This window comes from Micromonospora sp. LZ34 (assembly GCF_052981855.1).
In genome coordinates, this window is the sequence record NZ_JBRIQN010000001.1 from 171,301 (window position 1) to 282,760 (window position 111,460).

The 111,460-nt window shown below is 74.1% G+C and carries 109 protein-coding genes, 1 tRNA gene and 1 pseudogene (2 of these 111 running past the window's edge); 71 read left to right on the forward strand and 40 right to left on the reverse strand.

Going from position 1 to position 111,460, the window contains the following annotated elements; all coding sequences use genetic code 11:
- The 4 genes and pseudogenes from panD to nadC all read left to right on the forward strand — a co-directional run.
- Positions 1-388, forward strand: the 3' portion of a protein-coding gene (gene panD, locus ACVCAH_RS00760) for an aspartate 1-decarboxylase (protein ID WP_447134068.1). The gene continues 35 nt to the left of window position 1, outside the view; only the last 388 of its 423 coding nucleotides appear in the window; its start codon lies off the left edge, out of view; its stop codon occupies positions 386-388.
- A gap of 200 nt (positions 389-588) precedes the next feature.
- Positions 589-1,489 (forward strand): annotated as a pseudogene (locus tag ACVCAH_RS00765) (septum formation family protein).
- A gap of 104 nt (positions 1,490-1,593) precedes the next feature.
- Positions 1,594-3,303: an L-aspartate oxidase gene (locus ACVCAH_RS00770; protein ID WP_447134069.1), complete on the forward strand. Its 1,710-nt coding sequence runs from the start codon at positions 1,594-1,596 to the stop codon at positions 3,301-3,303.
- Positions 3,300-4,196: a carboxylating nicotinate-nucleotide diphosphorylase gene (gene nadC, locus ACVCAH_RS00775; RefSeq protein WP_447134070.1), complete on the forward strand. Its 897-nt coding sequence runs from the start codon at positions 3,300-3,302 to the stop codon at positions 4,194-4,196. The genes ACVCAH_RS00770 and nadC overlap by 4 nt, the downstream gene beginning before the upstream one ends.
- A gap of 75 nt (positions 4,197-4,271) precedes the next feature.
- Here the strand turns inward: nadC and ACVCAH_RS00780 are convergent, their stop codons facing one another.
- Entirely contained in the window at positions 4,272-5,363 is a 1,092-nt protein-coding gene (locus ACVCAH_RS00780) for a hypothetical protein (protein ID WP_447134071.1), read from the reverse strand.
- A gap of 119 nt (positions 5,364-5,482) precedes the next feature.
- On the opposite strand from ACVCAH_RS00780, the gene ACVCAH_RS00785 reads away from it, so the two are divergent.
- Positions 5,483-6,241 carry a type III pantothenate kinase gene (locus ACVCAH_RS00785; protein WP_302920649.1) on the forward strand — a complete coding sequence of 253 codons (759 nt, stop codon included), beginning with the start codon at positions 5,483-5,485 and terminating at the stop codon, positions 6,239-6,241.
- A gap of 38 nt (positions 6,242-6,279) precedes the next feature.
- On the opposite strand, the gene ACVCAH_RS00790 is transcribed toward ACVCAH_RS00785, so the two are convergent.
- Entirely contained in the window at positions 6,280-7,020 is a 741-nt protein-coding gene (locus ACVCAH_RS00790) for a class I SAM-dependent methyltransferase (protein WP_447134072.1), read from the reverse strand.
- A 91-nt stretch (positions 7,021-7,111) separates the two neighbouring features.
- On the opposite strand from ACVCAH_RS00790, the gene lysS reads away from it, so the two are divergent.
- The 3 genes from lysS (at position 7,112) to ACVCAH_RS00805 (ending at position 12,182) form a co-directional block, all read left to right on the forward strand.
- Positions 7,112-8,620, forward strand: a complete 1,509-nt coding sequence (gene lysS, locus ACVCAH_RS00795) for a lysine--tRNA ligase (RefSeq protein WP_447134073.1) — start codon at positions 7,112-7,114, stop codon at positions 8,618-8,620.
- A gap of 111 nt (positions 8,621-8,731) precedes the next feature.
- Positions 8,732-9,076: a histone-like nucleoid-structuring protein Lsr2 gene (locus ACVCAH_RS00800; RefSeq protein WP_197700191.1), complete on the forward strand. Its 345-nt coding sequence runs from the start codon at positions 8,732-8,734 to the stop codon at positions 9,074-9,076.
- A gap of 574 nt (positions 9,077-9,650) precedes the next feature.
- Positions 9,651-12,182 carry an ATP-dependent Clp protease ATP-binding subunit gene (locus tag ACVCAH_RS00805; RefSeq protein WP_447134074.1) on the forward strand — a complete coding sequence of 844 codons (2,532 nt, stop codon included), beginning with the start codon at positions 9,651-9,653 and terminating at the stop codon, positions 12,180-12,182.
- A 322-nt stretch (positions 12,183-12,504) separates the two neighbouring features.
- On the opposite strand, the gene ACVCAH_RS00810 is transcribed toward ACVCAH_RS00805, so the two are convergent.
- Positions 12,505-13,407, reverse strand: coding sequence for an A/G-specific adenine glycosylase (locus tag ACVCAH_RS00810; protein WP_447134075.1), 903 nt, complete (start codon positions 13,405-13,407; stop codon positions 12,505-12,507).
- 96 nt (positions 13,408-13,503) lie between these two features.
- Here ACVCAH_RS00810 and ACVCAH_RS00815 point away from each other — a divergent pair, with 96 nt between their 5' ends.
- The 3 genes from ACVCAH_RS00815 to ACVCAH_RS00825 all read left to right on the forward strand — a co-directional run bounded on the left by ACVCAH_RS00815 (position 13,504) and on the right by ACVCAH_RS00825 (position 15,467).
- Positions 13,504-14,016, forward strand: a complete 513-nt coding sequence (locus ACVCAH_RS00815; protein WP_447134076.1) for a glycine cleavage system protein R — start codon at positions 13,504-13,506, stop codon at positions 14,014-14,016.
- Entirely contained in the window at positions 14,013-14,597 is a 585-nt protein-coding gene (locus ACVCAH_RS00820; RefSeq protein WP_447134077.1) for a peptide deformylase, read from the forward strand. The genes ACVCAH_RS00815 and ACVCAH_RS00820 overlap by 4 nt, the downstream gene beginning before the upstream one ends.
- A 162-nt stretch (positions 14,598-14,759) precedes the next feature.
- A complete protein-coding gene (locus tag ACVCAH_RS00825) occupies positions 14,760-15,467 on the forward strand; it encodes a hypothetical protein (protein ID WP_447134078.1) in 708 nt (235 codons plus the stop codon).
- 41 nt (positions 15,468-15,508) lie between these two features.
- Here the strand turns inward: ACVCAH_RS00825 and disA are convergent, their stop codons facing one another.
- From disA to ACVCAH_RS00845, 4 genes are all read right to left on the reverse strand, one after another.
- A complete protein-coding gene (disA, locus tag ACVCAH_RS00830; protein ID WP_447134079.1) occupies positions 15,509-16,690 on the reverse strand; it encodes a DNA integrity scanning diadenylate cyclase DisA in 1,182 nt (393 codons plus the stop codon).
- Between the two features lie 142 nt (positions 16,691-16,832).
- On the reverse strand, positions 16,833-18,284 hold the full coding sequence (gene radA, locus ACVCAH_RS00835; RefSeq protein WP_447134080.1) for a DNA repair protein RadA: 1,452 nt from the start codon (positions 18,282-18,284) through the stop codon (positions 16,833-16,835).
- 89 nt (positions 18,285-18,373) lie between these two features.
- A complete protein-coding gene (locus tag ACVCAH_RS00840) occupies positions 18,374-19,117 on the reverse strand; it encodes a hypothetical protein (RefSeq protein WP_447134081.1) in 744 nt (247 codons plus the stop codon).
- Positions 19,118-19,258: 141 nt separating this feature from the next.
- Positions 19,259-20,098 (reverse strand): UbiA family prenyltransferase, encoded by an 840-nt coding sequence (locus tag ACVCAH_RS00845; RefSeq protein WP_447134082.1) that lies wholly within the window; start codon positions 20,096-20,098, stop codon positions 19,259-19,261.
- Positions 20,099-20,144: 46 nt separating this feature from the next.
- Here ACVCAH_RS00845 and ACVCAH_RS00850 point away from each other — a divergent pair, with 46 nt between their 5' ends.
- The 4 genes from ACVCAH_RS00850 to ACVCAH_RS00865 all read left to right on the forward strand — a co-directional run bounded on the left by ACVCAH_RS00850 (position 20,145) and on the right by ACVCAH_RS00865 (position 23,922).
- Entirely contained in the window at positions 20,145-20,894 is a 750-nt protein-coding gene (locus ACVCAH_RS00850) for a methyltransferase domain-containing protein (RefSeq protein ID WP_447134083.1), read from the forward strand.
- 44 nt (positions 20,895-20,938) lie between these two features.
- Positions 20,939-22,108 (forward strand): acyl-CoA dehydrogenase family protein, encoded by a 1,170-nt coding sequence (locus ACVCAH_RS00855; protein ID WP_447134084.1) that lies wholly within the window; start codon positions 20,939-20,941, stop codon positions 22,106-22,108.
- 84 nt (positions 22,109-22,192) lie between these two features.
- Positions 22,193-23,245: a type III polyketide synthase gene (locus tag ACVCAH_RS00860; RefSeq protein WP_447134085.1), complete on the forward strand. Its 1,053-nt coding sequence runs from the start codon at positions 22,193-22,195 to the stop codon at positions 23,243-23,245.
- 38 nt (positions 23,246-23,283) lie between these two features.
- The gene (locus ACVCAH_RS00865) at positions 23,284-23,922 is read left to right on the forward strand and encodes a hypothetical protein (protein WP_447134086.1); all 639 of its coding nucleotides are present in this window, start codon (positions 23,284-23,286) and stop codon (positions 23,920-23,922) included.
- 23 nt (positions 23,923-23,945) lie between these two features.
- Here ACVCAH_RS00865 and ACVCAH_RS00870 read toward each other — a convergent pair whose 3' ends face one another.
- On the reverse strand, positions 23,946-24,608 hold the full coding sequence (locus ACVCAH_RS00870; protein WP_447134087.1) for a hypothetical protein: 663 nt from the start codon (positions 24,606-24,608) through the stop codon (positions 23,946-23,948).
- A gap of 328 nt (positions 24,609-24,936) precedes the next feature.
- On the opposite strand from ACVCAH_RS00870, the gene ACVCAH_RS00875 reads away from it, so the two are divergent.
- From ACVCAH_RS00875 to ACVCAH_RS00890, 4 genes are read left to right on the forward strand one after another with little or no spacing between them, the layout of a single operon-like run.
- The gene (locus ACVCAH_RS00875) at positions 24,937-25,422 is read left to right on the forward strand and encodes a CarD family transcriptional regulator (RefSeq protein ID WP_007073334.1); all 486 of its coding nucleotides are present in this window, start codon (positions 24,937-24,939) and stop codon (positions 25,420-25,422) included.
- A gap of 56 nt (positions 25,423-25,478) precedes the next feature.
- The gene (gene ispD / locus ACVCAH_RS00880; protein ID WP_447134088.1) at positions 25,479-26,174 is read left to right on the forward strand and encodes a 2-C-methyl-D-erythritol 4-phosphate cytidylyltransferase; all 696 of its coding nucleotides are present in this window, start codon (positions 25,479-25,481) and stop codon (positions 26,172-26,174) included.
- A gap of 16 nt (positions 26,175-26,190) precedes the next feature.
- Entirely contained in the window at positions 26,191-26,673 is a 483-nt protein-coding gene (gene ispF / locus ACVCAH_RS00885) for a 2-C-methyl-D-erythritol 2,4-cyclodiphosphate synthase (protein ID WP_447134089.1), read from the forward strand.
- Between the two features lie 10 nt (positions 26,674-26,683).
- Positions 26,684-27,709: a tetratricopeptide repeat protein gene (locus tag ACVCAH_RS00890; RefSeq protein WP_447134090.1), complete on the forward strand. Its 1,026-nt coding sequence runs from the start codon at positions 26,684-26,686 to the stop codon at positions 27,707-27,709.
- A 7-nt stretch (positions 27,710-27,716) separates the two neighbouring features.
- On the opposite strand, the gene ACVCAH_RS00895 is transcribed toward ACVCAH_RS00890, so the two are convergent.
- A complete protein-coding gene (locus tag ACVCAH_RS00895) occupies positions 27,717-28,361 on the reverse strand; it encodes a TetR/AcrR family transcriptional regulator (protein ID WP_447134091.1) in 645 nt (214 codons plus the stop codon).
- Between the two features lie 120 nt (positions 28,362-28,481).
- On the opposite strand from ACVCAH_RS00895, the gene ACVCAH_RS00900 reads away from it, so the two are divergent.
- Positions 28,482-29,396: a sigma-70 family RNA polymerase sigma factor gene (locus ACVCAH_RS00900; protein WP_447134092.1), complete on the forward strand. Its 915-nt coding sequence runs from the start codon at positions 28,482-28,484 to the stop codon at positions 29,394-29,396.
- 577 nt (positions 29,397-29,973) lie between these two features.
- On the opposite strand, the gene ACVCAH_RS00905 is transcribed toward ACVCAH_RS00900, so the two are convergent.
- Positions 29,974-31,140, reverse strand: a complete 1,167-nt coding sequence (locus ACVCAH_RS00905) for a homogentisate 1,2-dioxygenase domain-containing protein (protein WP_447134093.1) — start codon at positions 31,138-31,140, stop codon at positions 29,974-29,976.
- Positions 31,141-31,236: 96 nt separating this feature from the next.
- Here ACVCAH_RS00905 and ACVCAH_RS00910 point away from each other — a divergent pair, with 96 nt between their 5' ends.
- The 6 genes from ACVCAH_RS00910 to ACVCAH_RS00935 all read left to right on the forward strand — a co-directional run bounded on the left by ACVCAH_RS00910 (position 31,237) and on the right by ACVCAH_RS00935 (position 35,884).
- Entirely contained in the window at positions 31,237-32,106 is an 870-nt protein-coding gene (locus tag ACVCAH_RS00910; protein WP_447134094.1) for a hypothetical protein, read from the forward strand.
- A complete protein-coding gene (fahA, locus tag ACVCAH_RS00915; protein ID WP_447134095.1) occupies positions 32,103-33,302 on the forward strand; it encodes a fumarylacetoacetase in 1,200 nt (399 codons plus the stop codon). Before ACVCAH_RS00910 ends, fahA begins: the two co-directional genes overlap by 4 nt.
- Positions 33,303-33,479: 177 nt before the next feature.
- Complete coding sequence (locus ACVCAH_RS00920) at positions 33,480-33,689, forward strand: DUF397 domain-containing protein (protein ID WP_447134096.1); 210 nt, start codon at positions 33,480-33,482, stop codon at positions 33,687-33,689.
- A gap of 172 nt (positions 33,690-33,861) precedes the next feature.
- Positions 33,862-34,332 carry an SRPBCC family protein gene (locus ACVCAH_RS00925; protein WP_447134097.1) on the forward strand — a complete coding sequence of 157 codons (471 nt, stop codon included), beginning with the start codon at positions 33,862-33,864 and terminating at the stop codon, positions 34,330-34,332.
- Positions 34,333-34,427: 95 nt separating this feature from the next.
- Positions 34,428-35,681, forward strand: coding sequence for an outer membrane protein assembly factor BamB family protein (locus ACVCAH_RS00930; RefSeq protein WP_447134098.1), 1,254 nt, complete (start codon positions 34,428-34,430; stop codon positions 35,679-35,681).
- A gap of 59 nt (positions 35,682-35,740) precedes the next feature.
- Positions 35,741-35,884 carry a hypothetical protein gene (locus tag ACVCAH_RS00935; protein WP_447134099.1) on the forward strand — a complete coding sequence of 48 codons (144 nt, stop codon included), beginning with the start codon at positions 35,741-35,743 and terminating at the stop codon, positions 35,882-35,884.
- A gap of 61 nt (positions 35,885-35,945) precedes the next feature.
- On the opposite strand, the gene hisC is transcribed toward ACVCAH_RS00935, so the two are convergent.
- The 4 genes from hisC to hppD are packed head-to-tail and all read right to left on the reverse strand — an operon-like array spanning position 35,946 to position 39,908.
- On the reverse strand, positions 35,946-37,049 hold the full coding sequence (gene hisC / locus ACVCAH_RS00940; protein ID WP_447134100.1) for a histidinol-phosphate transaminase: 1,104 nt from the start codon (positions 37,047-37,049) through the stop codon (positions 35,946-35,948).
- Positions 37,046-37,975 (reverse strand): RDD family protein, encoded by a 930-nt coding sequence (locus tag ACVCAH_RS00945; RefSeq protein WP_447134101.1) that lies wholly within the window; start codon positions 37,973-37,975, stop codon positions 37,046-37,048. Before ACVCAH_RS00945 ends, hisC begins: the two co-directional genes overlap by 4 nt.
- Entirely contained in the window at positions 37,972-38,691 is a 720-nt protein-coding gene (locus ACVCAH_RS00950; protein WP_447134102.1) for an RDD family protein, read from the reverse strand. Before ACVCAH_RS00950 ends, ACVCAH_RS00945 begins: the two co-directional genes overlap by 4 nt.
- 11 nt (positions 38,692-38,702) lie before the next feature.
- A complete protein-coding gene (gene hppD / locus ACVCAH_RS00955) occupies positions 38,703-39,908 on the reverse strand; it encodes a 4-hydroxyphenylpyruvate dioxygenase (protein WP_447134103.1) in 1,206 nt (401 codons plus the stop codon).
- 144 nt (positions 39,909-40,052) lie between these two features.
- Between hppD and ACVCAH_RS00960 the strand changes: the two genes are divergently transcribed.
- The 3 genes from ACVCAH_RS00960 to ACVCAH_RS00970 all read left to right on the forward strand — a co-directional run bounded on the left by ACVCAH_RS00960 (position 40,053) and on the right by ACVCAH_RS00970 (position 43,799).
- A complete protein-coding gene (locus ACVCAH_RS00960; protein ID WP_447134104.1) occupies positions 40,053-40,541 on the forward strand; it encodes an Lrp/AsnC family transcriptional regulator in 489 nt (162 codons plus the stop codon).
- 77 nt (positions 40,542-40,618) lie between these two features.
- Positions 40,619-42,064: an outer membrane protein assembly factor BamB family protein gene (locus ACVCAH_RS00965; RefSeq protein ID WP_447134105.1), complete on the forward strand. Its 1,446-nt coding sequence runs from the start codon at positions 40,619-40,621 to the stop codon at positions 42,062-42,064.
- A 67-nt stretch (positions 42,065-42,131) separates the two neighbouring features.
- Complete coding sequence (locus ACVCAH_RS00970; protein WP_447134106.1) at positions 42,132-43,799, forward strand: fumarate hydratase; 1,668 nt, start codon at positions 42,132-42,134, stop codon at positions 43,797-43,799.
- A gap of 52 nt (positions 43,800-43,851) precedes the next feature.
- On the opposite strand, the gene ACVCAH_RS00975 is transcribed toward ACVCAH_RS00970, so the two are convergent.
- A complete protein-coding gene (locus tag ACVCAH_RS00975) occupies positions 43,852-45,312 on the reverse strand; it encodes a hypothetical protein (RefSeq protein ID WP_447134107.1) in 1,461 nt (486 codons plus the stop codon).
- Positions 45,313-45,609: 297 nt separating this feature from the next.
- Here ACVCAH_RS00975 and ACVCAH_RS00980 point away from each other — a divergent pair, with 297 nt between their 5' ends.
- A complete protein-coding gene (locus tag ACVCAH_RS00980; protein ID WP_447134108.1) occupies positions 45,610-47,019 on the forward strand; it encodes a class II fumarate hydratase in 1,410 nt (469 codons plus the stop codon).
- Between the two features lie 185 nt (positions 47,020-47,204).
- Here ACVCAH_RS00980 and ACVCAH_RS00985 read toward each other — a convergent pair whose 3' ends face one another.
- Complete coding sequence (locus ACVCAH_RS00985; RefSeq protein WP_447134109.1) at positions 47,205-47,750, reverse strand: CGNR zinc finger domain-containing protein; 546 nt, start codon at positions 47,748-47,750, stop codon at positions 47,205-47,207.
- 85 nt (positions 47,751-47,835) lie between these two features.
- Between ACVCAH_RS00985 and ACVCAH_RS00990 the strand changes: the two genes are divergently transcribed.
- Together ACVCAH_RS00990 and ACVCAH_RS00995 are read left to right on the forward strand one after the other, a co-directional pair.
- Positions 47,836-48,810, forward strand: coding sequence for an EamA family transporter (locus tag ACVCAH_RS00990; RefSeq protein ID WP_447134110.1), 975 nt, complete (start codon positions 47,836-47,838; stop codon positions 48,808-48,810).
- Between the two features lie 101 nt (positions 48,811-48,911).
- Positions 48,912-49,631, forward strand: a complete 720-nt coding sequence (locus ACVCAH_RS00995; protein WP_447134111.1) for an HAD family hydrolase — start codon at positions 48,912-48,914, stop codon at positions 49,629-49,631.
- A gap of 162 nt (positions 49,632-49,793) precedes the next feature.
- On the opposite strand, the gene ACVCAH_RS01000 is transcribed toward ACVCAH_RS00995, so the two are convergent.
- Together ACVCAH_RS01000 and ACVCAH_RS01005 are read right to left on the reverse strand one after the other, a co-directional pair.
- A complete protein-coding gene (locus ACVCAH_RS01000; protein WP_447134112.1) occupies positions 49,794-50,810 on the reverse strand; it encodes a hypothetical protein in 1,017 nt (338 codons plus the stop codon).
- Positions 50,811-51,034: 224 nt separating this feature from the next.
- On the reverse strand, positions 51,035-51,730 hold the full coding sequence (locus ACVCAH_RS01005; protein ID WP_447134349.1) for an IclR family transcriptional regulator: 696 nt from the start codon (positions 51,728-51,730) through the stop codon (positions 51,035-51,037).
- A 105-nt stretch (positions 51,731-51,835) separates the two neighbouring features.
- Between ACVCAH_RS01005 and cysS the strand changes: the two genes are divergently transcribed.
- Positions 51,836-53,251 (forward strand): cysteine--tRNA ligase, encoded by a 1,416-nt coding sequence (gene cysS, locus ACVCAH_RS01010; protein ID WP_447134113.1) that lies wholly within the window; start codon positions 51,836-51,838, stop codon positions 53,249-53,251.
- A complete protein-coding gene (gene rlmB / locus ACVCAH_RS01015; RefSeq protein ID WP_447134114.1) occupies positions 53,251-54,378 on the forward strand; it encodes a 23S rRNA (guanosine(2251)-2'-O)-methyltransferase RlmB in 1,128 nt (375 codons plus the stop codon). The genes cysS and rlmB overlap by 1 nt, the downstream gene beginning before the upstream one ends.
- Before the next feature lie 58 nt (positions 54,379-54,436).
- Here rlmB and ACVCAH_RS01020 read toward each other — a convergent pair whose 3' ends face one another.
- Complete coding sequence (locus ACVCAH_RS01020; RefSeq protein WP_447134115.1) at positions 54,437-55,528, reverse strand: ABC transporter ATP-binding protein; 1,092 nt, start codon at positions 55,526-55,528, stop codon at positions 54,437-54,439.
- Positions 55,529-55,873: 345 nt separating this feature from the next.
- On the opposite strand from ACVCAH_RS01020, the gene ACVCAH_RS01025 reads away from it, so the two are divergent.
- From ACVCAH_RS01025 to ACVCAH_RS01055, 7 genes are all read left to right on the forward strand, one after another.
- Positions 55,874-55,950: transfer RNA gene (locus ACVCAH_RS01025), tRNA-Thr, on the forward strand.
- A 120-nt stretch (positions 55,951-56,070) separates the two neighbouring features.
- Positions 56,071-56,613 (forward strand): GNAT family N-acetyltransferase, encoded by a 543-nt coding sequence (locus ACVCAH_RS01030; RefSeq protein ID WP_447134116.1) that lies wholly within the window; start codon positions 56,071-56,073, stop codon positions 56,611-56,613.
- A gap of 282 nt (positions 56,614-56,895) precedes the next feature.
- Positions 56,896-57,327: a RidA family protein gene (locus ACVCAH_RS01035; protein WP_447134117.1), complete on the forward strand. Its 432-nt coding sequence runs from the start codon at positions 56,896-56,898 to the stop codon at positions 57,325-57,327.
- Between the two features lie 124 nt (positions 57,328-57,451).
- The gene (locus tag ACVCAH_RS01040; protein ID WP_447134118.1) at positions 57,452-57,853 is read left to right on the forward strand and encodes a helix-turn-helix domain-containing protein; all 402 of its coding nucleotides are present in this window, start codon (positions 57,452-57,454) and stop codon (positions 57,851-57,853) included.
- A gap of 44 nt (positions 57,854-57,897) precedes the next feature.
- Positions 57,898-58,311 carry a VOC family protein gene (locus ACVCAH_RS01045; protein ID WP_447134350.1) on the forward strand — a complete coding sequence of 138 codons (414 nt, stop codon included), beginning with the start codon at positions 57,898-57,900 and terminating at the stop codon, positions 58,309-58,311.
- Positions 58,312-58,324: 13 nt separating this feature from the next.
- Entirely contained in the window at positions 58,325-58,990 is a 666-nt protein-coding gene (locus ACVCAH_RS01050; RefSeq protein WP_447134119.1) for a DUF998 domain-containing protein, read from the forward strand.
- Positions 58,991-59,059: 69 nt separating this feature from the next.
- Positions 59,060-59,689 carry a histidine phosphatase family protein gene (locus tag ACVCAH_RS01055; protein WP_447134120.1) on the forward strand — a complete coding sequence of 210 codons (630 nt, stop codon included), beginning with the start codon at positions 59,060-59,062 and terminating at the stop codon, positions 59,687-59,689.
- On the opposite strand, the gene ACVCAH_RS01060 is transcribed toward ACVCAH_RS01055, so the two are convergent.
- Positions 59,677-60,348 carry a type 1 glutamine amidotransferase domain-containing protein gene (locus ACVCAH_RS01060; protein ID WP_447134121.1) on the reverse strand — a complete coding sequence of 224 codons (672 nt, stop codon included), beginning with the start codon at positions 60,346-60,348 and terminating at the stop codon, positions 59,677-59,679. The two genes, ACVCAH_RS01055 and ACVCAH_RS01060, sit on opposite strands and share 13 nt — an antisense overlap.
- A gap of 73 nt (positions 60,349-60,421) precedes the next feature.
- Here ACVCAH_RS01060 and ACVCAH_RS01065 point away from each other — a divergent pair, with 73 nt between their 5' ends.
- Entirely contained in the window at positions 60,422-61,306 is an 885-nt protein-coding gene (locus ACVCAH_RS01065; RefSeq protein WP_447134122.1) for a LysR family transcriptional regulator, read from the forward strand.
- A 10-nt stretch (positions 61,307-61,316) separates the two neighbouring features.
- Here the strand turns inward: ACVCAH_RS01065 and ACVCAH_RS01070 are convergent, their stop codons facing one another.
- Positions 61,317-61,856, reverse strand: a complete 540-nt coding sequence (locus ACVCAH_RS01070; protein ID WP_447134123.1) for a protealysin inhibitor emfourin — start codon at positions 61,854-61,856, stop codon at positions 61,317-61,319.
- Between the two features lie 183 nt (positions 61,857-62,039).
- Between ACVCAH_RS01070 and ACVCAH_RS01075 the strand changes: the two genes are divergently transcribed.
- The 3 genes from ACVCAH_RS01075 to ACVCAH_RS01085 all read left to right on the forward strand — a co-directional run bounded on the left by ACVCAH_RS01075 (position 62,040) and on the right by ACVCAH_RS01085 (position 66,948).
- The gene (locus tag ACVCAH_RS01075; protein WP_447134124.1) at positions 62,040-64,430 is read left to right on the forward strand and encodes a M4 family metallopeptidase; all 2,391 of its coding nucleotides are present in this window, start codon (positions 62,040-62,042) and stop codon (positions 64,428-64,430) included.
- A gap of 94 nt (positions 64,431-64,524) precedes the next feature.
- Entirely contained in the window at positions 64,525-65,292 is a 768-nt protein-coding gene (locus ACVCAH_RS01080) for an enoyl-CoA hydratase/isomerase family protein (RefSeq protein ID WP_447134125.1), read from the forward strand.
- Between the two features lie 120 nt (positions 65,293-65,412).
- Positions 65,413-66,948, forward strand: coding sequence for a protein kinase domain-containing protein (locus ACVCAH_RS01085; protein WP_447134126.1), 1,536 nt, complete (start codon positions 65,413-65,415; stop codon positions 66,946-66,948).
- Between the two features lie 69 nt (positions 66,949-67,017).
- On the opposite strand, the gene ACVCAH_RS01090 is transcribed toward ACVCAH_RS01085, so the two are convergent.
- The 3 genes from ACVCAH_RS01090 to ACVCAH_RS01100 form a co-directional block, all read right to left on the reverse strand.
- The gene (locus ACVCAH_RS01090) at positions 67,018-67,461 is read right to left on the reverse strand and encodes an HNH endonuclease (RefSeq protein ID WP_447134127.1); all 444 of its coding nucleotides are present in this window, start codon (positions 67,459-67,461) and stop codon (positions 67,018-67,020) included.
- Between the two features lie 314 nt (positions 67,462-67,775).
- Positions 67,776-69,305, reverse strand: a complete 1,530-nt coding sequence (locus ACVCAH_RS01095) for an FAD-dependent oxidoreductase (RefSeq protein ID WP_447134128.1) — start codon at positions 69,303-69,305, stop codon at positions 67,776-67,778.
- A gap of 40 nt (positions 69,306-69,345) precedes the next feature.
- The gene (locus ACVCAH_RS01100; RefSeq protein WP_447134129.1) at positions 69,346-69,837 is read right to left on the reverse strand and encodes an MSMEG_6728 family protein; all 492 of its coding nucleotides are present in this window, start codon (positions 69,835-69,837) and stop codon (positions 69,346-69,348) included.
- 95 nt (positions 69,838-69,932) lie between these two features.
- On the opposite strand from ACVCAH_RS01100, the gene ACVCAH_RS01105 reads away from it, so the two are divergent.
- The 3 genes from ACVCAH_RS01105 (at position 69,933) to ACVCAH_RS01115 (ending at position 72,624) form a co-directional block, all read left to right on the forward strand.
- The gene (locus ACVCAH_RS01105) at positions 69,933-71,921 is read left to right on the forward strand and encodes a potassium channel family protein (RefSeq protein ID WP_447134130.1); all 1,989 of its coding nucleotides are present in this window, start codon (positions 69,933-69,935) and stop codon (positions 71,919-71,921) included.
- A 92-nt stretch (positions 71,922-72,013) separates the two neighbouring features.
- On the forward strand, positions 72,014-72,487 hold the full coding sequence (locus tag ACVCAH_RS01110) for a hypothetical protein (RefSeq protein WP_447134131.1): 474 nt from the start codon (positions 72,014-72,016) through the stop codon (positions 72,485-72,487).
- Positions 72,484-72,624, forward strand: coding sequence for a hypothetical protein (locus ACVCAH_RS01115; protein WP_447134132.1), 141 nt, complete (start codon positions 72,484-72,486; stop codon positions 72,622-72,624). The genes ACVCAH_RS01110 and ACVCAH_RS01115 overlap by 4 nt, the downstream gene beginning before the upstream one ends.
- Positions 72,625-72,631: 7 nt before the next feature.
- Here the strand turns inward: ACVCAH_RS01115 and ACVCAH_RS01120 are convergent, their stop codons facing one another.
- Together ACVCAH_RS01120 and ACVCAH_RS01125 are read right to left on the reverse strand one after the other, a co-directional pair.
- Positions 72,632-73,864 (reverse strand): APC family permease, encoded by a 1,233-nt coding sequence (locus tag ACVCAH_RS01120; protein ID WP_447134133.1) that lies wholly within the window; start codon positions 73,862-73,864, stop codon positions 72,632-72,634.
- A 9-nt stretch (positions 73,865-73,873) separates the two neighbouring features.
- Positions 73,874-74,611, reverse strand: a complete 738-nt coding sequence (locus tag ACVCAH_RS01125; protein WP_447134351.1) for a phosphatase PAP2 family protein — start codon at positions 74,609-74,611, stop codon at positions 73,874-73,876.
- 142 nt (positions 74,612-74,753) lie between these two features.
- Between ACVCAH_RS01125 and ACVCAH_RS01130 the strand changes: the two genes are divergently transcribed.
- Positions 74,754-75,965: a DUF4032 domain-containing protein gene (locus ACVCAH_RS01130; protein WP_447134134.1), complete on the forward strand. Its 1,212-nt coding sequence runs from the start codon at positions 74,754-74,756 to the stop codon at positions 75,963-75,965.
- 124 nt (positions 75,966-76,089) lie between these two features.
- Here ACVCAH_RS01130 and nagA read toward each other — a convergent pair whose 3' ends face one another.
- From nagA to ACVCAH_RS01145, 3 genes are read right to left on the reverse strand one after another with little or no spacing between them, the layout of a single operon-like run.
- A complete protein-coding gene (gene nagA / locus ACVCAH_RS01135) occupies positions 76,090-77,199 on the reverse strand; it encodes an N-acetylglucosamine-6-phosphate deacetylase (RefSeq protein ID WP_447134135.1) in 1,110 nt (369 codons plus the stop codon).
- Entirely contained in the window at positions 77,196-78,119 is a 924-nt protein-coding gene (locus tag ACVCAH_RS01140) for an ROK family protein (protein ID WP_447134136.1), read from the reverse strand. The genes nagA and ACVCAH_RS01140 overlap by 4 nt, the downstream gene beginning before the upstream one ends.
- The gene (locus ACVCAH_RS01145) at positions 78,116-79,045 is read right to left on the reverse strand and encodes an SIS domain-containing protein (RefSeq protein ID WP_447134137.1); all 930 of its coding nucleotides are present in this window, start codon (positions 79,043-79,045) and stop codon (positions 78,116-78,118) included. The genes ACVCAH_RS01140 and ACVCAH_RS01145 overlap by 4 nt, the downstream gene beginning before the upstream one ends.
- A gap of 196 nt (positions 79,046-79,241) precedes the next feature.
- Here ACVCAH_RS01145 and ACVCAH_RS01150 point away from each other — a divergent pair, with 196 nt between their 5' ends.
- The 8 genes from ACVCAH_RS01150 to ACVCAH_RS01185 all read left to right on the forward strand — a co-directional run bounded on the left by ACVCAH_RS01150 (position 79,242) and on the right by ACVCAH_RS01185 (position 85,910).
- Entirely contained in the window at positions 79,242-80,027 is a 786-nt protein-coding gene (locus tag ACVCAH_RS01150) for a DeoR/GlpR family DNA-binding transcription regulator (RefSeq protein WP_302920712.1), read from the forward strand.
- A 120-nt stretch (positions 80,028-80,147) separates the two neighbouring features.
- Positions 80,148-81,158, forward strand: coding sequence for an ABC transporter ATP-binding protein (locus ACVCAH_RS01155; RefSeq protein WP_447134138.1), 1,011 nt, complete (start codon positions 80,148-80,150; stop codon positions 81,156-81,158).
- On the forward strand, positions 81,155-82,171 hold the full coding sequence (locus ACVCAH_RS01160) for an ABC transporter permease subunit (RefSeq protein WP_447134139.1): 1,017 nt from the start codon (positions 81,155-81,157) through the stop codon (positions 82,169-82,171). Before ACVCAH_RS01155 ends, ACVCAH_RS01160 begins: the two co-directional genes overlap by 4 nt.
- Before the next feature lie 145 nt (positions 82,172-82,316).
- The gene (locus tag ACVCAH_RS01165) at positions 82,317-82,874 is read left to right on the forward strand and encodes a DUF3263 domain-containing protein (RefSeq protein ID WP_447134140.1); all 558 of its coding nucleotides are present in this window, start codon (positions 82,317-82,319) and stop codon (positions 82,872-82,874) included.
- A 188-nt stretch (positions 82,875-83,062) separates the two neighbouring features.
- Complete coding sequence (locus ACVCAH_RS01170; protein ID WP_447134141.1) at positions 83,063-83,776, forward strand: hypothetical protein; 714 nt, start codon at positions 83,063-83,065, stop codon at positions 83,774-83,776.
- Positions 83,773-84,168 carry a phage holin family protein gene (locus ACVCAH_RS01175; protein ID WP_447134142.1) on the forward strand — a complete coding sequence of 132 codons (396 nt, stop codon included), beginning with the start codon at positions 83,773-83,775 and terminating at the stop codon, positions 84,166-84,168. The genes ACVCAH_RS01170 and ACVCAH_RS01175 overlap by 4 nt, the downstream gene beginning before the upstream one ends.
- Positions 84,169-84,190: 22 nt before the next feature.
- Positions 84,191-85,042 carry a DUF3618 domain-containing protein gene (locus ACVCAH_RS01180; RefSeq protein WP_447134143.1) on the forward strand — a complete coding sequence of 284 codons (852 nt, stop codon included), beginning with the start codon at positions 84,191-84,193 and terminating at the stop codon, positions 85,040-85,042.
- Complete coding sequence (locus ACVCAH_RS01185) at positions 85,011-85,910, forward strand: hypothetical protein (RefSeq protein ID WP_447134144.1); 900 nt, start codon at positions 85,011-85,013, stop codon at positions 85,908-85,910. Before ACVCAH_RS01180 ends, ACVCAH_RS01185 begins: the two co-directional genes overlap by 32 nt.
- Positions 85,911-85,917: 7 nt before the next feature.
- On the opposite strand, the gene ACVCAH_RS01190 is transcribed toward ACVCAH_RS01185, so the two are convergent.
- From ACVCAH_RS01190 to ACVCAH_RS01205, 4 genes are all read right to left on the reverse strand, one after another.
- Positions 85,918-87,330 carry a low temperature requirement protein A gene (locus tag ACVCAH_RS01190; RefSeq protein WP_447134145.1) on the reverse strand — a complete coding sequence of 471 codons (1,413 nt, stop codon included), beginning with the start codon at positions 87,328-87,330 and terminating at the stop codon, positions 85,918-85,920.
- Positions 87,331-87,457: 127 nt separating this feature from the next.
- Positions 87,458-88,273: a MetQ/NlpA family ABC transporter substrate-binding protein gene (locus tag ACVCAH_RS01195; RefSeq protein WP_447134146.1), complete on the reverse strand. Its 816-nt coding sequence runs from the start codon at positions 88,271-88,273 to the stop codon at positions 87,458-87,460.
- 132 nt (positions 88,274-88,405) lie between these two features.
- Complete coding sequence (locus ACVCAH_RS01200; RefSeq protein WP_447134147.1) at positions 88,406-89,062, reverse strand: methionine ABC transporter permease; 657 nt, start codon at positions 89,060-89,062, stop codon at positions 88,406-88,408.
- Positions 89,059-90,042 (reverse strand): methionine ABC transporter ATP-binding protein, encoded by a 984-nt coding sequence (locus ACVCAH_RS01205; protein WP_447134148.1) that lies wholly within the window; start codon positions 90,040-90,042, stop codon positions 89,059-89,061. Before ACVCAH_RS01205 ends, ACVCAH_RS01200 begins: the two co-directional genes overlap by 4 nt.
- A gap of 209 nt (positions 90,043-90,251) precedes the next feature.
- Between ACVCAH_RS01205 and ACVCAH_RS01210 the strand changes: the two genes are divergently transcribed.
- The 11 genes from ACVCAH_RS01210 to ACVCAH_RS01260 all read left to right on the forward strand — a co-directional run bounded on the left by ACVCAH_RS01210 (position 90,252) and on the right by ACVCAH_RS01260 (position 96,684).
- Entirely contained in the window at positions 90,252-90,761 is a 510-nt protein-coding gene (locus tag ACVCAH_RS01210; RefSeq protein ID WP_447134149.1) for a GNAT family N-acetyltransferase, read from the forward strand.
- A gap of 275 nt (positions 90,762-91,036) precedes the next feature.
- Complete coding sequence (locus ACVCAH_RS01215; protein ID WP_447134150.1) at positions 91,037-91,489, forward strand: hypothetical protein; 453 nt, start codon at positions 91,037-91,039, stop codon at positions 91,487-91,489.
- Between the two features lie 2 nt (positions 91,490-91,491).
- Positions 91,492-92,757, forward strand: a complete 1,266-nt coding sequence (locus tag ACVCAH_RS01220; RefSeq protein WP_447134151.1) for an SRPBCC family protein — start codon at positions 91,492-91,494, stop codon at positions 92,755-92,757.
- Positions 92,754-93,173, forward strand: coding sequence for a gas vesicle protein GvpJ (gene gvpJ, locus ACVCAH_RS01225; RefSeq protein ID WP_447134152.1), 420 nt, complete (start codon positions 92,754-92,756; stop codon positions 93,171-93,173). Before ACVCAH_RS01220 ends, gvpJ begins: the two co-directional genes overlap by 4 nt.
- Position 93,174: 1 nt before the next feature.
- Complete coding sequence (locus ACVCAH_RS01230; RefSeq protein ID WP_447134153.1) at positions 93,175-93,930, forward strand: GvpL/GvpF family gas vesicle protein; 756 nt, start codon at positions 93,175-93,177, stop codon at positions 93,928-93,930.
- Positions 93,931-93,933: 3 nt separating this feature from the next.
- Complete coding sequence (locus tag ACVCAH_RS01235; protein ID WP_447134154.1) at positions 93,934-94,461, forward strand: gas vesicle protein GvpG; 528 nt, start codon at positions 93,934-93,936, stop codon at positions 94,459-94,461.
- On the forward strand, positions 94,421-94,780 hold the full coding sequence (locus tag ACVCAH_RS01240; RefSeq protein ID WP_447134155.1) for a gas vesicle protein GvpO: 360 nt from the start codon (positions 94,421-94,423) through the stop codon (positions 94,778-94,780). The genes ACVCAH_RS01235 and ACVCAH_RS01240 overlap by 41 nt, the downstream gene beginning before the upstream one ends.
- Position 94,781: 1 nt before the next feature.
- Positions 94,782-95,153 (forward strand): gas vesicle protein, encoded by a 372-nt coding sequence (locus ACVCAH_RS01245; protein ID WP_447134156.1) that lies wholly within the window; start codon positions 94,782-94,784, stop codon positions 95,151-95,153.
- Entirely contained in the window at positions 95,137-95,976 is an 840-nt protein-coding gene (locus tag ACVCAH_RS01250; protein ID WP_447134157.1) for a GvpL/GvpF family gas vesicle protein, read from the forward strand. The genes ACVCAH_RS01245 and ACVCAH_RS01250 overlap by 17 nt, the downstream gene beginning before the upstream one ends.
- 58 nt (positions 95,977-96,034) lie before the next feature.
- On the forward strand, positions 96,035-96,292 hold the full coding sequence (locus ACVCAH_RS01255) for a gas vesicle protein (protein WP_447134158.1): 258 nt from the start codon (positions 96,035-96,037) through the stop codon (positions 96,290-96,292).
- Positions 96,289-96,684: a gas vesicle protein K gene (locus ACVCAH_RS01260; RefSeq protein WP_447134159.1), complete on the forward strand. Its 396-nt coding sequence runs from the start codon at positions 96,289-96,291 to the stop codon at positions 96,682-96,684. The genes ACVCAH_RS01255 and ACVCAH_RS01260 overlap by 4 nt, the downstream gene beginning before the upstream one ends.
- Positions 96,685-96,715: 31 nt before the next feature.
- Here ACVCAH_RS01260 and ACVCAH_RS01265 read toward each other — a convergent pair whose 3' ends face one another.
- From ACVCAH_RS01265 to ACVCAH_RS01295, 7 genes are read right to left on the reverse strand one after another with little or no spacing between them, the layout of a single operon-like run.
- On the reverse strand, positions 96,716-99,040 hold the full coding sequence (locus ACVCAH_RS01265) for an AAA family ATPase (RefSeq protein ID WP_447134160.1): 2,325 nt from the start codon (positions 99,038-99,040) through the stop codon (positions 96,716-96,718).
- 38 nt (positions 99,041-99,078) lie between these two features.
- Complete coding sequence (locus tag ACVCAH_RS01270; protein WP_447134161.1) at positions 99,079-99,639, reverse strand: hypothetical protein; 561 nt, start codon at positions 99,637-99,639, stop codon at positions 99,079-99,081.
- A 42-nt stretch (positions 99,640-99,681) separates the two neighbouring features.
- Positions 99,682-100,422, reverse strand: coding sequence for a GTP-binding protein (locus tag ACVCAH_RS01275; protein WP_447134162.1), 741 nt, complete (start codon positions 100,420-100,422; stop codon positions 99,682-99,684).
- Positions 100,400-100,879: a DUF742 domain-containing protein gene (locus ACVCAH_RS01280; RefSeq protein WP_447134163.1), complete on the reverse strand. Its 480-nt coding sequence runs from the start codon at positions 100,877-100,879 to the stop codon at positions 100,400-100,402. Before ACVCAH_RS01280 ends, ACVCAH_RS01275 begins: the two co-directional genes overlap by 23 nt.
- Positions 100,876-101,352 (reverse strand): roadblock/LC7 domain-containing protein, encoded by a 477-nt coding sequence (locus ACVCAH_RS01285; RefSeq protein ID WP_447134164.1) that lies wholly within the window; start codon positions 101,350-101,352, stop codon positions 100,876-100,878. Before ACVCAH_RS01285 ends, ACVCAH_RS01280 begins: the two co-directional genes overlap by 4 nt.
- Positions 101,349-103,754 carry a sensor histidine kinase gene (locus tag ACVCAH_RS01290; protein ID WP_447134165.1) on the reverse strand — a complete coding sequence of 802 codons (2,406 nt, stop codon included), beginning with the start codon at positions 103,752-103,754 and terminating at the stop codon, positions 101,349-101,351. Before ACVCAH_RS01290 ends, ACVCAH_RS01285 begins: the two co-directional genes overlap by 4 nt.
- Entirely contained in the window at positions 103,741-104,919 is a 1,179-nt protein-coding gene (locus ACVCAH_RS01295) for a hypothetical protein (RefSeq protein ID WP_447134166.1), read from the reverse strand. The genes ACVCAH_RS01290 and ACVCAH_RS01295 overlap by 14 nt, the downstream gene beginning before the upstream one ends.
- A 380-nt stretch (positions 104,920-105,299) precedes the next feature.
- Here ACVCAH_RS01295 and ACVCAH_RS01300 point away from each other — a divergent pair, with 380 nt between their 5' ends.
- The 3 genes from ACVCAH_RS01300 to ACVCAH_RS01310 form a co-directional block, all read left to right on the forward strand.
- Positions 105,300-108,170 (forward strand): alpha/beta fold hydrolase, encoded by a 2,871-nt coding sequence (locus tag ACVCAH_RS01300; RefSeq protein ID WP_447134167.1) that lies wholly within the window; start codon positions 105,300-105,302, stop codon positions 108,168-108,170.
- Positions 108,170-109,042, forward strand: coding sequence for an ABC transporter permease (locus ACVCAH_RS01305; RefSeq protein ID WP_447134168.1), 873 nt, complete (start codon positions 108,170-108,172; stop codon positions 109,040-109,042). The genes ACVCAH_RS01300 and ACVCAH_RS01305 overlap by 1 nt, the downstream gene beginning before the upstream one ends.
- Before the next feature lie 174 nt (positions 109,043-109,216).
- Positions 109,217-111,460 carry the 5' portion of a choice-of-anchor D domain-containing protein gene (locus ACVCAH_RS01310; protein ID WP_447134169.1) on the forward strand. It continues 174 nt past the right edge of the window, so only the first 2,244 of its 2,418 coding nucleotides appear in the window; the start codon lies at positions 109,217-109,219; its stop codon lies beyond the right edge, outside the window.

Consider the following 111,460-nt stretch of genomic DNA (forward strand, 5'->3'; position numbering starts at 1 on the left):
GGCCACGGTGACCCAGGCCGACCTGCACTACGTCGGCTCGGTGACCGTCGACCAGGATCTGCTGGACGCCGCGGACCTGCTCCCCGGCGAGCAGGTGGCGATCGTGGACATCACCAACGGCGCCCGGCTGGAGACGTACGTCATCCCGGGCGAGCGGGGCAGCGGCGTGATCGGCATCAACGGGGCCGCGGCCCACCTGGTGCACCCCGGCGACCTGGTCATCCTGATCTCGTACGGGCAGATGGACGACGCCGAGGCCCGCGCCTACCGGCCGCGGGTGGTGCACGTCGACGCCGACAACCGGGTGATCGAGTTGGGCGCCGACCCGGCCGGGGTGGCCCCGGGCATGGCCGGCGACCCGGTGCCCAGCCCGTTCGCCGCCGTCTGAGCCGTTCCGCCCCGGCCGGCCCGTCGCGGCCGGCCGTTCCGGCAGCAGCCGGCCGGCCTCGGTGGCGCGCACCCGGCCGCGGTCACCAGTGGGCGGGCGGGTGGTTTCCGACCGCAGCTCCGGTCTGTCACCTGACGGTCATGACTGGTTACCCTGAGCACACCGTCGGAGGACGGTCGGTGGCTGGGGGAGGCCCGCGGATGCGCCGTCTGATGACCACCCTGCTCGCGGCGGTCGTCACGGCCGCCCTGCTGACCGGCTGCGCCGGCGCCGGTGGCCTGGACGGCGACCTAATCGACGATGGGCCGCCCTGCCCCCGCCGGGGCCGTTCACCCCGGCGGCCGGGGCCTGCCACGAGGCCGACTTCACCGACGTGGTGCCGCTGTCGGCGTACCAGCCGGTGGACTGCGCCGCTCCGCACCGGGTGGAGACCGTGCACGTCGGCGCGTTCCCGCCCGCGCGGGCGACCCCGCCGGCCAGCGGCTCGCCGGAGTTGCGGGGCGCGTTCGCCGAGTGCGACGCCCGGGCCACCGGCTACGTCGGCGACGAGTGGCGCGCCGGGCGGCTGCGGTTGGCGGTGGCGCTCCCCTCCGGCCCCGGCTGGGCGGCCGGCTCCCGCTGGTTCCGCTGCGACCTGTCCGAACTGACCACGGTCGAGGCGGCGGCCACCGTGGTGACCCGCACCGGCAGCCTGCGCGACGCCCTCCGGGGGCCGTCTCCGCTGCGGCTGGGCTGCCAGCAGACCCGGTCCGGCCGGGGCGGCGGCGTGCAGACCCTGCTCCCGGTGGACTGCGCTGCGCCACCCGGCACGACGCCGAGTTCGTCGGGGTGTGGCGGGCGCCGGACGTGCCGTACCCGACCCGGGACGCCGACTGGGCGCCGCTCTACACCGGCTGCCGTTCGGTCCTCACCCGGTACGTCGGGGTGCCGGACGAGGCGGACCTGCGCTTCCGCAGCGGGGTGGTGGTCCGCCCGCCGGGCGCCGGGCGGTGGCGGGTGGGTGACCGGGGGGTCCGCTGCCACCTCTGGCTCAGCGACCGTACGGTGACCGGCTCGCTGAAGGGCGCCGGCCAGGCCGGCCTGCCGGTGCGCACGAAGTAGCCGGTGACCGCCACTCGTGCCGGCGAGGGCCGGGACGCCGTAGCCCAAACCACTCGTCACGCCCCCGCCGCCCGGGGCAAGGAACGTTCGGGTTGACTGGGGGCATGGACCTTCCGACCGTCGACCTTCCGGCCGTCGACCTTCCGGCGCTGCCCGCGCTGCTGGCCGCGCCCGCGCCCGGCTGGGTGGAGACCACCGACGTGCTCGTGGTGGGCTCCGGGGTGGCCGGGCTCACCGCCGCGCTGCACCTGCGCGAGGCGGGGCTGCACGTCACCGTGGTCACGAAGGTCAACATCGACGAGGGATCGACCCGTTGGGCGCAGGGCGGCATCGCCGCGGTGCTCGACCCGCACGACACCCCGGCCGCGCACGCCGTGGACACCGAGGTCGCCGGGGTCGGTCTCTGCGACCCGGCCGCGGTGCGGGTGCTGGTCGAGGAGGGACCGACCCGGCTGCGCGAGCTGATGCGGATCGGCGCCGAGTTCGACCGCAACCCGGACGGCTCGCTGATGCTCACCCGGGAGGGCGGGCACCGGACCAACCGGATCGTGCACGCCGGCGGCGACGCGACCGGGGCCGAGGTGCAGCGGGCGCTGCACGCGGCGGTACGCCGCGACCCGTGGATCCGGCTGGTCGAGCACGCCCTGGTGCTGGACCTGCTCCGGGCGCCCGGTGACGGCCCCGACGGGCTCGGCCCGGCCTGCGGGATCACCCTGCACGTGCTGGGCGAGGGCAGCGAGGACGGGGTGGGCGCGATCCTGGCCCGAGCGGTGGTGCTGGCCACCGGCGGGCTGGGGCAGGTCTTCGCGGCCACCACCAATCCCGCGGTGTCCACCGGCGACGGGGTGGCGCTGGCCATGCGGGCCGGCGCGGCCGTCACCGACGTGGAGTTCGTTCAGTTCCACCCGACCGCGCTGATCGTGCCGGAGCACGCCCGGGTGCCCGGCGCCGGGCACGCCCAGCAGCCGCTGGTCTCCGAGGCGCTGCGCGGCGAGGGCGCCCACCTGGTCGACGCCGACGGCAAGCGGTTCATGGTCGGCCAGCACGAGCTGGCCGAGCTGGCGCCCCGGGACGTGGTGGCCAAGGGCATCCACCGGGTGTTGCTGGCCACCGGGGCCGACCACGTCTTCCTCGACGCCCGGCACCTCGGCGGGGACTGGCTGGCCAAGCGGTTCCCCACCATCGTGGCGTCCTGCCTGGCCATCGGGGTGGACCCGGCGGTCGACCTGATCCCGGTCGCCCCGGCCGCCCACTACGCCTCCGGCGGCGTCCGCACCGACCTGCACGGGCGCACCTCGATCCCCGGCCTGTACGCCTGCGGCGAGGTCGCCTGCACCGGCGTGCACGGCGCGAACCGGCTGGCCAGCAACTCGCTGCTGGAGGGGCTGGTCTTCTCCCGCCGGATCGCCGAGCACATCGCCACCGGCCTGCCGGAGCAGGCGCAGCCCGCGCGGACCGGCGCCTGGGTCGGCGGCGCGGGCTGGGTGGTGCCGGCCGCCGCGACCCCGGTCCTGCAACGGGCGATGACCCGGGGCGCCGGCGTGCTCCGCTCGGCGGCGACGCTGGCCGAGACCGCGGCCATCCTGGGCGACCTGGGCTCCGGGCGGGGCACCCCGCGCACCGCCGACTGGGAGGCGACGAACCTGGTCACCGTGGCGTCGACGCTGGTCGCCGCCGCGTACGCCCGCCGGGAGACCCGGGGTTGCCACTGGCGGGAGGACTTCCCGACGGCCGACGAGCGGTGGCTGGGCCACCTGGTCGGCGCGATCGGGGCGCAGGGCCGGTTGGCGCAGCAGTGGGAGGAGACGCGATGACGGAGTCGACGGAGCGGGAGTTGCGGGCGGCCGGCCTGGACCCGGCCCGGGTGCGCCGGGTGATCGAGGACGCCCTCGTCGAGGACCTGGGCCCGGACTTCCTCGACGTCACCAGCGTCGCCACCATCCCGGCCGAGCAGACCGACACCGCCGACCTGGTGGCCCGCGCCGACGGTGTGGTGGCCGGGCTGGCCGTCGCGGCGGCGGTGTTCGAACTGGTCGGCGAGGTGACCGGCGGCGCGCGTACGGTCGAGGTGTCGCTGGTGGCCCGGGACGGCGAGCGGGTGGCCCGCGGCGACGTGCTGGCCACCGTGACCGGCCCGACCCGGCTGCTGCTCACCGCCGAGCGCACCGCACTCAACCTGCTCTGCCGGATGTCCGGGGTGGCCACCCACACCCGGGCCTGGGCGGATGCGCTGGCCGGCACCAAGGCGATGGTGCTCGACACCCGCAAGACCACCCCGGGCCTGCGCGCCCTGGAGAAGTACGCGGTCCGCGCCGGCGGCGGCACCAACAAGCGGATGGGCCTGCACGACGTCGCGATGATCAAGGACAACCACAAGCTGGCGGCCGGCGGCATCACCCCGGCGTACCAGCGGGTCCGGGCGGCGTTCCCGGACGTGCCGGTGCAGGTGGAGGTGACCACGCTGGCCGAGGCGGTGGACGCGGTCGAGGCCGGCGCCGGCTTCCTGCTCTGCGACAACATGACGCCGGAGACGCTGACCGAGGTGGTGGCCGCGGTCGGCGACCGGGCCGAGCTGGAGGCGACCGGCGGGCTGACCCTGGCGGTGGCCGCCCGGTACGCGGCGACCGGCGTCGACTTCCTCTCGGTCGGCGCGTTGACCCACTCCTCGCCCATCCTCGACATCGCCATGGACCTGCGCACCGAGTGACCCCGCGGCCCGTGGCCGGAGCCGGTTCGGCGGCGCCGGCCGGGCGGGGCGCTGGGCTCCGCCTCCGCGGGTGATTCAGGCCGCCGCGCGGGCGGGTAAAGCCGTCGGGCCCACCAGGTTGAAGATCACCTGGCTCTCGGTGTCGTCCCGGTGGTCCAGGCCGTACTTGGCCCGAAAGAGCTGGAGCGCCCGGTGGTAGACGCCGGGCTCCAGCTCGTCGGCCTCGCCCAGGGTGAAGGTCTGGCCGGCGGCCTCCGGCCGCTGGAGCACCACGCTCAGCCCGGCCAGGCCGTGCCGGGCCACGTTGCGGACCAGGTCGCTGCCGGCGATGTACCAGGTGCCGTCGACCCGCACGTAGCGCGCCTCGCAGGTCTCCAGGTCCCGCCCGTCCTGACGCAGGCACAGCTGCAGGCTCAGGCAGGAGTCGAGGTCGCGCACCGGGGCCGTCTCCCACAGCTCGGTGAACCGGTCGTCTACGAACTCGCCGAGCGGGGTGTTGACGAACGCCTCGATCTGCTGGGCGTCGAAGGTCTTGCCGCTGACCGGGAAGAACGAGATGTACGCCTTGTCGTCCCAGCGGTACATCTGCACTGACGGCGCGGTGCTGTAGAGGCGCACCCGCAGCCGGGACCGGGAGGCCGGCGGCAGCTGCTGCTGGAGCCGGCCGAAGTGGTAGAGGTTGTTCATGATCGCGATGGCCGCGTCCGAGCGACGCAGCTCCTCGGCGCGTAGCCGGACCGCCGGCGAGTCCGGGTCGAGCAGCAGCACCCGGACCGTCGCGCCGTTGGCCAGCGCCACCCGCAGCGCGGAGAGGAACCGGTTGGTGTACGGCCCCTCCAGCATGCTGGTGAACGTCTCCAGGATCGCGACGATCTCCCGGGAGTTGGCCACCCGTTCGATCAGCGCGTCCCGGTCCAGCCGGGGGTGCTCGATGATGCTCACCGTCTGGAGCTCGCGGAAGAGCGGGTTGAGCACCACGTAGGTCAGCAGCGTCATGATCAGGGCGGCGCCGATGTTGAGGTAGAGGTCGCCGCGGAAGGTCTGCCCGGAACGCCAGGCCTGCAGGATCATCCAGAGCGCACCGCCGGCCAGCGCGGCCAGCACCAGCACATGCCGGCGGCGCCGGCGCAATGTGTTGCGCCCGCGCGCCCACCACATCCCCGACATGTCCGCTCCCCGTCCGGCCCCGCCGTGGATAGACCTATGTTCATGTCGCGATGCCGTTCAGGATACGGTTCGCCGGCCGCTGCGCGCCCGCCCGTACGTGGGTTGTCTAGGCTGCGTGCGTGCTGCTCTGCATCGACATCGGAAACACCAACACCGTGCTGGCGACCTTCGACGGCGACAAGCTGGTGCACTCCTGGCGGATCAAGACCGATGCCCGGTCGACGGCGGACGAGCTGGGGCTGAAGTTCCGGGGGCTGCTCGCCGGGGACGCCGTCGAGATCACCGGGGTGGCCGCCTGCTCCACCGTGCCGGCCGCGTTGCGCTCGCTGCGCACGATGCTGTCCCGCTACTACGCGGACCTGCCGAGCGTGATCGTCGAGCCCGGGGTGCGGACGGGTGTACAGCTCGCCATCGACAACCCCAAGGAGGTGGGCGCAGACCGGGTGGTGAACACGCTGGCCGCGTACACCCTCTACGGCGGGCCGTCCATCGTGGTGGACTTCGGCACCACCACCAACTTCGACGTGATCAGCGGCCGGGGCGAGTTCCTCGGCGGCGCCTTCGCCCCCGGCATCGAGATCTCCTTCGACGCGCTCGCCGCCCGCGCGGCCCAGCTACGAAAGGTCGAGGCCACCCGGCCCCGCTCGGTGATCGGCAAGAACACCGTCGAGTGCCTCCAGTCCGGCCTCTACTTCGGCTTCGCCGGCCAGGTGGACCGGATCGTCGAGCGGATGACCGAGGAGCTGGGCGAGGTGCGGGCGGTGATCGCCACCGGCGGTCTCGCCTCGCTGGTGATCAACGAGTGCCGGACGATCACCCACCACGAGCCGATGATCACGCTCATCGGCCTGCGGATGGTCTACGAGCGCAACGTCTGACCCGGCGTCGGTCGGGCCAGGCCGGAAACCCGGGTGGTTCAGCGCCGTCGGGCGCGGAACACCAGCGTCCGGTACGGCAGCTCGACCGTCTCCCGCCCGGCCAGGTCGGGGTGGGTGGCGAAGAGCTCCCGCAGATCCCGGTCGATCTTCTCCTGCTCCTCCGCCGGCGCGGTGATCCAGTACGAGCGGGTGTGCAGCAGCCCGATCACCTCGTCGGGGGTGAGCGTGGTCGCGTGGGCGAACTCGCCCAGCTCGACCGGTCCGAACGCGGCGCCGAAGTCGGCGTACTTCTCGGTCACGTTTCCGGCGTTGTCCCCGAGGTGGGCGATCCGGGTCAGCTCCGCCACCCAGGCGACCCCTTCGTCCCGGACGTTCCAGATCGGCGCGAAGACGCCCCCGGGGCGGACCACCCGGGCGATCTCCGGGTGCGCCCGTTCCCGGTCGAACCAGTGGTACGCCTGACCGACGACGACCGCGTCGGCCGCGCCGTCGGGCAGCGGTACGGACTCCGCGCTGCCCGCCAGGGCGACGGCGCCCGGGGTCGCGGCGTCGAGCTGGGCCCGCATCCCGGGGTCGGGTTCCACCGGCACCACCTGGTGGCCGAGGGCCAGCACCTCGCGGGTCAGGATGCCGGTGCCGGCGCCCAGGTCCACCACCCGGGCGGACCGGCCCAGCCCGTCGAGTGCCCAACGGACCGCCTCCCGCGGATAGCGGGGCCGGAGCCGGTCGTAGTCGGCCGCCACGGCACCGAACGAGAGTGCTTGAGTGGGATCGGTCATGGCGGGCAGGTTATCCGGTAACCGGCAACTGGGTGCTTGAGTACGCTCGGGGGTTGACCCCGCCGAACATCTCCCTCTGAGGAAGCGTGCCGTGACCGAGCAGAAGCCCGTGCCAGTCGACCCCGCCGACGACCTTCCCGAGCAGATGAAGGTCCGCCGGGAGAAGCGGGACCGGATGCTCGCCGACGGCGTCGAGCCGTACCCGGTCGGCTTCCCGCGGACCAGCACCCTGGCCCAGATCCGCGAGCGCTACGCCGACCTGCCCACCGACACCGCCACCGGCGACCGGGTCTCGGTCACCGGGCGGGTGATCTTCGTACGCAACACCGGCAAGCTCTGCTTCGCCACCCTGCGCGACGGTGACGGCACCGAGCTGCAGGCGATGCTCTCCCTCGACCGGGTCGGCCCGGAGCGGCTGGAGGACTGGAAGCGTCTGGTGGACCTCGGCGACCTCGTCGGGGTGACCGGCGAGGTGATCACCAGCCGCCGGGGCGAGCTGTCGGTACTGGTCGAGCAGTGGGCGGTCACCGCCAAGGCGCTGCGCCCGTTGCCGGTGGCGCACAAGCCGCTCAGCGAGGAGGCCCGGGTCCGGCAGCGCTACGTCGACCTGATCGTCCGCCCGCAGGCGCGGCAGATGGTGCGCACCCGGGCGGCGACCGTACGCAGCCTCCGCGATTCCCTGCACGAGCAGGGTTACCTCGAGGTGGAGACGCCGATGCTGCAGTTGCTGCACGGCGGCGCGGCGGCCCGCCCATTCGTGACCCACAGCAATGCGCTCAACACCGATCTGTATCTGCGAATCGCCCCGGAACTGTTTCTGAAGCGGGCCGTGGTCGGCGGTGTCGAGCGGGTCTTCGAGATCAACCGCAACTTCCGTAATGAGGGCGTCGACTCTTCGCACTCGCCGGAGTTCGCGATGCTGGAGGCCTACCAGGCGTACGGCGACTACGACACGATGGCCGAGCTGACCCGTAATCTCGTGCAGCGGGCGGCGATCGCGGTCAGCGGCTCGACGGTGGTCACCCACGCCGACGGGCGGGAGTTCGACCTGGGCGGCGAGTGGCGTTCGGTGACCCTCTACGGGGCGCTTTCGGAGGCGCTCGGCGAAGAGGTCACGGTGCGCACCGAGCGGGCCCGGCTGGTCGAATACGCGGACAAGGTCGACCTCGCCGTCGACCCGAAGTGGGGGCCCGGCAAGCTGGCCGAGGAGCTCTTCGAGGAGTTGGTCGTCCCCGGCCTGCAGGCGCCCACCTTCGTCCGTGACTACCCGGAGGAGACCAGCCCGCTGACCCGCGCGCACCGCACCGAGCCGGGGCTGGCCGAGAAGTGGGACCTCTACGTCCTCGGCTTCGAGCTCGGCACGGCGTACTCCGAGCTGGTCGACCCGGTGGTGCAGCGGGAACGGCTGGTGGCCCAGGCGCAGCTCGCCGCCCGGGGTGACGACGAGGCCATGCGGCTCGACGAGGACTTCCTCCGCGCGATGGAGTACGGAATGCCGCCGGCCGGGGGTATGGGAATGGGAATCGACCGACTGCTGATGGCGCTCAGCGGCCTGGGAATTCGGGAAACGATCCTGTTCCCGTTGGTGCGCCAGGAGTAGTCGCAACACCCTCGACGGATCGATACCGCATCCTATTGACGCCCCGCGCGTCGTACGGGCTATTGTTCTTGCGAGTTTGCAGGTGCACCCTGCTCGAAAGGAATGTGGGACGTGGCCAAGCAGATCATTCACAAGCTGGTCGATGACCTGGACGGCGGGGACGCTGACGAGACCGTCAAGTTCGCGCTCGACGGCGTTCAGTACGAGATCGACCTGTCCAGTTCCAACGCAGAGAAATTGCGTGAGGTATTCGCGCCGTACGTCGGGGCCGGCACCAAGGTGGGTCGGGGCGGCGTGGTCGTCGGCGGCCGGGCCGCGCGCGGCCGGGGCGGCGCCACCGCCGACCGGGAGCAGAACAAGGCGATCCGGGCCTGGGCCAAGAAGGCCGGCAAGGACATCTCCGACCGGGGCCGGATCCCTCAGGAGATCGTCGACGAGTACCACGCCACGCGCTGACCCCGCGGTCACCGGGCGACACGACGCCGGGCCGGAGCACGTCTCCGGGCCGGCGTCGCCGTATCCGCCCAGCGTTCGCATCCGGCCCCGGATGCGCGATAGCCGACAAACCGGACAGGCGGCCTCCTCGACGGCCCGGACCGCCGGGTCGCGCCGGAACCGGACCCGGCCCCGCCGGGAAGAATCCCCGTGGGGCGGGCGTTGTCCACAGCCGGTGGAGAAGTTTTCCACAACCTGTGGATGACAGTCGGGTGGCCCCCTGCGCCGGCCGCGCCGACGTCATACCCGGCCGTGCGGGTGCCATCGGGGCCCGCGCGGGCCGTCCGGAAGGGTGTCGCACCGCGAGGAGAATTTCGCTCTGCGCGTAGCGCCGGGGGTACCGGAACACCTCCTGAGCGCGGACGGTTGTGCAAAACGACGCGTACACGGCTCCTGCCGGAGACACACGACCTCAGCTGAGTCGGTCCGCGGCGATAGAGTAATGAGGCAAGGACGCCCGTCCCGGGCGTCCGCGCACCGGCCCCGCCAAGATCTTTGACCATCAAGGCGCACGGCACGTGAGGAGCACGAGGGCATGTTCGAGCGGTTCACCGACCGAGCGCGACGGGTTGTCGTCCTGGCCCAGGAAGAGGCCCGGATGCTCAACCACAACTACATCGGTACGGAGCACATCCTGCTGGGCCTGATCCACGAGGGTGAGGGCGTCGCGGCAAAGGCCCTGGAGAGCCTCGGCATCTCCCTCGAGGGCGTCCGCCAGCAGGTCGAGGAGATCATCGGCCAGGGCCAGCAGGCGCCGAGCGGGCACATCCCGTTCACGCCGCGGGCCAAGAAGGTGCTGGAGCTGTCGCTGCGCGAGGCGCTGCAGCTCGGCCACAACTACATCGGCACGGAGCACATCCTGCTCGGTCTGATCCGCGAGGGTGAGGGCGTCGCCGCCCAGGTGCTGGTCAAGCTCGGTGCGGACCTCAACCGGGTCCGCCAGCAGGTGATCCAGCTGCTCTCCGGCTACCAGGGCAAGGAGCCGGCCGCGGCGGGCGCCGCGCCGGGCGAGGCCGCGCCGTCCACCAGCCTCGTGCTGGACCAGTTCGGCCGCAACCTGACCCAGGCCGCCCGCGAGGGCAAGCTCGACCCGGTCATCGGGCGCGAGAAGGAAATCGAGCGGGTCATGCAGGTGCTCTCCCGCCGTACCAAGAACAACCCGGTCCTGATCGGTGAGCCCGGCGTCGGTAAGACCGCCGTGGTGGAGGGGCTGTCCCAGAAGATCATCAAGGGCGAGGTGCCCGAGACGCTGAAGGACAAGCAGCTCTACACGCTCGACCTCGGTGCGCTGGTCGCCGGATCCCGCTACCGCGGTGACTTCGAGGAGCGCCTCAAGAAGGTGCTCAAGGAGATCCGCACCCGGGGCGACATCATCCTGTTCATCGACGAGATCCACACCCTGGTGGGTGCGGGTGCCGCCGAGGGCGCGATCGACGCGGCGAGCATCCTCAAGCCGATGCTGGCCCGTGGCGAGCTGCAGACCATCGGCGCCACCACCCTCGACGAATACCGCAAGCACCTGGAGAAGGACGCCGCCCTCGAGCGCCGGTTCCAGCCGATCCAGGTGGGTGAGCCGTCCCTGGCCCACACCATCGAGATCCTCAAGGGGCTGCGCGACCGCTACGAGGCGCACCACCGGGTGAGCATCACCGACGCGGCCCTGGTCGCGGCGGCGACGCTGGCCGACCGCTACATCTCCGACCGCTTCCTGCCGGACAAGGCGATCGACCTGATCGACGAGGCCGGTGCCCGGATGCGGATCCGTCGGATGACCGCGCCGCCAGACCTGCGCGACTTCGACGAGCGCATCGCCCAGGTGCGTCGCGACAAGGAGTCCGCGATCGACGCGCAGGACTTCGAGCGCGCCGCGCAGCTGCGCGACAAGGAGAAGCAGCTCCTCGGCCAGAAGGCGCAGCGGGAGAAGGAGTGGAAGGCCGGTGACCTGGACGTCGTCAGCGAGGTCGACGACGAGCAGATCGCCGAGGTGCTCGGCAACTGGACCGGCATCCCGGTCTACAAGCTGACCGAGGAGGAGACCTCGCGCCTGCTGCGCATGGAGGACGAGCTGCACAAGCGCGTCATCGGCCAGGAGGACGCGGTCAAGGCGGTGTCCAAGGCGATCCGGCGTACCCGCGCCGGGCTGAAGGACCCGAAGCGTCCCTCGGGCTCGTTCATCTTCGCCGGCCCGTCCGGCGTCGGTAAGACCGAGCTCTCCAAGGCGCTGGCCGAGTTCCTGTTCGGCAGCGAGGACGCCCTCATCCAGCTGGACATGTCCGAGTTCCACGACCGCTACACGGTCTCCCGGCTGGTGGGTGCCCCTCCCGGCTACGTCGGCTACGACGAGGGCGGGCAGCTGACCGAGAAGGTGCGGCGTCGGCCGTTCTCGGTGGTCCTCTTCGACGAGATCGAGAAGGCCCACCCGGACGTGTTCAACACGCTGCTCCAGATCCTGGAGGACGGTCGGCTCACCGACGGTCAGGGTCGGATCGTGGACTTCAAGAACACGGTCATCATCCTGACCACCAACCTGGGCACGCGCGACGTGGCCAAGGCGGTGTCGCTCGGCTTCCAGGCGTCGGAGGACTCGGAGTCCAACTACGACCGGATGAAGCAGAAGGTCAACGACGAGCTCAAGCAGCACTTCCGGCCTGAGTTCCTGAACCGGATCGACGACACCATCGTCTTCCACCAGCTGCGCGAGTCGGAGATCCTCTCGATCGTGGACATCATGATCGCGCGGATCGAGACGCAGCTGCGGAACAAGGACATGGGCCTGGAGCTGACCGACAACGCCAAGAAGTACCTGGCGAAGAAGGGCTTCGACCCGGTGCTCGGTGCGCGTCCGCTGCGTCGCACGATCCAGCGCGACATCGAGGACAACCTCTCCGAGCGGATCCTCTTCAACGAGCTGACCCCGGGTCAGATCGTGGTGGTGGACTGCGAGGGCGACCCGAGCAACATCGACAAGTCCAAGCTCGTCTTCCAGGGCGCCGACAAGCCGGTCGAAGTGCCGGACGCGGTCCCCGCCGACCTCGGCGGCACCGCCGCCGCGGGCGCGGACGAGTAAGGCTCGACAGCACGAGGGCGACGGCCCGGTGGCACCCGCCACCGGGCCGTCGCCCTTTCCGCTTCCAGCCACCGCACCCGCCCGCCCCGCGGCGCGCCAGCCCCCGGCCACCGCCCCCCGCCCGGCTCACCCGCTCGCCCCGCCCACCCGGAGCCTCAACAGGCGACCATGATTGTCTGATGTAAAGAAGGGGAAAGCGGGTCGGGGGACCTGCGGAGCATCAGACGATCATCAGCGGACTCGGGCCATCAGCGCGCTCACGCCATCAGCGAGCTCGGCCACCGGCAGGCCGGGCCGCTGGCGAGTTCAGGTCATCGGCCGGTCAGATCATGGGGGCGGGGAGCGGGTCGTCGCCGGCGAGGCGGAACGAGTCGGCGCCGACGGGCTCCACGAGGCCGTCCTGCACCAGTCCGGCCAGCGCACGGGACCGCTGCGCGTCGTCCGTCCACACCTGGTCGAGCCGCTGGCGCGGAACCGGCCCGGTGGCCTCCCGCAGCACCCCGAGCAGGAGCCCGCGGACCTGCCGGTCGGTGCCCGCGTACCGCTGGGGGCGGCGGGTCGGGCCGGTTGGCGCGGCCTGGCCGGAGGCGCGCCAGGCGCAGACCGACTCGACCGGGCACCGGTCGCAGCGCGGGGCGCGGGCGGTGCAGACGACCGCGCCGAGTTCCATGAAGGCCGCGCTGGCCAGCGCCGCGGCGGCCGGCTCGGCGGGCAGCAGCTCCTCGGTGGCGACCAGGTCCGCCGGCCGGGTCACCGGTCCGGCGTCCGGCTCGCCGGCCACCGCCCGGGAGACCACCCTCCGGACGTTGGTGTCCACCACCGGGTGCCGCTGCCCGTACGCGAACGCGGCCACCGCCCGGGCCGTGTACGTGCCGATGCCGGGCAGGGCCAGCAGCTGGTCCAGCCGGTCCGGCACCCGGCCGCCGTGCCGCTGCACGATCGCCACCGCGCACTCACGCAGCCGTACCGCCCGGCGGGGATAGCCGAGCCGCCCCCACATCCGGATCGCCTCGGCCGGGGTGTCCGCCGCGAGCGCGGACGGCTCCGGCCAGCGCGCCAGCCACGCCTGCCAGGCGGGAACGACCCGGGCCACCGGGGTCTGCTGGAGCATGACCTCGCTGACCAGGATCGCCCACGGGCTCACGTCGGGTCCGCGCCACGGCAGGTCACGGGCGTTCTCCTGGTACCACCGGCTGACCTGGGTGGTGAAGGTGGGTGCAGTCATCGCGGGGCCGATGATGTCACGCGCGGTGGTCCCGCGGATCGGGTGGCCCGGGCGGGGCGGCGCGGCGGCCACAGGCGGATCGGGCAGAATGCCCGGATGAACGAGCTCGCGATCACCGTCATCGGCCGGGACCGGCCGGGCATCGTGGCCGACGTCGCCGAGGTGCTGGCCCGGCTCGGCGCGAACCTCACCGACAGCACGATGACCCGGCTGCGGGGGCACTTCGCGATGACCCTGATCTGCGTCGGCCCGGCCGCCGCCGAGGTCGAGGCCGCCCTGGCCCCGCTCGCCGCCGACGGCCAGCTGCTGGCGACCGTCCGGGCGGTCACCCCCGACGGTGAGCTGGCCCCGGGCGGGGAGCCGTACGTGATGGCGGTGCACGGTGCCGACCGGATGGGCATCGTCGCGGCGATGACCCGGGTGCTCGCCGACGCGGGCGGCAACGTCACCGACCTGAGCACCCGCCTGGCCGGGACGCTCTACGTGGTCGTCGCCGAGGTGGACCTGCCGCCCGGCACCGCCGACGCGCTCGCCGGCCGGCTGACCGAGGCCGCCGCCGAGCTGGGCGTCGAGGTGACCCTCCGGCCGGCCGACCCGGATCTGTTGTGACCGGCGACGAGCGCGACCCGGACGCCGACGAGTACGCCGGCCTGGGCGACTGGAGCCCGGAGGCGCTGACCGTGCCGGGCGAGGTGCTCCCGGTGGTGGCCGCCCCGCACCCCGTGCTGAGCCGGGCCGGCGGTGAGGTGGACCCGACCGCCGCGGAGACCGTGCAGCTGGCCGCCGACCTTATCGCCACGATGCGCGTGTCGCCGGGCTGCGTCGGCCTGGCCGCCCCGCAGGTCGGAGTGGGTGCGCAGGTGTTCGCGGTGGACGTCACCGGCCATCCGAAGGCGGTCACCGTGCACGGCACCTTCGTGCTCTGCAACGCCCGGGTGGTCGAGGCGACCCGGTGGAAGCCGGGGCGCGAGGGGTGCATGTCCGTGCCCGACCTGACCGGCGACGTCAAGCGGGCCAGCCGGCTGGTGGTGGAGGCCGCCCTGCCCGGCACCGGCGCGCCCGTCCGGCTGGTGACCGACGGGTTCGAGGCGCGGGCCCTGCAACACGAGATCGACCACTGCGCCGGGTTGCTCTTCCTCGACCAGGTCGCCGGTGCGCACGCCGTCTACCAGCGCAAGGTCTATCTCTGAGCCGGATGCCGGCGGCCGCCCCGACGGGGCGCGACGGGGCGCGGACCGGCCACACCGCGCGGGACGGGACTGTCGTGAGTGGAGGGGTGATCCGGTGAGCAGTCGACACCACGGCGCGTCGCGGCGGGCTGTGGTGCGGTACGCCGCTACGGTGGGGGCATCATGCGTCTGACGGTCGGCCCCCTGCCACCCGCCGTTTACTGGCGGCGTCGCGCCGTCGTACTCGGAGCGGGGCTTCTCTTCCTGATTGTCCTGCTTTACTCGTGCACCGGCTCGGACCCGGACCCGAGGTCGACCGGCGACGCCCAGCCGACCGCCGGCGCCACGTCGGCCACCGCCACGCCGGAGCCGAGCGGGTCGATGCTCACCCCGCAGACCGGCGCGCCGCCGTCGGGTGACGCGGGCTCGGCCGACCCTTCGGTCGAGCCGTCCGTCACCAACGGGCCGGTCCCGGGGGCGCCGGTGGTCGACGACGGCACCTGCACGGACGCCGAGATCACCGTGACCCCGGTGGCCCGGCCCGCGACGGCGGTCCGCGGCGCGACCGTCGACCTCCAGCTGAAGATCAAGAACCGATCCGAGCGGACCTGCAGCCGCGACGTCGGTGCCGACGTGCAGGAGTTGTTCATCAAGTCGGGGGCGGAGAAGATCTGGTCGTCCGACACCTGCGGCACCGGGAAGGGCTCCGACGTGCAGTCCTTCACGCCCGGCTTCGAGCGGTCCTACCAGGTCGGCTGGAACGGCAAGGCGTCCAGCCGGTGCGCGAACGGGGTGGCCGCGGGTGAGGCGCCGCCGGCCGGGACGTACCAGGTCTTCGCCCGGGTCGGCAGCAAGCTCAGCGAACCGGTCAAGCTCACCCTCACCGGCTGATCCGCACCGGCCCGGCGACGCCCGACCGGGGCGCGGACCGGTCAGACGTAGCGTTCCAGGATGGACGCCTCGGCGAGCCGGGACAGCCCCTCGCGGACGCCGCGGGCGCGGGCGTCGCCCACCCCCTCGACGGCCTGGAGGTCCTCCACCGTCGCGCCGAGCAGCCGCTGGAGGCTGCCGAAGTGCAGCACCAGCCGGTCCACCACCGCGGCCGGCAGCCGGGGCACCTTGGCCAGCAGCCGGAAGCCGCGCGGGCTCACCGCGGCGTCCAGGGCGTCGGAAGCGGCCGGGTAGCCGATCGCCTTGGCCACCGAGACCAGGTCGATCAGCTCGGTGGCACCGAGCAGGTCCAGCTCGACCAGCGCCTCGTCGAGGGTGCGGGACTTGCGGCCGACCGGGAGGTAGTCCCGGATCACCAGGGTGCGGTCGGCGTCCACGCCGGCCATCAGCTCGTCGAGCTGAAGGGCCAGCAGGCGGCCGTCGGTGCCCAGCTCCACCACGTAGCCGGCGATCTCGTCGGCGATCCGGCGGACCATCTCCAGCCGCTGCACCACCGCCACCGCGTCGCGCACGGTTACCAGGTCCTCGATCTCCAGCGCGGAGAGGGTGCCGGAGACCTCGTCCAGCCGCAGCTTGTAGCGCTCCAGCGTGGCCAGCGCCTGGTTGGCCCGGGACAGGATCGCCGCCGAGTCGTCCAGCACGTGCCGCTGGCCGTTGACGTAGAGGCTGATGATCCGCATGGACTGGCTGACCGAGATGACCGGGTAGCCGGTCTGCCGGGCGACCCGCTCGGCGGTGCGGTGCCGGGTGCCGGACTCCTCGGTGGGGATGGTCGGGTCGGGCATCAGGTGCACCGCGGCCCGGACGATGCGGGTGCCGTCGCTGGAGAGCACGACGGCGCCGTCCATCTTGCACAGCTCCCGGACCCGGGTGGCGGAGAACTCGACGTCCAGCGGGAACCCGCCGGTGCAGAGCCCCTCGACGACCTTGTCGTAGCCGAGGACGATCAGCGCGCCCGTCCGGCCGCGCAGGATCCGCTCCAGCCCGTCGCGCAGCGCGGTGCCGGGCGCCATGAGTGCCAGGTTGGCCCGGAGCGGATCGCCGGCGGAGCTGCCGCCCCCGGTCACGTTGACGCTGATCGGACGGGCGGGCGAGCCCACGGCGCCGGTGCGGGCGTGGGGCGTCGCGCCGGCAGGCTTGGTGGTATCGCGGTCGATCGGCACGGGCACAGTCTACGGACTGCCCTGCGGTGGGTGCTGTCGTGGTTACTGTGATGTGTCGCGATGTCCGGTGCGCGTGGTGCGGGACTGTCGGCGCGGCATGCCCGGTATCGCCCCGGCCGCCCCGCCCGCCGGGCACCCTCGGTCACTCCGCGGACGCCCGGGCCGCCGCCTGGAGCGCCGCCCGGACGTCCGTGACCTCCGTCACGCGCATCTGCTCGGGGTTCACACCGGTGCTCTCCGGGCCGCAACCGGGCGGCACGAGTGCGTGGCGGAAGCCCAGCCGGGCCGCCTCCGCCAGCCGGCGGGGCACCGCGCCGACCCGCCGGACCTCGCCGGTCAGCCCGACCTCGCCGATCGCCACCAGGTGCGGGGCGATGGCCAGGTTGAGGCCCCCGGAGGCGACCGCGAGGGCGACGGCCAGGTCGGCCGCCGGCTCCACCACCCGGATGCCGCCCACGGTGGCCGCGAAGACCTCCCGGTCGTGCAGGGTCAGCCGTTCGGTACGCCGTTGCAGCACCGCCAGCACCATCGCCAGCCGGGCCGAGTCCAGCCCGGAGACCGTCCGCCGGGGGGAGCCGGCGACCGTCGCGCCGATCAGCGCCTGCACCTCGGTGACCAGGGCCCGCCGCCCCTCCATCGCCACGGTGACGCAGGTGCCCGGCACCGGCTCCGAGTAGCGGGTCAGGAAGAGCCCGGACGGGTCGGCCAGGCTGCTGATGCCGCCCTCGTGCATCTCGAAGCAGCCGACCTCGTCGGCGGCGCCGAACCGGTTCTTGACGCCGCGCACCATCCGCAGTGAGGAGTGCTTGTCGCCCTCGAAGTGCAGCACCACGTCGACCAGGTGCTCCAGCACCCGCGGGCCGGCGACCTGGCCGTCCTTGGTCACGTGGCCGACCAGCACGGTGGCGATGCCGCGCTCCTTGGCGACCGCGACCAGCGCGGCGGTGACCGCCCGCACCTGGGTCACCCCGCCGGGCACGCCCTCGGTGCCGGTGGTCGAGATGGTCTGCACCGAGTCGAGCACCAGCAGGCCGGGCTGTACCGCGTCGAGGTGCCCGAGCACCGCGGCCAGGTCGCTCTCGGCGGCCAGGTAGAGCTGGTCGTGCAGGGTGCCCATCCGCTCGGCCCGCAGCCGCACCTGGCTGACCGACTCCTCGCCGCTGACCACCAGCGACGGGCTGCCCGCGCCGGCCGCCCACTGCTGGGCCACGTCGAGCAGCAGGGTGGACTTGCCGACCCCCGGCTCACCGGCGAGCAGCACCACCGCGCCGGGGACCAGGCCGCCGCCGAGCACCCGGTCGAGCTCGCTCACGCCGGTCGGCCGGGCCCGGGCGGGCGCGGCGCTGATGGTGGCGATCGGCCGGGCCGGCTCGGCCGGCATCCGGGAGCTGACCACCCGCCCGGAGACGGTCGGGCCGGTCACCGTGCACTCGACCACCGAGCCCCACTCGCCGCACTCCGGGCAGCGCCCGACCCACTTGGGCGGCTGGTGGCCGCAGGCGTCGCACTCGTAGGCCGGGCGGGGCTCACGGGCGGCCGCGCGGCCGCGCCCGGCCGCCCCGGCACGTGGTGAGGTCGATCGGGAGGTGGTCACACCGGGACGTTAGTCCCCTCGTACGACGAAAACACCGGCGGCGTGGTGGTCGCCACGCCGCCGGTGTCCGGCGATCCTGCTGGGAGCGGTCAGTGGTCGGAGCCGCCGTGACCGCCGCCGTTCTCCTGGCCCTCGTAGCCGCCCTCGCGCTCGATGATCGGCGACGGGGGCGCCGCCGGGGTGAGCGGCACGGCGATCGGCGCCGGGCCGGTGAGGGCGACGCCGTTGCCGAAGTCGAAGGTGACGAAGACGTTCTGCCCGGAACGGAGCGCCTCGTTCAGCCCGATGAGCTGGAGGATCTGGTCCGCCTCCGAGTTGAGCTGCACGTAGCTCAGCGGCGGGATCTCGATCCGGGCCGGCTGGCCGGCCGGGGCGGACGGGGTGGCCGACGGCGACGCGGACCCCGACGGCGAGGCGGAGCCGGACGGGCTGGGCGACCCGGTCTCCGACGGCGTGGCCGTCGGGTGGGCCTCCTCCGACGGGGTGGCGGACGGGCTGGCCGCCGCGCCGTCGCCGGTGATCACCACCTCGCGGGCGTCCTGGCTGCGGACGGTGACCGTGACCGGGTTCCGCGAGTCGTTGTAGATCACGGCGTTGAGCAGTGCGTTCGCGCCGGCCTTGTAGCCCTCGATGCCGGGGTACTCGACCAGCAGGCCACGGACCGCGTACTCGCCGTTGCGGGCCGAGAGGTTGACGCCCTGGACCGACGGCTCCTTGTTGGCGGTCTCGGAGACCTGGCCGGCGCCGCACCCGGACAGCAGCAGTCCGGTCGCCGCCGCCATCCCGGACAGCAGCAGGGCCGCCCGCCGGGAACCCCTGATCGAGCGCGTCACGTCGGTCCTCCTCGTCACGATCCCACCCGGTCCTGTGCCCGGGCACGGTGTGGCCCTGCCCGCGCAGACCGCGCTCCAGGGTAGTTGGGGCTGATCGAGGCCCGCACGCCGACCCGGGGATGCCACCTCCCGGGAGGACCCTCAGACCACCCGACCGCTGCTGACCAGCAGCACCACGTCGATCAGGGCCACCAGCATGACCGCCCGGAAGGCGGCCACCGGGCGGCCGCCGGCCCGGGCCGTGGCGCGCCCGCCGTACCAGCTCAGCGGCGGCACCACGACGGCGGCCGCGACCGCGGCGAGGCCGACCCCCGACGGCGGCCCGGGCGGCCCGACGACCAGGGTGGCGGTCGCCGCGAGCAGCAGCCCGGCGGCGGCCACCCGGCTGCCGGCCGGCCCGAGCCGGTGCGGCAGCCCGCGCACCCCGGTCCGGGCGTCGTCGGCGAGGTCGGGCAGCACGTTGGCGAAGTGCGCGCCGGCGCCCAGGCAGGCCGCGGCGGCGACCAGCCAGCCCGGCGGTGCCGGCGCGCCGGGCAGCGCCAGCACCACGAAGGCGGGCAGCGACCCGAAGGAGACCGCGTAGGGCAGCACCGAGAGCGGACTGGACTTCAACGGCCAGTCGTAGAGCAGCGCGGAGACCAGGCCGAGGGCGGCGCAGAGCGCCGCCACCGGGTTCGTGGCCAGGGCCAGCGCCGGGGTGGCCAGCGCGGCCGCCGTCGCGGCCAGGGCGACCGCGCGCCGGCCGACCGCGCCCGCGGCGACCGGCTTGTCGGTACGCCCCACCGTGGCGTCCCGGTCGGCGTCGAGCGCGTCGTTGGCCCAGCCGACCGCGAGTTGGCTGGCCAGCACGGTGAGCACCACCGCGACCACCCCGGACGGCCGGTGCCCGACGCCGGCGGCCAGCAGACCGGCCACTGTGGTGACCGCCGCGGCCGGTTCCGGATGGCTCGCCCTGACCAGCCCTAACACCGTTGACGACATAACGGAAGTCTGGTCGTTACCGGTGAGTCGTGCCACGCTCTGAGCCATGCGAGACGCGGGCCGGACCCTGCCACGCAACGATCCGCGCCAGTACGACGACCTGGCCGGCGAGTGGTGGCGGCCGGACGGCGCGTTCGCCATGCTGCACTGGCTGGCCGAGGCCCGGGCAGCGCTGGTGCCGCCGGCGGCCCGACCCGGCGCGCTCCTGGTCGACCTGGGCTGCGGTGCCGGGCTGCTCGCCCCGCACCTGGCCGGCAAGGGGTACCGGCACCTCGGGGTGGACCTCACCCGCTCCGCCCTGGCGCAGGCCGCCGAGCACGGCGTGATGGTGGTCCAGGGGGATGTCACGGCGGTGCCGCTGGCCGACGGCAGCGCGGACGTGGTGGCCGCCGGTGAGCTGCTGGAGCACGTGCCGGACTGGCGGCGGGCGGTGGCCGAGGCCTGCCGGCTGCTCCGGCCCGGCGGCCTGCTGGTGCTGGACACCCTGAACGACACCGCGCTGAGCCGGCTGCTCGCCGTCCGGATCGCCGAGCGGCTGCCCACGGTGCCGCGCGGCATCCACGATCCACGGTTGTTCGTGGACGACCGTGCGCTGGTGGCGGAGTGCGCCCGGCACGGCGTGGCGCTGCGACTGCGGGGCGTCCGGCCGGCGATCGGCGGCCTGCTCGGCTGGCTGCTGCGGCGGATGCGCGCCGGCGATCGTCCGGACGCGACGGACGCCGGTCCGTCGCCCCGGATCGTGCCGACCTGGTCCACGGCGGTGCTCTACCAGGGGCGTGGAACACGAAGCGGGTAGCCCGGTCCGTGCGGGGGTAAGGACAGGGCCGAGGAGGGGGCGGTATGACGCTGCACGTGCTGGAGGCGGCCCGGCGGTTGGCGCCGCGGTTCGCCGCTCGGGCCGGGGAGCACGACCGGGACGGCTCGTTCCCGGTCGCGGACTTCCACGACCTGCGGGAGGCCGGGCTCTTCGGCCTGATGGTCCCCCGCGAGCTGGGCGGGATGGGCGCCACGTTCGCCGAGTACGCGGCGGTCGCCACGGAGCTGGCCCGGGGCAACGGCGCCACCGCCCTGGTGTTCAACATGCACGCCTCGGTCACCGGCGCGCTCGGCGCGGTCACCGAGGAGCTGGCCGAGGCGCTCGGGGTGCCGGACGACGCGCTGGCCGCCCGCGACCGGCTGCTCTCCGCCGCCGCCCAGGGCTGCTGGTACGCGGTGGCGATGAGCGAGCGCGGCGCCGGGGCCCGCCTCTCCCAGCTGGCCACGGTCTACGAGCCGGTCGACGGCGGCTATCGGATCAAGGGCAGCAAGACGTTCTGCTCCGGCGCCGGGCACGCCGACGGTTACCTGGTGGCCGCGCGCAGCGTCGCCGACCAGTCGGTGGTCTCCCAGTTCCTGGTGCCGGCCGGGCCGGACGGCCTGACCGTGGAGCCGAGCTGGGACTCGCTCGGCATGCGCGCGACCGCGTCGCACGACCTGCACCTGGACGTGACCGTGCCGGCCGACCGGCTGCTCGGCGGCGTGGAGGGGCTGGCCCTGGTGGTCGCCCAGCTCATGCCGCACTGGCTGGTGGCCAGCTACGCCGCGGTCTACGTCGGGGTGGCCCGGGCGGCGGTCGAGGCGGCGGCCGAGCACCTCAACGCCCGCAACCTGGCCGGGCTGCCCGCGGTCCGCGCCCGGCTCGGCCGGGCCGACGCCGCGGTGGCGGCGGCGCAGCTGGTGGTCGCCGAGGCGGCCCGCCGGGTGGACGAGGCCCCGGGCGACGCCGAGACCAACCGCTGGGTGTGGCGGGCCAAGCTGCTCGCCGGCACCACGGCCGCCGACGTCGCGGCGTCCATGCTGGAGGCGGCCGGCACCTCGGCCACCCGCCGCGGCCATCCCCTGGAGCGGCTCTACCGGGACGCGCGCTGCGGGTCGCTGCACCCGGCCACCTCCGACGTGTGCGCCGACTGGCTCGGCATCGCGGCGCTCGGCGGCGACCCGGACCGCGACGGGTCGTCGCCTCGTTGGTGAACACGAGGAGTTCACCGGGCCGGCGCACGGCGTGGACCGGGGACGCCATGGTGGACGTGCAGGAGACACGACGAGAGGTGGAGCATGGTGGCCGTGCCAGTGATCGCGGGTCTCGGTACGGCGCACCCGCCGTCCGCCGCGCAGGACGAGCTGTGGGACGGGTTCTTCTCCCGGCACTTCACCGGCACCACCCGGGCGCTGGCCGAGCGGATCTTCGCGCACTCCGGGGTGACCCGCCGCCAGGCCGCGGTCAACCCGCTGCTCGAGGACGTCTCCGACTGGCCCACCGAGCGCCGGATGCGCCGCTACCAGGTGGAGGCGCTGCCGCTGGGCAAGGAGGCGGTGGGGCGGGCGCTCACCGCGGCCGGGCTGGCCGCCGGTGACGTCGGGCTCTTCATCGTCTGCTCGTGCACCGGCTACGCCACCCCGGGGCTGGACATCCTGCTCGCCCGCGACCTGGGCATGGCGCCGGAGACCCAGCGGATGTTCGTCGGCCACATGGGCTGCTACGCCGCCCTGCCCGGGTTGGGCGCGGCGAGTGACTTCGTCACCGCCCGGGGCCGGCCGGCGCTGCTGCTCTGCGCCGAGCTGACCAGCCTGCACATCCAGCCCTCCAGCGCCCGGGTGGACACCCAGCAGATCGTCTCGCACGCGCTCTTCTCGGACGCGGCGGTCGCCGCCGTGGTGGTGCCCGACGGCCGGGGGTACGCGGTGCGCGAGGTCACCTCGGTGACCGACACCTCGACCGCCGACCACATGACCTGGGACGTCACCGACACCGGCTTCCGGATGGGGCTGTCGCCGAAGGTGCCGCAGGTGCTCTCCACCCACGTCCGGGGGCTGGTCGACGACCTGCTGGACCGGCACGGCGCGACGCTGTCCGGGGTGGACGGCTGGGCTGTGCACCCCGGGGGGCCACGCATCCTCAACGTGGTGGAGCGGGAGCTGGCGCTGCCCCCGGAGGGGCTGGCCGCGTCCCGGGCCACCCTGGACGAGCACGGCAACTGCTCGTCCCCGACCGTCCTGCTGATCCTGGACCGGCTGCGCCGGGCGGCGGCGCCGCCGGGCCGGGTGCTGATGCTGGCGTTCGGGCCGGGCCTGACCCTCTACGCCGCCCTGCTCGAACGGCGGGACTGAGCGCGACGATTCGGGCGGACGGCGGTTACCCTCGCCGCATGGACGCCGAGGCGGAGAACCGGCCGGCGGAGGGTGGCGGCGACCGGCCGCCGACCGGGTTCGGCGACCGGTTGCGGACGGGCGTGCTGGCCGGTCTGGCGGTGGCCGCCCTGGTCACCGGCGGCTGGTGGTGGCGGGCGAACGAGCCGGTCAATCCGCCGCCGGCCGCGCCGCCGGCCGCCGCGTCCGACTCCCGCCGCCAGGTGGCGGTCCGGGACTCGGACCGCGCGCTGACCTTCCGGGTCGACCCGGCCACCGGCGCCGCCCTACCCGTCGACCGCCAGTCGGTCGTCGGCCCCGTCGAATCCTTCCCGCGCTACGACGACGACGGCTGGCTCGATCGGCCCGACGACCTCGTCTGGCGCGAGCGGGCCACCCTCACCCGGGAGCGCCCGGTCACCCGGCAGGCCGACCGCCAGTACGGCGCCCGCCACGTGCTCCAGTTCCGTTGCACCGGGCCGGGTGAGCTGCTGGTCACGGTCGTCGGCGCACGGGCGGGCGACCCGCTGACCAGCGGCTGCGACGGCTCGCTGGTCACCACCCAGGTGACCGGCCGGGGCGGGCCGCTCCGGGTCACCCTGTCGACCGCCGGCGCCGAACCCGTCCGGGTCGAGGCGCGACTGGTCGCGGTGCCCTGACCGGCGCCGACCGCCGGGAGCGGTCAGCGGGCGAGGCGGTCCAGGTCGGCCCGGTAGTCCTCGACCGAGCGGACCTCGGGCACCACCCGCACCAGCACGCCGGAACGGTCCACCAGGAGCACGGTGGCGGTGCCGGGGCGGGCCGGCAGGTGCAGGAACGCGCGCAGCCCGCCGGCCGGGTCGGCGAGCGGGCGGACGCCCGGGGCGGGTGGCGGGGTGCCGGCCAGGCCGTCGGCGACGCTCACCACGGTGACCGCGGCCGGCGCGGCGGCCGCGGCCTCGGTCACCCGGTCCGGGCAGGCGCACCCGTCGACCAGGACGATCACCGCGGGCAGCAGGCCGCGCAGCGGCACCGGTGACTGCCCGGCGTCGACCAGGTCCAACGCCGGCAGGGGGCGACCGGTCAGGTCGGCCGGCGTGGGCCGGGGCGCCACGGTCGGCTGGTCGGTGCGGGCCGAGCGGGGCCAGGTCACGGCGAACAGCCCGGCGACCGTGGTGAGCACCGCGACCAGCAGGACGAGCAGCGGGAAGGCGAGCGGGGAACGGGCGCGGCCGGCCCGGCGCAGCTCGCGGCGGATCCGTGTGGCCTCCTCGGCGAGCGCGGAGGCGTCGTCCGGGACGACCACCCGGCCCCACTCCGGGGGCAGGTCGGGCAGCCCGGGGCCCTCGGCGTCAGGCTTGCCCATCGGACCCCCTGAAACGGCTCGGGAGCGGACAGCGGCTCGTCCCCTCCAGCGTCCCGCACCGGGCCTCCTGCCGCTACACCTGGGCGCGCCGGGGCGCAGCGGGATACCATGGGACGAGCGCATAGCCCTTGATCTCGACGTTCGCGTCATCCGTACCGGGACGTCATCTGCACGTCACGGAGCGTGTTCAAACCATCGGTTTGACGGCCTGTCAAGCTGAAGAAATACCTCTCACAGGGCCCCTGAGCTGCGCCAACGGTCAGGACAGCGGTGAGACATCGGTGCCTGAGCGTGTTACCCTAGACACAGCGAAAGGGGTTTCGAACCTATGGTTTTCAGTGTCGGCGAGACCGTTGTTTACCCCCACCACGGGGCCGCACTCATCGAGGCAATCGAGACTCGGGTCATCAAGGGCGAGCCTAAGCAGTACCTCGTCCTGAGGGTCGCGCAGGGTGACCTGACGGTCCGGGTACCCGCTGAGAACGCCGAGATCGTGGGTGTGCGCGAGGTGGTCGGCGAAGAGGGCCTGGGCAAGGTCTTCGACGTTCTCCGGGCTCCGCACACCGAGGAGCCGACCAACTGGTCGCGGCGTTACAAGGCGAATCTGGAGAAGCTGGCCTCCGGCAACCCGCTGAAGGTGGCCGAGGTCGTCCGCGACCTGTGGCGCCGGGAGCGGGAGCGGGGTCTTTCCGCGGGTGAGAAGCGCATGCTCGCCAAGGCCCGCGACATTCTCGTCGGCGAGGTCGCGCTGGCCGAGAAGAGCACCAAGGACGAGGCGGAGACGTTGCTCGACAAGGTGCTCACCGAGGCCTAGTCCCCACAGCATCGTCGTACCCGATTCGTAGCGAAGAAACCACCGAGGACCGCGACGTGACCGCGCAGCTCAATCCGCGCGGTGACGTCGCGGTCCTCGTGCCTGCGGCCGGTGCCGGCGTACGCCTCGGTCCCGGCCGGCCCAAGGCACTGCGCCCGCTCGCCGGGGAGCCGCTGCTGGTGCACGCGGTCCGCCGGCTCGCCGCCGCACCGTCGGTGCACACCATCGTGGTGGCCGCCCCGGCCGCCGACGTGGACGCCGTCCGCGCGCTGCTCGCCCCGGTCGCCCCGGTGACCGTGGTGCCCGGCGGCGCGGAACGGCAGGCGTCGGTGGCCGCCGCGCTGGCCGCGGTGCCCGCCGGTCCCGAGATCGTCCTCGTGCACGACGCGGCGCGCGCGCTCACCCCGCCCGAGCTGGTGGAATCCGTCGCGGCGGCGGTCCGGGCCGGCCACGACGCCGTGATCCCGGTGCTCCCGGTGGTCGACACGGTGAAGGAGGTCGACGCCGACGAGGTCGTCCTCGGCACCGTCGACCGTTCCGCCCTGCGGGCGGTGCAGACCCCGCAGGGCTTCCGCCGCGCGGTGCTGACCGCGGCGCACGCCGCCGCCGGCGACCCGCTCACCGACGACGCCGGCCTGGTCGAGAAGCAGGGCGTGCCGGTGCGCTGCGTCCCCGGCTCCGAGTACGCATTGAAGATCACCCGCCCGTTCGACCTGGCGCTGGCCGAGCACCTGCTGGCCACCGGCGGCTGACGCGTACCCTCTTTCCATGATCGTTCCCCGGGTGGCCATCGGCACGGACGTGCACGCCTTCGCGCCCGGCCGGCCGTGCTGGGTGGCCGGCCTGCTCTGGCCCGACCAGGACGGCCTGGCCGGCCATTCGGACGCCGACGTGGTCGCGCACGCCGCCTGCAACGCGCTGCTCTCCGCCGCCGGCCTCGGCGACCTCGGATCGAACTTCGGAGTGGCCGAGCCAAAGTGGGCCGGCGCGTCCGGCGTCGCCCTGCTCACCGAGAGCGCCCGCCGGGTGCGGGCCGCCGGGTTCGCCATCGGCAACGTGTCGGTGCAGGTGGTCGGCAACCGGCCGAAGATCGGGCCGCGCCGCGCGGAGGCCGAGCAGGTGCTCTCCGCGGCGGTCGGCGCGCCGGTCAGCGTCTCCGCCGCCACCACCGACGGCCTCGGCTTCCCCGGTCGGGGCGAGGGGCTCACCGGTATCGCGGTGGCCCTGGTGTACCCGGCGTCGGCCGCCTAGGCTCGCCGCGATGTCCAGCGACGCCGCCTCCGACCAGTCCGCCGCCGACGGCTACCTCCAGCGCGCCCAGCTCCTCGCCGAGCTCGGCCGCTACGACGAGGCCGCCGCGGAGATCGCCTACGCGGTCGCCCTGGAACCGGGCAACCCCGCGGCGCTGACCATGCTCGCCCGGGTGCACCTCGCCGCCGGCCGGCCGGCCGAGGCGCTCACCGCCGCCGACGCCGCGGCGGCCGCCGCCCCGAACGCCGTCCCGCCGCTGGTCGCCCGCGGCCTGGCGCTGGGCGACCTGGAGCGGTACCCCGAGTCGGCGCGGACCGCCGACCAGATCCTGGCGCTCGGCCCGGACGACGCGTACGCCCAGCGGAGCGCGGCGGCGATCCTGGCCGGCTCGCGCAACGGGCAGCCGGCACTGAACGCGGCCTGGCGCGGGGTGGAGCTGGCCCCCGAGGAGCCGCAGGCGCACCTGGTGCTCGGTCTGGTCGCCGCCAACATGCAGCTGTTCGACCTGGCCGAGCGGGCCTACCGGGAGGCGTTGCGGCTGGACCCGCAGCTGGCCGAGGCGCGCCACGACATCGGCGTGCTCCGGCTGGAGCAGCGGCGCTGGAGCGACGCGCTGGAGCACCTGGCCGAGGCCGCCGCGATGAGCCCGGGCCGGGTGAACTCCGGCCGGGCCATCTCCGTCGGTGTACGCCAGCTCGTGCTCTACGGCGCGGGCTGGACGATGATCACCGCCGTGGTGATCGCCTGCATGGCGCCGGGCAGCGAGGGGCTGTCCCGGGTGGCCGCCGCGTTCGCGGCACTCGGCGGTGCGCTGGTGGTGTGGCGGTTCGCCGCCAAGCTGCCCGGCCTGACCCGGACGATCCTGCCGAGCCTGCTGCGCTCCGACCGGATGCTCGCGCTCGCCGTGTACGCGGCCGCCGGGGCGCCCCTGCTGATCCTGCTCTACGCCCTGGTCGGCACCCCGTGGCCGCTGGTCCTGGCCATCGCCACCGCCGCCGCAGCCGAGTTGGCCGTCTTCAGCCGCGCCCAGTACTGAGCCCCCGTCAGTCGGCGGGCCGGACGGCGTAGTCGCCGAGGGCGGGCTCCAGTGCGGCGAAGGCGGTGCGGACGTGCGCGGTGACGATCCGGGCGATCTCGTCGTTGCCGTGATCCGCCAGCGTCAGGCGTAGCGTCTCCTCGAGCAGCAGCCGTAGGACGCCACCCAGTTGGACGGCCGCGACGCGCGGCCGGAGGTCGTCGGCGGTCGCGCCGGTCTCCTCAGCGAGCACGCGGGCCAGCGCCCGCTCCCGGTCGTCGTGGAACTCCCGCAGCCGGGCGACCAGCGCGGGACTGCCGGTGACCATGCGGGCGAACTCCGGACCGGTGAAGCCGATGACCGGATCGTGCCCGGCCACCGCGGCGAGGTACTCCCGGCGCAGCGCGGCCAGTGCGGACTCGCCGGGGCGGCGTTCCCGCACGGTGGTGACCGGCCCTTCGACGAACGCGTCGCGCAGGTCGAGCGCGAGGTCCTCCTTGCGGGGGAAGTAGTTGGTCACCGTCATCTTGGCCACCTGTGCGGCGGCCGCGATCTCGGCGATCGTGACGTTGTCGAAGCCGCGCTCCAGGAACAGCCTGGTCGCCTGATGGGAGATGTTCTCCCTGGTCTGGCGCTTCTTCAGGGCCCGCAGGCCGGTCGTCTGTCCGCTCATGGCGACAGCATACCTGTATCCGTCCTAAATTTGTCGTTGACATCTTTCTGGGTCGGTCATAAGTTTAGGTCGCATCGAGGCGCTGGTGCGCCGTTCCGGGCCGTCGAAGGGAGTTCGCTCATGACCGTGACCGATTCGGTGGGTGCCTACCTCAAGGAGATCGGCCGGACCCCGCTGCTCACCGCCGAGCAGGAGGTGGAGCTGGGCGCGCGGATCGAGGCTGGAGCGCTCGCCCAGCGCCGCCTGGACGCCGCCCCGGACGGGCTCGCCGCGGACGAGCGGGCCGCCTGGGAGCGAGTGGCCGCCGACGGTCGGCGCGCCCGGCGCCACATGATCGAGGCCAACCTCCGCCTGGTCGTCTCGATCGCCCGGCGCTACGTCCGCGACGGCGGGCTGCCGCTGCCGGACCTGGTCCAGGAGGGCGTCATCGGGATGATGCGCGCGGTGGAGAAGTTCGACCACCGGCGTGGGCTGAAATTCTCCACCTACGCCACCTGGTGGATCAAGCAGGCGCTCGGTCGCGCGCTGGCCGACCAGAGCCGGACGATCCGGGTGCCCGCGCACATGGCCGAGCTGATCAACCGGGTGCACCGCGTCCGACGCGTCCTGCTCCGGGACCTGGGAGAGGAGCCGACCCCGGCGCGGATCGCGGCCGAGCTCGACCTGAAGCCGGAGAAGGTCGAGCAGGCGCTGCGGTACGACCGGGAGCCGATCTCCCTGCACACCCCGATCGGCGAGGACGGCGCGCAACTCGGCGACTTCCTCACCGACGACGCGCCGGATCCCGCCGCCCAGGTCGCCGACACCGCCCTGCGCTCCTACCTGGACACCGTGCTGTCGGCGTTGACCGAGCGGGAGGCGATGGTCATCGCCCAGCGGTACGGCCTCGCCGACGCGCAGCCGCGCACCCTGGACCAGATCGGCCGGGCGCTCGGCCTGACTCGGGAACGCATCCGCCAGATCGAGGCCAAGGCGATGACCAAGCTCCGCCACCCCACCCGGACCCGGGTGCTGGCCGACCTCCTGGCCGCCTGAGCAGAAGGGAGAGCACGTGACGCCTCGAACGACCACCCAGCCCGCCCGCCCGACCCGCACCGGAGGTGCCCCCATGACCCAGGTGACCATCGAGGAGTACCGGCCAGCCCAGCTCCACGCCGGGCCGCACCCGCTCAGCACCGGCCTGGCCGGCCGGCCGTCGCCCGCCCCGGCGGGCGGTGGCGGGACCGACCGCCCGGTCGCCGGTCCCCAGCCGGTCGGTGGGCCGACAGCCGTCGTGGCCGGGCCCGACGGGCACCCGCGGGCCGGGCGGGAAGACGCGGATCGCACCGGCAGGCCGGGCACCCCGGATCGACCGGACCGCCGTCCACGGCACCGCCGCCGGGTACCCGCTGCCCAGCCCCGACCCTGGTCGGTACGGCAGCACGGTCAGCCCCGGCGCGGCGCCGTGATCCACCGGGGCCGGCGCTGAGCGCCGGATCAGGCGGCGGGACGGTGGGGCGGTACCGGCCGCCCGGGCCGCCCTGCCGTCCGGCCCGCGGGTGAGCGCAGCCGGCGTGATCGTGGCCCGGTGGTCAGGCCGCGATCACGCCGGCGGGCGCCTGACGGGGGTGCCTCAGCCGCGGCGCGCCCAGGTCCAGGCGTAACCGTCGTCCTCGCAGGACTGGCCGGCGTCGCAGAGGTCGAGCGGGCGGAAGGTGTCGACCATGACGGCGAGCTCGTCGAAGTAGTCGACGCCGATCGAACGCTCGGCGGCGCCGGGCTGCGGGCCGTGGGTGAAGCCGGACGGGTGCAGCGAGATCGAGCCCTGCTCGATGCCGGAGCCGCGCCGGGCCTCGTAGTTGCCGCCGGTGTAGAAGAGCATCTCGTCGGAGTCGACGTTGTGGTGGTTGTACGGCACCGGGATGGCGTCCGGGTGGTAGTCGACCTTGCGGGGCACGAACGAGCAGATCACGAAGTTCGGGCCCTGGAAGGTCTGGTGCACCGGCGGCGGCTGGTGGATCCGGCCGGTGATCGGCTCGAAGTCGTGGATGGAGAAGGCCCACGGGTACATGTGCCCGTCCCAGCCGACCACGTCGAACGGGTGGTGGGCGTAGACATGACGGGTCCAGCCCCGGCGGTGCCGGACGAGGACCTCCACCTCCTCGCCGTCGACCAGCAGCGGCGCGTCCGGCCCGCGGACGTCCCGCTCGCAGTACGGCGAGTGCTCGAGGAACTGGCCGCGTACCGAGAGGTAGCGCTTCGGCGGGCCGATGTGACCGGCGGCCTCGATCGTGAGCAGCCGGGCCGGCTCGTCGCCGGTCGGCACCAGCCGGTGCACCGTCGAGGTGGGGATGATGACGTAGTCGCCGGCCACCGCGTCGAGCACGCCGAACGTGGACTCCACCCGCAGCGCGCCGGACTCCAGATAGAGGCAGTGGTCGCCGGTGGCGTCCCGGAACAGCGGCGACGGCCGGTCGGCCAGCACGTACGCGATCCGGACGTCGTCGTTGGCCAGCAGGTACTGCCGGCCGAGCACCGGGTCGGCGCCGGTGCCGTCGAGCTTGTGGGTGCGCAGGTGCCGGGGCTTGAGCGGCAGGTTGGGCGTCCGGGTGAACACCGGCGGGGTGAACTCCTCGGCGGCCACGATCGCGGTGGGCGCGTGCCGGTGGTAGAGCAGGGACGAGTCGGAGGAGAAGCCCTCCTGGCCCATCAGCTCCTCGGCGTAGAGGCTGCCGTCGGGCTGGCGGAACTGGGTGTGGCGCTTGCGCGGCAGCTCGCCGACGCTGCGGTAGTACGGCATCTCGCCTCCCGGATTCGTCCCGTTCATCGGCCGGTGAGCGTCCGATAATCGGACGCTGTTGTCCGTTCCTTGTAGCGTCCCGTACATTCTTGTCTCGTGTCAACGCAGGTGCCCGCGCTCCTCGACGGCCTGGTCGACGACGCCGCCGTCTTCCCGCCCGGCAGCGCGTCGCTGCCCGACGCCGTGGCCGCGCACCGGCGGCACCGCACCTCCTGGTACGCCGACCTGGTCGGCCCGCTCCTGGTCCCCGCCTCGGCCGTCGCGGCGGGCGAGCTGAGCGGTCTCGTCGACCCGGCCGAGGGCTTCGTGGTCGGGGTGGTCGGTGACACCGGGATCGAGGGCCTACCCTTCGCGCTGTCGTTCCTGGCACCGGACGGCGTGACGGCCCGTCAGATCGAGGTGGCGGTGGCCAAACGGGGCGAGGACCCGCTGCCCGGCCTGACCAGCCTGCTGCGGGTGACGGACGAGCTGGCCGGCGTCGACGCCGTCTACGCCGAGCTGCCGTTGACGTTCGGGCTGATGGACGCGCTGGACGCGCTCGCCGCGGCCCGGGCGGACGGGGTGCCGATCGCCGCCAAGTTCCGCACCGGCGGGCTGGCCGCCGAGCTGTTCCCCACCCCGCCCGAGCTGGCCGCGGTGATCTGCGCCTGCCGCGACCGCCAGCTGCCGTTCAAGCTGACCGCGGGGCTGCACCAGGCCGTCCGGCACCTGGACCCGGAGACCGGCTTCACCCACCACGGCTTCGGTAACGTGCTGGCCGCCACCCTCGCCGCGGCCGAGGGCGCCGGTACGAGGACCGTCGCCGAGCTGCTCACCGCCGCCGACCCGCGCCTGCTGGTGCAGTGGACCGAGGCGCGGCTGGACACCGCGCGTCCGCTGTGGATCGGCTTCGGGTCGTGCAGCATCCTGGAACCACTGACCGATCTGATCCGGCTGGGGCTGGTGAACGGGGGCATCGATACATGAGCTGGGTGACGGGTGCCGACGGCTCGCCGTACGGGGTGCACAACCTGCCGTACGGGGTGTTCCGCCACGACGGGCGTGAGCCGCGGATCGGCGTACGCATCGGGGACTTCGTGCTGGACCTGGCCGGCGCGGAGGCGGCGGGCCTGGTGCTGGCCGCCGGGGCGCTCGGCCGGCCCACCCTCAACGAGTTCATGGCGCTCGGACGTCCGCAGTGGACGGCGGTCCGGCAGTGGGTCACCGAGCTGCTCACCGACGCCGCGCACCGACCGGAGGTGGAGCCGCTGCTGGTCCCGCTGGACGAGGCGCGGATGCAGCTGCCGTTCGAGGTGGCCGACTACGTCGACTTCTACTCCTCGGAACACCACGCGGCCAACGTCGGGCAGATCTTCCGTCCCGGCCAGCCGCCGCTGCTGCCGAACTGGAAGCACCTGCCGATCGGTTACCACGGCCGGGCCGGCACCGTGGTGGTCTCCGGTACTCCGGTGGTCCGCCCCACCGGCCAGCGGGCCACCGCACACGGGCCGGTCACCGGCCCGTGCGTCCGGCTCGACATCGAGGCCGAGGTCGGCTTCGTGGTGGGCGTGCCGAGCCCGCTGGGCAACCGGGTGGGCGTCGACGACTTCGCCGACCACGTCTTCGGCGTGGTGCTGGTCAACGACTGGTCCGCCCGGGACATCCAGGCCTGGGAGTACCAACCCCTCGGCCCGTTCCTGGGCAAGTCCTTCGCCACCTCCGTCTCCGCCTGGGTCACCCCGCTGGACGCGCTCGGCGACGCGTTCGTGCCGGCCCCGGACCAGGATCCGCCGGTCGCCGACTACCTGCGCGACGTGCCGCGTCTGGGGCTCGACCTGCGGCTGTCGGTGCGGTGGAACGGCGAACAGGTCAGCGAGCCGCCGTTCGCCACCATGTACTGGACGCCCGCCCAGCAGCTGGCCCACCTGACCGTCAACGGCGCCTCGCTGCGCACCGGCGACCTGTACGCCTCAGGCACCGTCTCCGGCCCGGAGCGGCACCAGGTCGGCTCGTTCCTGGAGCTCACCTGGGGCGGCGCGGAGCCGGTGAAGTTCGCCGGTGGCGAGACCCGGACCTTCCTGGAGGACGGGGACACGGTGACCATCACCGCCACCGCGCCCGGCCCGGACGGCACCACGGTGGCGCTGGGCGAGGTGACCGGGACGATCCTCCCGGCCCGCTGACCGGCCCTCTCGATCTTTCCCGGCCCCGGTCGCACCGAGTGTGCGACCGGGGCCCGTCACTTTCGCGTTGATCGTCCCGGATTCCGTCGCCGTGCCGCGCCGGGCCGGGCCGGCGCCCCCTTCCGGCCCCGGTCCGGCGCGGCACGGCGTCCCGTCGAGGCAAGGGAGATGACGACGATGAACGAGTTCGCGGGCGCGGTCTGGCGGACCAGCAGCCGCTCCAACGACCAGGGGCTCTGCGTGGAGGTGGCCGACAACCTGGTCGGCGTCCTCGGCGTGGTCGGGGTGCGCGACTCCAAGGACCAGGCCGGGCCGACACTCGCGGTGAGCCCGCCGGGATGGACGGCGTTCGTCGAGGCGATCCGGGCCGGCCAGTTCCGGCCCTGACCGCCGACCGCGGAGTCGGGTGGCCGCGCCGGCCGGGCCGCCGGCGGGGTCGCCGCCATCGACCTGATCCGGCGGTGACCCGGCCGTCCGGGCCGCGGGTGGTGAAAGTTTCGCCGGGGGAGTCCCCGTTCCGCGCTCACCCGGCGTACCGTCGACGCCACGGGAGGTTGGCATGTCGACGGTGGCGGTTACCGAGTTCATCGAGGCGCACGCCGTCGACGTCTGGCGCCTCCTGACCGACCTGCGGCTGCGGACCGCCCGCACCGGCGCCGCCGGTCCGGTCGAACTCCTCACCTCCGGCGGCTTCGGGCCGGGCACCGCCTGGCGGGAGTCCCGTCGCCAGCCCGACGGCAGCGCGCTGGTCGAGGAGTTCGTGGTGGTCGAGGCGGAGCCGCCCCGCCGGCTGGTGCTCAGCTCGCCCGGCGCCGGGGTCGACTACCGGATCACCTGGACGCTGCGCGAGGTCGAGCGGCGCCGCCGGGGCTGCACCGCGGTCACCGTCGAGCAGGAGGCGGTGCCGACCGCGCCGTACGGCCGGGTGGTCGCCCTGCTCCTCGGCGGGCTGGCCGCCCGGGCGGTCGAGGGGGCGCTGCGGCGCGACCTCGCCGATCTCGCCGCCGCCGGCTCGGCCGAGGCCGCCTGACGCCGACCGGGCCGAGTGCGGCGGCCGTCGTCGGCCGGCAACCTGACCAGGCTGCCACCAGCTCCGCTGGGTAGGGTGCCGGGCGGAGGTGCGGCATGGGGTTGGCGAAGGGCCGGCGGCGGATCGTGATCGTGGTCGCGGCGCTGCTCGTCGTCGCCGCGGTCGCCGTGACGGTCTACCGGGTGCTCGCCCCCGCCGAGGTCAGTACGGTCGCCCGGGCCGACTACCCGCCGCCCGCCGGGCCGGCCGTGGGCGTGGTCGGCCGGCTGCCCGTCGCCCCGCTGATCGTGGACGGCCGGCTCCGGGTGTACGCCGGCCACCGGCAGGTCTACGCCGACCGCCCGGCCGACGGGCGGCACCGCACCACGCCGTTCTGGTCGTACCGGCGCTGGCCAGCGGAGCTGGACGGGGTGGTGGCGAGCGGGACCACGGTGGTCAGCCGCTGGTCGGACGGGCGGCTGGTAGCGCTGGACGCGCGTACCGGGCGGGTGCTCTGGCGCGCCGACGGACCGGAGCCGGTGGGGGAGCGCACGGTCCGGCGGACCGGGGCGGCGGGGGTCTGGAACCCGCGCGGCCTGGTGGTGACCCGTGCCGCCGACGGCCGCGAGGTGGTGGTGGCCTCGGGCGACGGTGCGGTACGCGGAGTCGGGCTGACCGACGGCCGGCAGCTCTGGCGGGCCGAGGTCGCCCCGAGCTGCCGGGACTTCGTCGGCGCCACCGCCACGGGCCACCTGGTCACCGTGGACGCCTGCGCCGGGCCCGCCACGGTCGAGTTCCGGGACGCCGGCACCGGGGCGGTGGCCAGCCGTTGGCGTCCGGCCGGAGCCGGTGAGCAGCTGGTGGTGACCCCGCTCGGCTGCCGGACCGGCCGGTCCGGGTGCACCGGGCTGCGTACCGCCGGGCCGGGGGACGGCGTCGGGCGGGGCTGGTTGCTCGGGGCGGGGGAGCCGGTCGCCGCTCCCGAGCTGGACCGGCCGGACGCCGAGCTGGTCGGGGAGCAGGCGGTGGCGGTGGTCGACGGGGTGCTGGTCGGTCGGCCGGCCCGGGGCGGCGCCGAGCTGTGGCGCCGGCCCGACCTCGGCCCGGGCCGGGTGATCGCGGTCGAGCCGCTGCGGGTGCACTTCCTGACCGAGGCGAACGACCTGGTGACGCTGGACTCGGCGACGGGGGTGCAGCTGTCCCGCTTCCCGCTGACCGCCGGCGCCGACGGCACCGGCTGGGCGCCCGGCGCCGCGTACGCGACGGACGGCTGGGTGGCCGTCGAGCGGCTCCGCAGGCCGGTCGACCCGGACGGCGACGACCAGCGCTACTTCCTCACGTCGGAGCCGGTGATCCTCGCCGCGACCTGACCCGCCGAGGCGCACCGGTTGCTCGACAAAACGGACATAAGTTATTTATAGTCCCACTCGTGCGACTCGTGGCAGCCCTGTTGGGCGCGATCCTGATCCTGCTCACCCCGTCGCCGGTCGATGCCGCGGCACCGGCCCGGACGGACCAGCCACCCCGGACCGTTGGCGTCGACATCACCGTGCCGGAGGACGGCAGCCGGTGACGGCCGGCTGAGACGTCCGGTCCGGTCCGCGGGGGGATGGCGGACCGGACCGGTCCCGGGCTCAGGCCAGCGCCGGCTCCGCGGCGGCGAGGAAGGCGTCGTTCTCGGCCGGGGTGCCGATGGTCACCCGGACCCCGTCGCCGGGGAACGGCCGGACGATCACCCCGCGCGCCTCGCACGCCTTGCCGAAGTCCACCGCCCGGTCACCCAGCGGCAGCCAGACGAAGTTCGCCTGGCTGGTCGGCACGTCCGGGACGAGCTTGCGCAGCGCCTCGGTGACCCGGTCCCGCTCGGCCACCACCAGGGCGCACCGCCGTTCCACCTCGGCGGCCTGGGACAGCGCGGCGAGCGCGCCGGCCTGCGCGGCCATGCTGGTGGAGAAGGGGGTCACCACCTTGCGCACCGCCGCCGCCACCTCGGGCTGGGCGACCAACCAGCCGATCCGCAGGCCGGCCAGGCCCCACGCCTTGGACAGCGTGCGCAGCACCGCCACGTTCGGCCGGTCGAGGTAGCTCAGCCCGTCCGGCACCTCGGGATCGGTGACGAACTCCCGGTACGCCTCGTCGATCACCACCAGCACGTCGTCCGGGACGGCGTCGAGGAACCGGTCCAGCTCCGCCCGGCGGACCGCGGTGCCGGTCGGGTTGTTCGGGTTGCAGACCAGGATCATCCGGGTCCGGTCGGTCACCGCCGCCGCCATCGCCGCCAGGTCGTGCCCGTGCCCGGCGTCGTTGGGCACCCGCACGCTGGTCGCGCCGCTGGTCGCCGCGATGATCGGGTACGCCTCGAACGAGCGCCACGCGTAGAGCAGCTCGTCCCCGGGCAGGCAGGTGGCCCGGACCAGGTGCTCGGCCAGCGCCACCGAACCGCAGCCGGTGGCGATCCGGTCGGCGGCCACGCCGTACCGCTCGGCCAGCGTCTCGCGGAGCGCGACCACGCCCATGTCCGGGTAGCGGTGCACCCCGGCGGCGGCCTCCGTGACCGCCTCCACCACGCCGGGCAGCGGCCCGTACGGCACCTCGTTGCTGGCCAGCTTGATCGCCTCGGGCAGCCCCAGCTCGCGGGCCAGGTCGGCCGGGCTGCGGCCGGGTACGTAGTTGGGCAGCGCGTCCAGGTCGGCGCGGGTCAGTCGCACCGCCGGCTGGCGGCGTCCGGTGTCGGTCATGGGGTGTCTCCCGGGGGTGTGGTGCGGTCGTTCGGGGTGGGGCGGGGGGCGCGGGGCAACTGGACCACCACGGTCTGGGCGCGCTTGTCGTGCAGCGCCTGACGCAGCGGGTGGTCGAAGAGCGGAGAGAGCGCGTCGACGAGCTGGAGCAGCAGGCCGAGGCCGCAGCAGTACCAGAGCAGGGTGGGCAGACCCAGGGTGTTCCACCGGCGCAGCGCCCGGCCGAAGCCGAGCGGCTCGTCGCCGGCCAGCGGCACCACCTTGACGCCCATCACCCGCTTGCCGAAGGTCTGCCCGCCGGAGGCCGTCGTCGGCACCTCGTAGGCGAGCCAGAGCGCGGTGGCGATCAGCAGGATGACGATCTGCAACCCGCCGGCCTGCTCGCTGGGCTGGGGCAGCCCTTCGGTCGAGGTGTCGCCGGCCAAGGCCCGCCGGAACACCTCCCGCCAGTACGGGGTGACCTCCTCGATCAGCCGCCAGACGAACCAGCCGTTTACCACCGCGTTCAGCGCGAACACGATGCCGAAGTCGATCAGCCGGGCGACCAGCCGGGAGCCGAAGCCGGCCAGCGGCAGCCCGTGCGGGCGCGGCTCCGGCGGCCGGCCGGGCCAGTGTCCCGGTGCCCAACCCGGCGGCAGGCCGGCGCCGGGGTGGGCCTGCCCCGGGTATGCCGGCCCGGGATGCGGCACGCCGGACGGCATGCCCGGCGGCGAGACCGGCCGACCCGGCGCGGAGACCGGCGCACCCGGCGCGCTGACCGGGGCGGCCGGGGTGGGCGGCGCGACGGGAGCCGGCTCGGCCAGCGGCGGGCCCTCGGGCACGGGAGCCTCGACAGGGATCGGCGCGCCGATCCACCCCTCCCCGTCCCAGTACCGCCGGGTCTCGGGGTCGGCGGGGTCGACGTACCAGCCGGGTTCCACGCTCACGGAGCAACCTTAACGACGACGGTGCCGGCGAACTTGTCGTGTAGGCACTGCTGCCAGGGCTTGTCCCACAGCTGCCAGAGCCCGTCGAGGTAGCTGAAGCCGAGGAGCACCAGACCGACGACGTTCTGCACCAGGAACCGCCGGACGGCGATCCGGCGGTCGAGGGTGCGGGTCGGATCCAGCGGCACCACCCGTAGCTTCATGACCTTCTTGCCGTAGGTCTGGCCGGTCCGGAACATCATCTCGACGTAGTAGACGTAGGCCACGACGAACGAGATCGCGATGATCGCGAGTTCCATCCAGAGGAACGGCAGCAGGAGATCCTTGACGACATCCGGCTGCGGCACGGTGCCGTCGGGTTCGATCCGGACGAGGTCGGGCATCACGACCACGAAAAAGATGATCAACGCGGGGACGGCGAGCACCAGGCCGACCACGTAGAAGACCGCGGTGTCGATCAACATGGCCAGCAGGCGGTCGCTGAAGCTGGCGAGCGGCTGACCCGCCGGGGTGAGCGTCGGCGGCGGCGCGGCATGGCCCGGCGGTGGCGCCCAGCCCGGCGGTGGCGCCCAGCCCGGCGGCGGGTGTCCCGGCGGGGCGAACTGCGGCGGCACCGCGTACCCCTGACTGGCGGGACCGGCGGGCGGCGCGAAGCCGCCGGCGGGGGGCACGGGCCCACCCGCCGGCGGCATCGGGTACGTCGGAGGCTGCGTCACGCTCGACAGTGTTACAGGTTGCCGCGCTTCTCCTGCTCCCGCTCGATGGCCTCGAAGAGCGCCTTGAAGTTGCCCTTGCCGAAGCCGAGCGAGCCGTGCCGCTCGATCAGCTCGAAGAAGACGGTCGGCCGGTCCTGCACCGGCTTGGTGAAGATCTGCAGCAGGTAGCCGTCCTCGTCCCGATCAACCAGGATCTTGCGGGCCTTCAGCTCCTCGATCGGCACCCGCACCTCGCCGATCCGGGCGCGCAGCTCCGGGTCGTCGTAGTAGGAGTCCGGGGTGTCCAGGAACTCGACGCCGGCGGCCCGCATCGCGTCGACGCTGGCCAGGATGTCGTTGGTGGCCACCGCGATGTGCTGGGCGCCCGGGCCCTGGTAGAACTCGAGGTACTCGTCGATCTGCGACTTCTTGCGGGCGACGGCCGGCTCGTTCAGCGGGAACTTCACCTTGCGGGTGCCGTTGGCGACCACCTTGCTCATCAGCGCCGAGTAGTCGGTGGCGATGTCGTCGCCGACGAACTCCGCCATGTTGGTGAAGCCCATGACGCGCTTGTAGAACTCCACCCACTCGTCCATCCGGCCGAGTTCGACGTTGCCGACCACGTGGTCGACCGCCTGGAAGAAGCGCTTCGGCTGGAGGCCGGCCTCGATCATCGGCCGCCGGTCCACGATCGGCCCGCGGGCCACGAAGCCGGGCAGGAACGGGCCGGTGTAGCGGGACCGGTCGACCAGGGTGTGCCGGGTGTCGCCGTAGGTGGCGACGGCGGCCAGCCGGACGGTGCCGTGCTCGTCGCTGACGTCGTGCGGCTCGACCAGGCCGGTGGCGCCCTGCGCGGTGGCGTGCGCGTACGCGGCGTCGACGTCCGGCACCTCCAGCGCGATGTCCGAGACGCCGTCGCTGTGCTTGGCGACGTGCTCGGCGCCCTCGGCGTCCGGACGGACCGCGCCGGTCAGCACGAACCGGGCCGAGCCGCTGGTCAGCACGTACTGGGCGTGGTCCCGGTAGCCCTGCTCCGGGCCCCGGTACGCCACGCAGGCCATGCCGAACGCGGTGGAGTAGTAGTGCGCGGCCTGCTTGGCGTTGCCCACCAGGAAGTGCACGTGGTCCAGGCCCTTGACCGGGAACGGGTCGCGGCTGATGTCGTGGTCGACCGCGCCGACGAGCGCGTCGAAGTCGACCTCCTCGGTCGGGGCGGGTCGGTCGATCGCCTGGGTCATGGTGGCCTCCCTTGCGTACCGGCCGGCCTCGTGGGCCGTCGCCGTACTGATGGTTCCTCCGCCGAGCATCCCGGTGACCGGCGTCACTGGGCAACTGGCGGCGTGAACGCTGGTCAGGTTGCGCATTCAGTAGGGTGTTCACCCATGAATGGTGGTCAGGGTGTACAGCTCGACGAACTGGACGCGAGGTTGATCGAGTTGTTCGCCGAGGAGCCCCGGATCGGGGTGCTGGAGTGCTCCCGGCGGCTCGGCGTGGCCCGCGGCACCGTCCAGGCCCGGCTGGACAAGCTGGTCGAACGCGGGGTGATCGGCGGGTTCGGGCCGGACATCTCACCGGCCGCCATCGGGTTCGCGGTGACCAGCTTCGTCACCCTGGAGATCAGCCAGCGGCACGGGCACGACCCGGTCGCCGCGCACCTGGCCGCGATCCCCGAGGTGCTGGAGGCGCACACCATCACCGGTTCCAGCGACCTGCTCTGCCGGATCGTGGCCCGATCGAACACCGACCTCCAGCGGGTGATCGACCAGATCGTCTCCTACGAGGGCATCACCCGCGCCTCGACGATCATCGCGCTGGCCGAGCAGATCCCCTACCGCACCCTGCCGCTGGTCCGCTCCGCCGCCCGCCGCTGACCGGCCGGTCGAGAAAGCGCCGGCGACACGCGGCGCGGGGACACGGGAGTTCCGTGATCGTGGCTACCGTGTCCGGTGTGGCGAAGGGGAGCGGCCTCGGCGTGCGCGGCGGGTTGCTGCTCGCGCTGATCGTGGTCGTGGTCCTCGCCGCGACCGGGGTGTGGAACCCGTTCCCCACGTGGTGGGACTGGGTCGACCGGAGCGAGCCGATCGCCGAGCCGGACGTGGTCTGGCAGCAGCGGATCGGCGGCACCCCGCGCAGCGTCACCTTCGCCGGCGACACCGTGGTGGTCGAGCAGCGCACCCGGGTCGAGGCCCGCGCGCTGGCCACCGGCGCGCAGCTGTGGGAGCGCAAGGCGGACTGGTCGGCGGTGGCCGGCGGCGACCGGGACGCCGTCGTCGTCGTGGGCAAGCTGCTGGTCAAGGGGTACGAGGTGCTCGACCCGGTCACCGGGGCGACCCGCCGGCGCGACGACGACGCGGTGGCGGTGTGGACCTACCGCAACCTGTTGCTGGACGCCCACTGTGTCGACGCCACGGACTGCACGCTGAGCGCCTGGGACCCGCGCGGCACCGCCCCGCTCTGGACGGCCTTCATGCCGGGAGTGCGCAGCGGGCTGCTCGGGGACAACCCCGGCCTGCTCGGCACCCGCCGGCTGGACGCGGTGCGGATCGACGAGGAGGTGGCCGGGCCGGAGCCGGTGCCGCCGCTGCTCGGCTTCCCGGTGGACGGCCGGGTGCACGTGGTGGACACCGCCACCGGCCGGGTGCTGCAGAACGTCGAACCCGGCCGGGACGAGCGGCTCTCCGTGGTCGGCGGTCGGCTGCTGCGGATCACCGCCCGGTCGCAGGACGGCAGCTGCTACTTCGCCGTCTCCGGGCGGGACCCGGCGACCGGCCAGGAGACCTGGCACCGCTCCGGGATCAACCTGCGCACCGCCGACAGCGCCGGCTGCGCGCAGCGGGAGGATCCACAGGGGGCGCGGAACGTGCTGATCGGGGTGGCCCCGGACGGCCGGGAGGCGGTCCTCGACGGGTACGACGGGCGGCTGCTCTGGGTCGGCGCCGAGGGCGAGAAGCTGCTCGCCGTCGACGACCGCTACGCGCTGGCCCGGACGGCCGACAAGGGCGCGGTGGTGGCCCGCGAGCTGGCCGGCGGCAAGGTGCAGTGGCGGCGGTCGTCCGGGGCGAAGGCCGGGGCCGCGCTCACCCCGTACGCGGCGCTGGTCGCCGACGAGAAACCGTCCCGGCTGGTCGCCCTCGATCCGCGGACCGGGCGGGAACTGGCCGTCCTGCGGACCGCCGCGAACGCGCTCGCGGTCGGCCCGAACGGCATGATCGTCGGCGAGGGGCGGGAGATCGCGTACGTGCGCTTCGGCGGCGCGGCGGGGGCACCGCCGCCGACCCGGGACGGCGGCGTCCCCGGCCCGGGCAGCACCGGTCAGGTGGTCCCGGAGCCGGCCGACAGCTGCGGCCCGAAGCGGGAACTCTGCCCGGACCCGGACCGCGGCAAGGACGGGTGAGAGCGGCGTCCCAGCACCTACCCGGCGGGTGGGACCGATCGACCGCTCTGCCCTAGGCTTGCCGGTCATGAGCAGTGCCGCCGCGTTCTCGTACGCTCCCTTGCTGCCGACCGGTCCGGACCAGACGGAGTACCGCCTGGTCACCGACGAGGGCGTCGACGTCGTCAACGGCCCGGGGGGTCGCCGGTTCCTCACCGTGGAGCCGGCCGCGCTCACCGCGCTGACCGCCGAGGCGATGCACGACATCGCGCACTTCCTGCGCCCCGCGCACCTGGCCCAGCTGCGCTCGATCATCGACGACCCGGCGGCCTCGCCGAACGACCGGTTCGTCGCGCTCGATTTGCTGCGCAACGCCAACATCGCCGCCGGCGGCGTGCTGCCGATGTGCCAGGACACCGGCACCGCGATCGTGATGGGCAAGCGCGGGCGGCACGTGCTCACCGACGGCAGCGACGCCGAGGCGATCTCCCGCGGCGTCTGGCAGGCGTACACCCGGCTGAACCTGCGCTACTCGCAGCTCGCCCCGCTGACCATGTGGGAGGAGCGCAACACCGGCAGCAACCTGCCGGCGCAGGTCGAGCTCTACGCCGAGGACCCGGACGGGCACCCGGACGCGTACAAGTTCCTCTTCATGGCCAAGGGGGGCGGCTCGGCCAACAAGTCGTACCTCTACCAGGAGACCAAGGCGCTGTTGAACCCCACGCGGATGATGCAGTTCCTGGAGGAGAAGCTGCGGCTGATCGGCACCTCCGCCTGCCCGCCGTACCACCTGGCCATCGTGATCGGCGGCACCTCCGCCGAGTACGCGCTGAAGACCGCCAAGTACGCCAGCGCCAAGTACCTCGACGCGCTGCCCACCTCCGGCTCGATGACCGCGCACGGCTTCCGCGACCTGGAGCTGGAAGCCGAGGTGCTGGAGCTGACCCGCAACTTCGGCATCGGCGCGCAGTTCGGCGGCCGGTACTTCTGCCACGACGTGCGGGTGGTCCGGCTGCCCCGGCACGGCGCGTCCTGCCCGGTGGCGATCGCCGTCTCCTGCTCCGCCGACCGCCAGGCGGTCGCCAAGATCACCCCGTCGGGCGTGTGGCTGGAGCGGCTCGAGACCGACCCGGCGCGCTTCCTGCCCGACGTCACCGAGGCGCAACTGGACGCCACCGAGGTCGTCCGGGTCGACCTCAACCGGCCGATGGACGAGATCCGCGCCGAGCTGTCCAAGTACCCGGTGAAGACCCGGCTCTCGCTGACCGGCCCGCTGGTGGTGGCCCGGGACATCGCGCACGCCAAGATCGCCGAGCGGCTGGACGCCGGTGAGCCGATGCCGCAGTACCTGCGGGACCACGCCGTCTACTACGCCGGCCCGGCCAAGACCCCGGAGGGCTACGCCTCCGGCTCGTTCGGCCCGACCACGGCCGGGCGGATGGACGCGTACGTGGAGAAGTTCCAGGCCGCCGGCGGTTCCCAGGTGATGCTGGCAAAGGGGAACCGGTCGGCCCAGGTGACCCGCTCCTGCCAGCAGCACGGCGGCTTCTACCTCGGCTCGATCGGCGGCCCGGCCGCCCGGCTGGCCCAGGACTGCATCAAGCACGTCGAGGTGCTCGAGTATCCGGAGCTCGGCATGGAGGCGGTCTGGAAGATCGAGGTCGAGGACTTCCCGGCCTTCATCGTGGTCGACGACAAGGGCAACGACTTCTTCGCCGAGGTCACCAAGCCGGTGCTGACGGTCGGCCGCCGCTGACCTGACAGCCACGAAGCGGGGCGCCGGGCACGAGCCCGGCGCCCCGTGGTCGTCACACCGCTTCCGGCACCCAGAGGACGGTCCACGCCTCGCCCGAGGGCAGCCCGTCCGCCGTCCTGCTGCGGACGTACAGGAAGTACACGTCGGAGACCTCCGGCGTGACGGTCACCTGTGCGCTGCCGTCGGCGTCGGCGCGGACGGTGATCTCCTCCCCGTCGTTGAGCCGGTAGATGTACTCGACCACGTTCTCCATGTTCGGAGTGAAGGTGAGCCGGCGCGGCGTACCGGCAGGTGCCTCCGGGTCCTCGTCGATGATCGTCGGTGCGGTGGCGCGGACCGGGAACTGGTAGGTCGTGCCCTCGGAGCCGTTCCCGGCCCGGTCGACGCTCTCCACGACGAGACGGCTCGGGCCGTCATGCAGCGGCGCGTAGCTCACCGTCGCCGACCGGCCCGACGCGTCCACCGGGACGAAGTGCGTGGCCGATCCGTACTCGCCGTAGCGGAAGCCCGCTAGGTCGTCGGCGTCGGCCGTGAAGGTGAAGCTGCCCGGGATGCCGGGTCCACCGGTGCCCGGACCGTTCCAGCCGGCCGGGTAGTCGGTGGAGGAGACGGTCGGAGCGGCTGGCGCCACCGTGTCGACGGTGAACCGGCACTCCGGCGCCCAGTCCGAGCTGTCGTACCGGTCGGACGCCCGCACGGAGAAGGCGTAGGTGTTCCCGTGGGTGAGCCGGTCCGCCGGAAGCTGGTACACGTACCGGGACGGGCTGGACTGACCGTCGAAGGTCGCCTCCGTCCGCTCGGCCGGCCGGTCGACCGGCCACCAGGCGAAGGTCGCCGCCACCTGGTCGTGACCTCCCGTCTCGTTGACGTCAGGGTCGGAGACGGTGGCCCGGAGGGTCGGCCTGGTGGTGCGGATCGTCAGCGGGCTGGCGCACGCCATGCCCTCGACGGTGATCTGGTCGGGAACGTTCGGCGGCGTGTTGTGGTCCAGGGAGATACCGACGGTCTTGATCCGGCGGCCGTAGTGCTTGTTCTCCTCGTGGTCGCCGGCGATCCGGGCCATCAGCGTGAGCTGGTCCTGCCCGTCCGCCACCGCCTGACGTACCGCCTCCGTGATCATCACCCCGATGAAGCTGCTCCCGCAGGGCAGGTTGGGGTAGGCGATGTCCGCCACCTTTTCCCGTACCGCCGGGGCCGTGTCCCAGGTCGGGGCGCTTGCCGGCGGGTCGGTCCGCCACAGCTCGATTTCGCGCGGCTTCCCGCAGTCGTTGACCTCCGCTTCTCCGGTGATCGCGCGGGCCGAGACGACCCGCTGCCCCCGGTAGGGCGTCAGGTCGAAGGTGAAGTACGCCCGGGCGGTGTGCTTGGCCCCGTCGGCCTCCCAGGTGCCCACGGGCACGGTGTCGTTGGAAGGGGAGAAGGACGTGGTCGGCTGCTGGGCATCGGTCCAGGCCACGCTGGTCGGGGTGACGTAGTCGAGCATGGCCGCCGCCGGTTGCCCGGTCAGGGCCACCAGGCCACTCGTGGCCAGTAGGAGCGCGCAGGCTGTCGTGGCCGCCCGGTGCGCCGAACCTCTGTGTCGAATCAACATGAACCTCCGAGTGACGTGCGGAAAGGCTTCATGATCTTAAGTTCGTCGAGCAAAGGGGAGCGTCGGGATTTCGGGTCGTGCCCGAGCGACGGGGGTGGTCGGCGCGGCGCTGTTCCGCCAGGTGGCGGCGCCGGAGCGGGACGAGGTCGAGCGGCTCCTGGCCGCGCTGGACTGATCGCTCGGCGCGATCATCTGCACGGCGCCGCGCGGCGCGGCAGGATGGTACGCGTGACGACTCCAGAGGCGACGGGCTACCGGATCGAACGCGACTCGATGGGCGAGGTGGAGGTGCCCGCCGAGGCGCTGTGGCGGGCGCAGACGCAGCGCGCGGTGCAGAACTTCCCGATCTCGGGCCGGGGCATCGAGCCGGCCCAGATCCGGGCGCTGGCCCAGATCAAGGGGGCGGCGGCCGAGGTGAACGGCGAACTCGGTGTGATCGACGCGAACGTGGCCGCCGCCATCGCGGCCGCGGCCGCGCACGTGGCCGACGGCGGCTACGACGACCAGTTCCCGGTCGACGTCTTCCAGACCGGGTCCGGCACCTCGTCCAACATGAACACCAACGAGGTGATCGCCACCCTGGCCGGTCGCGAGTTGGGCCGCGACGTGCACCCGAACGACGACGTCAACGCCTCGCAGTCCAGCAACGACGTCTTCCCCTCCTCGATCCACCTGGCCGCCACCGAGGCCGTGGCGCGCGACCTGCTGCCGGCGCTGGCGCACCTGGCCGAGGCGCTGGAGAGCAAGTCGGCGGAGTTCGAGACGGTGGTCAAGGCGGGGCGTACCCACCTGATGGACGCCACGCCGGTGACCCTCGGACAGGAGTTCGGTGGTTACGCCGCGCAGGTCCGCTACGGCATCGAGCGGCTGGAGGCGGCGCTGCCCCGGCTGGCCGAGCTGCCGCTGGGCGGCACCGCCGTGGGCACCGGGATCAACACCCCGCTCGGCTTCGCCGCCGCCGTGATCCGCAAGCTGCGCGAGTCGACCGGGCTGCCGCTCACCGAGGCCCGCAACCACTTCGAGGCGCAGGGCGCCCGGGACGCGCTGGTGGAGACCTCGGGGCAGCTGCGTACCGTCGCGGTCGGGCTCTACAAGATCTCCAACGACATCCGCTGGATGGGCTCCGGGCCCCGGGCCGGCTTGCGCGAGCTGCGCATCCCCGACCTCCAGCCGGGTTCGTCGATCATGCCCGGCAAGGTGAACCCGGTGGTCTGCGAGGCGGTCCGCCAGGTCTGCGCCCAGGTGATCGGCAACGACGCCGCGGTCGGCTTCGCCGGCTCGCAGGGCGACTTCGAGCTGAACGTGATGCTCCCGGTGATGGCCCGCAACATCCTGGAGTCCATCCGGCTGCTGGCCGCGTCGAGCCGCCTGCTCGCCGACCGTTGCGTGGTCGGCCTGGTCGCGGACGCCGAGGTCTGCCTGGCGTACGCGGAGGGCTCGCCGTCGATCGTCACCCCGCTCAACCGCTACGTGGGCTACGACGAGGCGGCTTCGATCGCCAAGGAGGCGCTGGCCAAGCAGATCTCCATCCGCGAGGTCGTGATCGCGCGGGGTCACGTGGACTCCGGGAAGCTCAGCGAGACCCAGCTGGAGGAAGCGCTCGACCTGCTCCGGATGACCCACCCCTGAGCCATGCCGGCCTGCCGGGAGTCCATGGTGCTGACGAGGGGAGCGGCCGAGTGGTGGAGGCCATCGGCGCGGGACGGCAGGGACCCGGTGCGACCGCTGCCGGCCCCGGGCGCGTACCGCCCGGCGGGTCTTCGTGGCCACGCCACCGCGCTGAGTGACGGCCGTGCCCGGTGCGGAGCTGCGCGTCAGCCCCGGGCGGCGGCCTTGCGGGCGCGGTAGGCGCTGACGGCGGCGCGGTTGCCGCAGCTCGCGTCGCAGAACCGGCGGGAGCGGTTCTTCGACAGGTCCACCAGCACGTCGTCGCAGCCGGGGCGGTCGCAGATCCGCAGCCGGCTCAGCTCGCCGCTGCGGACCAGGTCGGCGATGGCCATCGCCGCCTCGACCGCCATCCGGGTCGCCAGCGGCGCGTCCCGGGGCACGGCGTGGAGGTGGTACGGCTCGTCGTCGTGCGTGATGAGCTGCGGCAGCGCGTTGTGCTCGCGGAGCAGCCCGTTGACGATCCGGACGATCTCGTCGGTGTCGGCGTGCCAGATCCGGCGGAGCCGGGGGCGCAGTTCGCGTACCGACTCGAGTTCGGCCTCGGTGTGCTCGTGCCGTCCGCTGTAGGAGTGGGCGACGAAGAACGCGTCCAGCGCGGCGACGTCCGGCAGGCCCTCGCCGTCGGTGCCGTCGGTGTTGACGAGCGCGGCGGCAGCGATCAGGGAGCATTCGGTGTCATGGGCGAAAAGCAACTTGACTCCTGTCGGGGTGCCGGCCTAGCGTCATCGGCATAACCATAGTTTGCCCATGACAACCCGCTCGTGCCAAGGAGAGCCCATGCGTCAACCACCCGCCGCCGGGGTCGGCCTCGGTCTGGCCCTGCTCTCCGCGGTCACCTTCGCCACCTCCGGCACCTTCGCCCGCTCGCTGATCGAGGCCGGCTGGTCGGCTCCCTCCGCCGTGATCGCCCGGGTCGGCATCGCCGCCCTGGTGCTGGCCGTGCCGGCGGCGCTCTCCCTCCGCGGCAGGTGGCACGTGCTGCGGCGCAACCTCGGTGTGCTCGGCGTCTTCGGGCTGCTCGGGGTGGCGCTCGCCCAGGTCTGCTTCTTCAACGCGGTCCGCTACCTGCCGGTCGGCGTCGCGCTGCTGCTGGAGTACCTCGGCATCATCCTGGTCGTCGGCTGGACCTGGCTGGTGCACGGGCAGCGCCCGCGTCGGTTGACCGTGGCCGGCTCGGTGGCCGCGCTGGCCGGACTGGTCTTCGTCCTCGACCTCACCGGGGCCGGCCGACTCGACCCGGTGGGTGTGCTCTGGGGCCTCGGCGCGGCGGTCGGCCTGGCCGGCTACTTCGTGCTGGCCGGCCGGGTCGACGCGGACCTGCCGTCGGCCGTCATGGCCAGCGGTGGGATGGCCGTCGGCGCCGGCGCCCTGCTCGCGCTCGGGTTCACCGGCGCGCTGCCGCTGCACGCCACCTTCGGCGACGTCACCTTCGCCGGGGAGGTCACGAGCTGGCTGGTGCCGATCGCCGGGCTCTCCCTGGTGGCCGCCGTGGTCGCGTACCTGACCGGGATCGCCGGGGCGCGCATCCTCGGCCCCCGGCTGTCGTCCTTCGTCGGGCTGACCGAGGTGATGTTCGCGGTGCTCATCGCGTGGCTGGCGCTGGGCGAACTGCCGACCGTGGTGCAGCTCTTCGGCGGCGCGCTGATCGTCGCCGGGGTCGCCCTGGTCCGCGTCGACGAGCTGCGCGGATCGCGGCCGGCCGCGGAAGCCGACCAGGGCCCGGCCCAGCCCGTCCTGGCCGCCGAACGGTGACCGCCCCACGCGGTGCCCGGCGGCCCCGTGCTGGTCGTGCCGCCGGTGAGGGTCGCCGGTGAGGGGCGCCGCCAGGGCGGTCGCCTGACACAGTGGTCGTCGTGCTGACCACCGTAGTGTTCGACGCCGACGAGACCCTGCTCGACCTCCGTCCGGCGGTGACCGGTGGGCTGATGGCCGTACTCGAGGAGATGCGGCGGCTGACACCGGCGGCGGACGCGGTCTCGCTGGCGGAGCTGGAATCGGACTGGGACGCGGTCTTCGGCGAGCTGAGTGCCGAGCCGGTGCTCGAGATCCGGCGCCGGGCGCTGGCCCGGTCGCTCGCCCGCGCCGGGCTCGACGACCACCTGGACGACCTCGCGGCACTCTTCTTCGCCCGGCGGTTCGCGCTGACCCGGCCGTACCCGGACGTGCGACCGGCGCTCGCCGCGCTGCGCGAGTGCTGGACGCTCGGGTTCGCCACCAACGGCAACAGCCGCGCCGAACGGTGTGGGCTCGCCGGCGAATTCTCCTTAGAGCTGTACGCCCACGAGAACGGCCTGCCGAAGAAGCCCGCGCCCGAATTCTATGCGGCGGTGGTCGAGGCGGCCGGCGTGCCGGCGTCCCAGGTGGTGTACGTCGGGGACTCGCTGGCGCACGACGTCGTCGGGCCGCAACGGGCCGGCCTGCGGGCGATCTGGCTCAACCGGCTCGGCCTGCCCCGCCCGCCCGACGTCCACCCGGACGCGGAACTGACCACCCTCGCCGACCTGCCGCGGGCGCTGGTCGACCTCGGGCGGGGTGATCCACTCCGGATCGGCGAGGTGGGGGCATCCCGCTGACGCGGATACCGCCGTCTCGGCGACATGGAGTGGATCATGCCCGCGTCGGCCCGCGCCCACGGTGTGCGGCGGGCGCCGCGGGCCGGTGGCAGCGCTCAACGCGGCCAGCCGCGGGCAGCCAGGGCGGACCGGACCTCGCGCGCCGCGGGCCGGTGGTCGCGCTCAACGGGGCCAGCCGCGGGCGGCCAGGGCGGATCGGACCTCGCGCAGCACCGCCGGGAAGTCGTGGTGCAGCCGGCGGCTGGTCACGTGCACCACCAGCCAACCGGCACCGACGAGCTGGTTGAGTCTCCGGCGGTCGGCGTGCAGCTGCTCGGCGTCGGCGTGCCAGTGCCCGTCGTACTCGGCGGCGACCCGGTATTCCGGCCAGGCCAGGTCCGGATGGAGAACGAGGCCGGCGGGCAGCCGGACCGGGTGCTGGGCGACCGGCCGGGGCAGCCCGGCCAGCACCAGCCGGACCCGCAGGTGTGACTCCGGCGGCGACTGCGCGCCCGGGTCCGCGAGGCCGAACACCCAGCGGGCCCGTCTACCCCCGGGCCGCTCCGCGTTGCGGTCGGCGATGTCCGCGATGGCGGCGCAGGTGGTCAGCCCGCGCGCGAGCAGACCGTCGACGATGCCCACGGCGCGGACCGGATCCAGCCATACCGCCGTCTCCCAGGCGGCCTGGGTGGGATTGGTACGCGGTGGCGTCGCGCTGACCGCCACGGCGGGCCGAATGACGACCTTCGCGCCCGGGGTGCCAAGGCGTCTGCAGGACCCGGCTACGTCCACGCCGGCGCCGACGAAACGCTGGTCGGGGGCGGCGGCTCCGGCGGCGGCACTGGACAGGAGGGATGTGACCCCGGTGTGCACCCGCAGGCCTCGCTGAGTACGCAGACCGGCGGCGCGGGGAACGATCACGTGGACGTCGTCGGTGAAGCCGACGGCGTGCTCGACGCCGTGCAGGTAGGCGGCGGACGGCCCGGCGATCACCGCATCGACGGGAAACTGGAGCGCTGCGGCCCGACAGGCGAGGGCGTGGTCCCGGTCGAGTCGGGCGTCGGCGTAGACGTCGTGACGCAGCCGGACCCAGGCCGAACTGCGGAGCTGATGCGGAGTGAGCAGGCCGTGGCGGACCGCCTCCGAACCACGGAAGACCTGCCACGCCAGGGCATTCGGTCGGTGTGGGGCTGGGGGCATGCCGACAGCGTGCGGCCCGCCGGCTCGTCCTCGACACCCCTGTGGACAACTGTTGGCCGGACGTGCTTCGCCGCCTGTGGACAACTCTCCGTGCAGCCGCCAAACGTGGTATGGGCGCGACTTGATCCACTCCGGGTGCGGCATGTCGCGCTTTCGGTGGCTCGGGACACCGCGACATGCCGCACACCGAGTGGATCAAGCGGGGCGGGGTCCCGCGGCCGTCGTCAGGCGAGGGCGGCGGCGATGGCCTCGGCGGCGGCGAGGACCTGGGCGCCGATCGCCTCGGCGTCCAGCGGGGCCAGCGCCACCACCCCCACGCTCGCCTCCAGGCCGGGCACCCCGAGCACCGGCGCGGCCACCCCGTACGCCCCGGCCTGGAGTTCGCCGGCGCTGCTCACCGGGCCGGCGACGCCCGACCGGCCGGCGAGGATGGCCCGCCCGGCCGCCCCGCGCTCCAGCGGGTGCCGGGCTCCGGTGCGGTACGCGACGTGGAACGACGTCCAACTCGGCTCCACCACCGCGATGGCCACCCCCTCGCCGCCCTCGACGACGGTCAGGTGGGCGGTCGCGCCGGCCTGCTCGGCGAGCCGGCGCAGCGCGGGCAGCGCCCCCTCGGCGAGCAGCGGCTGGGCCCGCCGGGCCAGGTGCAGCACCCCGGCGCCGAGACGTAGCCGGCCCTCGCCGTCGCGGCGCAGCATGCCGTGCCCGGTCAGCGCGCCGACCAGCCGGTAGACCGCGGCCCGGCCGATGCCCAGCCGGTTCGCCGCCTCGGTCACGGTCAGCCCGCCGGGCGCGTCGGCGACCAGGTGCAGCAGCCGCAGCCCCCGGTCCAGGGTCTGCGCGGTCTCCCCGGCGCCGGCCGCCCGGTCGCCGGGCCCCCCGGGCGTCGCGCCGGGACCCGCCGGGCCGCCCGGCCGGATCGTCCGGTCGCCGGGCTCGCCGGGTCGCGCCGCCGTGTCCACAGCACGCAGCGTACGGCCAGGCTCCGGCCAACTCGGAAAGAGCTGGACGGCTACCCTTGTACGGTGACGCTACGCCTGTATGACACCGCCACCCGATCGGTGCGGGACTTCGTCCCGCGGGAAGCCGGCAAGGTGGGGGTCTACCTGTGTGGTCTCACCCTCCAGGCGGCACCGCACATCGGTCACCTTCGCTCCGGCGTCAACTACGACGTGCTGCGCCGCTGGCTGCTGGCCTCCGGTTACGAGGTCACCTTCATCCGCAACCTGACCGACATCGACGACAAGATCCTGGTCAAGGCGGGGGAGCAGGACCGGCCGTTCTGGTCGATCGCGTACGCCAACGAGCTGACCCTGGCCGCGGCGTACCGGGAGCTCAACGTGCTGCCGCCGACCTACGAGCCGCGGGCCACCGGGCACATCCCCGAGATGCACGAGCTGATCGGCAAGCTGATCGCCGAGGGGCACGCCTACCCGGCCACCGACGGCTCCGGCGACGTCTACTTCGACGTCACCTCCTGGCCGGCGTACGGGTCGCTGTCCAACCAGTCGCCCGACGACATGCAGTCCGCCGGCGACGCCCCCGAGCGGGGCAAGCGCGACCCGCGGGACTTCGCGCTCTGGAAGGGCGCCAAGCCCGACGAGCCGGCGAACGCCTACTGGCCGTCGCCGTGGGGCCTGGGCCGCCCCGGCTGGCACATCGAGTGCTCGGCGATGTGCTGGCGCTACCTGGGCGCCGAGTTCGACATCCACGGCGGCGGGCTCGACCTGACCTTCCCGCACCACGAGAACGAGCTCGCCCAGTCCCGGGCCGCCGGCCTGCCGTTCGCCCGCTACTGGGTGCATCACGGCCTGCTCAGCATCGGCGGCGCGAAGATGGGCAAGTCGCTCGGCAACAGCCTCGACCTGGCGTACGTCGACTCGCTCGGGGTGCGCCCGGTGGAACTGCGCTACTACTACGCCGCCGCGCACTACCGCTCCCGGATCGACTACTCGGAGGACGCGCTCCGCGAGGCGGCCACCGCGTACCGGCGGATCGAGGGGTTCGTGCAGCGGGCCGCCGAGCGGGTGGGCGCCGGGCAGCTCGGCGAGCTGCCGGCCGGGTTCGTCGCCGCGATGGAGGACGACCTGAACACCTCCGCCGCGCTGGCCGTGCTGCACGACCTGCTCCGCGACGGCAACACCGCGCTGACCGACGGCGACGATGTGACCGTGCGCACCACGCTGGCCGCCGTCCGCGCGATGCTGGATATCCTCGGGGTCGACCCCCTCGACCCGGCGTGGGGCGGCGGCGGCCGGGCGGACGACCTGCGTGCCGTGGTGGATTCGCTGGTCGCGCTGGCCCTGGGGCAGCGCGCTCAGGCCCGCGCCCGCAAGGACTGGGCCGCCGCGGACGCCGTACGGGACCAGCTCAATCAGGCCGGTGTGGTGGTCGAAGACACCCCCCAGGGCCCCCGTTGGACTATTGGAGAGCAGGACTGATGGCCGGCAACTCACAGCGCCGTGGCCGGCGACTGACGCCGAAGGCGGGCGCCCCGAAGGGCTCGGGCGGCAAGAACCGGGACGCCCTCGCCGGGCGGGGTCGCACCCTGCCCGCCGACGAGCGGCCCTGGCACAAGGCGTACTCGGGCACCGAGAAGCTCCCCCAGCGCACCGCCTGGAAGCAGGAGAAGGAGCGCCGGGCGGCCGCCGAGGAGGGGCGCGCCCCGAAGATCGGCCAGCCGGGCACCAAGGACACCACCTGGGGTAAGGGCGGTGGCCGGGGCGTGCCGGGTGGCGGTCGCGGGGCGGCTGGTCGGGGCGGCAAGCCCACCGGTCGGGGCGGCCCGCGGGTCGCTCCCGGGCGGAAGTTCACCCCGCCGAGGGACAGCCCGGAGCTGCTGGTCGGCCGGAACCCGGTGCTGGAGTCGCTGCGCACCCAGGTGCCGGCGACCGCGCTTTATACCGCCCAGGGCATCGACATCGACGACCGGGTCAACGAGATCGTCCGGACCGCGGCCGACCGGGGCATCGCGATCCTGGAGGTCAGCCGCGCCGAGCTGGACCGGATGACCGGGGGCGTGCTGCACCAGGGCGTCGGGCTGCAGGTGCCGCCGTTCGCGTACGAGCCGTTCGAGGACCTGGTCGCGGCGGCCCTGGAGTCCAGCGCCCCGCTGCTGGTGGCGCTGGACGGAGTGACCGACCCGCGCAACCTCGGTGCGGTGATCCGCTCCGCCGCCGCCTTCGGCGCGCAGGGCGTGTTCGTACCGGAGCGGCGGGCGGCCGGGATCACCGCGACCGCCTGGCGGACCAGCGCCGGCGCGGCCGCGCGGGTGCCGGTGGCCCAGGTCACCAACCTGACCCGGTCGCTGAAGGCCTGCCAGGACGCCGGGTTCGTGGTGGTCGGGCTGGACGCCGACGGCGAGACCGACCTCTACGACCTGGAGGCCGCGGTCGGCCCGCTGGTCGTCGTGGTCGGCTCCGAGGGCCGGGGGTTGTCCCGGCTGGTCGGGGAGACCTGTGACCTCACGGTGAGCATCCCGATGGTCTCCGAGGTCGAGTCGCTCAACGCCAGCGTGGCCGCGGCCGTCACGCTCGCCGAGGTGGCGCGCCGCCGCGCCGCCAGCTGAGTCACGCGGACGAAAAGGGGCGGCCCGCCGGTTGGCGGGCCGCCCCTTTCGGCGTACGTCAGATCCGGTTGCCGGTGGCGGCGTTGAACACGTGGGTACGGCCCTCGCGCGGCTTGACGAACACGGTGTCGCCCATGTTCGGCATGGTCCGGCGGTCGGTGCGGACCACGAAGCGCTCGGAAGCGCCGCCCAGCGCGGCGTGCCCGTAGACGTTCGCGTCCGAGCCCAGGTCCTCGACCAGCTCGACCACGACCGGCATGCCGCCCTCGGTCGGGCTGACCAGGTCGCAGTCCTCCGGGCGGAAGCCGACGGTCACCTTGCCGTCGCCGCCCTCGGCCCGGGCCGCCTCGACCTGCTCACGGGTGAGCGGGATGTTCATCTCGGCGAACGCGGCGCCCGTCTCGCCCAGCGGCACGGTCTTGATGTTCATGGCCGGGGAGCCCATGAAGCCGGCGACGAAGACGTTGGCCGGGGTGTCGTAGAGCGCCCGGGGGGTGTCCACCTGCTGGAGGACGCCGTCGAGCAGCACCGCGACCCGGTGGCCCATGGTCATCGCCTCGACCTGGTCGTGCGTCACGTAGACCGTGGTGACGCCGAGCTTGGCCTGCAGCGAGGCGATCTGGGTACGGGTCTGCACCCGCAGCTTCGCGTCGAGGTTCGACAGCGGCTCGTCCATCAGGAAGACCTGCGGCTCGCGGACGATCGCCCGGCCCATCGCGACCCGCTGGCGCTGACCGCCGGAGAGCGCCTTCGGCTTGCGGCCCAGGTACTCCTCCAGCTGGAGCAGCGCGGCCGCCTCCTTGACCCGCCGGTCGATCTCCGACTTCGAGGTCTTGCGCAGCTTGAGCGCGAACGCCATGTTCTCGTACACCGTCATGTGCGGGTAGAGGGCGTAGTTCTGGAAGACCATCGCGATGTCGCGGGCCTTCGGCGGCAGGTGGGTGACGTCGCGGTCGTCGATGTAGATCGAGCCCTCGTCGACGTCCTCGAGGCCGGCGAGCATGCGCAGGCTGGTGGACTTACCGCAACCGGAGGGGCCGACCAGGACGAGGAACTCGCCGTCGCCGATCTCCAGGTCCAGGGCGTTGACGGCGGGGCGCTCGGTGCCCGGGTAGATCCGGGACGCCTTCGAGTAGGTGACCGTAGCCATGATGGAGCGCTTCCTTTCACCGGCAGGAACGTGCCGGACGATCCGAGTGAAGAGGAGCGACCGACACGGTGCCCGTGCCGGCCAACGGGCGACGTGCCGGTCACCGGGGTGGTCGGGGTGTCGTCCGTGTCACTGCACGGTAAACGGTCTTGGCTGCGCTGCCAAGGCGCGAGACGCGGTTGGGACCGACGGCTCACCGCATTCCGGTCAGTCGGGCACGGTCGACCATCAATCGCCGCGCGGGGCCGGGTCAGGACGGTCGGGATGTTGACGTTTCCCGTGCTCGCAAGGCCTGCCGAGCGGGATATTCGGACGTCAGTCGCTATGCTGACCACGACACGACACGCCCCTGTAGCTCAGCTGGCCAGAGCACTCGCCTTGTAAGCGAGATGTCGCCGGTTCGATCCCGGCCGGGGGCTCCAACACCACCAGGCATTTCCTACGAGCGATGCCGTGGGTCGGCTGGGCGCTGGCTCTTTGGCTGGCCGTTGATGTGCCTTATCGGTTTGCCGCTGGCCAGCCCGGTCGGATAGGAAGCTTGCATGCTAAGGGGCAGCAAGGTTGGGCTCAGGGCCCGGCACGAGGGCGACATCCCGATCCTGCAGGCCGAGCTCTACGACGATGTGGTCAACTCCTCGCGGTCCGAAAGCCGGCCGTGGCGGCCGATCACGCCCGGCTCGAAGGACCCGCGGCTCGTGGTGGACGACAAGGAGCAGGGGCACGTCCCGTTCTCCGTGGTGGAGCTGGACGGCAGCACGCTGGTCGGCACCGCGACGCTGTGGGGCATCGACAACCACAACCGGTCCGCGCACATCGGCCTTGGACTGCTTCCTTCCTCCCGCGGAAAGGGCTACGGCACCGACGTGGTCGCGGTGCTGTGCCACTACGGCTTCGTCGTGCGCGGCCTGCAGCGGCTGCAGATCGAGACGCTGTCGGACAATGCCGCGATGCTCCGCGCCGCCGAGCGCAACGGCTTCGTCCGCGAGGGCATCCTGCGCTCCTCGGCCTGGGTGATGGGCGAGTTCCTCGACGAGGTGCTGCTCGGGCTCCTCGTCCAGGACTGGAAACCGGACTTGACGGCATAGGCTGCTGCCCAGGGGCCGTATTGCTCAGCGTCGCGTCCAGGTGAGGATGGCGGCGAGGTGCAGGGCCGTCCCGATGATCTCGCCGTCAGCGCGCCTGTGGGGCGGAGCTGGCGGCACCTCCCGCTCATAGCCGACGAGCGTGATGGCCGTGTGTTGTCTGGCAGCTCACCTGCCGTTGACCGGCTCGCGAATGAGGCCTGAATTGCCCTCTGCTCATCAGGTTTGGGCAATAATCACCTGTGTTGCCAGCTTGGCGGTGCATCCTCACCGAGGGAGAGTGACGTGGCCGAGGCGAGTCGCGCCGAAGAGGTTGACGGCCTCAAATTCATAAATCCCGAAGGCCTCTACGACCCCACCCCTAACAGCTATTCGCATCTGGCGCTCTTTCCCGCCGGCTGGCGGATGATCCTCCCTGCGGGACAAGGTGGAGAGACGGAGGATCAAGTCTTGTCCGCTGACTTCCGTACGCAGCTCAAGCAGGCCGTGCGGAACACGGAAATCGTGCTCGCCGCCGGCGGAGCCACGTTGTCCGACGTGGCAAAGTTCACGCTTTACGTCGTTAATCACGACAAGGAGAAATTTCGGATCATCGTCGAGGAATTCGCCCAAGTGTGGAGCGATCGGAAGCCGGCCTGGACGCTGGCCCCGGTGCCGGCGCTAGCGCTCGAGGGCATGCTGGTCGAAATCGATGTCATTGCGGTCGTACCACGCTAACTGGTGAGCCTGTCAGTGGTTGGCCCGCCGGCCGAGGTGTCCGTCCAAGCTCGGCGCGGCGGCGGTCGGCCCTCCGGGACCGGCCCGCCAGCGGCATATCCTGGCCTCGAGGAAAGGGGGGCCGGTGAGTCGCGCGGTCGAGGAGTCGAACCGGGCCATGCTGCGCGCCCGGGACGCGATGGACCGGTCGTACGCGCAGCCGCTGGACATCCCGGCGCTGGCCCGGATCGCGCACGTCTCGGAGGCCCACTTCATCCGGACCTTCCGGGCCACCTTCGGCGAGACCCCGCACCGCTACCTCCAGCGGCGGCGGGTGGAGCGCGCGATGTACCTGCTGCTGCAGACCGACCAGGACGTCACCGACATCTGCTACGCGGTGGGCTTCGGCAGCCTGGGCACGTTCAGCCGGACGTTCCGGCAGATCGTCGGCGAGTCGCCCACCGAGTACCGCCGGCGCAAGCCGCTCGCGGCCCCGGTGCCGACCTGCTTCACCAAGGCCTGGACCAGACCCAGCAGTTTTGGATAAGCAGCAGGTCAGGGCCGTCTTCTAGGGTCATTGGCATGACGATGATGAACGCACTGACCCGCTCCCAGATCTACGTCCTGGACCAGGACGAGGCCCTCGACTTCTACGTCGGCAAGCTCGGCATGGAGGTGCACACCGACGCCGACCTCGGCTTCATGCGCTGGCTGACCGTCAACGTTCCCGGCGACCGGCAGCGGGAGATCCTGCTGGAGAAGCCCGGCGCGCCGCGGCTGGACCCGAAGACCGCCGAGCAGGTCCGGGAACTGCTCACCAAGGGCGCGATGGGCGGTTCCCTCTTCCTCACCACCGACGACGCCCACAAGACGTACGAGGACCTGGTCGCCAAGGGGGTCGACGTCACCGACGAGCCGACCGACCGCCCGTACGGGATCGACTTCGGCATCCGGGACCCGTTCGGCAACCACATCCGCATCGGCCAGATGCACCCGCAGGGCTGAGGGGAGCGGACCGATGAGCGAGGTTACCGTCGGCGCCCGGCCGGTGGACCGGGTCGCGTGGAACCGGGCGCTGCTCGCCGGTGGCGCGCTGGCCGGGCCGCTCTGGGTGGCCGTCGCCCTGGCACAGGGACTCACTCGGGACGGCTTCGACTTCCGGCGGCACCCGGTCAGCGTGCTGAGCACCGGTGACCTGGGCTGGCTCCAGGTCGGCAGCTTCGTCCTCGCCGGTCTGCTCTGCCTGGGGGCGGCGGCCGCGCTGCGCCGGGTGCCGCACCCCGGCCTCGGGCCACGCACCGCCCCCTGGCTCGTCGGTCAGTACGGACTGGGCATGGTGCTCGCCGGCGTCTTCACCGCCGACCCGCTGGACGGCTTCCCGGCCGGTACGCCCGCCGGCCCGGGCGAGGTGAGCTGGCACGGCCTGGCCCACCTGGGCGCCGGTGTGCTGGCGTTCACCGCGCTGATCGGGGCCTGCCTGGTCGCCGGGCGCCGGTTCGCCCGCCGGGGCGAGCGGGGCTGGGCGGCGTACAGCGTCGCGAGCGGGGGCTACTTCGCGGTTGCCTGGCTGGCGCTGATGGCCTCCGGCGGCAACCCGGTCGCCATGGTCGCCTTCGGGGTGGCTGCGGTGGTCGGCTGGGCCTGGCTCACCGCGACCCTGGTGCGGGCCCTGCGAACGGGCTGACGGCGGTGGCCGTCATGATCGGGAGGCGCGACGGTTGTCGCGCCTCCCGATGCGTGTGAGGTGACCGCGATGGCGACCCGCCTGCTTTACCTGGCCCGGCACGGCGAGCAGGACCGGCCGCCGGAGACCCCCGCGGGCGTCGACCCGCCGGCGACCGGGCTCTCCGCCCGGGGCCGCCGGCAGGCGACCCTGCTCGGCGAGCGGCTGCGCGGCGTGCCGTTCGACGCGGTGCACCACGGCCCGCTGCCCCGGGCCGCGCAGACCGCAGAGCTGGTCGCCGCCGCGCTGCCCGGGGTCCCGGTGCAGGCCGGCGAGGAGGTCGGCGACCACCTGCCGCACGACACCGACCCGGCCGGCCTCCCTCCGGCGTACGCCGGGTTCCTGGCCGGCTTCACCGCGGCCGAACGGGCCGACGGGCCACGACTGACGGCGGCGGCCGTGCGCCGGTTCGCCACCCCGCCGGACGACGGCGACCGGCGCGAGCTGATCGTCACGCACACGTTCCTGATCGCCTGGTTCGTCCGGCACGCGCTGGACGCGCCGGAGCGGCGGTGGCTGGGCTTCAACGCGCACAACTGCGGGTTGACGGTGATCCGCTACCGCGAGGCCGCCCCGCCGAGCCTGATCGCGGTCAACGACGTCGCCCACCTGCCGCCGGAGCTGCGGGCCACCGGCCTTCCCGCCGACTACCGGGTCTGAGCCGCGCCGAGGACCTTCACCACGGCCTCGGCCAGGGCCCGGGCGGACTGCGGGTTCTGGCCGGTGACCAGGCGGCCGTCGACGACCACCTGCTCGGTCCAGTTCGGCGCCGGGACGTGCTCGGCGCCGGCCCGGGTGAGCCGGTCGGCGAGCAGGAACGGCACCACCTCGGTCAGCCCGACCGCGGCCTCCTCGTCGTTGGTGAAGCCGGCCACCCGCTTGCCGGCGACCAGTTGCGAGCCGTCGGAGAGCTTCAGGTCGACCAGGGCGGACGGCCCGTGGCAGACCGCCGCGACCACGCCGCCGCGCTCGTAGACGCCGGCGGCGACGCGGGCCAGCTCCGGGTTGCCGGGGAAGTCCCACATGGTGCCGTGGCCGCCGGCGAAGAGCACCACGTCGTAGCCGTCGGGGTCGACGTCCGCCACGGGGCGGGTGCGGGTCAGGTCGTTGGCCGCGAAGAAGTCGTTCTGGGTCGGGTCCGCGGGGTCCCGGCCGTCGACCGGGGGCTCGCCGCCGGCCACGGACGCCAGATCCACCTGGTAACCGGCGGTGCGGAACACCTCCCACGGCTCGGCGGCCTCGCCGACGTAGAAGCCGGTCTGCCGGCCGGTGTCGCCGAGGTCACGGTGACTGGTCAGGACGATGAGTGCACGAGTCATGCCGACCATGCTGGCCCGGAGCATCCATAGTCAGCCAATAGGCGCACCTCATCGCTGCGATAGGTTTTCTGATGTGAAGGTCTCGCTCGACCTGCTCCGCAGCTTCCTCGCGGTGCACCGTTCCGGCTCGATCACCGGGGCGGCCGAACTGCTCGGCCTGGCCCAGCCGACGGTCACCGCCCAGCTGCGTGCGCTGGAGGAGGCGCTCGGCCGGCCGCTCTTCGACCGGGTGCCGCGGGGCGTGCTGCCCACGGCGGCCGGCGACGAGCTGGCGCGCCGGGTGGCCGACCCGCTGGACCGGCTGGAGGAGGTGCTGGCCGACGAGCGGGCCGTGCCGTACCCGCGGACGGTCTTCCTCGGTGGGCCTGCCGAGTTTCTCGCCGAGCGGGCGCTGCCGGCGGTGGCGGGCCTGGTCGCCGAGGGCCTCCAGGTGCGGGTGGCCGCCGGCCTGCCCGATCAGCTGGCGGAGGACCTGACCGCCGGGCGGCTCGACCTCGCGGTGACCAGCGTGCGGCCGCGCCGCCGGGGGCTGACCGCCGAGCCGCTCTACGACGAGGAGTTCGCCCTGGTCGCCGCGCCGGTCTGGGCGGGGCGGCTGTCCGGACCGGTCACCCCGCAGACGCTGCGCGCGGTGCCCCTGGTCGCGTACGCGGAGGAGGCGCCGATTGTGCGCCGCTACTGGCGTACGGTCTTCGACACCCGGCTCACCCGGACCCCGAACCTGGTCGTGGCGGACCTGCGCGCGGTGCTCGCGGCGGTGCTCGCCGGCGCCGGGGCCAGCGTGCTGCCGACCTACCTCTGCCGGGCGCAGCTGGCCACCGGCGAGCTGGTGCCGCTGCTCCGCCCCCCGGTGCCGCCGCTGAACACGCTCTACCTCGCGGCCCGCCCCGGTGTCGCCGGGCGGCGCGAGGTGCAGGCGGTGCGTCGGGCGCTGGTGACCGCCGCCGCCGGCTGGTAGTGGCCGGCGGTCAACCGGTGGCCCGCTCCAGCAGTTCCACCACCGACCGGGTGACCTCGGGGAGGGCGCCGTCGGTGGGGCAGTCGACGTAACCGGTCTCGGTGCGGCCCACGGTCAGCCGGTAGCTGAACGCGTCCCGGCAGCCGGTGGGGGCAGCTGCCCGGCCGGCCTCGGCGGTCAGCCGCGGGTCGGCGACCAGCCGGCGCAGCCGGTCGAGGTCGGCCCGGTCCAGTTGCCCACTACGCCGCGACCCGGCGCGGTCCACGGCCGTCCACCGGCCGTCCGGCTCGACGGTGACCGTGTCGCCGCGCCCGGCGAAGCCACCCGTCCGGGTGAGCACGACGCGGCCGCCGGCCGGGGTGACGGCCGGCCCGGTCGGAGCGGGCGCGAGCGTCCCGGTCGGGGTCGCGGCGGCCGGCCCCGGCGTGGTGGGCGTGACCGGCCGGCCGGTCTCGCTGGCGCCGCCCGGATCCGGGGTGGTCCGCGACGGCTCGGCCGCTGTGCATCCGGTCAGCAGCACGGTGACCAAGGCGATCTTGACAGTGGCCATCGAGGCTGGTCTCATGCCATTCGGACGTGTGGCCCGGCCACTCGGTTCCGGTCGTCCGGGCTCCTCCGAACGTGCACCGTCCGGGGGCCGGGGGCCGGTCAGCTCCCCGACTTTCTGATCTACTCATCGCCGCATCTACATACGTGACCACGCTGTCACGCGATCCCCCGCCCTGGAGGGCACGTGAGAAGACCCCTTGCCGCCGTCGGCGCGGCCCTGCTCGCCGGCGGTCTGCTGACCGCCGTCGCCCCCCAGGCGACGGCGGCACCCACGCCCGCGCCCGCGTCCGACCCGGTCGCCCGCGCGGCGGCCGTGCTGCGCGCCAACCCGGGTGCGGTCCAGGGCGGCAGCGCCGAGTCCTACCAGGTGTACCGCACCAAGGTGGACAGTGACGGCAGCGCGCACACCCGCTACACCCGGACCTATCGCGGACTGCGGGTGCACGGGGGTGACTTCGTCATCCACACGGCGCCGGACGGCGGCTACGCCGGCTCCTCGGTCGGCCTGGCCGCCCCGCTGACCCTCGGCACCACCGCCAAGGTCTCGGCGGCCACCGCGAAGAAGGCGGCCCGCGCCCGGTTCCCCGGGAAGGTCACCGCGGTGGGCGCCCCGGAGCTCTTCGTCGACGCCAGTTCCGGCCGGGGCCGGCTGGCCTGGGAGACCGTCGTCAGCGGCTGGCACCCGGACGGGCAGACCCCGTCCCGGCTGCACGTGGTCGCCGACGCCACCACCGGCAAGCTGATCGGGACGTACGACGAGATCGAGTCGGTCGCCGGCACCGGCAACAGCCTCTACTCCGGCTCGGTCAGCATCGACACCACCCGCACCGGCAGCGTCTACCAGCTGATCGACCCGTCGCACGGCAACGGGTCCGTGTGCGACATGAACCACGGCATGTCGACCTGCACGACCGTCACCGACGCCGACAACACGTGGGGCAACGGCACCACCGGCAACGCGCAGTCCGTCGCGGTGGACGCCCACTTCGGTGCCGCCACGACGTTCGACTACTTCAAGGAGGTGCACGGCCGCAACGGCATCTTCGGCGACGGGCGCGGCGTGCCCAGCCGGGTGCGCTACGGACAGAGCTACGACAACGCCTTCTGGGACGGCTCCCGGATGACCTACGGCGACGGCGTGGGCAACGCCCGGCCGCTGGTCCAGCTGGACGTGGCGGCGCACGAGATGACCCACGGCGTGACCGACAACGTGGTGCCGGGGGGCCTGACCTACGCCGGCGAGTCCGGCGGCCTTAACGAGGCCACCAGCGACATCTTCGGCGCCATGGTCGAGTTCCGCGCCAACACGGCGGCCGACCCGGCCGACTACCTGATCGGCGAGAAGATCAACATCAACGGCGACGGCACGCCGCTGCGCTACATGTACGACCCGGCCCTGGACGGCTGGTCCGACCGCTGCTGGTCCACCGCCACCAGGAACAAGGACGTGCACTTCTCGTCCGGCGTGGCCAACCATTTCTTCTTCAACCTGGCCGAGCGCACCGGCGCCACCCCGTACGGCACCTCGCCGGTCTGCGGCAGCGCGCCCGGGATGACCGGCATCGGCCGGGACAAGGCGGCGAAGATCTGGTTCCGGGCCCTGGACGTGTACTTCACCTCCAACACGTCCTACGTGAACACCGGCAACCCGGCGAACACCGCCCGGGCGTACACGCTGCGGGCGGCGACCGACCTCTACGGCAGCTGCTCCACGGAGTACCGGGCCGTCCAGGCGGCCTGGACGGCGGTGAACGTCGCCGGCACCGACGCGACCTGCTCCACCGGCAGCGACTTCGCGTTCTCGCTGTCGCCGACCTCCGGTGCGGTGAACCCGGGCGGGTCCGTCTCCACCACCGTGGCCACCGCCACCACGAGCGGCTCGGCGCAGACCGTGACGCTCTCCGCCACCGGACTGCCGAGCGGGGCGACCGCCTCGTTCAGCCCGGCCTCGGTGACCTCGGGCGCCTCGTCCACCCTCACCGTCGCCACCACCGCCGCCACCCCGCCGGGTGTCTACACCGTGCGGGTCAACGGCGCCGGCTCGGTCACCCGGAGCGCCACCTACACGCTGACCGTGCACGGCTCCGGCGGCAGCTGCACCAGCCCGGGGCAGCAGCTCGACAACCCGGGCTTCGAGTCCGGCGTCACCGGCTGGGCGCAGACCACCGGGGTGATCGGGCAGCACGGCACCCGGCAGCCGGCGCGCAGCGGCAGCTGGAGCGCCTGGCTGGGCGGCTACGGCAGCGCGCACGCGGACACGCTCACCCAGTCGGTGAGCCTGCCGGCGGGCTGCACGTCGTACGCCTTCAGCTACTGGCTGCACGTCGACTCGGCGGAGACCAACATCGGCACCGCGTACGACACGCTGCGGGTGCAGGTGGTCGGCTCCACCGGGACGGTGCTGGCGACGCTGGCCACGTACTCGAACCTGGACCGGGCCACCGGGTACACCCAGAAGACCTTCTCGCTGGCCCCGTACGCCGGCCAGACGGTCACCCTGAAGTTCACCGGCACCGAGGACTCGTCGCTGCAGACCTCGTTCGTGCTCGACGACACCGCGGTCACCGTCAGCTGACCTGAGCACAGCGGGCCCGAGGGCCACCCCGCGCGGGTGGCCCTCGGGCCCGCGCCGTTATGGTCAGCCGGACCGGGGCGAGGGAGGCAGGACGGTGGCGGACGCGGAACTCGTGGTCGAGGTGACCGGGCCGGTGGCGACCGTGGTGATCCACAACCCGGGGCGGCGCAACGCGATGACCCCGGCGATGTGGCGGCGGCTGCCGGTGCTGCTCGACGCCCTGGAGGCCGACCCGGCGGTCCGGGCGCTGGTGCTCACCGGCGCGGCGGGCACCTTCTGCGCCGGCGCGGACCTGGGTAACCTGGACGAGCTGCTCGCCGCGGGGGACGCCAGCATTGCGGTCGTCGCCGAGGAGCGGCTGGCCGGGTTCGCCAAGCCGACCGTCGCGGCGGTGCAGGGCGCCTGCGTGGGCGGCGGGTGCCAGCTCGCCGTCGCCTGTGACCTGCGGATCGCCGCCACCGACGCCCGGTTCGGCGTACCGCCGGCCCGGCTCGGCCTGGTCTACCCGGCGCCCACCACCCGCCGGCTGGCCCGGCTGGTCGGCCCGGCCGCCGCCAAGCACCTGCTCTTAACCGCCGAACTGGTGGACGCGGAGCGGGCGCTGCGGATCGGGCTGGTCGACGAGGTGCTGCCGGTCGACCGCCTGGCCGCCCGGGTGGACGAGGTCACCGCGGCGATCGCCGCCCGCTCCCAGCTCACCGTCACCGCCGCCAAGGAGATCGTCGACGGGCGGGCGGACACGGACCGGATCACCTGGTGGCACCGGCAGGTCCTGGACAGCGGCGAGGCCCGCGAGGGCGTGGCCGCCTTCGCCGAGCGCCGCCCGCCGCGCTTCGGCTGGACGCCGCCGGCCCGGGGCTGACCCTCCCGCCACCTGGATCGGCCGCCCACTGTGGACGGCGAACCCTGCCGGCGGCACCGTGATCGGACACGTTCGATGCGCCGCTGGTGTCCGGCGGTCGGGTACGGCAGGCTGTCGGTCGTGCAGCGTGATCAGTTGCTCGCCGGCCGTTACCGGCTCGGCGAGCGTCTCGGCGAGGGCGGCATGTCCGTGGTCCACCGGGCGCACGACGAGGTGCTGGAGCGCGACGTGGCGGTCAAGGTGCTGGCCGGCTCCGACGCGGTGGCCCGACGGCGGATCCAGGCGGAGGCGAAGGCGGCGGCGCGGATCTCCCACCCGAACGTCACCAACGTCTACGACTACGGCGAGTCCTCGCTCGCCGGCGAGCGGGTCCCCTTCGTGGTCATGGAACTGCTCACCGGCCGTACGCTCGAGCAGCGGCTCGCCGCCGGGCCGTTGCCGCCCCGGGCCGGCCTGCGGGTCTGCGCCGAGGTGGCGGCCGCCCTCGCGGCCGCGCACGCCCTCGGCCTGGTGCACCGGGACGTCAAGCCGGGCAACGTGATGCTCACCCCGACCGGGGCGAAGGTCCTCGACTTCGGCATCGCCGCGATCGCCGGCGCGCCGGAGATCGACTTCGAGGGTCGACTGCTCGGCACCCCGGCCTACCTCGCCCCCGAGCGGCTCGACGCCGGTGAGGTGCTGCCGGCCTCCGACGTCTACGCGCTCGGGCTGCTCCTGCACCGGGTGCTCGTCGGCCGGCTGCCCTGGCAGTCGGCGACCCACACCGGGACGCTGCGCGCCCACGCGTACGCCGAACCGGGCCCGCTGCCCGAGGTGGCCGGGGTGTCGGCCGAGGTCGGCCGGCTGTACCGGCGGTGCGTGGCCAAGGATCCACTCGACCGCCCCGCCGCCGCCGAGGTGGCCCGGGTGCTCGCCGCGGCGGTCGTCCGGATGGCCGAGCCGGACCCGGTGCCGCCCGCCCGGCCGGCGGCGGAGCAGCCGGCGGCGGACCGGCCCGCCGTCCGGCCACCCGGCACCCCGGTCACGGATACCGGCGCGTCCACCCGGCGGGCCACCCGGCTCGGCCGGCGCGCCGCGCTGGCCGTCGGCACCGCGGTGGTGGCCGCGGTGGGAGTCGCCGGCACCCTCGGCGATCCGTCGGTGCGGCCCGGGTCGGACGGCAGGCCGCAGACCGGCCCCGCCACCAGCGACACCGCCGCCGTCGCGCTACCGGTCACCGCCGACGCCCCGGACCAGGCCAACGGCGGCGGCGCGCCGTCCGGTCCGGCGGCCGCCGCCTCGGCGACCTCCGCCGGGCCGGCCCCGCCCGGTGCGACCGCGAGCACGCCGGCGCCGGCCCGCACCACCGGCCACCCCGGCCCGTCCCCGACCGGAAAGCCGGGCGTGCCGGTCCCGGCGCGCGGCGGGGTGGTCACGGTCAGCTGCGACCGGCAGACGATCGAGGTGGTCGCCGTGACGCCGGCCGCCGGCTACCAGGTCGAGGCGTACGAGCCGGGCCCGGCGCGGGAGATCCGGGTGGAGTTCGTCTCCGCCGGCAACCGCAGCGTGGTGACGGTCCGCTGCGCCAACGGCCGGCCGGTGCCCAGGGTCAAGGAGCAGGAACGCGCGGCGGCCCGGCCCGGCCCGGCCGCTGACCGGGGCCGGCGCGGCCGCTGACCGGGGCCGGCGGGCGCCGCGCCGGGGCGCTGCCCTCGACGCGGCCCCCCGATCCCGCCGGCCGGTCCCTCAGCGGGCGGCCAGCGCCGCCCAGGTCGGCGTCACCGGCTCGCAGCGCAGCGGCATGCCGGCCTCGGCCGGCGTCCGGTCCCCCTTGCGCTGGTTGCACGGGTAGCAGGCGGCGGTGGTGTTCTTCCAGGTGTTCCGGCCGCCGCGGGAGCGGGGCAGGATGTGGTCGATGGTGCTGGCCGGCCCGCCGCAGTACGCGCAGCACCGGCCGTCCCGGCGTAACACCCCGGCGCGGGACCAGGCCGGTCCGGCGCTGAACCGCCAGCGCGTGACCACGTACCGGACGAGCCGGACCACCCGGGGGACCGGGAAGACCCCGATCACCCGGTCCGGCTCGGCCTCGTGGATCTCGGCGACCCGGCGGCAGAGCATCCGGATCGCGTGCTGGACGGTGACCCGGTGCAACGGGCCGAGGTCGGCGTTGATGACGAGGACGGCGTCCACCGGGATCTCCCTCCAAGGCGGTGACGGACGGACGGCCCGGACGACGAAAGAGCCGCCCGGTCCGGTTGCTGCGGAACGGGCGGCTCGACGTCGGGTACGCGTCAGTCGGGCCGGCCGCCCCGGTGCTCTTCGGCTCGGCAACCGCCGCCGGGCAGCACCGACGGCACGTGCGTGACGTGCGACATCGACATGACGGGCTCCCCGTGGCGGTGGTTGACCTTGCGCGATCACGGTAGGTACGACCGGGCGCGGGCGGCAACGCATTTCGATCTGGTGGGCGGCGTCCGGCGGGCCGATCGCGGCCCGGTGTCGCGCTAGCGGCGCCCGGCCAGCAGCCCGCGGGGGCAGACCGAGCGCACCGGCTCGGCCGCGCCACCCGCGGCCCGCAGGATGTGGTTCGCGGCGATGATGCCGGTCGCGGCGGCGCGCTCCATCAGGGCGCTGGGGAAGTCGGTGGCGATCCCGTCACCGGCCAGGTAGAGCCCGGCGGCGTCGGTGCGCACGCCGGGCCGGCCGGCGTGGCTGCCGGGGGTGAACGCCGGGGCCCGCGCCTCCACCCGGGCCCGCAGCTCCCGGACCCGCAACCGGGCCGCCTCCGGCCAGAGCGCGGCCAGTTCGACCCGCATCCGTTCGGCCAGCACCTCGGCGGGCACGTCCGGCTCGCAGGCGTACGCGTGCAGCTCCAGCACCGAGCCGCCGGTGCGCGCCGCCCAGCGCCGGGGCTCGTCCTCCAGCCGGTGGTAGAGGGTCACCGAGTCGAGGGTGGGCTGTCGGGACACCCCGCTGAACACCGCCCGGCCGGCGTGGACGTCCCCGTCGCACCAGTAGCGCGCCACCGCGTACGGCGGGCCGGGCGTGCCGAACGCGGGCATCCGCGCCACCAGTTCCGGCGCGGCCTCGACCAGGCCGGGGGAGGCCCCGACCAGTGCGGCGAGCGCCGGCGGGTCGACGGCGAGCACCACGTGCCCGGCCCGGTACGACCGGCCGGCGGCGGTGACCACCCGCCAGCCACCGTCCTCCCGGTGCAGCGCGGTGGCCGGGACGCCGGTCAGCACCCGCCCGCCGTGCCGCTCGACGTGCCGGGCCAGCGGCGTCCAGATCGCCGTCGCGTAGTCCTCGTCGGGGCAGTCGAAGGCCAGCCCCTCCGGGTTGCCGAGCAGGTAGAAATGGAACTGGGCGACCAGTTCGGCGGCCGACATCTCGGCCTCGTGGTTGAAGAACGAGTGCGAGAAGACCTCGAAGAGCATCGCCCGGGCCCGGTCCGGCAACCGCAGCGAGGCGAGCAGCTCATCGGCGGTGGTGTGGTCGAGCTCGGCGTAGGTGCGCGCCCGGTCGTAGCTGAGCAGCGGCAGCGCCGCGTCCCGGTCCATCCCGCGCAGGTCGGCCAGGCGCAGGCTGGGGCTGCGCAGCAGCAGTGCCAGCAGGTTCAGCGGGGGCGCCGGCGGCAGGTCGCCGAACTCCTCCGTCGGCCATTGCCGGCTGAGGATCGGGTAGCCCGCAACCGGCTTGAGCAGATTCAGTCCCGGGTCGATCCGGCGGAGGATCGAACGCCAGTTGTAGTACTGCCGGAAGAACGCGTGGAAGCCGTGCTCCACCTGCTGGACGCCGTCGGCGAGCGTCTCCGGCCAGGCGCCGAGCCGGCCGCCGAGGGTCGGCGCGGCCTCCAGCACGGTCACCGCGACGCCCCGCTCGGCGAGCACCACGGCCGCGGACATGCCGGCGATGCCACCGCCGACCACCACGGCCTCGACCGGGCGCGGCACGCGGGGGGCGCCACCGCCGCCCGGGTCCACCAGGTGCTGGCGTACGCCGACGAGCCGGCCGAGCACCTGCGACAGCGACATGGGCACCCTTCCCGGCCGATGCTGGGTCCAGTCTGCCCGGTCAACCCTCGGTCGGCAGCAGACAGCGCCGCTCCCGGTCCGAGGCCGGCCAGACGTACTCCAGTTCGGACGGGACGTCGCCGAAGATCGGCCGGTAGTGCTCCGGGTCCTTGCGGACCAGCGACGAGCGGTGGCTCAGGTGCAGGTCCTCCCGGCCCAGCCAGGGCGGCAGCTCACCGGCGGCGGCCAACTCCTCCTGGCTGCGGACGGTGGCGATGCCGCAGGCGGCGGCGAGGTCGCGGGTCATGGTGGCGGCGCAGGTGTCCGCCCGCCCCGGTTCGGACCAGACCGCGCACATGTCCAGCCCGTAGCGGGTCAGGGCCTCCTCGTACCCGGCCCACATCTTCACCGCCGGGTGGTTGCGCCAGCCGTACGTCGGCCAGGTCAGCCCGCGCAGCACCTGGATCGTCTCCACCCGCTGCTTGCCCAGCCGCTTCTGGTCCAGCGTCCGGGCGCTCGCCAGAAAGTCCGGGTACGGGAGGAACGTCTGCATGCCGCCTGCTCTACCCGCCGGCCGAACCGGCATGCCTGCCGGGCGGGAAACCGGACGGGGTCGCCCACCGTGATCGTGCTGACTACGATTCGGGCATGGGGGAGCCGTGGCGGGACCGGGCGCGACGGGCGGTCGAGTGGAACTGGCGGCTCCGGCCCGCCGGTGACCCCCGACCCCACTACGTGATCTGCGGGCGGGACGCGCTCGCCTACTACGTCGCCAAGGCGCTGCTGGAGACCGAACTGCCGGCCGGCGGCGCCCGGGTCACCGTGGTGGTGCCGGAGCGCTACCGGGTGGCCGGCCCCGACGTCGCCGGCCTGCGCGGGGTGCGGGTGGTCCGCTCCGACCGGCTGGACGTGCCGACCTTCCAGGCCGCCGGGCTGGCCGGGGCGAGCGGGCTGGCCCTGCTGCACCAGGACGACGTCGGCAACCTGCACGCGGCGCTCTGCGCCCAGGCGGTCGACGACGAGGTCCGCCAGGTGCTGCGGATGTTCAACAACACCCTCGCCGACGGGGTCCGGACGCTGCTCAAGGCCCGGGTCGAGGTGCTCTCCGACGCCGAGATGGCCGCCCCGGCGTTCGTCGCCGCCGCGCTCGGCGAGGTCGACCCGACCCACTTCCAGCACCGCGACCGGACGCTGCGGGTGGCCCGCCGCGCCGACGTGCGCGAGCAGGACGTGGTGTGCGGGCTGGCCGACCTGAGTGACCCGCAGCGGGTGCGGCTGCTTCCCGCCGACCAGTCCACCGCCGACCTGGTGCTCGCCGAGGCCACCGGGCAGCCGCCGGGCACCGAGGTGGCCGCCCGGCGGCTGGTCCGGGCGCGCCGGCGGCGGCGGCCGGTCGCCGTCCTGCTCCGTGCGATCCGTGGCTTCGCCACCCGCAAGATCGGCATCGCGGTGATGCTGGTGCTCGGGGTGATCGCGGTGCTCGGCGCGCTGATCTCCCAGGCGGAGGACGTCTCGCCGGCCGAGGCGCTCTACCTCACCCTGGTCACCACGCTCAGCGGCGCCGACCCAGACACCACCAAGGCGCCCGACGCGCAGGTCATGCAGGTGGTGCTCAACCTCGCCGGGCTGGCGCTGATCCCGCTGATCACGGCCGTGGTGGTGGACGGGATCGTCAACGCCCGGCTGGCCCTGCACACCGGCCGGCTACCCGAGCGCTCCGGGCACGTGGTGGTGGTCGGTCTCGGAAACGTGGGCACCCGGGTGATGGCCCAGCTCCGCGAGTACGACGTCGAGGTGGTGGCGATCGACAAGGACGCGGAGCCGCGCGGGGCCACCCTGGCCCGGCAGTTGGAGGTGCCGCTGATCGTCGGTGACGCCGCCCAGCCGGAGACCCTGGAGGCGGCGTCGGTCGGCGACTGTCAGGCCCTGGTGGTGGTCTCCACCGACGACGTGGCCAACCTGGAGGCGGCGCTTGCCGCCCGGGATCTCCGCGAGGACCTGCGGGTGGTGCTGCGGCTGTTCGACGGCGACTTCGCCGAGCGGGTGGAGGAGGCGTTCGGCATCGGCGTCTCCCGCTCGGTCTCCTACCTGGCCGCCCCGGCGTTCACCGGCGCGCTGACCGAACGCGCGGTGATCGCCACCATCCCGGTCGGTCGGCACGCGCTGCCGGTGGCCGAGGTGCCGGTGGCCGCCGGATCCGAGTTGGACGGCCGGCCGCTCAGCGCCGCCTCCCGGGACGGGCAGGTGCGGTTGATCGCCCGCACCCCGTCCGGTGGCGGGCGGACGAGCTGGCGGGACCTCGACCCCCGGCAGGTGATCTTCGCCGGTGACCGGCTCACCGTGGTGGCCCGCCGGGCCGGCCTGGACTGGCTGACCCGGCAGTGCGCGCCTCCGGCCCTCCCGGCCCGCCCCGGCGTCCCGGCGTCCCGGCCGGGCCCGCCGCCTCGCCCCGTCCCGCCGGTGTCCGGCGCGCCGAACGTCCCGCCGGCCGGCGGCGGGGTCCTGCCGGGGCAGCCCGCCGCCGACCGGCCGGGGCCGGTCACGGCACCCCCCTCGGCCGGGAACGGTGGACCGCCGCACGGTCCCGGCCCGGACGACGGCGCCCGCCAGCCGGAGGGCACCGGCCAGCCGGGCTAACCGCGGTGAGGGCTGTGTCGGACCGCAGGAGCACTCGAACCGTCGACTGGAGCTGGCGTTCCTCCGGGGACTTCCAAGGTAGTGTGGAAGTCATGGCGGCTGTGTACGAGGAACTGCCCTTCAGCGAGTTCCTGCATCGCCCGGCGGCTGCTGCCGACCGATTGCAGTCGGTGCGCGCGCTGCGGCTGCGGCGTCGCGACGCCAGCGATCTTGCCCTGACCCGTGCCGATCAACTGGAGCGGGACGCGGTGGTCATCGCCTTCACCGCGCGGCTGCTGGCCGGCCTCGTCCGGTCGGAGCCCGACGACGTGGTCCGCCGGGTGCTGGGTGAGGCGCTGCCGTGGGTGGCGTTCCTCCCGGACGAGGACGTCGACCAACTGCTCACTGAGCTGATCACCGTCGCGCAGGGTGCCGCCTCGCTGGGGAACCTGACGCCGGTCGCCGTCCTGCTCACGCAGTGGCGGCACACCGCCGAGATCCATGCCGACCCGGAGCTGCTGGAGATTCTTACGCGAGAGCCGGGCGGTGACTTCGGCCCGGTGCCTGCCCCGGAGGGCAGGGAATGAGCCCGAAGCGGGGAGATCGGGCGGCACCTCCGGCCGTCGGGACCGAGTTCGAGCTGCGCTTCGCCGACGCGGCCGCCGCCGAGGGCTGGGAGCACCTCGCCCGCCAGGTGCCGACGAATCCCCGCGAGACGGACTGACGGAAAGTCAGCGTCGCGCCGGTCGGAGGGCGTACCAGGCGGCACCGACGGCCAGCACGGCGAAACCGGCCAGCGCGCTGGCCAACGGCAGGTTGACCGCGAGCAGCAGGCAGCCGACCAGCCCCAACGCCGCCAGCACCTGAACGGGCAGCTTGCGGGACGGGTCCCGGCCCAGGGTGAGCGCGGAGGCGTTGGTGATCGCGTAGTAGACCAGCACCGTACAGCTGGAGAAGCCGATCGCTTGCCGGACGTCGCCGAGCGCGACCACCAGGATCACCACCGCGGCCACCGCCAGTTCGGCCCGGTGCGGCACCTGGTGGACCGGGTGCACGGCGGCCAGCGCGCCCGGCAGGTCGCGGCGGCGGGCCATCGCCAGGGTGGTGCGTCCCACGCCGGCGAGCAGGGAGAGCAGCACGCCGGTCACCGCGACGGTCGCCCCGGCGCGGACCACCCAGGCCAGGCCGGGCAGCCCGGCGGCGGTCACCACGTCGGCCAGCGGCGCGGCGGAGCCGGCCAGCCGGTCGGCGCCGAGCACGCCGACCGCGACCACGGCCAGCACCAGGTAGATCGCCAGCACCACGCCGAGGGCCAGCGGCACCGCCCGGGGAATCGTCCGCTCCGGGTCGCGCACCTCCTCGCCGAGGGTGGCGATCCGGGCGTACCCGGCGAAGGCGAAGAAGAGCAGGCCGGCGGCGGTGAGCACACCCCGGCCGGAGCCGCCGGGTTCGCCGAGCCGGTCCAGCGAGACGTCGGCCGCGCCGGCGACCGCGACCAGGGCGAGCACCGCCAGCACCAGCCCGACCAGCAGCTTCGTCACGGTCGCGGTCTTGCCGATACCGCGCAGGTTCACCGCGGTCACCGCCAGCACCGCCGCGATCGCGACCAGCCGGGCCTGCCCCGGCCAGAGGTACGCCCCGATGGTCAGCGCCATCGCCGCGCAGCTCGCCGTCTTGCCGACCACGAACCCCCAGCCGGCCAGGAAGCCGGCGAACGGGCCGAGTCGTTCCCGTCCGTAGACGTAGGTGCCGCCGGACTCGGGGTAGCGGGCGGCGAGCCGGGCCGAACTGGTCGCGTTGCAGAAGGCGATGAAGCCGGCCAGTGCCAGTGCCGCCAACAGCCCCGCCCCGCCGGCGTCCGCGGCGGCCGGGGCGAAGACCACGAAGACGCCCGCACCGAGCATCGACCCCAGCCCGATGACCACCGCATCGGGTACGCCCAGCCGGCGCGCGAGTTGGTTCACGACGGCAGGCTAGGCGGCCGAGATGAACGGGCGGCCAACGTCCCGGAGACCGGGCGGCAGCGGCAGGTCGTCCCAGGGCACCCGGTGCAGCAGCCGGTCCAGCAGCAGGCCCAGCAGCAGCCCGGCCACCGAGTCGGTGAGCCAGTGCCAGCCCAGGTAGGTGGTGGTGGAGAGGACGACCAGCGGCGGCACCACCCGGACCACGGCGACCAGCCGGTGCGGCACGCTGCGCCCGTAGCTGCGCAGCAGCGGGGCGAGCAGCAGGGCGATCACGCCGTACCAGACGATCGCGTTGGCCACGTGCCCGGACGGGTACGACTGGGCGAACCGGAGCGGCAGGTCCTCCTGGAAGAGCGGCAGGGTCTGCTCCGGCGGCAGGAACGGCTCCTTCACGCTGGCGCTCGGCGCCGGTCGGGCGGTCCACACCTTCAACGGGCCGATGGTCAGGTTGGTGAGCCCGAACGCGAGCACCGGGGGCAGCACCGGCCGCACCGATCTGAGCCGGACGGCGAGCAGCACCCCGAGCCCCAGCGCGATCAGCGTCAACGGGGTGCCCTGGCCGAGGTAGTTGAGGACCACCGCCGTCCAGTGCGCGGCCGTCGGCCGGTGCGCCGCCGACCAGTCGGCGACCGCCCGATCGATGCCGAAGAGCCGGTCGGTGGCGAGCGCCACGGTCAGCCCGACGAGCGCGGCCAGCAGCGCGGCGTCGAACCACCAGCCGGCCGGGCGGACCGGCCGGAGCCGCACCTTCCGCCGTACCGGCGTGGTCTCCCGCACGCGACCACGCTACCGGCCCCGCGCGGCGGCCTGGCGGCGCGGCCCGGGGGCGGCTGTGTGCCCAGCCACGTGGGGAAGCGCTCGGGCGGGGGGAGGCGTCACACTTGTCGCCGTGCGGATCACCTCGGCCCTCGTCGACCCGGCGCTGCTCGACCTTCCCTGGTCGACCCCGCTGGAGGAGTGGCCTGCCCAGCACCTGGTCGCGCTGCCGCAGGGCATCTCCCGGCACGTCGTCCGGTTCGTCCGCCTCGGCGGCTACGTCTACGCGGTGAAGGAGACCGGCGAGCGGGTGGCCGAGCGCGAGTACGACCTGCTCCGCGCGCTGGAGCGGATCGACTTTCCGTCGGTCGAGGCGGTGGCGATCGTCGCCGACCGGCAGACCGACGACGGCGAGCCGCTCGACCCGGTGCTGATCACTCGCCACCTGCAGTTTTCGCTGCCCTACCGGGCGCTCTTCTCGCACACCCTGCGGCCGGAGACCATGGGCCGGCTGCTCGACGCGCTCGCCGCGCTGCTGGTCCGGATGCACCTGACCGGCTTCTTCTGGGGCGACTGCTCGCTGTCCAACACGCTGTTCCGACGGGATGCCGGGGCGTTCGCGGCGTACCTGGTGGACGCGGAGACCGGGGCGCTGCACCACTCACTCTCCAACGGCCAGCGCGGCGAGGATCTGGAGATCGCCCGGGTCAACATCTTCGGCGAGGCGCTGGACCTACAGGCGGCCGGGCTGCTGCACGAGTCGATCGACCCGGAGGTGGTCTGCGAGGAGGTCGTGCAGCGCTACGAGCGGCTCTGGCACGAGATCACCTACGAGCAGCAGGTCGAGCGGGAGGCCCGGCACGACATCGAGGGCCGGATCCGCCGGCTCAACGAGCTGGGCTTCGACGTGGCCGAGGTGGCCATGTCCACCATCGGCAACGGCCGTTACCTGATCCGGCCAAAGGTGGTCGACGCCGGCTACCACACCCGGCGGCTGCTCCGGCTGACCGGCCTGGACGCCGAGGAGAACCAGGCCCGGCGGCTGCTCAACGACCTGGACGCGTACCGGGCGGAGAGCGACCTGACCGACGAGCAGCAGGCCGCGCACCGCTGGCTGACCGAGGTCTTCGAGCCGGTGGTCCGGGCGGTCCCCGCGCACCTGCGCCGCAAGCTGGAGCCGCAGGAACTCTTCGCCCAGATCATCGAGCACAAGTGGCTGCTCTCCGAGCGGGCCGGCCGGGACGTCGGGATGGCCCCGGCCGTGCAGTCGTACCTGTCGGACGTGCTGGTGCACCGCCCCGACGAGCAGGCCGTGCTCGGCGTCGAGGTACCCACCGCCGGCTGAGGCTCCGCCCCGGCAGTCGGTGACGGCTGAGGCGACGCGCGGCGTCGCCCGTCTCCACGGGCCCGGGCCGGTCGGTTGCGGCCGCACCGTCGAGGCAGCGGGAACGGGACGGGTCGCGGCCCGGTCACCCCAGCCAGGAGCCGCCGCGCATCACCCGGACCACGTTGAGGTCGTCGTCGAGCACCACCAGGTCGGCGCGGAGGCCGACCTGGAGGGCGCCCAGGCGGTCGCCGAGGCCGATCGCCCGGGCCGGTGTGGTGGCGACCATCCGGGCCGCGTCGGCCATCGGGATGCCCGCCGCCAGCGCGTGCCGCAGCGCGGCGTCCATGGTGAGCGTGCTGCCGGCGATCGCGCCGTCGCGGGTCAGCCGGGCCACGCCGTCGGACACCGTGACGGCCTGACCGCCCAGCTCGTACTCGCCGTCGGGCATGCCGGCGGCGGCCATCGCGTCGGTGATCAACGCCGCCCGTTCCGGCCCGGCCACCGAGGTGGCGAAGGTGAGCATCCCGTCGTGCAGGTGCACCCCGTCGGCGACCAGTTCGCAGACCACGTTCGGGGCGTCCAGCAGAGCCACCACCGGACCGGGTTCGCGGTGGTGCAGCGGCCGCATCCCGTTGAACAGATGGGTGCCGACGCTCGCGCCGGCCGCCACCGCGGCCCGGGTCTCGTCGTACGTCGCGTCGGTGTGCCCGACCGCGGCGACCACCCGGTGGGCGGTGAGCAGCTTGACCGCCTCCAGCGCGCCGTCGCGCTCCGGGGCGAGCGTGACCATCCGGATCGCGTCCCCGCCCAGCTCGATCAGCTCGGCCAGTTCCTCGGTGGACGGGTCGCGGAGGAACTCCGGGTTCTGCGCGCCGCAGCGGGCCGCGGAGAGGTACGGCCCCTCGAAGTGGATGCCGGCCAGCACGCCCTCGGCCACCAGCGGCCGGTACGCCGCGGTGGCCGACCGCATCAGCTCGAACGGCGAGCTGACCAGGCTGGCCAGCAGGGTGGTGGTGCCGTGCCGCCGGTGGAACGCGGCGGCCTGCCGGGCCTGCCCGGCATCGCCGGTGGTGAAGGTGTGCCCGCCGCCGCCGTGGGTGTGCATGTCGACGAAGCCGGGGAGGATCCAGTGCCCGTCGCGCACCGACGGGTACTCGGCCACCGCGGTGATTCGGTCGCCGTTGATCTCCACGCAGCCCTGCCGGATCACGCCGGTCGGGGTCACCACCTTGCCGTTGACCCGCACGGTCATCGTTTCTCCAGGTCGTCGAGGGCGAGCAGGGCGGCGCCGAGGCAGCCGGCCTCGTCGCCGAGGGCGGCCGCGACCAGGCGCGGCTCCCGGTGGAAGGTCATCCGCTCGTGCAGGGCCGCGCGCAGCGGGTCGAGCAGCTGGGCGCCGGCCTGGGCCAGGCCGCCGCCCAGCACGATCGTCTCCACGTCGAAGAGCGCCTGGCCGCTGGCCAGGCCGTCGGCGAGGGCCTCGACGGTCTCCCGCCAGACCTGCCCGGCCAGCGCCTCGCCGGCCGCCGCCCGGGCCGCCACCTCGGCCGCGGTCGCCGGTTCCCCGGCCAGCTCGGCGTAGCGCCGGCCGACCGCGGACGCCGAGGCCACCGCCTCCAGGCAGCCGGGGCGGCCGCAGCCGCAGCGGGGACCGCCGGGGCGGACCAGGATGTGCCCGATCTCGCCGGCCGCGCCGTGCGCGCCGACCGCGGCCGAGCCGTCCACCACGTGTGCGGCGGCGATGCCGGTGCCGATGGCGACGAAGAGCACGTGCCCGGCGCCCCGGCCGGCGCCCAGCCGGGCCTCGGCGAGCCCGCCGGCCCGCACGTCGTGGCCGAGCGCCGCGGGCAGCCCGAGCCGCGCCTGGGCCAGCTCCCGCAGCGGTACGTCCCGAAAGCCCACGTTCGCCGACCAGACCGCCACCCCGCGCGCCTCGTCGACCACCCCGGGCACGGCGATGCCGAGCGCCACCGGGGTGCGCCCGTCGGCGCGGGCCTTGCCGGCCAGCCCTTCGGCGACCTCCAGGATGGTGTCGACCACGGCCGCCGGGCCGCGCTCGGCGCCGGTCGGGTGCCGTTCGCTGTGCAGCACGGTGCCGTCCGGGTCCACCAGGGCGCACTTCATCCCGGTGCCGCCGACGTCCAGGGCGACGACGGCGTGAGCTGGGGTCACGCCAGCACCACTGAGCGGGTCAGGTGGCGCGGGGCGTCCGGGTCGAGGCCGCGGCTGGTGGCCAGCGCGACGGCGAACCGCTGGGCCAGGATCAGGTCGGCCATCGGGTCGACCGGCGTACGGCCGGCCGCCCAGCTGCTCAGGACGGTCCGGCAGCCGTGGGTGCGGCTGTGCACGAAGGTGGCGCCGGTGGCCGCCACGTCCTCCGCCAGCCCGTCGGGCAGGTCGCCGAACGCCCAGACCAGCCGGCCGGGCGCGGCGATCGAGATCGGGCCGTGCCGGTAGTCCATCGCCGGGTACGCCTCGGCCCAGAAGGTGGCCGCCTCGCGGCACTTCAGCGCGGCCTCCTGGGCCAGTCCGACCGTCCAGCCCCGGCCGAGGAAGGTGACCTGCTCGATCCGGGACGGCTCGATCGGCAGCGGGGCGCGGACCGCCACCTCGGCGTCGGCGACCAGCGTGGTGATGTTGTCGCCGAGGTGGGCGCGGAGCAGCGCCAGCGCGGTGGTCGCGAACCGGGTCTGCACCACCGAGCGCTCGTCGGCGAAGGGCATGGTCACCGCGGCGTCGGCCAGCCCGACCGCCGGGGAACCGGGGTCGCCGACCAGCACCGTGCTCGGCACCTGCCCGCGCAGCGCGGTGAGCAGTTCGAGCACCTCGGTGGTGGTGCCGGAGCGGGTGATCGCCACGAGCCGGTCGTAGCGGCGGCCGGCGGGGAACTCGGACGCCTGGAAGGCGTCGGTCTCGCCCTGGCCGGCGGCCTCGCGGCGGGCCGCGTACGCCATCGCCATGAACCACGACGTGCCGCAGCCGACCACGGCGACCCGCTCGCCCGGGCGGGGCAGTTGCCCGGCCACCGTCCCGGCCAGCTGCGCCGCCTCCCGCCAGCACTCGGGCTGGCTGGCGATCTCCGCGTCGACGTACGCCATGAGAACTCCTCGCAGGGGAGAACGGTGCGCAATACGGCTCGTTTGACCCGTCTTTCGCGCGTCATTCTGCGCGAACCCGGTAGGCCGTGGCAACCGGTGGCGCGATCGAGCAGGCCAGGGTTTTGCGCCCTCGTAGTTTCGCGCACTAGTGTGCACGCAATCAATCACCGACCGCGCAGTAACTGGAGGCCCTGGGGTGGACCGGTACGCCAGATGGAACGCCCTGCTCGAAATGCTGACCGACAGTGGCCGGGTCAGCGTCGAGGAGGCCGCCGAGCGGCTGGACGTCTCGCAGGCCACCATCCGGCGCGACTTCGACCAGTTGGCCCAGCAGCAGATGATCACCAGGACCCGGGGTGGCGCGGTCGCCAACGGTGTCTCCTATGACCTGCCGCTGCGCTACAAGACGGCCAAGCACTCGGCCGAGAAGCAGCGGATCGGCGCGGCCGCCGCGGCGCTGGTGTCGCCGGGCACCGTGGTCGGCCTGAACGGCGGCACCACCAGCACCGAGGTGGCCCGGGCGCTGGCCGTCCGCCCGGATCTGAACACCAGTGCCGAGGGCGCCCAGCTCACCGTGGTGACCAACGCGCTGAACATCGCCAACGAGCTGCTGGTCCGCTCCCGGATGAAGGTGGTGGTGGCCGGCGGGGTGGTGCGCCCCAAGTCGTTCGAGCTGGTCGGGCCGCTGGGCGGGGCACTGCTGCGCGAGGTCACCCTGGACGTCGCCCTGCTCGGCGTGGACGCGATCGACCCGCAGCTCGGCGCCGCCGCCCACCACGAGGGCGAGGCGGCGATGAACAACCTCATGGTCGCCCGGGCCAAGCGGGTGGTCATCATCGCCGACTCGTCCAAACTGGGCGGGCACGCCTTCGCCCGGATCTGCCCGGTGGACCGGGTGGAGACCCTGGTCACCGACTCCGGCGCCAACCCGGAGGTGGTCGAGGCGTTCCGGGCCGCCGGGGTCAGCGTCATCTGCGCCTGATCCACTCGTTTTCCTCGCTGTCGGTAACTGTCCGGCGTACCGATGCATACCGGGTATTGCACGGTTCTGCATACCGAGTATGGTGTCGCCTGTCATACCGCCCATCGGGGGAGGTGCAGCTTGCCAGCTGTCCTGGAGATAGAAGGTCTACGTAAGACGTACAAGAGTCGTCGGCGCGGCACCAGAAACGCGCTCGACGGCTTCGACATGCGGGTCGAGGCGGGGCAGGTGCACGGCTTCCTGGGCCCCAACGGCTCCGGCAAGACCACCACCCTGCGTACGCTGCTCGGCCTGATCCGGCCCAACGGCGGGCGGATGGCGATCCTCGGGCACGAGGTGCCCGCGGCGCTGCCCGCGGTTGCCGGGCAGGTCGGCGCGATCGTGGAGAGCCCGCAGTTCTTCCCGCACTTCTCCGCCCGGGACACGCTGTCCCTGCTGGCCGGCGCGGGGAACGTGCCGGCGACCCGGATCGACGAGGTGCTGGAGCTGGTCGGCCTGCGCGACCGGGCCGGCGAGCGGGTGAAGACCTACTCGCTCGGCATGAAGCAGCGGCTCGCCGTCGCCTCGGCCCTGCTGAAGAACCCGAAGCTGCTGATCCTCGACGAGCCGGCGAACGGCCTCGACCCCGGCGGCATCCGGGAGATGCGCACGCTGATGCGCAACCTCGCCGAGTCCGGCATGACCGTGGTGCTCTCCAGCCACATCCTCGGCGAGATCCAACTGATCTGCGACTCGGTCACCATCATCTCGCTGGGCCGCCGGGTGGCCTTCGGCCCGGTCGAGCAGGTGTTGGCCGAGCACTCCTCCGGCGCGGTCCGGGTGCGGCTGGAGGCGGTCACCGACCTGCCGGCCGCCACCGAGGCGCTGACCGGCGCCGGGATCCGGGTGACCGGTCATCCGGACCACCTGATGCTCGCCGGGGTCGACAAGCCGGCCACGGTGACCCGGCTGCTGGCCGAGCGCGGCCTGTACGTCAGCGAGCTGGCCCCGGTCGCCGTCGACCTGGAGAGCGTCTTCCTCGAACTGACCGCCACCGCGCCGGTACCCGGCCAGCACCGGCAGGTCGACCAGTCCACGAAGGTCGGTGGCGCGGGGCAGCCCGGCGCCACCGGAGGAGGTTGGGGCGCGTGAGTCTCTACCGTACGGAGCTGCGCCGGCTGGCCAAGCGGCGCTTCACCCGCTGGATGACCCTGCTCGGCCTGCTGGTGCTGGCCACCGTGATGATCGGTGTCTTCTTCAGCAACCAGAAGATCGACGCGGGCGCGTACGCCCGGGCCGAGCGCCAGGCCGAGCAGCAGTACCAGGAGCAGGTCCGCTGGAGCGAGCAGGAACGCCTCGCCTGCGAGCGGGCGAAGACCGAGGGCACGGCGGACGCCGACCGCTTCCCCCCGGACTGCTCGGTGATCAGCCCGCCGCCCCGCGAGGCGATCGAGGCGCGCTGGTTCCTGCCGTCCACCTTCGACTTCCGGGAGAACTTCGGCTTCACCCTGCTGCCCTTCGCGGCGATCCTGGCGCTGGTCGGGTTCGTGGTCGGCGCCTCGTTCGTCGGGGCGGAGTGGAGCACCGGCGGCATGATGAACCTGCTGCTGTGGCGGCCGAAGCGGCTGAACGTGCTGTTCACCAAGCTGGCGGCGCTGCTCACCGGGGTGCTCGCGGTGGCGCTGCCCGCCGCGGTCGCGTGGTTCGGCGGGTTCTGGCTGGTCGCCACGTTCCGCGGCAGCACCGAGAAGGTGACCTCGGGCGTCTGGCAGTCGTTCGGCCTGACCGGGCTCCGCGGCATCGTGCTGGTCCTCGTGACGGCAACCGTCGGGTTCGCGCTGGCCTCGCTGGGCCGGCACACCGCGATGGCTCTGGGCGGGGCGATCGCGGTGATGGTGGTCGGCCAGTTCGGGCTGGCCATCCTGCTCGACATGGCCGGGGTGCGCTTCGCCGAGGTCTGGCTGCTGCCCACGTACGCGGTGGCGTGGATGCAGAAGAAGGTGACCCTGGAGGACTGGGAGGCGTGCAACGCCACCTTCACCGGGGAGTGCCGACCGGAGACGTTCGACGTCACCTGGCAGCAGTCCTCGGTGCTGCTGAGCGTCGGGCTGGTGGTGATCCTCGGCGCGGCGCTCTGGGCGATGCGCCGGCGGGACATCTCCTGACCGTACGGCGGCGGCGCGATCCCCGGTCCTCCCCGACCCGGGCCGCGCCGCCGCCGGCGTCTGGTGCGGTTCGGGTGGGCCCTGGTTAGGCTGAGATCCCCGGTCGGCGTCGCCGTGCCGGCCGCCGTTGCCCGCAAGGAGCGCCATGCAGCCCGCCGACGCCTCCCCGGCCACCGAGACCTCCGCGGCCGACCGGGGCGGACGGACGGCCGGCTCCCGCGCCGGCGGTAGCGTCCCGCCGCCACGCTCCGCGCCGGGCAGCGAGGCGACCCCGGTCCCACCGCCGCGCACCGCCCCGGAGGCGGAGACCGCGCCGCGCGTCCAGGAGGCGCGGGACGCGACCGGCGCGGCGGCGGAGACGGTGCCTCGTGCGTCGTCCGGCGTCGTGGGCGACCCGACGGAGGCGCCGCCGATCGACGACACGGCGCCGGACGGTGCCGCGTCGGACGGCGACGCCGCGCCGGGCACGGCCGGCGTTCTCACCGAGCGGGAGCGCGCGATCCTCGACTTCGAGCAGCGGTGGTGGCGGCACGCCGGGGCCAAGGAACAGGCCATCCGGGACACTTTCGGCCTCTCCGCCACCCGCTACTACCAACTGCTCAACGCCCTTCTCGACCACCCGGCCGCGCTGGCCGCCGCGCCCGTGCTGGTCGGGCGGTTGCGCCGGCTGCGGTCGTCCCGGGCCCGCAACCGTCGCCGCTGACCGCTTCGCGCCGGCCGGCCGTCTCGGGCCGGTATGCCCGTTCCGATCCGGTTTCCGTCGGATGCCCCTGCGGCCCGCCGGAATGCTGGCGAGCCGCGCGGGTAGGCGGATGACGTTCCGGGCTGCGGGTCTCGCAGCCGGATCACGTTCCGGGGCGCTGCCCCGGGGCCGACGGAGGGAGCGGGCTAATGACGGGGATGAACCCGAGCCGGCCACCGGACGGTGCGGCCGGCACCGGGCAGCAGGCCCGGCAGCAGGCGTCGCGGGTCGGGCACCAGGCGACCCAGGCCGGTGGGCAGATCGCCCACGCCGCGGCCGAACAGGGCGGCCACGTCGCCCAGGAGGCGCGACAGCAGGCGCGGCACCTGACCGGCGAAGCCACCAACCAGATGCGCGGCCAGGCCCATGCGCAGAAGCAGCGGGCCGCGGACGGCCTGCGTGGCATTGGCCGCGAGCTCAACTCGATGGCGGAATGCAGCCAGGACTCCGGGATGGCTGCCCAGGCGGTCCGCCGGGCGGCCGACGTCGCCGAGCAGGCGGCCGGCTGGATCGAGCACCGGGAGCCGACTGCGATGATGGACGAGGTGCGCGCGTACGCGCGGCAGCATCCGGGCACCTTCCTGGCCGGCGCGGCGGTGGCCGGCCTGCTGTTCGGGCGGCTGACCCGGAGCCTCAAGTCCCCGGGCGACGGCGGCGGCCGGGGTGCCCCGAGCGAGGAGATGGCGCAACCGGGCGGGCCCGGTGCCATGCCCGGTGCGCCCCAGGCCGGACCGCGTCCGTACGAGCAGACGGTCGCGGCGCCGTACGAGGCCGAGTCGCCGTACGTGGGTGCGGCCCGGGTGCGCAACGCGACGCCGCCGGGTCGGCCGGAGGGCGACATCCGCGGCGGGGTGGCGCCGTGAGTGCCCCGGAGAAGGAGCGAACCCAGGCGTCCGTCGGCGATCTGCTCGGCGACGTGACGCGGGATCTCTCCACGCTGGTCCGCAAGGAGGTCGAGCTGGCCAAGGCGGAGCTCCGCGAGGAGGCGAGCCAGGCCGGGAAGGCCGGCGGCATGTTCGGCGGCGCGGGACTGGCCGGCTTCTTGGCCGTGCTGTTCGTGTCGTACGCGGTGTGGTGGGGTTTGTCCAATGTGATGGACCAGGGCTGGGCCGCGCTGCTCGTGGCGATCGCCTGGGCCGTGGTCGGCGGCATCCTGCTCGTCAACGCGCGGAACAGGCTGCGCGAGATGCGAGCGGTGCTACCCCGCACCCAGGAAACCGCGCGGCAGTTGCCGAACGCGCTGCGTGGCCGGTGAACCGACCGGAAGGGAGCAGACGATGTCCGATCCGGACCGGATCCGGTGGGAGATCGAGCACACCCGGAACGAGTTGAGCAGTGACATCGACGCATTGGCCGACCGGGTCAATCCGCGACGGATCGCCGGTGAGCGTGTCGGGCAGGCCCGCGGCGCGCTGACCCGAGCGAAGGAGAAGGTGATGGGTGCACAGTCGGACGGCCACGGTGCCGGCCAGCGGATGTCCCAGGCGGCGGGCTCGGCCCGCCAGCTCGGGCAGCAGGGCCGCGAGCAGGTGTCACACGCGGCGGGCTCGGCCCGCCAGCTCGGGCAGCAGGGCCGCGAGCAGGTGTCACACGCGGCGGGCTCGGCCCGCCAGCTCGGGCAGCAGGGCCGCGAGCAGGTGTCACACGCGGCGGGCTCGGCCCGCCAGCTCGGGCAGCAGGGCCGCGAGCAGGTGTCACACGCGGCGGGCTCGGCCCGCCAGCTCGGGCAGCAGGGCCGCGAGCAGGTGTCACACGCGGCGGGCTCGGCCCGCCAGCTCGGTGAGCAGGCGCAGGGCAATCCACTCGCCGCCGGCCTGATCGCCTTCGGCGCCGGGCTGCTGGTCTCGTCCCTGATCCCGCCGAGCCGCCCCGAGCGGCAGTGGGCCGGGCAGGCCCGTGACATCGTCACCGAGCACTCGGACGTGCTGCGTCAGCAGGCCAGCCAGGTGGGCCACCAGGTCCGCGACAACATGCGCCAGAACATGCGCGAGCCGGTGCAGCACGCCGCGGCGTCGGTGGGCTCGACCGCCATGCACGGTGCGTCCGCCGTACGGGAGCAGGGCCGGTCGGCCACCCACCAGGTGCAGGGGCAGGCGCATGAGGCAGCCGACGACCTCCGCCGCCGCTGAGGCGACCCGGGTGATCGGGGCGGCGCGGACGATGCGGGTACGTTCCGCGTCCGCGCCGCCCCCCGGCCGGCCGGTCAACGAGGACCTGGTCTTCCGGTTCGGGCCGCTGGTCGGCGTGCTGGACGGCGCGACCGTGCCGGAGGGCTTCGACACCGGCTGCGTGCACGGTCCGTCCTGGTACGTGCGGCACCTCGCCGCCCGGCTCGGGGTGGCCGAGGCGGCCCGGCCCACGGCGACCCTGATGAGCAACCTGGCGGCGGCGATCCTGGCCGTCCGCTCGGATCACAGCGACGAGTGCGACCTGGACCACCCGGGCACCCCCTCCAGCACCGTCTGCCTGCTGCGCGACGGCGGCCACCACCTCGACTACCTGGTGCTCTGCGACAGCCCGCTGGTGCTCGACGCGGGTGGCCAGGTGACCGTGGTCTCCGACGACCGACTGGACGCCGCGATGGCCGAGTTGCGCGAGACCGTGGCGGCGGTGCCGGCCGGTTCCGTCGACCGGACGACCCGGTTCCGGCAGGCCGTCGCGGTGCAGCGGGAACGGATGAACCGTACGCACGGCTACTGGGTGGCCGCCGCCGATCCGGACGCGGCGTTCCACGCGGTGGCCGGCACCCTGCCGCTGCGCGGGCCCGGGGCGGTACGCCGGGCGGTGTTGCTCAGCGACGGCGCGTCGGCCGCGGTGGAGCAGTTCGGGGTCCTGGACTGGGCGGGGCTGCTCGACGTGGTGACCGCCGAGGGCCCGGGCGCGCTGGTCGACCGGGTCCGGGCGGCCGAGCGCGACCACCCGGACCGGCTGCGCCGGCACAAGCCCGCCGACGACGCCTCGGTGGTGCTCTGCGAGTTCGACACCGAGGCGTCGTGACCGCGGGTCACGGGGCGGCGTCGCCTTCCGCCGGGCGGTCGTCGCCCGACGGGTGGGCGGCAGCCTGGCCGTAGTCGCCGCGGCGGTCGGTCGGGTCGGCCTCGGCCGCCGCCAGGCGCCGGCGGCGCAGTTCGGTCTCCTCGACCTCGAGGGCCCGTTCCTCCTCGAACTTCTCCTCCCGCAGTCGCTGCCGGTGCTGCCGCATACGGAGGGTGTCCACGGTCGCGATGAGCACGATCGCCACCACCAGCAGGGCCAGCGCCCCGAACGGCGGAAGTGCGGCGCCGACCGGGACCAGCGCCGCCAGCACCATCAGCGAGACCACCTGGAGCCGGCTGAACCAGTGCACGGTGCGGATTTGGAAGCCGAGCACCGCCAGCAGATAGACGATCACGCCGCCGTGCAGCAGGACGACGTCGAGGGCGTCGACCCGCTCCCGTAGGCCGACGCTCGCGCTTTCGGCGATCGCGGCCAGCGCCCGCTTCAGGCCGAGGGAGAACAGGATGATCCCGAGGATCATCGGCAGGTGCAGGTAGCTGTAGGCGTCGCGGGCCAGGGCGATCCGGGCCGGCCCGTGGACGCGGTGCAGGGCCCGTTCCCCGGCAATCGCCCGACTGTCGAAGTACACCCACCACAGGGCGGCGATCACCGCGATGCCGAGTGTCGCCGCCCCGATCACCGGCCAGGTGAGCGGCAGGCCGACCGACAGGCCGGGGCCCACGCCGAGCGAAATGATCGACTCGCCGAGCGCGATCAGGATGATCTGGGCGTGCCGTTCCGCCCAGTGGCCGGCCGAGACGATGGTCAGGCCCTCGGTCCGGATGCGCTGGCCCATCACGTACGCGACGGCGATCGCGAGCCCCCAGAGCGCGACCCGGGCGGCGAGTTCGGCGGTGCCGTCGAAGAGCCGCTGCGGCACCAGCGCGGCGACCAGCAGCAGCGACACCGTGACGAACGGCGGCCCGGCCAGCCGCCGCCAGCGCGGCCGCAGCTTCGGGTCGTTGCGGACGGCGTACCAGAAGGCCAGCACCTGGAGGTCGCGGACCACCAGGTAGCAGGCCGCGAAGACCAGGTCGCCGGGAAGCCCGGGCGGGTCGTCGCTGAACGCCTCCGGCACCGACAGCGAGGCCACGAAGATCGCCGCCATGGTGGCGAAGCCGAACAGCGGCATGATGCCCCGGTCGGCGCGGACCGCGTTGCCGAGGGTTGCGAAGCCGCTCCAGGCGAACCAGAGCAGCGCGAGCACCAGGACGCCGCCGAGCAGACCACCCTGGCCGAGGGTCTTGGCGGAGGCGTTGGTGACGTTGATGAACGCGAAAACGAAGACGAGGTCGTAGAAGAGCTCCAACCGGGTGACCTTGGCACCGGGGGCGGCCGGTTGCAGCCGGTGCGTGCCCACCAGCTGCTCGTCCGTGCTCACCGACCAAGTCTGACAGCGGCAGTGATCGACCATCGCGACAAACCCGAAGAACTCTCAGATCGAGTGGGTCGCCCTGGTACGGCGCGAGCCCGGCCCCGCTGACGGGACCGGGCTCGTGGATCTCGGCTCAGAACGCGGCGAGTACCGAACCCTGGTACTTCTCCGCGATGAACGACTTCACCTCGGCGGAGTGCAGCAGCTGCTCCAGCTTGGCGACCCGCGGGTCGTCCTCGTCGCCGTCCCGGACCACGACCAGGTTCGCGTTCGGGTTGTTCTCGGCCTTCTCCAGCGCGAGCGCGTCGGTGGCCGGCTTCAGACCGCTCTCGATCGCGTAGTTGCCGTTGATCACCGAGGCGTCGGTGTCGTCCAGGCTGCGCGGCAGCTGGGCCGCCTCCAGCTCCTTGAACTGGAGCTGCTTCGGGTTGTCGGCGATGTCCCGCTGGGTGGCGGCGACCCCGGCCCCCTCCTTCAGCGTGATCACGCCGTGCTGGGCGAGCAGGTTGAGCGCCCGGCCCGAGTTGGTCGGGTCGTTCGGGATCGCCACCACCGCCCGGGTCGGCAGGTCGGCGAGGGTGCGCACCTTCTTGGAGTAGAGGCCCAGGGGCTCGATGTGCACCGGCTTCAGCGCGGCGAACCGGTAGCCCTTGGCCTTCTCCTCGGTCTCCAGGTAGGGCACCGTCTGGAAGTAGTTGGCGTCGAGCTGCTTCTCCTGCAGCGCGCGGTTCGGCTGGACGTAGTCGGTGAACTCGACGATCTCCAGCTTCAGCCCGGCCGGCTCGGCGAGGTTGTCCTTGATGTAGGTGAGGATCTCCCCGTGCGGGACGGGGCTGACGCCGACCTTGAGCGGGGCGTTCGGATCGGCCGCGTCGCCGCCGTCGGCCCCGCAGGCGGCGAGGCCCAGGGCGAGTGCGGCCGCGGCGAGGGTTGCGGTGATGCGTCGCACGGTTGTTGCCTTTCGTCGATCTGGCCGGCGCGTCCGTCGGGACGGGGCCGGGTTGTCGGTCGGCCACGCCGGTGGGCGCGAGCCGGGTTCCGGTCGGCCGGGTGGGTGTCGGCCGGCTTCACTCGTCCGGGGTCACCGGTGGGAGAGTCTTCGGGTGAGCACGTCGCCGACCACCTGGACGAGCTGGACGAAGGCGACCAGCAGCACCACGGTGGCGATCATGACGTCGTTCTCGAACCGCTGGTAGCCGTAGCGCAGGGCCAGGTCGCCAAGGCCGCCACCGCCGATCACCCCGGCCATCGCCGAGTAGCCGATCAGCGCCACCACGGTGAGGGTGAAGCCGGCGACCAGGCCCGGCCGGGCCTCGCGGAGCAGCACCTTGCCGACGATCTGCCGGCGGGTCGCGCCCATCGCCCGGGCCGCCGCGATCACGTCCCGGTCCACCTCCCGCAGCGCGGTCTCCACGATCCGGGCGTAGAACGGGATCGCGCTGACCGTCAGCGGGACGATGGCGGCGGTGGTGCCGATGGTGGTGCCGACGACCGCCCGGGTGACCGGGATGATCGCCACCAGCAGGATGATGAAGGGCAGCGAGCGGCCGACGTTGACGACCAGGCCGAGCAGCGCGTTCACCGGCCGCGCGGGCAGCAGGCCGTCGCGTCCGGTGAGCACCAGCAGCACGCCGACCAGCAGTCCGCCCAGCGCCGAGAGCAGCGCCGCCACGGCGACCATGTACGCGGTCTCGCGCAGCCCCTGGGTCAGCAGCGGCACGAGGTCGTCGGCGATCACGCGGCCACCTCCACGGCGAGCCCGGCGGCGCGCAGGTGGGCCACCGCCGGGGCGGTCCGCTCGGCGTCGCCGGGCAGCGCCAGCCGCAGCCGGCCGGCGCGACCGCCGGCGAGCTGCTCGACGGTGCCGCCGAGGATGCGGGCGTCGAGGTCGAAGCGGCGGGTCAGCTCGGCGACGAAGGCGGTGTCCGCGTCCGGGCCGGCCACCGTGACGTCGACGACCGTGCTGCCGGGCAGCGTCGGGGGCGCCCCGAGCGGGAAGACCTCGGCGGCGAGTTCGGAGCCGGGCCGGGCGATCAGCTCGGTGACCCGACCGGACTCGGTGAGCCGGCCGTCGCGCATCACCGCCGCCGAGTCGCAGAGCCGCTTGACCACGTCCATCTCGTGGGTGATCAGCAGGACGGTCAGCCCGAGCCGCTGGTTGAGGTCGCGGAGCAGGCCGAGGATCGAGCGGGTGGTCTCCGGGTCCAGCGCCGAGGTGGCCTCGTCGCTGAGCAGCACCTTCGGCCGGCCGGCGAGCGCCCGGGCGATGCCGACCCGCTGCTTCTGGCCGCCGGAGAGCTGGGCCGGGTAGGCGTCGGCCCGGTCGCTGAGCCCGACCAGGTCGAGCAGCTCGGCCACCCGCCGCGCTCGCTCCCGGCGCAGCACGCCCATCACCTCGAGCGCGAAGGCCACGTTGCCCGCCGCGGTGCGGGAGCCGAGCAGCGCGAAGTGCTGGTGGACCATGCCGATCCGCTGCCGGGCCGCCCGCAGCCGGTCCCCGCCGAGCGCGGTCAGCTCCACCCCGTCCACCGTGACGGTGCCCTCGTCGGGGCGCTCCAGCAGGTTGACGCAGCGCAGCAGCGTGCTCTTGCCGGCGCCGCTGTGCCCCACCACGCCGAACACCTCGCCGGGACGTACGGAGAGGCTGACGCCGTCGACCGCGACCACGGCCCGCCCCCGACTGCGGTACGTCCGGCGCAGCCCGTCGAGCTCGATCACAGCTGATCCCGTCCTCGTCGCCTCGCGCGGCGGGAGCGGTCGCTCCCGTATTGTCTACCAGCCAAGTAGGTTAATCCGCGGATCGGCTTTTGACAGCGGAGCGTGAGGCGGAACACGATGCGGCCCGACCGGCCGATACCTTCCGCCGTACCGCCAGTCGGTGCCCAACGGGGTGGACTTGGGCCGGTAGGGCCGGCAGACTGCGGCACGTGGCGGGTGCGGTCCGGTTGGAGCCGGTGGACGAGCGGAACCTTGAGCCGTTGCTCTCCGTAGCGGCGGCCGAGGCGGAGCCCGGTGACGTCATGCCGCCGGTGGAGGCGCCGGCGGGGTGGTCGCACGCCCGCCGGGAGGCGTTCCGCCAGTACCATCGGGCCAGCTTCGGCGGGCTGTCCGGCCCCACCGGCACCCAGATGTACGCCATCCAGGTCGGCGGCGAGGTGGTCGGCATGATCCGGATGACCCGCCGGGACGAGCCGGGCACGGTCGAGACCGGGATGTGGCTCGGCCGGTCCGCGCGTGGCCAGGGGGTCGGCCCGGCGGCACTGCGCGAACTGCTGAACGCCGCGGCCGCGGCCGGCATGCGACTCGTCGTCGCGGAGACCACCCGGGACAATTCCGGGGCGATCTCGGTGCTCGAGAAATGCGGCGCGAAATTGCGCGAGGACGGCGACCGCGTGCACGCCGAGATATGCCTCGATTCGACGCCGCCGACATTCTGATTCCGCTTTTGTCAGTTGCTGCCGATCTGGCGTCCGTGCTGCTCGATCGGACATCTCTGTCCGTAATGCACCCTTCGTGAATCTGTGGACCGGGCGTCCGGACGGCGTCCGGGTCGCGAGTCGTGGATGTTTTGTGGATTGGCCACCGGGTACTGCCCGCCGGGTCCGCTAAAACGGGACACCTGATTTGCGGTCCTACTTGCGCTATTCCCCGGTAGCCAATTCTGGCCGCTGCCCATCAGGTGTCTCCGCGCCCGGGGAGCGAAGGAGAGCTGATGAACAGCGGAGCACGAATTGGGATGGCGGTCGGCTTCGGCTACCTGCTGGGTCGCCGGCGCAAGCTGCGTACCGCACTGACCCTGGCCGCCGCCGTGGCGGTCGGGCGGGCGAGCCGGGACCCCGGCGGACTGCTGAAGCGGGGCAGCGACCTGCTGCACGCGTCCCCCCACCTGAGCAACCTCGGCCACCTCGGCAAGCCGCTCGCCTCGGCGGGCAAGGCGGCTGCGACCGCCGCCGCCGGCAGTGGCATCGACGCGATCAGCGGCAAGCTGCGCGGCTCCGCCGACACGCTGCGCCGCAAGGCCGCCGGCGGACCGTCCGAGGGCGGCCCGTCCGAGGGCGGAGACCAGGCTCGCGGTGGCGACCAGGGCGGCGGTGGTGGTGACCAGCCGGACCGCGAGGGCGTTGACCGGGACGCCGGTGCCGGGTCCCGCCGACGGGGGCGATGAGCATGGCGGAGACCAATCCGGGCGGCCTCGCGGGCAAGGTCCGGGGCCAACTCGTCGACGACGTCAAGGACCTGGCGAGCGCCATCGGTGAGCGCGCCGTCGCCGCGGTGACCGAGCGGGTCACCGGCGCGACCGGCCGGCTCAGCGAGTACGCGAAGCAGGGCGGCGGGCCGGGCCTGGTGGCCGCCGCCACCGGCGCGCACAAGCTGGCCGAGGGCAGCTCACCGGTGAAGGCGATGTTCCATGCCGGGGTGGCCGGCGGTAAGGAGAAGTTGATGTCGGCCTTCGGCCGAGGCGGCAAGGGTGGCAAGGGTGGCAAGGGCGGCGGCAAGAAGCTGAAGGTCACCAACATCGTGGAGGCGATCGAGGTCGGCGTGCCGGTCCGGGTCGCCTACAACCAGTGGACCCAGTTCGGCGACTTCCCGAGCTTCATGAAGAAGGTCGAGAACGTCGACACCGAGTCGGACGAGAAGCTGACCTGGAAGGCGCAGGTCTTCTGGTCGCACCGGACCTGGGAGTCCACCGTCGTCCGGCAGATCCCGGACAAGCTGATCCACTGGCGCTCGAAGGGCGAGAAGGGCTCGGTGGACGGCACGGTCAGCTTCCACGAGCTGACGCCCGACCTGACCCGCATCCTGGTCGTGCTGGAGTACCACCCGCAGGGCCTCTTCGAGCACACCGGCAACCTGTGGCGGGCCCAGGGCCGCCGGGTCCGGCTGGAGCTCAAGCACTTCGTCCGGCACGTGATGACGCAGACCGTCCTCGACCCGGACGCGGTGCAGGGCTGGCGCGGTGAGATCCAGGACTCCGAGGTGGTCAAGGACCACGAGACCGCCCTCCGCGAGGAGCAGGAGCAGCGCGAGGAGCAGGAGCGGCGCGAGGAGCAGCCCGAGGAGCGGGAGCCGCGCGGGCGCCGGGGGCGTCCCGAGGCGGAGCCCGAAGCGGCCGAGGAGGAGCCGGAGGAGGTCGAGGAGGAGCCGCGCGAGGAGCGGCCCGCCGAACGCGCACGCCGTCGCCCGCCGGTCCGTCGTCGTCCTCCCGAGCAGGAGGAGTACGACGAGTACGAGGACGAGTACGACGCCTACCAGGAGGGCGGACCGGACGAGGCGCCGGAGGAGCAGCCGTCGCCGCGCCGCCGCGCGCCGGAGCGGGCCCGCCGGGCGCAGCCCCGGGAGGAAGCGCCCCGTCCCCGTCCGGCGGCCCGCCGGGCACCGGAGGCACCCCGCCGTCCGGTGGTCCGCCGTCGTCGTGAGGAGCGGGACCAGTGACCGTCGCGACGAGTGGAGACCAGGCCGCCGGGGGCGCGCTGGAGCGCGGTGGCACCAGCCTCGCGGACGTGGTGGAGACCGTGCTGGACAAGGGTGTGGTGATCGACGCGCAGGTGTCGGTCGCCGTGGTCGGCATCCAGCTGCTGGAGATCAACGCGCGGGTGGTCATCGCCAGCGTGGAGACGTACCTGCGGTTCGCCGAGGCGGTTGACCGGTTCGACATCACCCCGAAGAACCAGAAGGGGCTGCCCGACCTGGTGGAGGGCGCCTCCGGGGCGGTCGGCAAGGGCAAGGCGGTTTCCGGCCTCGGCAAGGCGGCCCGGGAGATCAGCGGGGCGGTCGCCGACTCGCTGGGCGACCGCGGCGGCGACCGGGAGCGGGAGCGCCCCCGCCGGCGCCGGGACGAGGAGCGCTGAGATGGCCGAGGAGACCGGACTGTTCATCTACGGCATCGTGCCCGCCGACGTGGAGCCGACCCCGGAGGCGGTCGGGGTCGGGGACCCGCCGGGGGAGGTGGCCGCGATCCAGCACGGCGAACTGGCCGCGCTGGTCAGCGCGGTGCCGCTGCAAGGTCCCCTGGGCCGGCCGGCGGACCTGACCGCGTACCAGGAGCTGCTGGACGGGACCGCGGCGGTGGCGCCGGTGCTGCCGGTGCGGTTCGGCACGGTGGTCACCGGGGCGGACGCGGTGGCCGACCTGCTGGACGCGCACCAGGACCGGTTCGCCGCGGCCCTGGACGAGTTCGAGGGCCGGGTCCAGTACACCGTGCACGGCCGCTACGAGGAGCCGGCGCTGATCGGCGAGGTGCTGGCCGAGAACCCGGGCGCCGCCGAGCTGGCCGACCAGGTGCGCGGGCAGCCCGAGGAGGCCACCCGGCCGCAGCGGATCCGACTCGGCGAGATGATCAGCCAGGCGGTGGAGCTGCGCCGGGAGGCGGAGAACCGGCAGCTCCTCGACGAGCTGGGCCGGCTCGCGGTGGCCAGCGCGCCCCGGGCGCCGAGCAACGAGCTGGACGCGGGGAGCGCCGCGTTCCTGGTCGACCGGGACCGCGAGGACGAGTTCGTCGACGCGGTGGAGGCGTACGCGGAGCAGCGCCGGGAGCTGATCCGGACCCGGTTGCTGGGTCCGTTGGCCCCGTACGACTTCGTCAGCGCGCACCAGCTGGTGGAGTGACCGGTGGACATCCTCTGGACGCTGCTGACCCTGCCGTACGCCCCGGTGCGCGGGCTGACCGCGGTGGTCAAGGTGATCGCCCGGGAGGCGGAGTCGCAGCGGTACAGCCCGACCAGCATCCGGCGCGAGCTGGAGGAGCTGGACGCGGCGGCCGCCGCCGGCGACATCACGCCGGAGGAGCGGGACCGCGGTCAGCAGCAAGTGCTGGACCGGCTCACCGGCACCGCCGCCGAGCGGCCGGCCGCGGGCGGCGAGGCGGGCAACCGCACCGCGTCCCGCGGCCGCCCCGCCGTCCGGCGCGGTGCCGCCCGGCAGGACTCCGGGCGGGGTGACGGCCGGCAGGAGGCCCGGCGCGGCGACGGCCCACCGGAGGCTCGGCGGGGCCGGCAGCCGGACCGGCGGGGGAACGGGCGCGCCCGCCCGGTGGCGGAACGGGCGCGGCGCGCCGAACCGGCCGCGCCGCGCGACGGCGGTGAGGGAGGTGAGCGCGGTGGCGAACCTGATCCGCGGCGACGGCGGCCGGGCCCGTAAGAACGAGCCGGTCGACGAGCCGTACGACGACGAGTACGACGAGGAGGAGGAGTACCTAGAACCGATCTCGGCCGCCGAGGCGGCCCGGGAGGGGCTGCGGCAGATCGTCGAGTTGACCGGCCGGGACGCGGTGGGCACCACCTCGCTGAAGTCCGTCCAGGACGGCTGGCTGGTCGGGGTGGAGGTCGTCGAGGACCACCGGATCCCCGCCTCCACCGACCTGCTCGGCCTGTACGAGGTGGAACTCGACCTGGAGGGCGGCCTGCTCGGCTACCGGCGGGTGCGCCGCTACCAGCGCGGAAAGGGCGAGGTGGGCTGAGATGACCAGCGTGCAACCCCCGTCGGTGGTGCAGAACTCGGGTCAGGTGCTGCCGGCCGGCCACGAGCCGGCCAACCTCGGCGACATCCTGGAACGGGTGCTGGACCGGGGCATCGTGATCGCCGGCGACATCCGGGTCAGTCTGCTCGACATCGAGCTGCTCACCCTCAAGCTGCGGCTGGTGATCGCCTCGGTCGACACCGCCCGGCAGATCGGCATCGACTGGTGGGAGCACGATCCCTGGCTCAGCTCCCGGGCCCGCCCGCCGGTGGAGCCGGGCCCGCGCGACCCGGAGCAGGTGGAGGCGGAACGCTGGCCCCGGGTGGCCCGTCGGGCCGCCCGGAGGGAGGAGTGGGATGAGTTCGACGGTTGACCTGGCAGCCGGCGTCGACCGGGCCGAAGCGCCCGCCGGCGTCTGGCTGCACGGCGTGGTCCGGGACGTCGAGCCGGTGGTGCTCGCCGCGATCCCCGGGATGGCCGGCGCGCCGGTCCGCCCGGTCCGCGCCGCCGGCCTGACGGCCGTGGTCAGCACCGCCCCGCTGGCCGAGTACGGCGAGGACGCGCTGCGCCGCAACCTGGAGGATCTGGCCTGGCTGGAACGGGCCGCCCGGGCGCACCACGCGGTGGTCGACGCGCTCGCCCGCCGGGGTCCGGTGGTGCCCGCCCGGCTGGCCACGGTCCACCACGACGACGCCCGGGTGGCCGGCCAGCTCGCCGCCCGGCGGGCCGAGCTGACCGGCCTCCTGGACCGGCTCACCGGGCGCGGCGAGTGGGGCGTCAAGGGATACCAGGTGCCGGGCGCCCCGCCCCGGATGGCCGAACCGGCCGGCGCGGGCGGGGTCGGGGCGGCGTACCTGCGGCGGCGGCGGGCCCAGCTGACCGCCCGCGAGGAGGGGCAGCGGATCGCGGCCGAGGCCGCGGCGGCGGTGCACGACGCGCTGGCCGGGTACGCGGTCGCCGCCCGCCGGCACGCCCCGCAGGACCGCCGGCTCTCCGGTGCGCCCACCCCGATGGTGCTCAACGGCGCGTACCTGGTGGAGAGCGGGCGGCTCGACGGCTTCACCGAACTGGTCGCCGCGCTGGCCGAGCGGCATCCGGAGCTGCGGCTGGAGCTGACCGGCCCGTGGCCGCCGTACTCCTTCGCCGAAGAGCGGCCGGCCGGCCCGGCGCTGACCGTCCGGGAGCCGGCATGCTGACCGCGCCCGGCCCGCGCCCGGGCGGAATGACCCGGTCGGGTGGCGTCCGGGAGCCGGCGTGGTGACCACCGCGCTCGCCCCGAACAGCGCCGACGACCCGCTGGCCTACCGCCCGGTGGCCCTGGTCGACCTGCTCGACCGGGTGCTCGCCACCGGCGTGGTGATCAGCGGCGACATCACCATCGCGATCGCCGACGTGGACCTCGTCCGGGTCTCGCTGCGCGCCCTGATCGCCTCGGTCGGCGCGCTGGCCCCGCCCGAGCTGCGGGACGCCGTCCCGGACGACGGCGCCCGGTTGCCGGGGGAGGGGTCATGACCGCGGGGGAGGACGCCCGTCGCCCCGGCCCGGGCCGCCTGGCCGGCCGGGACGAGGCGGCCGAGCTGGCTGCCGCGCTCGGCGAGCCGCAGTGGCAGCAGCCCCGGGTCAAGCCGCTGGACCGCCGGCTCGCCGTCGACCGGGACTCCGTCGAGCGGGGACTGGCCAGCCTGGTGCTCACCGTGATCGAGCTGCTCCGGCAGCTGGTGGAACGCCAGGCGCTGCGCCGGGTCGACCTCGGCGACCTCACCGAGGAGCAGGTCGAGCGGATCGGGATGACGCTGATGGCGCTGGAGGAGCAGATGGCCGGGCTGCGGGAGTACTTCGGGCTGGCCCCGGAGGACCTCAACCTCGACCTCGGCCCGCTCGGCCCGCTGCTGCCCACCGACTGACCCCGGCACTCCGCCGCCCGGCGGGCCCCGGTCAGCTCCGGCCGGCCGCGTACGCGGCGAGCCAGGCCACCTGGGCCGGGTCGAGCGACGGGCGGACCCGGGCGCGGGCCGCGGCGACGTGCGCGGCGGTGACCGTGGAGGCGGTCAGCGACTCCCGCATGGCGGCCAGCGCCGCCTCCCGGACCAGCGCCGCGCAGTCGGCCGCCGAGAAGCCGGCCAGCTCCTCGCCCAGCCCGGCCAGGTCCACCTCCGGCGCCAGCGGCACGTTCCGGGCGGCGGCCCGGAGGATCTCCGCCCGGGCCGGCCCGTCCGGCGGCGGCACGTAGACCAGCCGCTCCAGCCGCCCGGGGCGCAGCAGCGCCGGGTCGACCAGGTCCGGCCGGTTCGTCGCGCCGACCACCACCACGTTGCGCAGCGCCTCCACCCCGTCCAGCTCGGTGAGCAGGGCGGCAACCACCCGGTCGGTGGTCCCCCCGTCGGTGGCCTGGCCGCGGACCGGGGCCAGCGCGTCGACCTCGTCCAGGAAGACCAGCGTGGGGGCGGCCTCCCGGGCGCGGCGGAACAGCTCGCGGACCGCCCGTTCGCTCTCGCCGACCCACTTGGACAGCAGCTCCGCGCCCTTGACCGAGAGCACGTTCGCCCGCCCGGAGCCGGCCAGCGCGGTGACCAGGTAGGTCTTGCCGCAGCCCGGCGGGCCGTAGAGCAGCACGCCGCGCGGCGGCTGCACGCCCAGCCGGGCGAAGGTGTCCGGATAGGTCAGCGGCCAGAGCACCGACTCGGTGAGCGTCTCCTTCACCTCGGCGAGGTCGCCCACGTCGTCCAGGGTCACCGTGGCCAGCTCCAGGGTGGACGCCGCCATGGTGGTCGGCCGGACCACCTCCAGCGCGGCGGCGAAGTCGGCCATCGCCACGGTCGGGGTCTCGGCCGACTTCTGCCGCAGCGCCGCGCGGACCCCGGCCTCGCGGACCAGCGCGGCCAGGTCGGCGGCGACGAACCCGGGGGTACGCCCGGCGACCTCGTCCAGCCGGACGTCGTCGGCCAGCGGCACCTGCCGGGTGAGCACGGTCAACTGCTCGCGGCGCAGGGCCGGGTCCGGCAGCGGGACGGTGATCCGCAGCGAGAGCAGGTCCGGGGCGCGCAGCGCGGGGTCGACCACCTCCGGCCGGCCGGTGGTGCAGACCACCGCCGCCCCGGCCCGCAGGGTCTCGGCGAGCACCTGACGGAACACGGTGGCCACCGGGCCCGGCTCGTCGGCGGGCGCGAGCGCCTCCACGTCGGTGACCAGCAGCACCGCCGGACCGGTCGCGCGGACCTCGGCGGCGGCGGCGCGCAGCCGGTCGGCGGCGGCCTGGTTGCTCAGCGCGGCCACCTCCGGGGCCCAGAGCGGGCAGACCCGCGCGCCGACCCGGGCGGCCACCGCGCGCACCAGCGCCGACTTGCCGGAGCCGGCGGGCCCGCTGAGCAGCACCCCGAGCGAGACCGTGGTGCCCAGCCTGCCGAGCACCTCGCCGTGGTGGAAGCCGAGGTCGAGCAGCTCGGTCAGCTCCTCGGCCTGGGCGCGCAGCCCGGGCAGTTCGTCCACCGACGGGACGCTCTCCGCGCCCGCGCCGTCGGCCACCGCGCCAGCCGGTCCGCCGGCCGCGCCGGCGGTCGGGCCGCGGGTCGCCGCCCGCAGCCGGGCGCCGCCGGCCCCGCCCGCACCCGCTGCGGCCGGTGCGCCGCGTCCGGCCACCGGCCCGCCGGCCGCCCCCGGCGCCGCGGCGGTCCCGGCGGAGCCGTGGGTGACCGGACCGTGCTCCCAGCCGACCAGGGTGTCCATGGTGACCAGCGAACCGTCCGGCTCGGCGGCGACCACGCCGAGCAGGGTGCTGGTCCAGGCGTAGCCGACCCGGTTGGACAGGCTGCGCCGGGCCGCCTCGACCAGGCTGCGGGTCGCGGCGTCCGGCAGCACGTCCTGGGGCAGCAGCGACACGTCGTCGCCGGTGGTCACCACCTTGCCGAGCAGGGCGAGCCGGAGCATCTCCGGCGAGACCGCGGCGGCGATCTCGGCGGGGCCGGCGAGGAGCACCCGGCGGGCCGGGGTGACCGGGGTCGGGCTGACCGTGACCTGGCCACCGTCCCGGACGCCGAGGTTGCCCAGGATCAGGTCGTCGGCGTAGAGCAGGGCGGTGCTCGCGGTCGGCTCGGCCGCCGCCACGATCCCGGCGGTCACCCGCCGGCCGGCCAGCCGGACCGGGTCGCCCGGGCGCAGCGCGAGCGCGGTGAGCACCTCCGGGTGCAGCCGGACGATGCCCCGCCGGGCGTCCAGCGCCGCGGGCCGCAGGCTCGCCGTCAGGGTCAGGTCGGGTCGATCCACCGCCCGACCCTAGCCGCCGGCGTCACCCCCGCGCCCGGTCACCGGGGCGGGTCGCCGTCGCCCAGCAGGGTCGGGTCCCGGCGGATCAGTTCGGCCAGCCGGGCCGCCGGATCGGCACGCACCCCGTCCCGGCCCGGGGCGAGGTCCGGCACCGTCTTCACCGACATCGGCCAGGCCGGCGGCGGTACGGCGGCGGCCTCCGCGCGGACCGTCACGTCCGGCCCCGACCAGGCCACCCGCAGCGGGTACGCCTGCCCGTCGTGCTCGACCCGGACGGTGACCGCCAGACCGGGGTGGCCGGCGACCACCCGGCGTACCGCCTCGGCGATCTCCTCGACCGGGTCCCGCCGGGCGTCGTCGTCGGCCGCGCGGTGGCTGCCCGCCGGGGAGGTCCCGGCGGCCGCCCGGCGCGGTCCGGCGTCCCGGGTGTCCGCCCAGCCGGGCCCGGCGTTGCGGCCGGTCTCGGGCCGGCCCGCGCCGGACTCCGGCCGGTCGGCCGGCTCCCGATCCGGCGCGCCGGCCGGATCGGTGGCCCGCCGCCGCAACGCCTCCTCGCGCCGGGCCATCCGGGCCAGTGTCTCGTCCAAACCGCCTCTCATCTGACCACCCCTTCGATGAAACGGGTCTGACCGCCCGGGAGTTCAGTCCCCCCGCTCCCGGGTGGCCCGGTCCAGCGCCCGGTCCAGGACGACCAGCAGGGCGTCCCGCACCGAGAGCCGGTCCCGGGCGTCGAACTGCACCAGCGGCACGTGGTCGCCGATGGCCAGCGCCCACCGGATCGCGGCGAGGTCGTGCGCCAGCCGCCCGTCGAAGGCGTTCACCCCGACCACGAACGGCAGCCCGGCCCGCTCGAAGAAGTCGACGGCCGGGTAGCAGTCGTCCAGCCGGCTGCTGTCCACCACGACGAGCGCGCCGAGCGCGCCGCGGGCCAGGTCGTCCCACATGAAACCGAACCGGGTCTGGCCCGGCGTGCCGAACAGGTACAGCTTCAGGCTGCGGTCGATGGTGACGCAGCCGAAGTCCATCGCCACCGTGGTGGTGGTCTTCGCGGTGCGTACGCCCGGGTCGTCCACGCCGATCCCGGCGCTGGTCATCTCCGCCTCGGTGGTCAGCGGGGCGATCTCCGAGATGGCACCCACCGTGGTGGTCTTGCCGACCCCGAAACCACCGGCGATCAGGATCTTCACCGGGATCGGCGGCGCGGCGCGTCCGGCCGGAGCCGCGCGGGGCGCCGGAACGTGACCGGCGGACGGGGCCGGCGGCGTGGCCCGCCCGACCGGTGGCGGCGTCCCGGTCGGGGTGCCGTAGCGGGCGGCGGCGCTGTTGGGCGCGACCGCGCCCTGCGGGGCGACCGGCCGGTCAGGAGATCGCACGGAGTCCATCAATCACTCGCAGGATGAGGTCGGGGTCGTGGGCGTCGTCGGCGTCGGTGACGTGCACGTCCAGGTGGCCGGCGGCACGCAGGTCGCCGACCAGCACCCGGGTCACCCCGAAGTGCAGCCGGGTCCGGGCGGAGATCTCGGCGACCGAGATCGGCTCGGCGCAGAGCGCGACGATCGCCGCCAGTTCCGGGGCCAGTCGGGCGGGCGGGACCGTCCACGGGGTGAGGTCCGGCCGGGCGCTCACCTGGGTCTCCAGCCCGATCGCCGGGTCGGCGCCGGTCACCCGGCCGGCGGTGAGCACGAACGGGCGCGGCCCGGCCGGCCCGTCCGGCTCGGGCTCCGGCCCGGCCGGCGCCACCGGTCCGTCCGCCGCCGGGTCGTCGGCGGACGACCGCAGATAGGGCCGGATCCGGACCAGGGGTTCCGGATCCGGCTCGTCGCCGACGTTCGGGGTCACTGCTGGGCGGCGTTCTTCAACTCGGCGATCAGTCGCGGGGTGAGCGCGCCACCGGCCCGCCCGGCGAAGAGCGTCATCTCGTACGCGACGGTGCCGAGGTTGGCCGTCCGGTCGGCCACCACCCCGAGTACCGAGCCGCTGCTGATCGCGCTGATCAGCAGGTAGCCGTCGGCCATGTCGACGACCACCCGGTTCAACCCGCCGAGCGCGTACCAGCTGGCGGCGCCGCCGGCCAGGCTGGTCATGCCGGAGACCACCGCGGCGAGCCGCTCGGCGTTGGACCGGTCCTTGATCGCGGACATCGCCATCAGCAGCCCGTCCGAGGAGACCGCGATCGCCTCCAGCACCCCGGCGGTGCTGGAGGTGAAGGAGTCCAGCAGCCAGTTGAAGGTGCGGGCCTCCGGGCTGAGGTCGCCGCCGGGGTCGGGGTGGTTCTGGTGGTCGACGTTGTCGTGCAGGAAGGGGCTGGTCACCGTGATGATCCCTCTTCGTTACGGCGGTCTGGACGGACTTCACGCAGAGCGCGGGCGACGCCCGCCTCGAACGCGGTGATGCGGTCGCGGATCTCGGCCGGGTCGCCGGGGTGGTGGCTGATCGGCTGGTGGGCCGGGGAGGTGGTCAGCTGCGCTCCGGGCACCCGCCGGTTGAGCGCCGGCCGGGCGGGCGCGTCCGCCGGGGGCAGGCTGGCCCCGGGCACCCGCTGCCGGACGCCGGTCCCGGCGAGGCCCGGCCCGGCGGGGACCCCCGGCGGCGCGGACGCCACGGTGGCGGTGGGCTCCGGCGGCGGGTTCCGCCGCGGCCGGCGGGGCAGGCCGGACGGGGTCGTCGCGGGTTCGCCGGAGGTCGGTGCGGCCGGAGCGGATCCGGCGGGGTCGGCCGGCGATCCGGCCGCCGGACCGCCCCGCCCGGCGACGGCCGCCGCCAGCGCCCGCCCGCCCGCGGCGTCGACCACCCGGGGCGGCAGCCGCCGGTCGCGGGCCGGCACCGTGGCCCGGGCCACCGTGGTCCCGGCCCGTCCGGGGCGCGGCACCAGCAGCGCGGCCAGCGGGACGTCCAGCAGGACCGTCACGCCGCCACCGACGGTCGGGGCGAGCCGCACCGTCCAGCCGTGCCGGCGGGCCAGCCGGCCCACCACGAAGAGGCCGAGCACCTCGGTGGGCGCCAGGTCGAGCCGCTCCCGGCGGGTGAGCCGGGAGTTCTCCTCGGCCAGCCGCTCCGCGGTCATGCCGATCCCGTGGTCCACCACGGCCAGCCGGGCCCCGGCGCCGGTCAGCTCGCCGGTCACCACCACCCGGGTGTGCGGCGGGGAGAAGACGGTGGCGTTCTCCATCAGCTCGGCCAGCGCCAGCACCAGGTCGCCGACGGTCCCGGGGGCCGCCGAGACGCCCGGCGGCACCCGTACGTCCACGCGGGTGTAGTCCTCGATCTCGCCGAGCGCCAGGCGGACCACGTCGCCGAGCGGCACCGGGGCCACGTGGACGTCGGCGCCGGTCGACCCGGACAGCACCACCAGGCTGCCGGCGTTGCGGCGCAGCCGGCTGGAGATGTGGTCGAGCCGGTAGAGGTGCTCCAGCCGGGCCGGGTCGGTCTCCTGCCGCTCCAGCCGGTCGATCAGCGCGATCTGCCGGCCGACCAGGTTCTGGGTACGCCGGCCGACGTGGCCGAACATCTGCGCCACGTTGCGCCGGCCGGCCACCTGCCGCTCCACCAGCCGGGCCGCGGTGGCCTGCACCCGGTCGAACGCCCGGGCCAGGTCGCCGATCTCGTCCCGGGCCCGTACGTCGACCGGGTCGAGCCGGACCGGCTGGGCGTTCTCGGTCTCGTCGTCGGCGACCCGGACCAGTTCGGCCTCGGCGAGCCGGGCCACCCGGTCGGCGGAGCGGGTGAGCCGGCTCAGTGGCCGGGCCACCGTCCGGGCGACGGCGACGCTGAGCAGCAGCACCACCGCCAGGATCAGCGCGGCCACCCCGCCGACCAGGTACGCGGCGGTCAGCGCCCGGCGCTGCTCGCCGGTCACCTCGGCGAGCACGTCCGCGACGATCTTCTTCTCGATGAACTGGCCGAGGGTGATCATCGAGCGGGCCGACGGGAAGAGCGCGTCCAGCGTCACGTTGCGGACCGAGCCGGACGGGTCGATCACGCTGGTGGTCAGGAAGTCGGCGCTGGTCCGGGCGGCCACCGCCGCGTCGTTCAGCTCGGCCAGCTTGAACTGCTCGGCGGTGATCAGGCGGCGGAACCGGCGGTTGTCCACCGCGAGCGCGGACATGCAGGCGACGAAGGCGGCGTTGGTGGTCGGGTCGTCGCTCGCCTTCACCAGCACGATCAGCGTGGCGCAGGCCCCCAGCCCCTCGTCGGCGCGCAGCAGCGCGTCCAGCGCCAGCACCTGCCGCCCGGCGGCGGTCTCGGTGTCCACGCTGAACGGCAGCCGTAGCGACTCGATCAGCGCGATGTCGACCGGCCCGTACGCGTCCATGATCCGGCTCGGGGTGGCGGTGCCGGCGAGCACCGCCCGGCGCAGGTCGGTCAGCGCGCGTACCCCGTCGAGCGCGTCGGCCACCGGCGGCGGCAGCGCGTCGCCCCGCTCGGCCCGCAGGTCGGCCACCCGGTCGTCCACCGTGGCGCTCTTGCGCACCAGTTCGGTCCGGCTGATCCGGCCGAGCAGCAGGCCGACCGAGAGGATGCGCTCCTGTTGCAGGTCCTGCACCAGGGTGCCGATCCGGCTGGCCAGCCGGACCCGGTCCGCGATGTCGCCGGCCCGTTGCGCGGCGGCCACCCGGTCGAGCACCACCGGCACGGCGAGGCCGACCGTGCTGACCAGCGGGATGACCACGAGCAGCGCGAGCTTGCCGCGGATCCGGAGCCTACCGAGCAGCATCGACCGGTCCCCACTGCGCGGCCTCCGGGCCGACCGGCTGGAGCGGGCGCGGCTCGTCGGGTCGCGGTCCGGCCGGCGGCCGCCAGGCGTCGCTCTCCGGCGGGACGCCGGAGCCCTCCCGGGCCCGCCGCGCCTCGGCCGACCGGCGCCGGGCCCGGCGGGCCGCGGCGAGCAGCATCCCGCCGAGCGTGCCGAGCAACAGGAGGGCGAGGCCGGCGGCCCCGAGCGCGAGCCGGCGGTCCCGGTCCAGCGCGTCCACCCGGCCGGCGAGCAGGGTGTCGAGTTCGGCGTGGATGACCGGCTGGAGCTGGGTGGCGGCCGACTGCGCGTTGAGCCGGGCCGCGGCCACCTGCGCCGGGTCGACCACGCCGGTGCGGTCGGCCGGGGTGGAGGCGGCGGCCAGCGCCTCGACCGCGCGCTGGTAGGTGTCGAGCGGGGTGAGCACGGTGGGGCCCAGGTCGGTGCTCTCCGTGCTGTCGACCGCCGCGCGCAGGTCGGTGACCAGGTCGCCGGCGGGGGTGAGCGCGGCGACCCGGAGGCTGGCTAGTTCGGTCGCGGTGCGCAGCCGTTCGGTGGCCGGCCGGCGGGCGGCGAGCGTGGTCAAATCGGCCAGCCGGCCGGTGGCCACCACCGCAACGGGCAGGTCCTGGCCCACCCCGTCCTGCAGGAAGAAGGAGTCCGCGCCCGGGTCGCGGACCAGGCCGGAGCTCTCCCGCACCTTGCGGTGCAGGTCCAGCAGCAGGGCGGTGGCCTCGCCGTACGCCGCGAAGGCAGCCTCCGGGTCGGCCGGCGGGCGGTCGCGCAGCGCCTCGAGTTTCGCCCGCAGCCCCGCCCAGCGTTCCTGGCTGCGCAGCTCGCGCCCGATCCGAGCGTCGACCGTGGCGGCGGCCTCGACCGCGCGGGTCAGCGCCTCCCCGGGCGCCGGCCGGCCGGCGACGGCGGCGGACTGGGCGTCGACCAGCGCGTCGGTGACCGGGGCGAGGGCCGCCAGGTAGGTCACCCCCAGCCGCTCCCGGGCGGCCAGCGCCCGGTCGTCGTCGGTGTGCCGCCAGGTCAGGCCGACGAGGAGGACGACCGGCGCCAGCAGGGCCACCACCAGCAGCGGCGGCAGCAGGCGGGCCGGTGCGGAGGGTCGCCGGCGGGCCTGCGGCGCGGGGACGGTCATGGTCTGTCTCCTCCGGCGGTTGCACGGGAAGGGGCGGCGGGAGACGGGAATGTCGCAGGTGGAGTCCCGTCCGCCGGACCGGAAACGTAACCGAACCTCGCGGCACAGTTGCCCCCCGTCAATCAGTCGGCTTCGCGTCACTTCGCGCCATGTCACCTGGCGCGGAGCGGGCGAGCACGCTGTGTGCGATTCACGGAGTGACATGGATGGATCGGTGCGGTTTCCCCCGAAGATCCGAATTCACATGATCCGAATTCATCGCGCTGGGATGGGACTGGACCGTGCGCGGTCGCACCGCCCCGGACGCCGATCGGGGCAACCGGACGGACGTACGGACGATCTCAGCCAGAGCTCAGCATCCGGCCCGTACCGTGTGCCGCATGAGATCGTCGTTGTCGGCCGCGCGGATCCGGCGTGCCCTGCCCACCCGCCGCCGCCGGGTGGCTGCCGCCGCGGCGGCCGTCGCGCTGCTCGCCGCCGCCGTCACCTGGGTGGTGTGGCCGCAGGGGCCGGCGGTACGCGCCGAGGCCGCGATGCTCACCGTCCGCTCCGGACCGGCCGGTGACCAGCCGGTCGACCTGGACACCACGCTCTACCTGCCGGAGGGCGCCTCGGCCGGGCGCCGGGTGCCGGCGGTGCTGCTGGCGCACGGCTTCGGTGGCACGAAGGACTCGGTGCGCGCCGACGCCGAGGAGTTCGCCGGCCGTGGCTACGCCGTGCTGACCTGGACCGCCCGCGGCTTCGGCCGCAGCGGCGGGCAGATCCACCTGGACCACCCCGACTACGAGGTCCGGGACGCCGCCCGCCTGCTGGACTGGCTGGCCGCCCGGCCGGAGATCCGCACCGACGCCGCCGGTGACCCCCGGGTCGGCGTGGTCGGCGGCTCGTACGGCGGCGGCCTGGCGCTGCTGCTCGCCGCGCAGGACCGGCGGGTCGACGCGATCGTCCCGATGATCACCTGGAACGACCTGTCCCGGGCGTTCCTGCCGGAGAGCACCGGCCGGGAGCCCGTCGACGGGGTGTTCAAGAAGGGCTGGGCGGGGCTCTTCTTCGGCGGCGGCGGCAACGTGGGCACCGGCCCGGCCGGGCTCTCCGGCACCACCGCTGCCCAGCCGGAGGGCGCTCCCGCGTCCGCCGGCCCGCCCAGCCCGGGACCGGGCGCCGGGCCAGGGACCGGTCCGGGTCGCGCGCCGGCCGGTGCCGCCGACCCGTCCTGCGGCCGGTTCGCCGCCGACGTCTGCGCCGCGTACCTGCGGATCGCCAGCACCGGCCGGGCCGACCAGGCGGCCGTGGACCTGCTGCGCCGCTCCAGCCCGGCCGGCGTGCTGGACCGGATCACCGCGCCGACGCTGCTGGTGCAGGGCGAGGCCGACACCCTCTTCCCGCTGACCGAGGCGGACGCCAACGCCCGCGGCATCGCCGCCGCCGGCACCCCCGTCCGGGTCGCCTGGTTCACCGGCGGCCACGACGGTGGCGAGGGACCGAAGACCGACTCCGACCGGGTGCGGTACCTGACCGTCCAGTGGCTGGACCACTACGTCAAGGGCGATGGCGACGCCCCGGGCGACGCCTTCACCTGGTCCCGGATCGCCGGCTTCGACGCGCTCGACCGGGGCCTGGTGGCCACCGGTTACCGCACCGCCGACTACCCCGGCGCCGCCGGCGACGCGCGCCGGGAGATCGCGGTGACCGGCCCCGCCCAGCCGATCGCCAACCCGCCGGCCGGCAACCCGGCCGCCATCTCCTCGGTGCCCTTCGCCGGGGAACTCTCCTCGCTGCTCGGCGGGGTGGCCGGGGACGTGCCCGGCCAGCACGCCCGGTTCGAGTCGGCGCCGCTGACCGAGGCGGTGGACGTGGTCGGCGCGCCGACCGTCTCCGTCCGGGTCGCGTCGCCGACCGGGGAGGCGGTGCTCTTCGTCAAGCTCTACGACGTCGAACCCGGCGGCACGGCCACCCTGCCGAACGGGCTGGTCGCCCCGGTCCGGCTCACCGGCCTGCCGGCTGAGATCGACGCGGCGCGACCGGTCACGGTCACCCTGCCGGCGATCGTCCGCCGGATCGAGGCGGGGCACCGGCTCCGGGTGGTGGTGGCCACCTCCGACCAGGCGTACGCCACGCCGGTCGAGCCGACCGTGCACACGGTGGCCCCGGGCGACGGGCCGGTGACCCTGCCCACGGTGACCGGCGAGCCGATCCCCACCTCGGCGACGGTCTGGCGCTGGGTGCTGGCCGGGCTGCTCGCCACGATCGCGGTCGGGCTCGTCGTGGTCGTCGCCGTGGTCCGCCGCCGGCACCGCCGCCAGGACAGCTCCGTCCATCCGGCGTACGCGGACACCCCGCTGGCCGTGCGCCAGCTCCGCAAGGAGTACGCGGACGGCTTCGTCGCCGTGTCCAACGTGGACTTCGAGGTGCACCCCGGCCAGGTGGTCGGCCTGCTCGGCCCGAACGGCGCCGGCAAGACCACCACCCTGCGGGTGCTGATGGGGCTGACCCAGCCGACGGCCGGCGAGATCTACGTCTTCGGCCACCGGCTGGTGCCCGGCTCCCCGGTGCTGTCCCGGATCGGCGCGCTGGTCGAGGGGCCCGGCTTCCTGCCGCACCTCTCCGGCCTGGAGAACCTGAAGGCGTACTGGCGGGCGACCGGGCGGCCGGCCGGGGACGCGCACGTCGACGAGGCGCTGCAGATCGCCGGGCTGGGCGACTCGGTGCACCGGAAGATCAAGAACTACAGCCACGGCATGAAGCAGCGGCTCGCCATCGCCCAGGCCATGCTCGGCCTGCCGGAGCTGCTGGTGCTCGACGAGCCGACGGACGGGCTCGACCCGCCGCAGATCGCCGAGATGCGCCGGGTGCTCCAGCGCTACGCCACCGACGGCCGGGCGGTGCTGGTCTCCAGCCACCTGCTGGCCGAGGTGGAGCAGACCTGCACGCACGCCGTGGTGGTCAACAAGGGGCGGATCGTCGCCGCCGGCCCGGTCGAGGAGATCGTCGGCGAGTCGCCGAGCGTGCTCTTCGAGGTGACCGACCCGGACGCCGCCCGTACCGTGCTGGACCGGCTGGACGGGGTGCGGGTGCTGCCCGACGGCGAGGGGCAACTGGTCGTGGACACCAACGGCACCGCCCGCAGCGAGGTGGTGGCCGAGCTGGTCCGGGCCGGGATCGGGGTGGACCGGGTGGTGCCGCGGCGCCGCCTGGAGGACGCGTTCCTCGCCCTGGTGGGCGAGACTTCTCGGGGAAGCGGGGACCGGTGATGGCGGGCTCGACCTCCACGGTGGGTGCCGCCGCGGGCTACCGGCCCTCGGCCACCCTGCCGTTCGCGGCGGAGTTCCGCCGCCAGGCGTCGCGGCGACGGACCCAGCTCGCGCTCGGGTTCATGGTGCTGCTGCCGCTGATCATCCTGATCGCCTTCCAGTTCGACTCGGGCGGCGACGACGACAACGGGCGCGGCGAGTTCGCCAGCCTGATCGAGTTCGCCACCACCGGCGGGCTGAACTTCACCCTCTTCACCATCTTCGTCTCGGCGTCGTTCCTGCTGGTCGTGGTGGTGGCGCTGTTCTGCGGGGACACGGTGGCCAGCGAGGCGAGCTGGGGCAGCCTGCGCTACCTGCTGGCCGTCCCGGTGCCCCGGGCCCGGCTGCTGGCGGTGAAGCTGTTGGTGGCGCTCGCGTACTCGGCGCTGGCGCTGCTGCTGCTGGCCGGCACCGCGCTGCTCGCCGGCACCCTGCGCTACGGCTGGGAGCCGCTGCGCAGCACCGTCGCCGCGCAACTGGAGCCGGGGGAGGGGCTGCTGCGGCTGCTGGCCGTGCTCGGCTACCTTGCGGTCGTCCTGCTGGTGGTGGCCGGCCTGGCCTTCCTGCTCTCGGTGACCACGGACGCCGCGCTCGGCGCCGTCGGCGGCGCGGTGCTGCTCTGGATCCTCTCCAGCATCCTCGACCAGATCACCGCGCTCGGCGCGTTGCGCGCCTTCCTGCCCACCCACTACAGCACCGCCTGGCTGGGGCTGCTCTCCACCCCGGTGCAGACCGACGACGTGGTACGCGGTTCGATCTCGGCGATCAGCTACGCGACGCTCTTCTGGGGTCTGGCCTTCTGGCGGTTTACCCGCAAGGACGTCGTGTCGTAGCAGCGGCCGGGCCGACCGTATGATCTCCACGCCCCTTCGGGCAATTCTCTTCTGATCTTCTTGTGTGCCGTCGGATCGATCACCTACTGTCCGCTGGCATTTCGCGCTTCCCACAAAGAGACGGGGGTCTTTTTGCGTACCTTTCGTGGTGCCGTTGTCGGCACCATAACCGCGGTGGTCGCGGTGACGGCGGTGGCCACCCCGGCCAGCGCCGCTGCCGCGCCCGCTGCCGCTCCGTACACCGCGCTCTCCGTCGACGGCAACCCGCTCTCCTGGTGGCACCAGGGGTCGCGGGTCTACGACCAGGCCGGCGGCGCCGCCTTCACGGTCACTCCGGGCGCCGGTGACGAGCTGGACTTCCGCGCGGACCAGGCCGGCGACTCCTGGACGTTCCGGCTGGCCCCACCAACCGGTGAGTCGTGGACCGTCGGGACCACCTACGAGCTGACCGGCGTCCAGCCCGCCGCGGACTTCGCCTTCATCGACGTCGCGCACAACGGTGCCACCTGCGACGAGGTGCCGGGCTACCTCTCCGTCAAGGAGGCCACCCGGGACGCCGGGACCGACCGGCTCACCTCGTTCGCCGCCTTCTACGTGATCTCGTGCGGCTCCAACCGGCACGACCTGTTCGGCGAGATCCGGTGGAATTCGAGCGTCGGGTACGCCGCCGCCGGCACCGACACGATGTCGCACAACTTCGGCGATCAGCTCGTCGGCGGCCCGGCGGCGAGCAAGACCATCACCGTACGGTCGATGGGCTCCGACCCGGTGGAGTACGGCACGGCCTGGTTCAACCCCCCGGGCGCCTACTCGATCACGGCCGACACCTGCTCGGGCACGACCCGGGCGGCCGGCGAGACGTGCACCGTCACGGTGAGCGTGAAGCCGACCAAGCTGGGCGGCGAGTGGACCTTCCTGCGGCTCCCCGACAACACCGTCCTCGGCGAGCGGTACGTGCAGCTCGGGGTCAACGGCCTCGACCCGCGTACGGTCAACCTCTCGCCGACGTCGCTGGCCTTCGGCGACCAGTACATCGCCGAGACGGGCTCGACCCGGTCGGTGACGGTGACCGGCACCGGTGACACGCCGATCACCTTCGGTGCCGCCACCATCTCCGGGACGGACGCCTCGTCGTTCCGCGTCAAGGCCGACACCTGCGCCGGCGCCACCCTGGCCAAGAACCAGACCTGCCGGGTCGACGTCGTCGCGACGGCCGCCGGCCGCAGCGCCCGGAGCGCCACCCTGCAACTGCCGAACGACAGCCTCACCAACCCGCACACCGTGCCGCTGAGCCTGAACGGCGTGGTGGGCGCGCGGGGCACCTACTACCCGCTGACGCCGGCACGGATCATGGACTCGCGCACCGGCCTCGGCGCCCCGAAGGCGAAACTCGGCCCGAACGGCACGGTCAACGTGCAGGTCACCGGGCGGGGCGGGGTGCCGTTGACCGGGGTGGGCGCGGTCGTGCTCAACGTGACCGTCACCGAGGCGACGGGGACGAGCCACCTGACGGTCTACCCGTCCGGCCAGGCGAAGCCCACGGCGTCCGCGCTGAACTTCCGCAAGGGCTGGATCCGGTCGAACTCGGTGACGGTCCCGGTCGGTACGGGCGGCAAGGTCGCCATCAACAACTTCAACGGCTACACCCACGTGATCGCCGACGTGGTGGGCTACTACGCCAGCGACAACACGCCGCTCATCAACGGCCATGGCCTGGGCGGGCAGTTCCAGCCCACGATGCCGCAGCGGCTGCTGGACAGCCGCAGCGACTGGGGTGAGAAGCTGCCGGCCGGCTACCAGGCTCGGATCCCGGTGGACTACGGGACCGACGCCAACTGGCGGATGCGGGCCGTGGTACTCAACATCACCGCGGTGTCCCCGTCGTCCGGCGGGTTCCTGACCGCGTGGAACGGTGAGTGGCCGGAACCGAAGACCTCCACCGTCAACTACGGCGCCGGGTCGGTCACCCCGAACCTGGCGGTGGTGCCGGTCCGGCACTGCTACGACTGCCCGTGGAGCTCGGAGTACCCGACGTTCGGCATCTACACGCTGAAGGACACCCACCTGATCGTCGACATCGTCGGCTTCATCGATGACGGCGGCCTCTCCAACGGGCTGCGCTTCGAGCCGAAGACGCCGACCCGGATCGTGGACAGCCGGATCGGTCAGGGCCTGCCCGCCAACCTCGGGCAGTACCAGACCGGCGCCGTCACGACTCCCGGCTCGGTGGTGACCGACAGCACCAGGGCACTGGCGCTCAACGTCACCGCGGTCGCCCCCACCTCCGGCACGTACCTGAAGGTCTGGCCGAACGGCATCAGCGGGATCGAGCAGCCGGTCATCAGCAACCTGAACGTGGCGGCCGGACAGACCGTGGCCAACGCGGCCATCACCCTGATCGGCCCGACCGACCGGTTC

What these genes read in the sequence shown, in the direction of transcription:
- ACVCAH_RS01180 (WP_447134143.1), top strand. Translation starts at nt 84,191, where the DNA reads ATGTCCGATCCGGACCGGATCCGGTGGGAGATCGAGCACACCCGGAAC.
- ACVCAH_RS00815 (WP_447134076.1), top strand. Translation starts at nt 13,504, where the DNA reads ATGAACGAGCTCGCGATCACCGTCATCGGCCGGGACCGGCCGGGCATC.
- hppD (WP_447134103.1), bottom strand. Translation starts at nt 39,908, where the DNA reads ATGACCCAGGCGATCGACCGACCCGCCCCGACCGAGGAGGTCGACTTC.
- ACVCAH_RS01020 (WP_447134115.1), bottom strand. Translation starts at nt 55,528, where the DNA reads ATGGCTACGGTCACCTACTCGAAGGCGTCCCGGATCTACCCGGGCACC.
- ACVCAH_RS01170 (WP_447134141.1), top strand. Translation starts at nt 83,063, where the DNA reads ATGACGGGGATGAACCCGAGCCGGCCACCGGACGGTGCGGCCGGCACC.
- ACVCAH_RS00960 (WP_447134104.1), top strand. Translation starts at nt 40,053, where the DNA reads ATGAATGGTGGTCAGGGTGTACAGCTCGACGAACTGGACGCGAGGTTG.
- ACVCAH_RS01105 (WP_447134130.1), top strand. Translation starts at nt 69,933, where the DNA reads ATGGGGGAGCCGTGGCGGGACCGGGCGCGACGGGCGGTCGAGTGGAAC.
- ACVCAH_RS01290 (WP_447134165.1), bottom strand. Translation starts at nt 103,754, where the DNA reads ATGCTGCTCGGTAGGCTCCGGATCCGCGGCAAGCTCGCGCTGCTCGTG.
- ACVCAH_RS01060 (WP_447134121.1), bottom strand. Translation starts at nt 60,348, where the DNA reads ATGACTCGTGCACTCATCGTCCTGACCAGTCACCGTGACCTCGGCGAC.
- ACVCAH_RS00825 (WP_447134078.1), top strand. Translation starts at nt 14,760, where the DNA reads ATGCGTCTGACGGTCGGCCCCCTGCCACCCGCCGTTTACTGGCGGCGT.
- ACVCAH_RS01045 (WP_447134350.1), top strand. Translation starts at nt 57,898, where the DNA reads ATGAACGCACTGACCCGCTCCCAGATCTACGTCCTGGACCAGGACGAG.
- ACVCAH_RS01050 (WP_447134119.1), top strand. Translation starts at nt 58,325, where the DNA reads ATGAGCGAGGTTACCGTCGGCGCCCGGCCGGTGGACCGGGTCGCGTGG.
- ACVCAH_RS00875 (WP_007073334.1), top strand. Translation starts at nt 24,937, where the DNA reads ATGGTTTTCAGTGTCGGCGAGACCGTTGTTTACCCCCACCACGGGGCC.
- ACVCAH_RS01245 (WP_447134156.1), top strand. Translation starts at nt 94,782, where the DNA reads ATGACCAGCGTGCAACCCCCGTCGGTGGTGCAGAACTCGGGTCAGGTG.
- ACVCAH_RS00890 (WP_447134090.1), top strand. Translation starts at nt 26,684, where the DNA reads ATGTCCAGCGACGCCGCCTCCGACCAGTCCGCCGCCGACGGCTACCTC.
- ACVCAH_RS01070 (WP_447134123.1), bottom strand. Translation starts at nt 61,856, where the DNA reads ATGGCCACTGTCAAGATCGCCTTGGTCACCGTGCTGCTGACCGGATGC.
- ACVCAH_RS01275 (WP_447134162.1), bottom strand. Translation starts at nt 100,422, where the DNA reads ATGGACTCCGTGCGATCTCCTGACCGGCCGGTCGCCCCGCAGGGCGCG.
- ACVCAH_RS00860 (WP_447134085.1), top strand. Translation starts at nt 22,193, where the DNA reads ATGGTGGCCGTGCCAGTGATCGCGGGTCTCGGTACGGCGCACCCGCCG.
- ACVCAH_RS01095 (WP_447134128.1), bottom strand. Translation starts at nt 69,305, where the DNA reads ATGTCGCTGTCGCAGGTGCTCGGCCGGCTCGTCGGCGTACGCCAGCAC.
- ACVCAH_RS01215 (WP_447134150.1), top strand. Translation starts at nt 91,037, where the DNA reads ATGAACAGCGGAGCACGAATTGGGATGGCGGTCGGCTTCGGCTACCTG.
- fahA (WP_447134095.1), top strand. Translation starts at nt 32,103, where the DNA reads ATGAGCTGGGTGACGGGTGCCGACGGCTCGCCGTACGGGGTGCACAAC.
- ACVCAH_RS01030 (WP_447134116.1), top strand. Translation starts at nt 56,071, where the DNA reads ATGCTAAGGGGCAGCAAGGTTGGGCTCAGGGCCCGGCACGAGGGCGAC.
- ACVCAH_RS01055 (WP_447134120.1), top strand. Translation starts at nt 59,060, where the DNA reads ATGGCGACCCGCCTGCTTTACCTGGCCCGGCACGGCGAGCAGGACCGG.
- ACVCAH_RS00850 (WP_447134083.1), top strand. Translation starts at nt 20,145, where the DNA reads ATGCGAGACGCGGGCCGGACCCTGCCACGCAACGATCCGCGCCAGTAC.
- ACVCAH_RS01100 (WP_447134129.1), bottom strand. Translation starts at nt 69,837, where the DNA reads ATGCAGACGTTCCTCCCGTACCCGGACTTTCTGGCGAGCGCCCGGACG.
- ACVCAH_RS01115 (WP_447134132.1), top strand. Translation starts at nt 72,484, where the DNA reads ATGAGCCCGAAGCGGGGAGATCGGGCGGCACCTCCGGCCGTCGGGACC.
- ACVCAH_RS01270 (WP_447134161.1), bottom strand. Translation starts at nt 99,639, where the DNA reads ATGAGAGGCGGTTTGGACGAGACACTGGCCCGGATGGCCCGGCGCGAG.
- ACVCAH_RS01305 (WP_447134168.1), top strand. Translation starts at nt 108,170, where the DNA reads ATGGCGGGCTCGACCTCCACGGTGGGTGCCGCCGCGGGCTACCGGCCC.
- ACVCAH_RS00930 (WP_447134098.1), top strand. Translation starts at nt 34,428, where the DNA reads ATGGGGTTGGCGAAGGGCCGGCGGCGGATCGTGATCGTGGTCGCGGCG.
- ACVCAH_RS01300 (WP_447134167.1), top strand. Translation starts at nt 105,300, where the DNA reads ATGAGATCGTCGTTGTCGGCCGCGCGGATCCGGCGTGCCCTGCCCACC.
- ACVCAH_RS01145 (WP_447134137.1), bottom strand. Translation starts at nt 79,045, where the DNA reads ATGGCGTACGTCGACGCGGAGATCGCCAGCCAGCCCGAGTGCTGGCGG.
- ACVCAH_RS01250 (WP_447134157.1), top strand. Translation starts at nt 95,137, where the DNA reads ATGAGTTCGACGGTTGACCTGGCAGCCGGCGTCGACCGGGCCGAAGCG.
- ACVCAH_RS00980 (WP_447134108.1), top strand. Translation starts at nt 45,610, where the DNA reads ATGGTACGCGTGACGACTCCAGAGGCGACGGGCTACCGGATCGAACGC.
- ACVCAH_RS00805 (WP_447134074.1), top strand. Translation starts at nt 9,651, where the DNA reads ATGTTCGAGCGGTTCACCGACCGAGCGCGACGGGTTGTCGTCCTGGCC.
- ACVCAH_RS01165 (WP_447134140.1), top strand. Translation starts at nt 82,317, where the DNA reads ATGCAGCCCGCCGACGCCTCCCCGGCCACCGAGACCTCCGCGGCCGAC.
- ACVCAH_RS00905 (WP_447134093.1), bottom strand. Translation starts at nt 31,140, where the DNA reads ATGCCGTACTACCGCAGCGTCGGCGAGCTGCCGCGCAAGCGCCACACC.
- ACVCAH_RS00790 (WP_447134072.1), bottom strand. Translation starts at nt 7,020, where the DNA reads ATGACCGATCCCACTCAAGCACTCTCGTTCGGTGCCGTGGCGGCCGAC.
- ACVCAH_RS00870 (WP_447134087.1), bottom strand. Translation starts at nt 24,608, where the DNA reads ATGGGCAAGCCTGACGCCGAGGGCCCCGGGCTGCCCGACCTGCCCCCG.
- nagA (WP_447134135.1), bottom strand. Translation starts at nt 77,199, where the DNA reads ATGACCGTGCGGGTCAACGGCAAGGTGGTGACCCCGACCGGCGTGATC.
- ACVCAH_RS00770 (WP_447134069.1), top strand. Translation starts at nt 1,594, where the DNA reads ATGGACCTTCCGACCGTCGACCTTCCGGCCGTCGACCTTCCGGCGCTG.
- ACVCAH_RS00845 (WP_447134082.1), bottom strand. Translation starts at nt 20,098, where the DNA reads ATGTCGTCAACGGTGTTAGGGCTGGTCAGGGCGAGCCATCCGGAACCG.
- ACVCAH_RS00920 (WP_447134096.1), top strand. Translation starts at nt 33,480, where the DNA reads ATGAACGAGTTCGCGGGCGCGGTCTGGCGGACCAGCAGCCGCTCCAAC.
- ACVCAH_RS00970 (WP_447134106.1), top strand. Translation starts at nt 42,132, where the DNA reads ATGAGCAGTGCCGCCGCGTTCTCGTACGCTCCCTTGCTGCCGACCGGT.
- ACVCAH_RS00990 (WP_447134110.1), top strand. Translation starts at nt 47,836, where the DNA reads ATGCGTCAACCACCCGCCGCCGGGGTCGGCCTCGGTCTGGCCCTGCTC.
- rlmB (WP_447134114.1), top strand. Translation starts at nt 53,251, where the DNA reads ATGGCCGGCAACTCACAGCGCCGTGGCCGGCGACTGACGCCGAAGGCG.
- ACVCAH_RS00895 (WP_447134091.1), bottom strand. Translation starts at nt 28,361, where the DNA reads ATGAGCGGACAGACGACCGGCCTGCGGGCCCTGAAGAAGCGCCAGACC.
- ACVCAH_RS01110 (WP_447134131.1), top strand. Translation starts at nt 72,014, where the DNA reads ATGGCGGCTGTGTACGAGGAACTGCCCTTCAGCGAGTTCCTGCATCGC.
- ACVCAH_RS01185 (WP_447134144.1), top strand. Translation starts at nt 85,011, where the DNA reads ATGAGGCAGCCGACGACCTCCGCCGCCGCTGAGGCGACCCGGGTGATC.
- ACVCAH_RS00925 (WP_447134097.1), top strand. Translation starts at nt 33,862, where the DNA reads ATGTCGACGGTGGCGGTTACCGAGTTCATCGAGGCGCACGCCGTCGAC.
- ACVCAH_RS00900 (WP_447134092.1), top strand. Translation starts at nt 28,482, where the DNA reads ATGACCGTGACCGATTCGGTGGGTGCCTACCTCAAGGAGATCGGCCGG.
- ACVCAH_RS00780 (WP_447134071.1), bottom strand. Translation starts at nt 5,363, where the DNA reads ATGTCGGGGATGTGGTGGGCGCGCGGGCGCAACACATTGCGCCGGCGC.
- ACVCAH_RS00865 (WP_447134086.1), top strand. Translation starts at nt 23,284, where the DNA reads ATGGACGCCGAGGCGGAGAACCGGCCGGCGGAGGGTGGCGGCGACCGG.
- ispF (WP_447134089.1), top strand. Translation starts at nt 26,191, where the DNA reads ATGATCGTTCCCCGGGTGGCCATCGGCACGGACGTGCACGCCTTCGCG.
- hisC (WP_447134100.1), bottom strand. Translation starts at nt 37,049, where the DNA reads ATGACCGACACCGGACGCCGCCAGCCGGCGGTGCGACTGACCCGCGCC.
- nadC (WP_447134070.1), top strand. Translation starts at nt 3,300, where the DNA reads ATGACGGAGTCGACGGAGCGGGAGTTGCGGGCGGCCGGCCTGGACCCG.
- ACVCAH_RS01295 (WP_447134166.1), bottom strand. Translation starts at nt 104,919, where the DNA reads ATGACCGTCCCCGCGCCGCAGGCCCGCCGGCGACCCTCCGCACCGGCC.
- ACVCAH_RS01000 (WP_447134112.1), bottom strand. Translation starts at nt 50,810, where the DNA reads ATGCCCCCAGCCCCACACCGACCGAATGCCCTGGCGTGGCAGGTCTTC.
- ACVCAH_RS00855 (WP_447134084.1), top strand. Translation starts at nt 20,939, where the DNA reads ATGACGCTGCACGTGCTGGAGGCGGCCCGGCGGTTGGCGCCGCGGTTC.
- ACVCAH_RS01230 (WP_447134153.1), top strand. Translation starts at nt 93,175, where the DNA reads ATGGCCGAGGAGACCGGACTGTTCATCTACGGCATCGTGCCCGCCGAC.
- ACVCAH_RS01220 (WP_447134151.1), top strand. Translation starts at nt 91,492, where the DNA reads ATGGCGGAGACCAATCCGGGCGGCCTCGCGGGCAAGGTCCGGGGCCAA.
- ACVCAH_RS01260 (WP_447134159.1), top strand. Translation starts at nt 96,289, where the DNA reads ATGACCGCGGGGGAGGACGCCCGTCGCCCCGGCCCGGGCCGCCTGGCC.
- ACVCAH_RS00810 (WP_447134075.1), bottom strand. Translation starts at nt 13,407, where the DNA reads ATGACTGCACCCACCTTCACCACCCAGGTCAGCCGGTGGTACCAGGAG.